This window comes from Streptomyces sp. NPDC001851 (assembly GCF_040297165.1).
In the GTDB taxonomy this organism is placed as follows: domain Bacteria; phylum Actinomycetota; class Actinomycetes; order Streptomycetales; family Streptomycetaceae; genus Streptomyces.
The window spans coordinates 1-115343 of sequence record NZ_JBEOYR010000027.1 but is presented as its reverse complement, the minus strand read 5'-3'; the positions used below and the strand labels follow the sequence as shown (position 1 = coordinate 115343).

The 115343-nt window shown below is 72.3% G+C and carries 88 protein-coding genes, 1 tRNA gene, 1 other RNA gene and 1 pseudogene (1 of these 91 running past the window's edge); 35 read left to right on the top strand and 56 right to left on the bottom strand.

The window, feature by feature from the left end:
- Together ABT171_RS32460 and ABT171_RS32455 are read right to left on the bottom strand one after the other, a co-directional pair.
- Positions 1-155, bottom strand: the 5' portion of a protein-coding gene (locus tag ABT171_RS32460) for a hypothetical protein (RefSeq protein WP_351249968.1). It extends 169 nt beyond the left edge of the window; the window shows 155 of its 324 coding nt (coding positions 1-155); the start codon lies at positions 153-155; the stop codon falls past the left edge of the window.
- A 121-nt stretch (positions 156-276) separates the two neighbouring features.
- Complete coding sequence (locus tag ABT171_RS32455) at positions 277-2631, bottom strand: immune inhibitor A domain-containing protein (RefSeq protein ID WP_351249967.1); 2355 nt, start codon at positions 2629-2631, stop codon at positions 277-279.
- Positions 2632-2974: 343 nt separating this feature from the next.
- On the opposite strand from ABT171_RS32455, the gene ABT171_RS32450 reads away from it, so the two are divergent.
- On the top strand, positions 2975-3220 hold the full coding sequence (locus ABT171_RS32450; RefSeq protein ID WP_351249966.1) for a hypothetical protein: 246 nt from the start codon (positions 2975-2977) through the stop codon (positions 3218-3220).
- A 97-nt stretch (positions 3221-3317) separates the two neighbouring features.
- Here the strand turns inward: ABT171_RS32450 and ABT171_RS32445 are convergent, their stop codons facing one another.
- Both ABT171_RS32445 and ABT171_RS32440 read right to left on the bottom strand, forming a co-directional pair.
- Positions 3318-4031, bottom strand: a complete 714-nt coding sequence (locus ABT171_RS32445; protein ID WP_351249965.1) for an RDD family protein — start codon at positions 4029-4031, stop codon at positions 3318-3320.
- Positions 4032-4117: 86 nt separating this feature from the next.
- A complete protein-coding gene (locus tag ABT171_RS32440; protein ID WP_351249964.1) occupies positions 4118-5839 on the bottom strand; it encodes an RDD family protein in 1722 nt (573 codons plus the stop codon).
- A gap of 244 nt (positions 5840-6083) precedes the next feature.
- Here ABT171_RS32440 and ABT171_RS32435 point away from each other — a divergent pair, with 244 nt between their 5' ends.
- Positions 6084-6497, top strand: coding sequence for an SsgA family sporulation/cell division regulator (locus ABT171_RS32435; RefSeq protein ID WP_351249963.1), 414 nt, complete (start codon positions 6084-6086; stop codon positions 6495-6497).
- Between the two features lie 29 nt (positions 6498-6526).
- Here ABT171_RS32435 and ABT171_RS32430 read toward each other — a convergent pair whose 3' ends face one another.
- Positions 6527-7942 carry an FAD-binding oxidoreductase gene (locus ABT171_RS32430; protein ID WP_503077352.1) on the bottom strand — a complete coding sequence of 472 codons (1416 nt, stop codon included), beginning with the start codon at positions 7940-7942 and terminating at the stop codon, positions 6527-6529.
- 92 nt (positions 7943-8034) lie between these two features.
- Between ABT171_RS32430 and ABT171_RS32425 the strand changes: the two genes are divergently transcribed.
- Entirely contained in the window at positions 8035-9507 is a 1473-nt protein-coding gene (locus tag ABT171_RS32425) for a tetratricopeptide repeat protein (RefSeq protein WP_351249961.1), read from the top strand.
- A gap of 6 nt (positions 9508-9513) precedes the next feature.
- Here ABT171_RS32425 and hppD read toward each other — a convergent pair whose 3' ends face one another.
- The gene (gene hppD, locus ABT171_RS32420; RefSeq protein WP_351249960.1) at positions 9514-10668 is read right to left on the bottom strand and encodes a 4-hydroxyphenylpyruvate dioxygenase; all 1155 of its coding nucleotides are present in this window, start codon (positions 10666-10668) and stop codon (positions 9514-9516) included.
- Between the two features lie 122 nt (positions 10669-10790).
- Here hppD and ABT171_RS32415 point away from each other — a divergent pair, with 122 nt between their 5' ends.
- Positions 10791-11267, top strand: a complete 477-nt coding sequence (locus tag ABT171_RS32415) for an Lrp/AsnC family transcriptional regulator (protein WP_351249981.1) — start codon at positions 10791-10793, stop codon at positions 11265-11267.
- A 174-nt stretch (positions 11268-11441) separates the two neighbouring features.
- Here the strand turns inward: ABT171_RS32415 and ABT171_RS32410 are convergent, their stop codons facing one another.
- The 3 genes from ABT171_RS32410 to ABT171_RS32400 are packed head-to-tail and all read right to left on the bottom strand — an operon-like array spanning position 11442 to position 14125.
- A complete protein-coding gene (locus ABT171_RS32410) occupies positions 11442-12230 on the bottom strand; it encodes a S16 family serine protease (protein WP_351249959.1) in 789 nt (262 codons plus the stop codon).
- Between the two features lie 33 nt (positions 12231-12263).
- Positions 12264-13373, bottom strand: coding sequence for an o-succinylbenzoate synthase (menC, locus tag ABT171_RS32405; protein ID WP_351249958.1), 1110 nt, complete (start codon positions 13371-13373; stop codon positions 12264-12266).
- Positions 13370-14125 (bottom strand): chorismate synthase, encoded by a 756-nt coding sequence (locus ABT171_RS32400; RefSeq protein ID WP_351249957.1) that lies wholly within the window; start codon positions 14123-14125, stop codon positions 13370-13372. Before ABT171_RS32400 ends, menC begins: the two co-directional genes overlap by 4 nt.
- A 101-nt stretch (positions 14126-14226) precedes the next feature.
- On the opposite strand from ABT171_RS32400, the gene ABT171_RS32395 reads away from it, so the two are divergent.
- Positions 14227-15789, top strand: coding sequence for a PucR family transcriptional regulator (locus tag ABT171_RS32395; protein ID WP_351249956.1), 1563 nt, complete (start codon positions 14227-14229; stop codon positions 15787-15789).
- Here the strand turns inward: ABT171_RS32395 and dapE are convergent.
- From dapE to ABT171_RS32370, 5 genes are all read right to left on the bottom strand, one after another.
- Positions 15680-16825 carry a succinyl-diaminopimelate desuccinylase gene (dapE, locus tag ABT171_RS32390; RefSeq protein WP_351249955.1) on the bottom strand — a complete coding sequence of 382 codons (1146 nt, stop codon included), beginning with the start codon at positions 16823-16825 and terminating at the stop codon, positions 15680-15682. The two genes, ABT171_RS32395 and dapE, sit on opposite strands and share 110 nt — an antisense overlap.
- Positions 16822-17091 (bottom strand): hypothetical protein, encoded by a 270-nt coding sequence (locus ABT171_RS32385; protein ID WP_351249954.1) that lies wholly within the window; start codon positions 17089-17091, stop codon positions 16822-16824. Before ABT171_RS32385 ends, dapE begins: the two co-directional genes overlap by 4 nt.
- Positions 17092-17405: 314 nt before the next feature.
- Positions 17406-18047: an IclR family transcriptional regulator gene (locus ABT171_RS32380; protein WP_351249953.1), complete on the bottom strand. Its 642-nt coding sequence runs from the start codon at positions 18045-18047 to the stop codon at positions 17406-17408.
- A gap of 344 nt (positions 18048-18391) precedes the next feature.
- The gene (locus ABT171_RS32375; protein ID WP_351249952.1) at positions 18392-20191 is read right to left on the bottom strand and encodes a DEAD/DEAH box helicase; all 1800 of its coding nucleotides are present in this window, start codon (positions 20189-20191) and stop codon (positions 18392-18394) included.
- A gap of 102 nt (positions 20192-20293) precedes the next feature.
- Positions 20294-20437 carry a hypothetical protein gene (locus tag ABT171_RS32370; RefSeq protein ID WP_351249951.1) on the bottom strand — a complete coding sequence of 48 codons (144 nt, stop codon included), beginning with the start codon at positions 20435-20437 and terminating at the stop codon, positions 20294-20296.
- A gap of 206 nt (positions 20438-20643) precedes the next feature.
- Here ABT171_RS32370 and ABT171_RS32365 point away from each other — a divergent pair.
- Positions 20644-20718 (top strand) — tRNA-Cys (locus ABT171_RS32365).
- Between the two features lie 33 nt (positions 20719-20751).
- On the opposite strand, the pseudogene ABT171_RS32360 reads toward ABT171_RS32365, so the two are convergent.
- From ABT171_RS32360 to ABT171_RS32325, 8 genes and pseudogenes are all read right to left on the bottom strand, one after another.
- A pseudogene (locus tag ABT171_RS32360) lies at positions 20752-21911 on the bottom strand (SUKH-4 family immunity protein).
- 136 nt (positions 21912-22047) lie between these two features.
- Positions 22048-22179, bottom strand: a complete 132-nt coding sequence (locus tag ABT171_RS32355; protein ID WP_351249950.1) for a hypothetical protein — start codon at positions 22177-22179, stop codon at positions 22048-22050.
- Positions 22176-24485 (bottom strand): xanthine dehydrogenase family protein molybdopterin-binding subunit, encoded by a 2310-nt coding sequence (locus ABT171_RS32350; RefSeq protein ID WP_351249949.1) that lies wholly within the window; start codon positions 24483-24485, stop codon positions 22176-22178. The genes ABT171_RS32355 and ABT171_RS32350 overlap by 4 nt, the downstream gene beginning before the upstream one ends.
- Positions 24482-26632: a 2Fe-2S iron-sulfur cluster-binding protein gene (locus ABT171_RS32345; RefSeq protein ID WP_351249948.1), complete on the bottom strand. Its 2151-nt coding sequence runs from the start codon at positions 26630-26632 to the stop codon at positions 24482-24484. The genes ABT171_RS32350 and ABT171_RS32345 overlap by 4 nt, the downstream gene beginning before the upstream one ends.
- Positions 26629-27522, bottom strand: a complete 894-nt coding sequence (locus tag ABT171_RS32340) for an FAD binding domain-containing protein (RefSeq protein WP_351249947.1) — start codon at positions 27520-27522, stop codon at positions 26629-26631. Before ABT171_RS32340 ends, ABT171_RS32345 begins: the two co-directional genes overlap by 4 nt.
- Positions 27523-27780: 258 nt before the next feature.
- On the bottom strand, positions 27781-29403 hold the full coding sequence (locus tag ABT171_RS32335) for a beta-N-acetylhexosaminidase (protein WP_351249946.1): 1623 nt from the start codon (positions 29401-29403) through the stop codon (positions 27781-27783).
- Between the two features lie 160 nt (positions 29404-29563).
- A complete protein-coding gene (locus ABT171_RS32330) occupies positions 29564-29845 on the bottom strand; it encodes a DUF3039 domain-containing protein (RefSeq protein WP_031159440.1) in 282 nt (93 codons plus the stop codon).
- A 29-nt stretch (positions 29846-29874) separates the two neighbouring features.
- On the bottom strand, positions 29875-30447 hold the full coding sequence (locus ABT171_RS32325) for a YqgE/AlgH family protein (RefSeq protein ID WP_351249945.1): 573 nt from the start codon (positions 30445-30447) through the stop codon (positions 29875-29877).
- Positions 30448-30722: 275 nt separating this feature from the next.
- On the opposite strand from ABT171_RS32325, the gene murA reads away from it, so the two are divergent.
- The gene (murA, locus tag ABT171_RS32320; protein WP_351249944.1) at positions 30723-32063 is read left to right on the top strand and encodes a UDP-N-acetylglucosamine 1-carboxyvinyltransferase; all 1341 of its coding nucleotides are present in this window, start codon (positions 30723-30725) and stop codon (positions 32061-32063) included.
- Between the two features lie 183 nt (positions 32064-32246).
- Here murA and ABT171_RS32315 read toward each other — a convergent pair whose 3' ends face one another.
- From ABT171_RS32315 to ABT171_RS32290, 6 genes are all read right to left on the bottom strand, one after another.
- Positions 32247-32528, bottom strand: coding sequence for an HU family DNA-binding protein (locus ABT171_RS32315; protein WP_023550134.1), 282 nt, complete (start codon positions 32526-32528; stop codon positions 32247-32249).
- Positions 32529-32860: 332 nt separating this feature from the next.
- On the bottom strand, positions 32861-34276 hold the full coding sequence (locus tag ABT171_RS32310) for an NAD-dependent malic enzyme (RefSeq protein WP_351249943.1): 1416 nt from the start codon (positions 34274-34276) through the stop codon (positions 32861-32863).
- 388 nt (positions 34277-34664) lie between these two features.
- Positions 34665-37016 (bottom strand): HelD family protein, encoded by a 2352-nt coding sequence (locus ABT171_RS32305; RefSeq protein WP_351249942.1) that lies wholly within the window; start codon positions 37014-37016, stop codon positions 34665-34667.
- A gap of 60 nt (positions 37017-37076) precedes the next feature.
- On the bottom strand, positions 37077-37856 hold the full coding sequence (locus ABT171_RS32300) for an anti-sigma factor family protein (protein WP_351249941.1): 780 nt from the start codon (positions 37854-37856) through the stop codon (positions 37077-37079).
- Between the two features lie 50 nt (positions 37857-37906).
- Positions 37907-38491, bottom strand: a complete 585-nt coding sequence (locus tag ABT171_RS32295; protein WP_030167252.1) for a sigma-70 family RNA polymerase sigma factor — start codon at positions 38489-38491, stop codon at positions 37907-37909.
- A 217-nt stretch (positions 38492-38708) separates the two neighbouring features.
- Entirely contained in the window at positions 38709-39302 is a 594-nt protein-coding gene (locus ABT171_RS32290; protein ID WP_351249940.1) for a CGNR zinc finger domain-containing protein, read from the bottom strand.
- 106 nt (positions 39303-39408) lie between these two features.
- Between ABT171_RS32290 and ABT171_RS32285 the strand changes: the two genes are divergently transcribed.
- Positions 39409-39915: a GNAT family N-acetyltransferase gene (locus ABT171_RS32285; protein ID WP_351249939.1), complete on the top strand. Its 507-nt coding sequence runs from the start codon at positions 39409-39411 to the stop codon at positions 39913-39915.
- A 46-nt stretch (positions 39916-39961) separates the two neighbouring features.
- Here the strand turns inward: ABT171_RS32285 and ABT171_RS32280 are convergent, their stop codons facing one another.
- The 3 genes from ABT171_RS32280 to ABT171_RS32270 all read right to left on the bottom strand — a co-directional run bounded on the left by ABT171_RS32280 (position 39962) and on the right by ABT171_RS32270 (position 43714).
- Positions 39962-41122, bottom strand: coding sequence for a uroporphyrinogen-III synthase (locus tag ABT171_RS32280; RefSeq protein ID WP_351249938.1), 1161 nt, complete (start codon positions 41120-41122; stop codon positions 39962-39964).
- 86 nt (positions 41123-41208) lie between these two features.
- The gene (locus ABT171_RS32275; protein ID WP_351249937.1) at positions 41209-42600 is read right to left on the bottom strand and encodes a nitrate/nitrite transporter; all 1392 of its coding nucleotides are present in this window, start codon (positions 42598-42600) and stop codon (positions 41209-41211) included.
- Positions 42601-42754: 154 nt separating this feature from the next.
- Positions 42755-43714 (bottom strand): LysR family transcriptional regulator, encoded by a 960-nt coding sequence (locus ABT171_RS32270; RefSeq protein ID WP_351249936.1) that lies wholly within the window; start codon positions 43712-43714, stop codon positions 42755-42757.
- 85 nt (positions 43715-43799) lie between these two features.
- Here ABT171_RS32270 and ABT171_RS32265 point away from each other — a divergent pair, with 85 nt between their 5' ends.
- The gene (locus ABT171_RS32265; protein WP_351249935.1) at positions 43800-45005 is read left to right on the top strand and encodes an MFS transporter; all 1206 of its coding nucleotides are present in this window, start codon (positions 43800-43802) and stop codon (positions 45003-45005) included.
- Between the two features lie 99 nt (positions 45006-45104).
- On the opposite strand, the gene ssrA is transcribed toward ABT171_RS32265, so the two are convergent.
- From ssrA to ftsE, 5 genes are all read right to left on the bottom strand, one after another.
- Positions 45105-45474, bottom strand: a transfer-messenger RNA (tmRNA) gene (gene ssrA, locus ABT171_RS32260).
- Positions 45475-45589: 115 nt separating this feature from the next.
- Positions 45590-46132, bottom strand: a complete 543-nt coding sequence (smpB, locus tag ABT171_RS32255; RefSeq protein WP_351249980.1) for an SsrA-binding protein SmpB — start codon at positions 46130-46132, stop codon at positions 45590-45592.
- A 69-nt stretch (positions 46133-46201) separates the two neighbouring features.
- On the bottom strand, positions 46202-47386 hold the full coding sequence (locus ABT171_RS32250; protein ID WP_351249934.1) for a S41 family peptidase: 1185 nt from the start codon (positions 47384-47386) through the stop codon (positions 46202-46204).
- A gap of 67 nt (positions 47387-47453) precedes the next feature.
- Positions 47454-48374 (bottom strand): permease-like cell division protein FtsX, encoded by a 921-nt coding sequence (ftsX, locus tag ABT171_RS32245; RefSeq protein ID WP_351249933.1) that lies wholly within the window; start codon positions 48372-48374, stop codon positions 47454-47456.
- Positions 48375-48407: 33 nt separating this feature from the next.
- Positions 48408-49097 (bottom strand): cell division ATP-binding protein FtsE, encoded by a 690-nt coding sequence (gene ftsE / locus ABT171_RS32240; RefSeq protein WP_030348507.1) that lies wholly within the window; start codon positions 49095-49097, stop codon positions 48408-48410.
- Positions 49098-49334: 237 nt separating this feature from the next.
- Here ftsE and ABT171_RS32235 point away from each other — a divergent pair, with 237 nt between their 5' ends.
- Positions 49335-49526 carry a hypothetical protein gene (locus ABT171_RS32235; RefSeq protein ID WP_351249932.1) on the top strand — a complete coding sequence of 64 codons (192 nt, stop codon included), beginning with the start codon at positions 49335-49337 and terminating at the stop codon, positions 49524-49526.
- A 115-nt stretch (positions 49527-49641) separates the two neighbouring features.
- Here the strand turns inward: ABT171_RS32235 and ABT171_RS32230 are convergent, their stop codons facing one another.
- The 4 genes from ABT171_RS32230 to ABT171_RS32215 form a co-directional block, all read right to left on the bottom strand.
- Positions 49642-50571 carry a hypothetical protein gene (locus ABT171_RS32230; protein WP_351249931.1) on the bottom strand — a complete coding sequence of 310 codons (930 nt, stop codon included), beginning with the start codon at positions 50569-50571 and terminating at the stop codon, positions 49642-49644.
- Positions 50572-50876: 305 nt separating this feature from the next.
- A complete protein-coding gene (prfB, locus tag ABT171_RS32225) occupies positions 50877-51983 on the bottom strand; it encodes a peptide chain release factor 2 (RefSeq protein WP_351249930.1) in 1107 nt (368 codons plus the stop codon).
- A 588-nt stretch (positions 51984-52571) separates the two neighbouring features.
- The gene (locus tag ABT171_RS32220; protein WP_351249929.1) at positions 52572-53795 is read right to left on the bottom strand and encodes a serine/threonine-protein kinase; all 1224 of its coding nucleotides are present in this window, start codon (positions 53793-53795) and stop codon (positions 52572-52574) included.
- A 111-nt stretch (positions 53796-53906) separates the two neighbouring features.
- Positions 53907-55580 (bottom strand): serine/threonine-protein kinase, encoded by a 1674-nt coding sequence (locus ABT171_RS32215; RefSeq protein WP_351249928.1) that lies wholly within the window; start codon positions 55578-55580, stop codon positions 53907-53909.
- Between the two features lie 310 nt (positions 55581-55890).
- Here ABT171_RS32215 and ABT171_RS32210 point away from each other — a divergent pair, with 310 nt between their 5' ends.
- The 7 genes from ABT171_RS32210 (at position 55891) to ABT171_RS32180 (ending at position 70536) form a co-directional block, all read left to right on the top strand.
- Positions 55891-59820, top strand: coding sequence for an FtsK/SpoIIIE domain-containing protein (locus ABT171_RS32210; RefSeq protein WP_351249927.1), 3930 nt, complete (start codon positions 55891-55893; stop codon positions 59818-59820).
- Between the two features lie 166 nt (positions 59821-59986).
- Complete coding sequence (locus tag ABT171_RS32205; protein WP_351249926.1) at positions 59987-61366, top strand: ABC transporter substrate-binding protein; 1380 nt, start codon at positions 59987-59989, stop codon at positions 61364-61366.
- A gap of 73 nt (positions 61367-61439) precedes the next feature.
- Positions 61440-62720, top strand: coding sequence for a carbohydrate ABC transporter permease (locus tag ABT171_RS32200; protein ID WP_351249925.1), 1281 nt, complete (start codon positions 61440-61442; stop codon positions 62718-62720).
- Positions 62717-63556 carry a carbohydrate ABC transporter permease gene (locus tag ABT171_RS32195; protein WP_351249924.1) on the top strand — a complete coding sequence of 280 codons (840 nt, stop codon included), beginning with the start codon at positions 62717-62719 and terminating at the stop codon, positions 63554-63556. Before ABT171_RS32200 ends, ABT171_RS32195 begins: the two co-directional genes overlap by 4 nt.
- Positions 63557-63713: 157 nt before the next feature.
- Positions 63714-65951, top strand: coding sequence for a bifunctional glycosyltransferase/CDP-glycerol:glycerophosphate glycerophosphotransferase (locus ABT171_RS32190; RefSeq protein ID WP_351249923.1), 2238 nt, complete (start codon positions 63714-63716; stop codon positions 65949-65951).
- A gap of 152 nt (positions 65952-66103) precedes the next feature.
- Positions 66104-68314, top strand: a complete 2211-nt coding sequence (locus ABT171_RS32185; protein WP_351249922.1) for a bifunctional glycosyltransferase/CDP-glycerol:glycerophosphate glycerophosphotransferase — start codon at positions 66104-66106, stop codon at positions 68312-68314.
- A 5-nt stretch (positions 68315-68319) separates the two neighbouring features.
- Positions 68320-70536 (top strand): bifunctional glycosyltransferase/CDP-glycerol:glycerophosphate glycerophosphotransferase, encoded by a 2217-nt coding sequence (locus ABT171_RS32180; RefSeq protein ID WP_351249921.1) that lies wholly within the window; start codon positions 68320-68322, stop codon positions 70534-70536.
- Between the two features lie 61 nt (positions 70537-70597).
- On the opposite strand, the gene ABT171_RS32175 is transcribed toward ABT171_RS32180, so the two are convergent.
- Positions 70598-71011, bottom strand: a complete 414-nt coding sequence (locus tag ABT171_RS32175; protein ID WP_351249920.1) for an organic hydroperoxide resistance protein — start codon at positions 71009-71011, stop codon at positions 70598-70600.
- 97 nt (positions 71012-71108) lie between these two features.
- On the opposite strand from ABT171_RS32175, the gene ABT171_RS32170 reads away from it, so the two are divergent.
- Entirely contained in the window at positions 71109-71666 is a 558-nt protein-coding gene (locus ABT171_RS32170; RefSeq protein ID WP_503077304.1) for a MarR family winged helix-turn-helix transcriptional regulator, read from the top strand.
- Here ABT171_RS32170 and ABT171_RS32165 read toward each other — a convergent pair.
- Positions 71548-73179: a glycosyltransferase family 39 protein gene (locus ABT171_RS32165; RefSeq protein WP_351249918.1), complete on the bottom strand. Its 1632-nt coding sequence runs from the start codon at positions 73177-73179 to the stop codon at positions 71548-71550. The genes ABT171_RS32170 and ABT171_RS32165 overlap by 119 nt on opposite strands.
- Before the next feature lie 91 nt (positions 73180-73270).
- Between ABT171_RS32165 and ABT171_RS32160 the strand changes: the two genes are divergently transcribed.
- The 4 genes from ABT171_RS32160 to ABT171_RS32145 all read left to right on the top strand — a co-directional run bounded on the left by ABT171_RS32160 (position 73271) and on the right by ABT171_RS32145 (position 78282).
- On the top strand, positions 73271-74539 hold the full coding sequence (locus ABT171_RS32160) for a glycosyltransferase 87 family protein (protein ID WP_351249917.1): 1269 nt from the start codon (positions 73271-73273) through the stop codon (positions 74537-74539).
- 44 nt (positions 74540-74583) lie between these two features.
- The gene (locus ABT171_RS32155) at positions 74584-76239 is read left to right on the top strand and encodes a glycosyltransferase (RefSeq protein WP_351249979.1); all 1656 of its coding nucleotides are present in this window, start codon (positions 74584-74586) and stop codon (positions 76237-76239) included.
- A gap of 99 nt (positions 76240-76338) precedes the next feature.
- The gene (gene galE, locus ABT171_RS32150) at positions 76339-77319 is read left to right on the top strand and encodes a UDP-glucose 4-epimerase GalE (protein WP_351249916.1); all 981 of its coding nucleotides are present in this window, start codon (positions 76339-76341) and stop codon (positions 77317-77319) included.
- A 9-nt stretch (positions 77320-77328) separates the two neighbouring features.
- A complete protein-coding gene (locus tag ABT171_RS32145) occupies positions 77329-78282 on the top strand; it encodes an ADP-ribosylglycohydrolase family protein (protein ID WP_351249915.1) in 954 nt (317 codons plus the stop codon).
- Between the two features lie 120 nt (positions 78283-78402).
- Here ABT171_RS32145 and ABT171_RS32140 read toward each other — a convergent pair whose 3' ends face one another.
- Entirely contained in the window at positions 78403-79029 is a 627-nt protein-coding gene (locus ABT171_RS32140) for a TetR/AcrR family transcriptional regulator (RefSeq protein WP_351249914.1), read from the bottom strand.
- A 220-nt stretch (positions 79030-79249) separates the two neighbouring features.
- Here ABT171_RS32140 and ABT171_RS32135 point away from each other — a divergent pair, with 220 nt between their 5' ends.
- The 4 genes from ABT171_RS32135 to ABT171_RS32120 all read left to right on the top strand — a co-directional run bounded on the left by ABT171_RS32135 (position 79250) and on the right by ABT171_RS32120 (position 85006).
- On the top strand, positions 79250-80161 hold the full coding sequence (locus tag ABT171_RS32135; RefSeq protein WP_351249913.1) for an ABC transporter permease: 912 nt from the start codon (positions 79250-79252) through the stop codon (positions 80159-80161).
- Entirely contained in the window at positions 80154-80975 is an 822-nt protein-coding gene (locus ABT171_RS32130; protein ID WP_351249912.1) for an ABC transporter ATP-binding protein, read from the top strand. Before ABT171_RS32135 ends, ABT171_RS32130 begins: the two co-directional genes overlap by 8 nt.
- 150 nt (positions 80976-81125) lie before the next feature.
- Complete coding sequence (locus tag ABT171_RS32125; protein ID WP_351249911.1) at positions 81126-83345, top strand: CDP-glycerol glycerophosphotransferase family protein; 2220 nt, start codon at positions 81126-81128, stop codon at positions 83343-83345.
- Positions 83342-85006, top strand: a complete 1665-nt coding sequence (locus tag ABT171_RS32120) for a glycosyltransferase family 2 protein (protein ID WP_351249910.1) — start codon at positions 83342-83344, stop codon at positions 85004-85006. The genes ABT171_RS32125 and ABT171_RS32120 overlap by 4 nt, the downstream gene beginning before the upstream one ends.
- An 81-nt stretch (positions 85007-85087) precedes the next feature.
- Here the strand turns inward: ABT171_RS32120 and ABT171_RS32115 are convergent, their stop codons facing one another.
- From ABT171_RS32115 to ABT171_RS32105, 3 genes are all read right to left on the bottom strand, one after another.
- Positions 85088-86599 (bottom strand): hypothetical protein, encoded by a 1512-nt coding sequence (locus tag ABT171_RS32115; RefSeq protein WP_503077291.1) that lies wholly within the window; start codon positions 86597-86599, stop codon positions 85088-85090.
- On the bottom strand, positions 86580-87068 hold the full coding sequence (locus tag ABT171_RS32110; RefSeq protein WP_351249908.1) for a GtrA family protein: 489 nt from the start codon (positions 87066-87068) through the stop codon (positions 86580-86582). Before ABT171_RS32110 ends, ABT171_RS32115 begins: the two co-directional genes overlap by 20 nt.
- Positions 87069-87214: 146 nt before the next feature.
- Complete coding sequence (locus tag ABT171_RS32105; protein ID WP_351249907.1) at positions 87215-92152, bottom strand: NAD-glutamate dehydrogenase; 4938 nt, start codon at positions 92150-92152, stop codon at positions 87215-87217.
- Between the two features lie 698 nt (positions 92153-92850).
- Between ABT171_RS32105 and ABT171_RS32100 the strand changes: the two genes are divergently transcribed.
- Positions 92851-93417, top strand: coding sequence for a DJ-1/PfpI family protein (locus ABT171_RS32100; RefSeq protein ID WP_351249906.1), 567 nt, complete (start codon positions 92851-92853; stop codon positions 93415-93417).
- 102 nt (positions 93418-93519) lie between these two features.
- Here the strand turns inward: ABT171_RS32100 and ABT171_RS32095 are convergent, their stop codons facing one another.
- Positions 93520-94188 carry an HAD family hydrolase gene (locus ABT171_RS32095; protein ID WP_351249905.1) on the bottom strand — a complete coding sequence of 223 codons (669 nt, stop codon included), beginning with the start codon at positions 94186-94188 and terminating at the stop codon, positions 93520-93522.
- 57 nt (positions 94189-94245) lie between these two features.
- Positions 94246-94758 carry a DUF6912 family protein gene (locus ABT171_RS32090; protein ID WP_351249904.1) on the bottom strand — a complete coding sequence of 171 codons (513 nt, stop codon included), beginning with the start codon at positions 94756-94758 and terminating at the stop codon, positions 94246-94248.
- A gap of 330 nt (positions 94759-95088) precedes the next feature.
- Here ABT171_RS32090 and ABT171_RS32085 point away from each other — a divergent pair, with 330 nt between their 5' ends.
- The gene (locus tag ABT171_RS32085; protein ID WP_351249903.1) at positions 95089-95676 is read left to right on the top strand and encodes an Rv3235 family protein; all 588 of its coding nucleotides are present in this window, start codon (positions 95089-95091) and stop codon (positions 95674-95676) included.
- Between the two features lie 81 nt (positions 95677-95757).
- On the opposite strand, the gene secA is transcribed toward ABT171_RS32085, so the two are convergent.
- Positions 95758-98568 carry a preprotein translocase subunit SecA gene (gene secA / locus ABT171_RS32080; RefSeq protein ID WP_351249902.1) on the bottom strand — a complete coding sequence of 937 codons (2811 nt, stop codon included), beginning with the start codon at positions 98566-98568 and terminating at the stop codon, positions 95758-95760.
- 252 nt (positions 98569-98820) lie between these two features.
- Between secA and ABT171_RS32075 the strand changes: the two genes are divergently transcribed.
- Together ABT171_RS32075 and ABT171_RS32070 are read left to right on the top strand one after the other, a co-directional pair.
- Positions 98821-99393, top strand: a complete 573-nt coding sequence (locus tag ABT171_RS32075) for a GNAT family N-acetyltransferase (protein ID WP_351249901.1) — start codon at positions 98821-98823, stop codon at positions 99391-99393.
- A gap of 49 nt (positions 99394-99442) precedes the next feature.
- Positions 99443-100645 carry a winged helix-turn-helix domain-containing protein gene (locus ABT171_RS32070; protein WP_351249900.1) on the top strand — a complete coding sequence of 401 codons (1203 nt, stop codon included), beginning with the start codon at positions 99443-99445 and terminating at the stop codon, positions 100643-100645.
- 14 nt (positions 100646-100659) lie between these two features.
- On the opposite strand, the gene ABT171_RS32065 is transcribed toward ABT171_RS32070, so the two are convergent.
- The 7 genes from ABT171_RS32065 to mtnA all read right to left on the bottom strand — a co-directional run bounded on the left by ABT171_RS32065 (position 100660) and on the right by mtnA (position 109373).
- Positions 100660-101406: a response regulator gene (locus tag ABT171_RS32065; protein WP_351249899.1), complete on the bottom strand. Its 747-nt coding sequence runs from the start codon at positions 101404-101406 to the stop codon at positions 100660-100662.
- Positions 101407-101607: 201 nt separating this feature from the next.
- Positions 101608-102300 carry a ribosome hibernation-promoting factor, HPF/YfiA family gene (hpf, locus tag ABT171_RS32060; RefSeq protein ID WP_351249978.1) on the bottom strand — a complete coding sequence of 231 codons (693 nt, stop codon included), beginning with the start codon at positions 102298-102300 and terminating at the stop codon, positions 101608-101610.
- A gap of 312 nt (positions 102301-102612) precedes the next feature.
- Positions 102613-103473 carry a ComF family protein gene (locus ABT171_RS32055; RefSeq protein WP_351249898.1) on the bottom strand — a complete coding sequence of 287 codons (861 nt, stop codon included), beginning with the start codon at positions 103471-103473 and terminating at the stop codon, positions 102613-102615.
- Between the two features lie 125 nt (positions 103474-103598).
- The gene (locus tag ABT171_RS32050) at positions 103599-105431 is read right to left on the bottom strand and encodes an LpqB family beta-propeller domain-containing protein (protein WP_351249897.1); all 1833 of its coding nucleotides are present in this window, start codon (positions 105429-105431) and stop codon (positions 103599-103601) included.
- Positions 105421-107535, bottom strand: coding sequence for an MtrAB system histidine kinase MtrB (gene mtrB, locus ABT171_RS32045; RefSeq protein ID WP_351249896.1), 2115 nt, complete (start codon positions 107533-107535; stop codon positions 105421-105423). The genes ABT171_RS32050 and mtrB overlap by 11 nt, the downstream gene beginning before the upstream one ends.
- A gap of 1 nt (position 107536) precedes the next feature.
- Entirely contained in the window at positions 107537-108226 is a 690-nt protein-coding gene (mtrA, locus tag ABT171_RS32040) for a two-component system response regulator MtrA (protein ID WP_191870552.1), read from the bottom strand.
- Positions 108227-108230: 4 nt separating this feature from the next.
- The gene (mtnA, locus tag ABT171_RS32035; RefSeq protein ID WP_351249895.1) at positions 108231-109373 is read right to left on the bottom strand and encodes an S-methyl-5-thioribose-1-phosphate isomerase; all 1143 of its coding nucleotides are present in this window, start codon (positions 109371-109373) and stop codon (positions 108231-108233) included.
- Between the two features lie 140 nt (positions 109374-109513).
- On the opposite strand from mtnA, the gene ABT171_RS32030 reads away from it, so the two are divergent.
- From ABT171_RS32030 to ABT171_RS32010, 5 genes are read left to right on the top strand one after another with little or no spacing between them, the layout of a single operon-like run.
- The gene (locus ABT171_RS32030; RefSeq protein WP_351249894.1) at positions 109514-110917 is read left to right on the top strand and encodes a DUF7847 domain-containing protein; all 1404 of its coding nucleotides are present in this window, start codon (positions 109514-109516) and stop codon (positions 110915-110917) included.
- Positions 110918-110921: 4 nt separating this feature from the next.
- Positions 110922-111701, top strand: coding sequence for a DUF4129 domain-containing protein (locus ABT171_RS32025; protein ID WP_503077282.1), 780 nt, complete (start codon positions 110922-110924; stop codon positions 111699-111701).
- On the top strand, positions 111698-112894 hold the full coding sequence (locus ABT171_RS32020) for a DUF4350 domain-containing protein (protein ID WP_351249893.1): 1197 nt from the start codon (positions 111698-111700) through the stop codon (positions 112892-112894). The genes ABT171_RS32025 and ABT171_RS32020 overlap by 4 nt, the downstream gene beginning before the upstream one ends.
- Complete coding sequence (locus ABT171_RS32015; RefSeq protein WP_351249892.1) at positions 112894-113883, top strand: AAA family ATPase; 990 nt, start codon at positions 112894-112896, stop codon at positions 113881-113883. The genes ABT171_RS32020 and ABT171_RS32015 overlap by 1 nt, the downstream gene beginning before the upstream one ends.
- On the top strand, positions 113883-115193 hold the full coding sequence (locus ABT171_RS32010; protein WP_351249891.1) for a DUF58 domain-containing protein: 1311 nt from the start codon (positions 113883-113885) through the stop codon (positions 115191-115193). The genes ABT171_RS32015 and ABT171_RS32010 overlap by 1 nt, the downstream gene beginning before the upstream one ends.
- Positions 115194-115343 lie beyond the last annotated feature (150 nt).

Below are 115343 nucleotides of genomic sequence, written 5' to 3'. Positions count from 1 at the left end.
TAGATCGCGCGCAGGCCCAGGTTGCGGAGCCTGGTCAGGGCCCTGGCCCGGTTCTGGGCGTGCACCAGGACCCGCACTCCGGCGGTGCCGTAGGGCAGGTTCAGTGCCACCACGACCGTGCCGTTCGGCAGCTTGCAGAAGCCTCCAGCGGCCATGCGGTCACATCCCCGTTTCGGTCGGTGTCAATAAGCGGTCCACAGGACGCACCTAAACACGATCGGCGGCAACCCGCCAAGGGGTTGCCGCCGATACGCGTCTGACCTGCGGAGATGCCGACTACTTCACCGCGGGACCGACCTTGAGCAAGATCGTCGAGCCGTTCTTGGCCTCCTTGACGATCGTGATCTTGGTGTTGGTGTCAGTGACCTTCACGCCCCCGGCCGGGTTCGTGGGGTCGTAGTACGTGCTGGTGTGGTCGTTGAAGACCGGAACACCCTTCGACGCCTTGACCGTCGTCGCGACGTCGGCCTTGTGCAGTGTGATGCCGTCGGTGCCGTACAGGCTGAACGGGGAGTCGTAGGCCTGCATGCGGTTGCGCATCAGCGTGCCGTCGGACCACTTCAGCGCCGTCGGGTGGGAGTCGATCGGCAGGATCAGACCGGTGCCCGGGTGGTCCTTGGCGTTGGTGTTGTTGTCCGCCTGGGAGGTGTCCCACTTCCAGATCAGCAGGCCGTTCTGGTACGGGTAGTGCTCCACCCAGCCGGGGCGCTTGGCCGAACCGAAGTTGTACGGGCCGGTCTTGAGCGTCTTGTCGTACGACACGTACTGCCGGTTCTCGGCGATGTAGTACTGCTTGTAGTCCTTGGTGAAGGACGCGCCGATGCGGGAGAAGCCGTTCGACGTCCAAGCGGGGTCCTGCGTCTCGGCGTTGTCCGAGAAGAGGGCGGTGCCGTCGGCGGTCACGCTGATCCGGTCGGCCGTGAAGCCGTTCTCCGCGACACCGCCGTCGGTGGCGTAGCGGAAGCGCAGGTCGATCTTCTTGCCCGCGTAGGCGTCGAGCGGGAACGACAGCTGCTTGTGCATCTGCGAGAAGCCGGTCAGCGCCGGCTTGCCGCCGGCGTCACGCGGGATGGCCTGGCCGTCCGCCGTGCCGTCCAGAGCCGTCCAGTTGGCGCCGCCGTCGGTCGACACCTCGGTGTAGACGTAGTCGAAGCCGTCCTCGGTGGCCCACCAGCCGTCCAGGTCCAGCTTCGCCGACGACTTGCCGGTGAGGTCCACGGACCGGGTCAGCGTGCTGTTCAGGTCGTTGCCGCTGCCGCTCCACCACTGGTTCTTGCCCTCGGCCGGCTCGGTGATCGTGGTGGTGACCGCCTTGTCGGGCAGGTTGACCACGAGGGCCTGCTTGTTCCAGGTGTTGTACTCGGCGACGCCCAGCTTGTGCGTGGACTGCGTACCGGCCTTGGCGGTGTCGTAGTTCAGCCAGCCGAGCTGCAGCTTGTCCCAGGCGTTCATGTCGCCCGGCAGGTTGCCGATGGACTCCCTGCCGGTGCCGAGCCAGGAGCCGGAGGACATCAGGGTCCAGAAGCCGGTGGAGTTGTCGCCGCCGTCGGTGTCGTACTCGTCCGGCAGGCCGAGGTCGTGGCCGTACTCGTGGGCGAAGACGCCGAGGCCGCCGTTCTCCGGCTGGATGGTGTAGTCGCCGACCCAGACACCGGTGTCGCCGACCTGCGCGCCGCCCAGCTTGTTGTACTCGGGGCCGGTGGCGCCCTTGTCGGTGCCGAAGGCGTACCAGCGGTGGGCCCAGATCGCGTCCTTGCCCTGGGCGCCGCCGCCCGCGGACTCGTCCTCACCGGCGTGCACGATCTGGAAGTGGTCGACGTAACCGTCGGGCTCGTTGAAGTTGCCGTCGTGGTCGTAGTCGTAGCGGTCCCACTGGTCGTACTGGGCGAGGTCCTTCTTGATGTCGGCGTCGGACTTGCCGGCCGCCTTCTGCTGGGCCACCCAGGCGTTCAGGCCGTCGCTGACGACGTTCCACACGCTCGGGCAGTTGGTCTGGCCGCAGGCGTTGTTGCCGTAGCGGGCCTCGTTGTAGGGGACCTTGACCCAGTCCGAGACCTCGCCGTCGACCGAGTAGCGGCCCGAGGACTGCTTCTCGTAGTACTTCTTCAGCGACTCGGTCTTCTTGCCGGTGCCGAAGTAGAGGTCCTGGTAGTGCTTCCGGTTGTAGTCCTTCTGCCAGGCCGTCGAGTTGTCCTGCTTGCGGTCCGGCGCGGCGATGGTGTTGTGCAGCGGGCCGGCCGTGCCGCCGAACTTGGGGTCGGTCTTGTCCCCGAACTCCACCAGGATCGTGAAGATCTTGTCGGTCTTCTCGCGGCTGAGCTCGACGTACTTGCTCTTGCCCTTGCGGCTCTTGAGCTCCACGACCTTGGAGCCGTGCCGGTCCTGGGCCTTGGCCTTGCCCGACACGAGCTGGTTCAGCGCCTCCTGGCGCTGGGCTTCCCGGGTCTTGCTCAGCGGGCCGTCCAGGTCGTGCGCCCGCTGGTTCACCGGGGCCGGGTCGTGCCGGTTGGCGGCGGCGGACCGGGCCTGGGTGCTCGCCTCCGCGACGGCGAACGTGGCGAACGTGGCGGAGGCCGCCGCGAGCGTCACCCCGATCGCGGCAGCTCTGAACGTCCAGGATCTGCTGGTCACTTGAGTTCCTCCCCCGCGCCGCGCGCACGGACAGGGGGTTCCGGGTCATGGAGGGATCCGTGCGCGCAAGATCAACGCGTGTAATCAAGTGCCGTAATTTGACTAGAGGTTTAGAAGAAAAGACAGTCCTTGACTTGTGCAGGCCAAGTGCACTATGCGGATGTGGCGTCCGCTTTACGAACCTGCTCGCGGCCTATGCCTCCACCCCATGACTCCGTGCGCCCCCCATGCACCCCGTACCGTGGGTTAGGTCACGCTTACCAGGCACTCCGTTCGGGCATGCACGCGAAGAGAGTCGAACGGCACGCCTCAGCCCCCGAAGTCTTCCTAGGACACGATTGCCATGCCTCGTCCGACTGCCGCACAGCTCGTTTACGGTTCCTGCACCGTCTTCTTCTCGACGCTCGCCATGCTGCTGCTGTCCCAGACGAGTTCGGGCCTCGGGATCACCGTCATCGCCCTCGCGGCACTGGCCCTCGGGCTGCTCGTGGCGATGACGGTGCCGCTGCCGACGGTCCGCACGACCGGGGCGGCGGCCGGATCCGCCGAGTCCGCACCCCAGGAACAGCCGGTGTCCACAGCACTGTGAACGACGGCGCACACGACGGCGGCGGACCCGTGTTCCCCACGGGCCCGCCGCTTTCGCATGGCCGCCCATAACATCGCCGGCGCCTCACCCGCGGCGCTCAACGGACGCTGACCACCACCGTCTTGGCCGCCTTGTCGTGCAGGCCCTGCTTGTACGGTTTGTCGAAGAAGCTCCAGCCGCCGGAGATCGCCGTCCAGATACAGGCGCAGCAGAAGGCGAACGGCAGCCACAGCACCAGGGCGCGGATGAGGTTGGCCTGCACCGAGGGGGTCGCTCCGTCGTCCAGGTTCGCCACCCGCATGCCCAGCCACCGCTTGCCGAGGGTCTGGCCGTGCCTGGCCATCATGAAGGTGTCGTAGGCGATGTACAGGACGGCCGCGATGACCGACTGCGCCACCGACCGGCCGACCTCGACCTGGTCTCCGTCGACCTGGTACTCGCGCACACCGAACGCCCAGGTGAGCAGCCAGACGACGATACCGACGAGGATCATGTCGACGATCCGCGCGAGCGTCCGCCTGCCGCTGTCGGCGAGCGGGGGCATACCGGCCAGCGGGTCGGCGGGGTAACCGCCGGCACCGGCGCCATAGGGGTCGCCCCCGTAGGGGCCGGTGCCGCCGTACGGCCCGCCGCCGTGGGGAGGAGGCGGTGCGCCGCCCGGTGGCGGCGGGGGCGGGGGCGGCTGGGCGCCGCCGGACGGGGTGTCGTACGGCGAGCCCGGCCCCTGTCCCCGGTCCGACGGGGGCCGCTTCCTGAACGGGTCGTCCTCGGGTGGCTGCTCCCCGGATCCGGGGGGCGGTTCGCTGCTCATGGCCCGAGTGCACCGCGAAAGGGCCGGTTCCGCATCCGGCGGGCGGCCGGACGGGGGAGCGGGTACCGCCCGCCGGCGACGTTCCGTCAGCCGGCGACGAAGGTGTGGGCCGCCTTGTCGTGCCAGCACTGGTGCCAGGGCCGGTCGAACAGACACCACAACACGCCCAGCAGCCCGATGCCGAGCAGCCCGGGGACGCTGTAGACCAGCCAGCGGCGCAGCGCCGGGCCGAACGCCGGGGGTTCGTGCGCCTCGATGTCCCGCACCTCGATGCCCAGCAGCTTCTTGCCGAGGGTGCGGCCCCATCGGGCGGTCGGCAGCACCTCGTACACGACGCCGAAGAGCAGCAGGACGGCGAGGACGATGCCGAGGCTGGTGGCGGTCGTGCCGTCGAGCAGCCAGACGGTGACCTCGTGGCCGGACACCCTGGCCGCGTCGATCTTCTCCTGGACGTGGTCGGCGGCCCGGATGCCGAGCGGTACGGCGGCGGCGGCCGTCACCGCGCCCAGCACCAGGCTGTCGATCAGCCGGGCGGCGAACCGCTTGCCGAGTCCGGCGGGACGGGCGGCGGCCTGGCGGCGCGCGGCCGCCTGGAAGGGATCCTCCACCGGCGGCTTCCACGGCGCCACCGGCTGCTCGTCACCACCGCCGGCCAGCTGGTGCACCTGCTGCGCCCAGGACGCCTGACCGCCACCGGGCCCGCTGGTCAGCGGGGTGGCCGGGGCACCGCCCTGCGCGGGCACCGACGGCGCCACGGCCGCCTGGGAAGGCTGGGCCGCCTGGGGTGCCTGGCCGGCGGCGCGCGCGGCGGCGGCCTTGCCGGCCCCGAAGCCGGGGCCCTGGGCCGGGGAGGACGAGGCGGAGGGCGGGGTGGGCGCGCCGACGGGGCCCTGCGGTCCGAAGCCGCCGGAGGCCCCGGGCGTACCGGCCCCCGGTCCCGCGCCCGGTCCCGCCGCCGCGGACCCGCCGGACACCGCGCCCGGGCCGGAGCCCTGCCCGCCGATGCCGGGACCCGGACGGGCCGGACCCGGTGCGCCGAAGCCGGAACCGGGCCCGGCTTCGGGAGGGGAGGCGGGGGTGCCGAAGCCCGCGCCCTGCGCCGGAACGTGCGGGCCGTAGCCCCCGGGCGCCGCGGGCGAACCGGCCGCACCCGCGTCGTGGCCGCCCGCTCCCGGGCCGGACGCGGGCGCGCCGAAGCCGGGGCCCTGGGCCGCGCCGTGCGGTCCGAAGCCGGAGCCCGCCCCGGGCTGCGCACCCCGGCCCTGGCCGGGGACGGGGCGGAACGTCATGGTGCCGTCGTCCTTGACGGCCGCCGGCCCCGGGACCGGCCGCCGGAAGATGAAGGTGCCGCCGGAGTCCTGGTCGTCGCCCTCCCCCGGCGCAACCGCGGCCGTGCCGTCGGTGCGGCCGGCCTGCCCGGCCGGCCGGGCCGAGCCCGCCGCGGGCACCCGCGGGTCGGCGCCCCGGGCGGACCGGCCGGCGTCACCGGCATCGAGCTGCCCGGCGGCCTGGCCGGCGGCGCCCGTCCGCCCCGCGGCCCGGCCGTCGGCGCCCCAGGCACCGGCCTCGTCCCGTCCGGAGGGCGGGTCCTCGTCGAAGAAGTGCGGGCCCGTCTCCTCGACCGCCGCGGGCGCGGCGCGGACGCCGGGCGGCGGGTTGAGCGGTTCGCCGTCCTTCGGCGCCGGCCGGCTGGTGCCGGGCACCCAGGAGGCGCCGTTCCAGTACCGGACGTATCCGGGGATGGACGGATCCGGGTAGTAACCCTCGCGGGGCCTGTCGTCACCTGGGGCCGGGGTTGGGGCGCTCATGTCCTTCGTCCCGTATCTGCTCGGGGGCGGGATGGGGGCCTCCACATCTATCAGACCGGGGCAGCCCGCAGCGCCAGTCCCGCCGGACCCACTCCTTTCCGGGCAACGCCGCACCGGACTCCCACAGGTCCGCGAAAAAATTTCCCCCTACCCGCGTAATGGCCCGGCCCCAGCCCCCTCTCCCCTGGTACGGGCCCGTCCCGAGCGGTCCCTGAAGACCCGGACGAGGAAAGGAACGCAGGTCATGGAGCACATCGTGGTGGAGCGGGAACTGGAGCTGAGGCTCATCCTGTCGCCGGAGCGCAGCGTCCCGGTGCCGGCCCGGCTGGGCTACCGCTCCGCGGATCCGTACGCCGTCCACATCGCCTTCCACATCAACTCCGAGGCTCCCGTCCACTGGACGTTCGCCCGCGAGCTGCTGGTGGAGGGGGTGTTCCGGCCGTGCGGTCAGGGGGACGTACGGGTGTGGCCGGCGAAGGCCGACGGACGCGGTGTCGTCCTGATGGCGCTGAGCTCGCCGGACGGGGACGCGCTGCTGGAGGCGCCCGTGCCGCAGGTGTCGGCCTGGCTGGAGCGGACGCTGCGGGCGGTGCCGCCGGGGACGGAGGGCGGCCAGCTGGGCATCGACGACGCGCTCGACCACCTGCTCGCCCAGTGAGCCGTCGCACCGGACGTACGGCGGCGGGTTCAGAGGACCTTGCCCGGGTTGAGGATGCCCAGCGGGTCGAAGGCGTGCTTCACGGCGCGCTGCATCTCGATGCCGACCGGGCCGATCTCCCGGGCCAGCCACTCCTTCTTCAGCACGCCGACACCGTGTTCGCCGGTGATGGTGCCGCCCAGCTCCAGGCCGAGGGCCATGATCTCGTCGAAGGACTCGCGGGCCCGCCGGGACTCGTCGGCGTCCTGGGCGTCGAAGCAGACGGTCGGGTGGGTGTTGCCGTCACCGGCGTGCGCGCAGACGCCGATGGTCAGCTCGTACTTGGCGGCGATCCGCTCGACACCCTCCAGCATCGCGCCGAGCCGCGAGCGGGGCACGCACACGTCGTCGATCATCGTCGTGCCCTTGACCGCCTCCAGCGCGGTCAGCGAGAGCCGCCGGGCCTGCAGCAGCAGCTCGGACTCGGCCGCGTCCTCGGCGGGCACGACCTGGGTGGCGCCCGCGGCCTCGCACAGCGCGCCGACGGCGGCCAGGTCGGCGGCGGGGTGCGGGGTGTCGAAGGCGGCCAGCAGCAGCGCCTCGGTGGTCTCGGGCAGGCCCATGTGGGCGAGGTCGTTGACGGCCTTGACGGTCGTACGGTCCATCAGTTCGAGGAGGGAGGGGACGTGACCGCCCTCCATGATCCGGCAGACGGCGTCGCAGGCGGCGGCCGCGGAGGGGAACTCCGCGGCCAGCACCAGCTGCTGCGGCGGCTTGGGCCGCAGGGCGAGGACGGCCCGGACGACGATGCCGAGCGAGCCCTCGGAGCCGACGAACAGACGGGTCAGGTCGTAGCCCGCCACCCCCTTCGCCGTACGGCGGCCCGTGGACATCAGGCGGCCGTCGGCGAGGACGACGTCCAGGCCGAGCACGTACTCGGCGGTCACGCCGTACTTGACGCAGCACAGGCCGCCCGAGCCGGTGCCGATGTTGCCGCCGATGGTGCACATCTCCCAGCTGGAGGGGTCCGGCGGGTAGTACAGGCCGGCTTCCTCGACCGCGCGGGACAGGGTCGCGTTGATCACGCCCGGTTCGACGACGGCGATCCGGTCGACGGGGCTGATCTCCAGGATGCGGTCCATCCGGGTGAGGGACAGCACGATGCAGCCGTCGGTGGCGTTGGCCGCGCCGGACAGGCCGGAGCGGGCGCCCTGCGGTACGACGGGGACGCGCAGCTCGGTGGCGGTGCGCATGACGTGCTGGACCTGTTCGACGGTGCGCGGCAGGACGACGACGGCCGGGGCGCCGGCCGGGCAGAAGCTCGCCATGTCGTTGGCGTAGGAGGCGGTGACGTCGGGGTCGGTCAGGACGGCCTCGGCGGGCAGGCCGGCCAGGAGCCGGTCGGTGAGGTCGTTGGTCACCACAGCGTCTTCGGAGCGGGGCGCTTCGATACGGCTCATGATCAAAGGGTCGCACTCACGGCCATCGGTGTGAACCCCGGCCGCCCTCCGGTTGGGCCACCCGGATGTGATCGTCATATTGACGCACAGTGAGCGCCATGGACAACCGAGTGTGCGTGCCGGGTACGTCCCCGCCGATCGAGCCGCCGACGCCGCGCCGGTCCCGGCGGTGGCGGCGCCGGGTGCTGGTCACCGCGCTGGCGGGCGGGGTCGCCGCGGGCGCCGCGCTGACGCTGCCGCCCGGGGAGCGGCCGCACGGGGCGGGCCGGCCGCCCGCCGCCGGTCCCCAGGCCCAGGCGCAGGCGGCGCGGGCGCTGACGGCGGTGACCTCGGGCCTGCCGGCCGCGCTGCCGCAGCTGGAGGCGCTCATCGGGCAGCAGGAGCAGCGGGTGCGGGCGCAGCCCGGGGACGCGCGCGCGTGGGCCGTGCTGGGGGCCGCGTATGTGGCGCGGGCGCGCCGGACGGCCGACCCGGCGGACTACCCGCGCGCCGAGCAGGCGCTGCGGACCTCCCTGCGGGTGCGGGCGGCACCGGACACCGCGGCGCTGGACGGGCTGACCGCGCTGGCCCTGGCGCGCCGCGACTTCCCGGCGGCGAAACAGTACGGCGAGCAGGCGCTGAAGGCGGCGCCGAAGCGGTGGGCGGCGTATCCGCCGCTGATCGACGCCTACACCGGGCTCGGCGACTACCAGAACGCCCGCGCGACGCTGGACAAGCTGCTGGGGCTGCGCACCGGAGCGGCGGCCCGGCCCGCGGTGATGGCGCGGGCCTCGGCGGTGTACCGGGACCGGGGCTGGCGCGAGGACGCGGTGGCCCAGCTGACCGACGCCGCGTCCGCCGCCGGCACCCCTGCCGAGCAGGCCGCCTATCTGACCGGACTGGGGCAGCTGGCCTGGGAGCGCGGGGACCTGCCGGACGCGCTGCGGCACTTCGAGGCCGCCGTACGCCTCGATCCCGACCAGGGCGCGGCGCTGACCGGACGGGGCCGGGTGCTGGCGGCGCTGGGCCGCACCACGGAGGCGTACGCGGCGTACCGGGCGGCGCTGACCAGGTTTCCGAGTCCGCAGGGCGCCTGTGAGCTGGGCGAGCTGTACGAGGCGCACGGGATGGCGGCGCAGGCCCGGGAGCAGTACGGCCGGGTGAAGGAGCTGGTACGGCGCCGGATGGCGGCCGGGGCCGACGAGGACCTGCTGATCGGGCAGTTCGAGGCGGACCACGGGGACCCGCAGGAGGCCGTGGAGCGGTTGCAGGCGGAGTGGGAGCGCCAGCCGGGGATCGAGGTGGCCGACGCGCTCGGCTGGGCGCTGCACCAGGCCGGCGACGACGAGGAGGCGCTGACCTACGCCACCACCGCGACGGACCCGGCGAAGGGCGGCGGGGTGCGCAGCGCGCTGTACGCCTTCCACCGGGGCCTGATCGAGCTGGAGCTGGACCGGCAGGCTTCCGCGCGCCGGCATCTGCAGCAGGCGCTGCGGTTCAACCCGTACTTCTCACCGCTGCGGGTTCCGGTGGCCGAGGAGGCGCTGCGGACGCTGGGCGACGTACCGGACGAGCCGCCGCCCAGCGCCTGAGCGCTGTTACAGGTTGCCCCGCTTGGCCTGCTCGCGCTCGATCGCCTCGAACAGGGCCTTGAAGTTGCCCTTGCCGAAGCCCATCGAGCCGTGCCGTTCGATCATCTCGAAGAAGACGGTCGGGCGGTCCTGGACCGGCTTGGTGAAGATCTGCAGCAGATAGCCGTCCTCGTCGCGGTCGGCGAGGATCTTCAGCTCGCGCAGGGTCTCGATGGGCACCCGGGTGTCGCCGACCCACTCGCCGAGGGTGTCGTAGTAGGAGTCGGGGGTGTCGAGGAACTCGACGCCGGCCGCGCGCATGGTGCGGACCGTCTGCACGATGTCGTTGGTGTTCAGCGCGATGTGCTGGACGCCGGCGCCGCCGTAGAACTCCAGGTACTCGTCGATCTGGGACTTCTTCTTGGCGATGGCGGGCTCGTTGATCGGGAACTTCACCTTGAGGGTGCCGTCCGCGACGACCTTCGACATCAGCGCGCTGTACTCGGTGGCGATGTCGTCGCCCACGAACTCCTTCATGTTCGTGAAGCCCATGACCTTGTTGTAGAAGCCGACCCACTCGTTCATCTTGCCGAGTTCGACGTTGCCGACGCAGTGGTCGATGGCCTGGAAGGTGCGCTGGGCGGGCGGTTCGACCATCGGCTTGGCGGCGGCGTAACCGGGCAGGTAGGGGCCGTCGTAGCCGGAGCGGTCCACCAGGGTGTGGCGGGTCTCGCCGTAGGTGGCGATGGCGGCGAGGACGACGGTGCCGTGCTCGTCCTTCACCTCGTACGGCTCGGCGACGCTCCGCGCGCCGTGCTCGACGGCGTAGGCGTACGCGGCGCGGGCGTCCGGGACCTCGATGGCCAGGTCGATGACGCCGTCGCCGTGCTCGGCCACGTGCCGGGCCAGGAAGCGGCCCCAGTCGGTGCTCGGCCTGATCACCGAGGTGAACACGAACCGGGCGGAGCCGTTCTCCAGGACGTAACTGGCGGTCTCGCGGCTGCCGTTCTCCGGTCCGGAGTACGCGACCACCTTCATGCCGAAGGCGGTGGAGTAGTAGTGCGCCGCCTGCTTGGCGTTGCCCACGGCGAAGACGACCGCGTCCATTCCCTTGACCGGGAAGGGATCGGCCTGCCGTGCGGTGTCGGGAGCGGGGTGTGTGTTCGCAGAAATCGCAGCCATGCGGGAAGGGTGGCCCCGCTCTGCAAGGTGCGCAATAGTTGGCGTATTCGCTGGACAATCTGCCCAGCGGCACGGCCGCGTCGGCGGACTTTCTGTGCAGGATGACCATCACTGGGGGTGCCGTGGCGATCGATCATCTGGACGGGCGCATCATCGTGCTGCTGGCCCGGGAGCCGCGCATCGGGGTGCTGGAGATGTCCCGGCGGCTCGGGGTCGCGCGGGGCACCGTGCAGGCCCGCCTGGACCGGCTCCAGTCGAACGGCGTCGTCCGCGGGTTCGGCCCGCAGGTGGACCCTGCGGCCCTCGGCTATCCGGTCACCGCCTTCGCCACACTGCAGATCCGGCAGGGCCAGGGCACCGACGTCCGGGCCCACCTGGCGACCGTGCCGGAGGTGCTGGAGCTGCTGACGACCACCGGCAGCGGGGACATGCTCTGCCGGCTGGTGGCCCGCTCGAACGCCGATCTGCAGCGGGTGATCGACCGGGTCGTCGGCTTCGACGGCATCGTCCGCGCCTCCACGACGATCGTCATGGAGACCCCCGTCCCGCTGCGGATCATTCCGCTGGTGGAACAGGCGGCGGAGGAGGAGCGGTCCTAGCCCGGGGCGTCCTGGGGCCTAGGGGCTGTCGTCACATTCCCGTCGTTGCCCGAAGGGCGGCCTGACGGCGTCAGGTGCGTGCTCTGGGGGTCCCCCCGGCCGCCTCCCGCGCCCTTGAGGCAGCGGGGGAGCGTGCATGGCGCCGCCAGGCAGACGGGAATGTGACGACAGCCCCTAGCAGGCCGGCACCGAGTCCTTGCCCTTCTCCAGGGCGACCAGGGAGTTCACCGCGCCCTTCAGTGTGGTGACCGGGACCAGCCTGAGGCTCTTGGGCGCAACCGCCCTGGCGTCGGCGCACTCGTCCTTCGGTACCAGGAAGACGGTCGCCCCGTCCCGGTGGGCGGCCTGCAGCTTCAGGGCCACCCCGCCGACCGCGCCGACCTCGCCCGCGGCATCGATCGTGCCCGTACCGGCGATGGTCCGGCCGCCCGTGAGGTCGCCGCCGCTGCCGTCGCCGTGCAGCTTGTCGATGATCCCCAGCGTGAACAGCAGGCCCGCGCTGGGCCCGCCCACGCCGGCGAGCTTCAGCGAGACCTTGACCTTGTCGGAGCTCAGCCCGAGGTACTTCAGCGCCGCCTGGGTCGCGGCGTCCTGCGACTGCTGCATCTGCGCCACGTTGTGCTTCTCGATCTCCTTGACCGTGTCCCCGGTGTAGACGGCGTCGTGCGGCATCACGGCCCGGTCGGTGCGGAACCAGTTGCCGACCACATCGCCGAGGGTGACCTTGGTGTCCGGGCCGGTCGCCACGATCGTGACCATCCGCAGCTGCCCGCTGGTCCTGCGGACCGGCGCGCCGGAGACGGTGATCACCTCGGCGCCCTTGCTCGAACCGAGCACGTTCGCCGTCGGACCGGGCTGCGCCACCGAGAACGGCAGCGGCACGAACACCGCCGTGGCCAGCAGGGCCACGAGGGGCAGCGCGCAGACGGCTAGGGCCTGGGGACGCGTGAGACGAGAGAGCACGGGATCAATCTAACGCGACCACCCCCCGTGGCCTCATGCCGCGTACAGGTCCCGCCGCCGCACGGTGAACCGGCGCAGGGCGTCCGGGAGGGGCGCGGTGCCGATGCCGGGGGTGGCCGGGACCGGGAGGTGGCCGTCCACCAGGACGAACGGCTCGGTGATGTCCTCGGCGAAGTACCGGGAGGAGGCGGAGGTGTCCCCGGGGAGGGTGAAGCCCGGCAGGGCGGCCAGGGCCAGGTTCGGGGCCCGGCCGATGCCCGTCTCCAGCATGCCGCCGCACCACACCGGCACCCCGTGCGCGTGCGCCACGTCGTGGACCCGGCGGGCCTCCGCATAGCCCCCGACCCGGGCGGGCTTGACGTTCACCACCCGGCAGGCGTCCAGCGCGATCGCGGAGGCGGTGTCGCGCGCGCCGTGCAGGGACTCGTCCAGGCAGACCGGCGTCCGCAGGCGCTGCTGCAGCAGGGCGTGGGCGTGCAGGTTGTTCTCCTCCAGCGGCTCCTCGATCAGCAGCAGCCCGAACTCGTCCAGCCGCCGCAGCTGCTCGGCGTCCGCGAGGGTGTACGCCGTGTTCGCGTCGACCTGCAGGGGGAGGGCCTCGCCGAAGCGCTCGCGGACCGCACGGACCGGCTCCACGTCCCAGCCGGGCTCTATCTTCAGCTTGATGCGCAGGTACCCCTCGGCGAGGTAGCGCTCGACGTCGTCCAGCAGCTCGGGGACCGAGTCCTTGATGCCGACGGAGACCCCGGCGGGCACCCGGTCCCGTACCGCGCCGAGGTAGGTGGCGAGCGGCATGCCGTACGACCGCAGCTCGGCGTCCAGCAGCGCCGTCTCCAGGGCCGCCTTCGCCAGCTCGTGGCCCTTGATCTTCGCCAGGGCGGGGGCGAGCGCGGCCGTGGTGAGGTGCGGGAGGGCGGCCACGCGCGGGATCAGGAAGTCGCGCAGCACGATCTCGGCGCCGGCGACGAACTCCGGGCAGTACAGCGGTTCGGGGTCGGCGGCGAACTCGGACCAGCCCTCGGCGGTGTCCGTGACGGCCCGCAGGAGGAAGGTGTCCTTCGCCGTCATCGTCCCGAAGGACGTGCGGAAGGGCGTGACCAGCGGGATCGCCACGTGCACGATCTCGACGCGTTCCAGCTTCACGCGCCCGCCCCTTCCCGGGTGAGGGTGTACCAGCCGTCGCGGGACATGCCGGTGGCCCGGAACCCCTCCGTGAAGGCGTCCAGGAACACGTCACGCACCGCGTGCCGCCAGCGCAGTGCCAGCGCCGGGTCGGCGGCGCGCAGTTTCACGATGTCCTCCGGCACCCGGCACCAGACGTACCGGCCGGCGGGGTCGCGGCGGGCGAGGGGGGCGCCGTCGGGGGCGCTGCGGAGGACCGCGCCGCGGACCTCGGCCTCGGGCGAGGCACCGGGAACCCCCAGGTCCCAGGTCACCGTCAGCCGGTCGCTCTCGTCGCCGTCGTTCACGCCGTCGCTCATGGGGCCGTAGAAGTCGACCAGGTACTCGGTGCCGACGGCGCCCAGCTTGACCAGGTTGAAGCGGGCGTTGCGGCCGACCAGCGGGTCGAAGGTCCAGCGCATGGTGCGCGCGCCGAGCCCGACGGCCCACGCGCGCTGGGCCCGCTTCAGGGGGTGCCCGAGCCCCTGCTCCGCGGCGGCGACCAGCGAGTACGTGCTGTGCCCGGGGCCGAGGACGGCGACGGACGCACCGGCGAGCCGCCGCCCGTCGTAGGCGGCGTGCACCGCGCCACCGGCGTGCACCAGGCTGTGCAGGACCTCGGCCGGGTAGGGCGGTGCGGTGCGGGGCGTCCGCCAGACGTCGCTGAAGTGGTCGGCCACGGCCGTGAGGCGGGCGACGTCGTGGACGGTACGGATGGTGACTCCTGCTGTCATGGCACGAGTCTCGAAGGAGGCGGCCCGACGCGTGTTGTGCGAGCGGCCAACAGCTGCGTACGTTCGTTTCACCATCCGCCAACAGCCCGCTGGGGACACTCATGGACGTCTGCACCCTCGGCGATCTCCTGGACGTCGTCGGCGGCCCCGCCCTGCGCCTGCACACCGCCCCCGCCGGTCAGGCCGTACCGGTCACCGAGGCGGTGCTCTACGACGGCCGCACCCCGCTCCCCCGGCTGCCCGGCGCGCTGCTGCTGGCGGTCGGCGTACCGGCGGCCGGGGCGGGGCCGTTGCTGCGGGCGGCGGCGGAGGCCGGGCTCACCGGCGTGGTGGTGCGCGGCGCGGACGGTCCGGTCGCGGAGGCGGAGGCGCACGGCGTGGCGCTGCTGTCCGTCGCCGAGGACGCCGCCTGGCACCACGTGCATCTGCTGCTGGCCTCGGCCATCGCCGCCCGGCCCACCGCCGTCGCCCCGGACAGCGGGCTCGGCGACCTGTTCGCGCTGGCCGACGCGATCGCGACGGCGACCGGCGGGGCCACCGCGATCGAGGACCCCCGGCAGCGGATCCTCGCCTACTCCACCGTCCCCGGCCAGCCGATCGACGAGGACCGCCGGCAGGGCATCCTCGGCCGTCAGGTGCCGACGACCGGCACGGAGAACACCGAGCAGTACCGCAGGCTGTTCGCCGCCGACCGCCCCCTGCGGCTGCCCGCGCTGACCGACGGCGACCTGCCCCGTCTGGCGATGCCGGTGCGGGCCGGCGGGGAGACGCTCGGCTCGGTGTGGGTGGTCGACGGCGGCGCTCTCGCCCCGGACGCCGAGGACACCCTCGCCCAGGGCGCCTCGACGGCCGCCCTGCTCCTGCTGCGGGCGCGCGCGGCCCGGGAGCTGGCCCGGCACCGGGGCGGCGAGCTGCTGCGCCGGCTGCTGGACGGCACGGCGGCGGACGCGACGACGGCCGCCGAACGGCTGGGCCTCGCCGGCCCGGCCAGGGTGGCGGCCTTCGTCCTGGCGCTGGACTCCGCAGGGAGCGTCCCGGACACCGAGCGCACGGCGTCGCGCCTGCTGGACGTCGTACGGCTGCAGTGCGAGGCGCGCTACGGGCGGCACGCGGGTGTGCTGGTGGACGGGGTCGTGTACGCGGTGCTGCCCGGTCCCGGAGAGCGGCACAAGCGGCTCGCCGAGGACATCGTGGCGCGGGCCGGGCAGGCGCTGCGGGTGCCGGTGCGGGCGGCGCTCGGCGAGGTCGTACCGGACGCGGAGGGGCTCGCCCACTCGCGGGCGGACGCGGATCTGGTGCTGCGGGTACTGGACGCACGGCTGCCGGTGGCCACGGTGGACGAGGTACGGGCCCGGGTGACGCTGCTGCGGCTGGCCGAAGTGATGGCCGGGCGGCGGGAGTTGAGCGCGGGCGCGTGGCGGCGGGTGCTGGCGTACGACGCCGGGCACGGCACCGAGTACGCGCGCACGCTGGTGTGCTGGTTCGACGCGGGCTGCGACATGGCGGGCGCGGCGAAGCTGCTCGCCGTGCACCCCAACACCTGCCGCTACCGCCTCAGACAGCTCCAGCAGCACGCCGGGGTCGATCTGGACGACCCCGACGAACGGCTGGTGCTGTGGCTGCAGCTGCGGGCGCTGGCCGGGCTCGGCCCAGCCACGCCCTGAGCCGGTCCTCGCAGGTGTGCAGGTGCTCGACGGGGACGTACTCCCCCGCCGTGTGGGCGAGGGACGGATCCCCGGGGCCGTAGTTGAGCGCGGGCACGCCCAGCGCGGCGAACCGGGCGACGTCCGTCCAGCCGAGCTTGGGCCTCGGCTCGGCACCGAGCGCGGCGACGAGGGCGCCGACCCGGTCCAGATGCGGCAGGGCCCCCGCGACGACCTCGGTGACCCGCACCTCGTACTCCGGGAAGAGCGAGCGCACCCGCGCCTCGGCCTCCTCCGGCGAACGGCTGGGCGCGAAGCGGCAGTTGACGGTGACGACACACTCGTCGGGTACGACGTTCCCGGCGACCCCGGCCCGTACGGCGACGGCGCCGAGCCCCTCCCGGTACTCCAGCCCGTCGATCAGGACCCGCTGCGGCCGGTGCGCGTCGAGGCGCCGGAGGACCTCGGCGGCCTTGTGCGCGGCGTTGACGCCCTGCCAGGCGCGGGCGGTGTGGGCGCGGGCGCCCTTGACCACGATGTCGGCGGTGAGGATCCCCTGGCAGCCGGCCTCGACGCCCGCGTCGGAGGGCTCCATGAGGATCGCCAGGCCGGCGTCGGCGAGCAGCTCCGGCCGCTCGGCACCGATGCGGGCGAGCCCGTTCCGGTCGCCCTCGACCTCCTCGCACTCGTAGAAGACGAAGGTGAGGTCGCGCACGGGCGCGGGCACGGTGGCGGCCAGCCGCAGGGCGACCGCCACCCCGCCCTTCATGTCGCAGGCACCGAGCCCGTGCACACGGCCGTCGGCGAGCCGGGAGGGCAGGTTCCCGGTGGCCGGGACGGTGTCCAGGTGCCCGGCGATCACGGCGCGTCCGGGACGGCCGAGGCCGGTGCGGGCGACGACGGAGTTGCCGACCCGGTCGACGGTGAGATGGGGCAGGCCGCGCAGGGCGCTCTCGACGGCGTCCGCGATCACGTCCTCCCGGCCGCTCTCGGAGGGCAGGTCGACGAGGGCCCGGGTGAGGGTGACGACGTCGGCGGTGAGGTCGAGCATGCTCATACGAGGTCCCGGGGCTGGTTCAGCTGGGAGTGGCGGATGCCGTGGAGGCCGTGGACGACGAGCCCGGCCGCCGTCCACGCCCCGGAGGCGATCCAGGTGCCGGCGCCCAGGCTGCCCAGCAGCTTCAGCTGGGCCACGCCCATGGTCCGCTTCAGCGGGCTGCCGGCGGCATCGCCGAGGAGGCGTTGCACCGGCCGGCGCCGGGTGAGGCTGTGTGTGCTCGTCCTCGGTGCTGCGGCCTCCGGCCGGGTGTCCCCTGTGTCCACCGCGCTGTTCCCTCCGCCTCGGGGCTGTACGGGTCTTGATGATGCGGAGGGAGGTGGGGCGGTGGGGTGTGCGGATCGGCCAAAGGTGCGGGGTGCCGATTGGCCGGATGGGCAAAGGGGGCGGCTTGTGTGTGCCGGGTGCGGGTCGGGTCGGCTGCCCATGCCGCCGCTGCGGCAGTCGTGCCGCCGGTCGGCACGGGTGGGCGCAGCGGGACCCGGCACGCGCGGGCAAGCGACCCAACCGCCGGCCGGCACCAGCACAGGTCGGCTGATCAGCGCGGGACGACCGGACATGCCGCTCAGCGCAGCCGGCGTCAGCGCAGGGCCTCGGCGACCTCCCGCGCCGCCTCCACCACCCTCGGCCCCACCCGCTCCGGCACGGAGTCCGCCAGCATCACGACGCCCACACTGCCCTCGACCCCCGTGACCCCGACCAGCGGCGCCGCAGCCCCGCTCGCCCCGGCCTCCAGCTCACCATGGGTGAGGGTGTACCCGGGATCCAGGGACGGCGACTGCCGGGCCGACAGGATGGCCCTGCCCGCCGCCCCCCGGTCCAGCGGATGCCGGAACCCGGCCCGGTACGCCACGTGATAGTCGGTCCACGTCGGTTCGACCACGGCGACGGCCAGCGCCTCCGTCCCGTCCACCAGCGTCAGGTGCGCCGTCGCGCCGATGTCCTCCGCCAGCGCCCGCAGCGCGGGCAGCGCGGCCTCCCGCACCAGCGGATGCACCTGCCGGCCGAGCCGCAGCACCCCGAGTCCCACCCGGGCTCGACCGCCCAGGTCACGCCGTACGAGGGCGTGTTGTTCCAGCGTGGCGAGCAACCGGTACACCACGGTACGGTTCACGCCCAGTCTCGTGGACAGCTCGGTGACGGTCAGCCCGTGGTCGGTGTCGGCCAGCAGCTTGAGGACGCGCAGTCCCCGGTCGAGCGTCTGGGAGGTCTCCGCGGTCACGACGCCCACTCCTTTGGTGGTGAGGCCGGCGGTCCCCTGAGCGGCGGATGCGTCACCGAGTCCCGTCGGCGACGCGCCTCAGAGGCCGCCGATCGGCAGAACGGTCCGGCGGCTCCGGGCCAAGTCGCTTCACGGCTGCGCTCCGCGGCGGCGCTGCCACGGGGCGTGTGCGTAGCCGGACAGTAGCGAAGCAGGTTCGCTCAGCGGAAGTCTCAGTCCAGAATCCGGGCAAGACCAGTTCCGGCCTGCCGCAATTCGTCCGGAAACGCACAGGCCCCAGGAACTGACACACGCCAATCCCTGGGGGTCCGGGGCGATGCCCGGCCGGCCGTCCCGGCGGAGCGTCACCGCATGCGCGTGGCCCACTCCTGCATCTTGGCGATCCGCTGCCGCAGCTGCCCCGCCGTGGCCTCGGCGCTGGGCGGCCCCCCGCACACCCGCCGCAGCTCGGTGTGGATCACGCCGTGCGGCTTACCGCTCTGGTGCACATAGGCGCTGACCATGGTGTTCAGCTGCTTGCGCAGCTCCATCATCTCCTTGTGCGAGACCACCGGCCGCCGCTCGGCGGGCAGCTCCAGCAGATCGGCCTCGGTGTCCGGCTTCTTGCGGCTGTGCGCGATCTGCCGGGCCTGCCGCTTCTGCAGCAGCAGCTGCACCTGCTCGGGTTCGAGGAGCCCCGGGATACCGAGGTAGTCCTGCTCCTCCTCGCTCCCCGGGTGGGCCTGCATGCCGAACTCGGCGCCGTCGTACAGCACCCGGTCGAAGACGGCGTCGGACTCCAGCGCCTCGAAGGGCAGCATGTCCTGCTCGCCGGTGTCCTCGTCCTGCTGCTTGTTCGCCTCCTCCATCTCCTTCTCGGATTCGGCGTACGGGTCCTCCTCGCCCTCCTTCTTCGGCTTGTCGAGGGCGTGGTCCCGTTCCTTCTCCATCTCGTTGGCGAAGGTCAGCAGGTCGGGCACGGTCGGCAGGAACACGGACGCGGTCTCGCCGCGCCGCCGGGACCGTACGAAACGCCCGACGGCCTGCGCGAAGAAGAGAGGCGTCGAGATCGTCGTCGCGTACACGCCCACCGCGAGCCGGGGGACGTCGACGCCCTCGGACACCATGCGCACCGCGACCATCCACCGGTCGTTGCTCTCGCTGAACTCGTCGATCTTCTTCGAGGCGCCGGCGTCGTCGGACAGCACGAGCGTCGCCTTCGTCCCCGTGATCTCCCGGATCAGCTTGGCGTAGGCGCGGGCGGACTCCTGGTCGGAGGCGATGACCAGCGCCCCCGCGTCCGGGATGGCCTTGCGGACCTCGGTCAGCCGCTGGTCGGCGGCGCGCAGCACACTGGGCATCCACTCGCCGCGCGGGTCCAGCGCCGTGCGCCAGGCCTGGCTGACCGCGTCCTTGGTCATCGGCTCGCCGAGCCGGGCGGCGACCTCGTCGCCGGCCTTGGTGCGCCAGCGCATGTTGCCGCTGTAGGAGAGGAAGATGACCGGCCGGACGACATGGTCGGCGAGGGCGTTGCCGTACCCGTACGTGTAGTCGGCGGCGGAGCGCCGGATGCCGGCGTTGTCCTCCTCGTACGTCACGAAGGGGATGGGGTTGGTGTCGGAGCGGAAGGGCGTACCGGTCAGCGCGAGCCGGCGCGTGGCGGGCTCGAACGCCTCCAGGCAGGCCTCGCCCCAGGACTTGGAGTCACCGGCGTGGTGGATCTCGTCGAGGATGACGAGCGTCTTGCGCTGCTCGACCCGGTTGCGGTGCAGCATGGGCCGTACGCCGACACCGGCGTAGGTGACGGCGACGCCGTCGTACTCCCTGCCGAGGGGCCCCGCGCTGTACTCGGGATCGAGCTTGATCCCTATCCTTGCGGCCGCCTCGGCCCACTGCTTCTTCAGGTGCTCGGTCGGCGCGACCACGGTCACCTGCTGCACGACGTGGTGGTGCAGCAGCCAGGAGGCGAGCGTCAGCGCGAACGTGGTCTTGCCGGCGCCGGGCGTGGCGACGGCGAGGAAGTCACGCGGCTGCTCCTGGATGTACTTCTCCATCGCCCCCTGCTGCCAGGCACGCAGCTTGCTGGCGGTACCCCAGGGCGCGCGGCCCGGGAAGGCGGGCGACAGGTGGTGGGAGTGAGCGGAGGAAGCGGCGGTGGTAGTCACGGTCTCCGGTGTGTGGGGCTCGTTTGTCGGGCTCGTTCATGGGGCTCGGGCGGGCTCGGCCGCGTATGACAACCGGGCCACCCTACCGGCGCAGCCCTCCCGTCAACGCCCGGACGAGCCCGGGTCGCCCGCGGGTGGGACCCACGTCACAGCCGCCGCAACCGCCCCGCGGCCGCCGAAGGCGATCCCGGCGACGGCGGTGGCCTCGGCGACGGTGAGGTGACGGCCGATGACGCGGTGGTTCATTGGCCCAGCCTCCGCAGAGGTCGGCGTGACGGCGCGCGAGGCCCTCGGCGGGGGCACGGACGACCGCCCCGCAAGATCGCCGGGTGACGGGTTTTGACAGGTCGGAGCCTCTCATTTCATGAACGGCGTATGGCAGTCCCGTTGCACCCCCACCGATCCCCTTGAGCCCTGGAGGCGCCTCGCCATAACGTCATTTCCACGAACACGGCCGTGTGCCCGAGTGGTTGAGGGGCTCGCCTGCAAAGCGAGTTACGTGGGTTCGAATCCCGCCACGGCCTCCAGGACGATCGCGGTGTGCGGGCGGGCGGGCCGGGTCAGAGGGCCCCGCCCGTCTCGTCGCGGAACAGGTCTGTCCAGTAGTGCCAGGTCGTGTCCGGGAGGGTGGCCGTGGGGTCGAGGGCGGTCAGGGTGTGGAGCATGGCCGCGGCCAGGTGGTCGTAGGCGCGGGTCGTCAGTTCGTTGCCGAGGTGCTCGTCGATGGTGCGCTCGTGGTGCAGGAGCCAGAGCGTGAAGGCGAGGGTGGAGACGTCGGTGTTGAGCGGGTGGAGCGTCGCGTCCGGGTCGCTGCAGGTCAGGACCGCGCCCGTTCTGCCGTCGACCACCAGGCCGTGGTCCCCGGGCAGGCGGCCGAGGCGGATCAAGTGGTCGGCGTGGGCCGGGAGGTCGTGCGGGAGAGCGGCGTCCGCGCACTCCTCGGTGGCGTATTCACGGAGCGTCGGCAGCGGGGCGTCCGTGTCGGCGTGGAAGAGGACCGCCTCCTCCGGGAGCCCGGTCTCGCGCAGGAAGCGCCGGGTCGGCTCGTGGGTGAGCGTCGCCGGGAAGTCGACCTCCTCGAAGCGCACCACCCGGCCGTGCCCGAACTCCTGGTCCAGCAGGCGGGCGGGGACCTCCAGGGTGAGCCCGGAGGCCGTGCCGGGGCCCGCGGCGAGGGCGAGCGGGCGGATCAGGGCCGCCGCCTTCCAGTACGGCGGGACCTCGCCGCCCGCGCCCTCCTCGAAGAGGGAGAGCAGCCGGCGGGTCGCCTCGGCCGCCGTCCCGGGGCCGTACTGGCCCGCCAGGGAGGCGAATCGGCCGCGCAGGCCGGCCAGTTCCTCCGTGACCGCGGCGAAGCGCAGCAGGGTGGCCAGGGAGGGCGCGAAGGGACGGGCGTCGGACGGGGCGAAGAGGTACGCCGTCGTCAGCTCGCCGGTGCCGCCGTCGAGCAGGATCGACTCGCGCTCCATGCCCGCGGGGTTGAGCAGTTCGCCGATCACCAGCCGGTCCCGCAGCTCGTCCGCCACCCGGAACGGGCCCTGGGCGGCGTCGGCGAGCGTGCGCAGGCCGTGTGTGCGCAGCGGGGAGAAGGTCAGCAGGTCGGTGGCGCGGGCAGGCCGGTGGCGCCGAGCAGGCCGCGCGTCGGCGCGTGCGTGACGTAGCGGTCCAGCTCCGCCTCGGTCAGCGTGATCGCCGTGATCCCTGCGTCGGTCGTGCCCATCGCTCCCCCGCGATCTTCCCCGTACGGTGCACCGTAGCGCCGTGAGTGCCGCTGCCCCCACCGCTCAGCACACTACGCCGCCCCACTGACAACGGCCCTCACCAGGGAAGACGTCAGGCGACCCGGGTCCGTCGCGTCAGGTGAAGTAGATACCGCCCAGGACCACGGCCAGCGCCGCGACGAGGAACAGCAGGATCCACCCGAACAACTTGCCGACGCTCGGCGGGGGTTCGAAGCGGGGCTCGTCGGGGGTCTCGGGAGTGGTCACTGGGGCATCACCACCGCTGCCTGGGGGCGGATCGGGAGGCGGTTGACCGGGCGGCCGGTGGCCGCGCGGACGGCGGAGGCGATCGCGGCCGGGGCCGTGACGACCGGGACCGCGCTGACGGACTTGGCGCCGAAGGGGGCGACCACGTCCCGTTCCTCGACCAGTTTGACGATCCGGATGTCCGGGGCGTCCAGCGCGGTCGGGAGGGCGTAGCCGGTCAGGTCGGGGTGGCGGATCAGGCCACGCGGGGTGCGCAGGTTCTCGGTGAGCGCGATGCCGACGCCCTGGGTCACGCCCGCCTCGATACGGGCCGCCAGCTGGGTCGGGTTCAGGATCCGGCCCACGTCCTGGGCGACCGCCAGCTCCACCACCCGGACCGAGCCCAGCTCGATGTCGACGTCCACCACCGCGCGGACCGCGCAGAAGGCCAGGCCCACGAAGGCGTCGCCCTGGCCGGAGGCGTTCAGCGGCTCGGTGGGGTGCGGGCGGCACTGCGCCGTGGCCCACAGCTCCTTGCCGTCCAACGCCTCCGTGACGGTCGTCGACAGCACGCCGTCGTACGAGGTGATCTTGCCGTCGGTGATCTGCAGCAGCTCCGTCGACATGCCGAACTTGTGGGCGAGCGGCTGCAGGAGCTGGGTGCGGACCATCTTCGCCGCGCGTTCCACCGCGCCGCCCGACACCCAGGTGTGCCGGCCCCGGCAGCCCGCGCCGGCCGGCGGCTGGTCGGTGTCGACCGGCGCCACGTGGACTTCCTCGATCCCGAGGGTCTCCTGGACGATCTGCCGGGCGAGCGTGGTGAAGCCCTGGCCGGTCTCCACGGCGGCGCAGAGGACGGTCGCCACGCCGTCGTGCACCTTGACCGTCGCCGTGGACACCTCGTCGGCGCCCTCCGCGCCGAGCATGTGGACCATGCCCAGGCCGTAGCCGACGCCCCGGCGCACCGCGCCCGGTTCGCCCGCGCCCTCGGGGCCGCCGGGCAGCAGCCACTCCTCCTCGGGGCTGTCCTTGGGCAGGGCGGGCAGCGGGAAGTCCCGTACCGCCTGCAGGAGTTCGGCCACCGGGGCGGGGCAGGTCACCGTCTGGCCGATCGGGAGGACGTCCCCCGTCGCCAGGACGTTGCGCAGGCGCACCTCGGCCGGGTCCAGGCCCAGCTTCTTCGCCAGCTTGTCCATCTGCGCCTCGTAGGCGGCGCACACCTGCATCGCGCCCTCGCCGCGCACATGGCCGGAGGGCGGGTTGTTGGTGCGCACGGCCCAGCCCTCGATGAAGGCGTTCGGGACGACGTACGGGCCGCACGCGAAGGAGACGGCGGCGGCCAGCGCGTCGGAGGAGGTGTCGGCGTACGCGCCCGCGTCCAGCAGGATCTGCGCCTCCACCTTCACCAGCTTGCCCTCGGCGTCCGCGTGGTGGCGGTACCGGAGCAGGGTCGGGTGGCGGTGGGTGTGGCCGAGGAAGGACTCCTCGCGGGTCGCCGTGAGCTTCACCGGGCAGCCGGTCTTGAGGGCGAGCAGGCCGAGCGGGAGCTGGAAGCCCTGGTCCTCGCGGTCGGCGGTGGCACCCGGCACCCCGGTGACCACGATCTTCACCCGATCCGGGGACAGGCCGTAGCAGGCCGCGGCGGTGTTGCGGTCGGTGTGCGGGTCGGTGGAGGCCAGGTACAGCTCCACGCCGCCGTCGGGGCGCGGCACGGCGAGGCCCGCCTCGGCGCCGATCGGGGCCGGGTCCTGGCGCCCTATGCGGTACTGGCCCTCCACGACGACCTCGCCGACCGCCGACGGGTCGCCGTGGTGCAGCGGGATGTGGCGGATCAGGTTGCCGTCGGGGTGCAGCGGCTCGGCCTCGAAGGCCTGCTCGGGGTCGGTGACCGGGTCAAGTACCTCGTACTCGACGATGACGGCCGCGGCGGCCATCCGCGCGGTGTCGGGGTGGTCGGCGGCGACGGCCGCGATGGGTTCGCCGTGGTGGCGTACGACCTCGGAGGCGAACACCGGCCGGTCGGGCGTGCCCCGGCCGTGCCGGGGGGTGCCGGGCACGTCCTCGTGGGTGACGACGGCCCGTACGCCGGGCATCTCGCGCGCGTGGCTGGTGTCGATGGACACGATGCGCGCGTGCGCGTGCGGGGAGCGCAGCACGGCCGCCCACAGCAGGCCCTCGGCCCACAGGTCGGCCGCGTACGGGAAGGTGCCCTCGGTCTTGGCGCGGGCGTCGGCGTGCGGCAGGGAGGCGCCGATGCCGTGCGGCAACGCCTCGGCCTCGGGGGCCGCTTCCGCGGCGGTGGTCGCCGTGGCGGCTTCGTTGCTCACGCCTGGCCTCCGTCCTGGCCGTAGTGCGGGTCGTGCGGGCCGTGCTGGCCGTGCGGTCCCGGGGTGCCGTGCGGCGGGGTGCCGTACGGGTCGGGCGGGCCGTACGGATCCGGCGCGTCGCCGTAGCCGCCGGGAGCGGACTGCGGCGTGTCGAACGCGCCCGGCGCCTCGAACGCCGACGGGTGGACACCCCCGGCGCCGGGGCCCGCCTGATGGGGAATACGGGCCTCGCCCGCGTCCGTCTCGGCGTCGGCGGCGTGCGGCGCCTCGCGTTCGGCGACGACCTCCTGGACGGCCTGGAGGACGCCCCGGTAGCCGGAGCAGCGGCACAGGTTGCCGCACAGCGCCTGCCGGGTCTCCAGCTCGGTCGGCGCGGGGTTGCCCTCCAGCAGGTCGTGCAGGGTCATCGCCATGCCGGGCACGCAGAAGCCGCACTGCACGGCGCCGCACCGGGCGAGCGCGCGCTGTACGTCGGAGGGCTGCCCGTCGACGGCGAGGCCCTCGACCGTCCGCACCTCGCTGCCGGCCGCGGTGACCGCCGGGACCAGGCAGGAGGCCACCAGCCGGCCGTCGACCTGCACGTTGCAGGCCCCGCACTCGCCCTGGGAGCAGCCGTCCTTGGCGCCCGCGAGACCGAGCCGCTCCCGCAGGACGTACAGCAGCGACTCGCCGATCCAGGCGTCGGTGACGGGGCGGTCGGCGCCGTTGACGCGCAGGACGTAGGAGGCGAGCGGGTGGTCGTCGTTCGGCGGGAGGGGCGCGGCGTGCCCGGCGTGTTCCCCGGCGGCGTCTTCCTGTGGCGCGGTGTCCTCGGTGGCGCCCTCGGGTGCGACGGCGGCCTCGGCTGCGTCGGTGGCCTCGGGTGCGTCGGCGGCGTTCTCCGGTACGGCTGCGGAGTCCGGGGTCCGCGGTGCCGAGTGGTCGGCCGCCGCCGCGTCGGCCGTGGCGGGGCCGGCGGGCGTCGTGGGCGCTGTGGCCGCCTGCGGGACACCGGCCGGGGTCGGGGACTCCTCATGGCCTGTCGGGCCGTCAGCGGGGCGCTCAGGGGCCTCGGCGGGGCCGTGGCCCTCCGCGTCCGGTCCCGGTGCGGACGCCGACTCGGCCCGCTGCTCCGGGAACGCGGTCGGCACGCCGGACTGCTCCGGCTCCGCGGCCTCGCCCAACTCCCCGAACCGGGCAGGCGGGGCAGGCTCGGCGGACTCGCCGAACGCGCCGGGGCGGCCGGCCTCGGCGCGGCGCGCCTCCTCGCCCTGCGCCTCGGCGGCCTCCGCGCGCCGACCGTCCCCGTGGCCGACCGGCTGCTGCCGGGCGTCCTCGTAGGCGGTCGGCCGGTGGTGCCCGGTGTCCTCGTGACCGGCCGACGGGTGCCCGGCGCCGCCGTGAGCGGCCGGCTGCTGCCCGGCGTCGCCATGACCAGCCGGCTGCTGCCCGGTGCCCCCGTGACCGGGTTCCGCCGACCCGGGCTCCTCGGGGGCGGCCGTGGCGTGGTCGGCCGGGATCTGGCCGTACCGCTCCTCCGGTGCGGGTGCGTAGCCCGGTGTCGCCGCGCCCGCCGGGTGGGCGTCGGTGTGGTCGGGCAGGGCGGTGTGGCCGGTGTCCGCGGGCCGGTCCCAGGGGCGGCCGGTGTCCTGCGTCGCCCATGGCGCGGGCGCGCCGCCGGGCAGCGTGGCCGGCGGGGTGCCGCCCCACTGCTCGACCAGGGAGGACGTGGTGAACTCCCCCGACTCGTCCGGGAGGTCGCCGCCGGCGACCGGGATGGACCACTGTCCGGTGACGTCGTGCCCGGGCGCGGCCGGGGCCGCGGGCTCGTCGAAGGTCCAGTGCTGGGTCGCGCCGGGCTGGTAGGTGAACCGGTCGTCCGCGGCGGGCACCTGGGGCGTGGCGTTCGGGTCGGGCCACTCGGCGCCGCCCGCGGGCGCGGTCCAGGTGCCGGCGGGGTCCCCGGTGCCGGGGGCGGCCGCTATCCGCGGCGGCACATAGCCGTGCCCCGGCGCGGCCAGCGGGCTGTCGCCGGACAGCAGGGCGTCGATGCCGCCCTCGGGGAGCTTGACGAAGGCGGTGGCGCCGTCGTCGTAGTCGCCCTGGGGCAGCGGGTTCCAGCGTCCGCCACCCTGGGGCGTGCCCTCTCCGTGCTGGTCGTCGGTCACGACAGCGCCCTCCCCAGTGCTCGTCGGGCCAGTGCGGCGACGGTGCGCCGCAGGTGCAGTACGGCGGGCGGAAGCGGGGCGACCGAGCCGTCGGGCTCCGGCGCCGGGTCCGGGATGCAGGCCGCGGCGACGTACTCGCCGAAGGCGTTCAGGGCCTCCGGGACCAGCGCGCGGTCGTTGTCCCAGTCGATCAGCTGGGCGACCCACTGCTCGGCCTCCAGAGGCCTGAGCGGCATCGGCGCTATGGCACCGACGGCGCACCGCACTCCGCGCCGGGCGGGGTCGAGGACGAGGGCCACGGAGGCCAGCGCGCGGCCCGGCCCGGTGCGTCCGGTCGCCTTCAGGAAGACCTGCGGGGCGTGCAGCAGCGGCACGCGCACGTAGCCGATGAGTTCGCCGCCGCGCAGCATCTCCATGCCGGCCAGCAGGTGCGACACCGGGATCTCCCGGCGGGCTCCGCCCGGGCCCGCGATGATCAGCGTCGCCTCCAGGGCCGCCAGCACCGGCAGCGCGTCCCCGGTGGGGGCGGCCGAGGCGATGTTGCCGCCGAGGGTGCCCGCGTTGCGGATGTGCGGCGGGCCCGCGGCGCGCGCGGCGGCGGCGAGCGCCGGGATCAGGGCCGCGAAGTCGGGGCGGCCCATGCGCGCGTGCGTGAGGCCCGCGCCGAGCAGCGCGTGGCCGTCCTGGTACTGCCAGCCGCGGATCTCGCTGATCCGCCCGAGACCCACCAGGGCGGCGGGCCTGAGCTGACCGGAGTTGACGGCGGCCATGAGATCGGTGCCGCCCGCGACGGGGACCGCGGTGGGCATCTCGGCGAGGGCCGCCACCGCCTCGTCCAGCGTCGTGGGCAGCGTGACGGCCTGCGCCGCCTGCGGTGCGTGCGTGGTCAAACCGGCTGCCCCTTCCCGCTGCCCCCACTGGTCCCACCTGTGTGGCCGTACCGTACGTGCTCACAGGGCGGACGTGGCAACTCTGGCACATCTTCGCAAGGGCCGAACGCGGGGGTCCGCTAGGAGGCATTCGCCCACCTCACCACGGAGATGGTCCGTTTTCGCACGGCATCACCGGTGCGCACCGATTGACACTCTTCGGTGACACTTGGCGCGGTTTTCCGTTCCCTGTTCGGAACGGTCACGTGTTCGGGGTGGTCACTTGTTCGGCGGCGGCCCCTCTTTCGGGCGACCCGGGACGCCGGGGCGTTTCTGCCACGGACGGGGCCCGGCGGGCGGCCGATAAGCGACCCCGAGGGCGTCGAGTCGCGCGTAGTGGGCGGCCATCCGGCGTTCGAAGCCGGCGAAGTCCCGTTCCGCGGGGGCCGGCAGCCGGCTCCAGGCCACCTCGGCGAAGGCCGCGAGCCGGGGAAACGCCTGGTAGTCCACGCGCGCGATGTCCTCCATCACCTCGGTCCAGACGTTGGCCTGAGTACCCAGCACATGCCGGGCCTCCTCCTCGGTGAGCCCGGGCGGGACGGGTTCGAACCGGTAGACGTCCTCCAGCGTGCGCACGAACCCGATCGGCACCGGCTCGTCCTCGCCCGGGGCCTGACGGTGGTCCAGATACACGTACTGCTCCGGGCACATGACGACGTCGTGGCCGGCCCGCGCGGCCGCGATCCCGCCGCCGTAACCGCGCCAGGACGACACCGCGGCCCCCTTGGCGAGCCCGCCCTCCAGGATCTCGTCCCAGCCGATGAGCCGGCGCCCGCGCGCGGACAGCCACGCGTCGAAGTGCCCGATGAACCACGACTGCAGTCCGTCCTCGCCGGCGAGCCCGAGGTCCGCGATCCGGCTCCTGGCCGCCGCCGACGCGCTCCACTGCTCCTTTCGGCACTCGTCCCCGCCGACGTGGACGAACTGCGAAGGGAACAGTTCCAGGACCTCCTCGAACACTCCCTCGTAGAAGCGCAGGGTGTTGTCGGTGGGGGCCAGTACGTTGGAGGAGATCCCCCAGGTGTCCCACACGGAGAGGGCGGTGGTGTCGATGACGTCGGTGTTGCCGAGTTCCGGGTACGCGGCGATGGCGGCCTGCGAGTGGCCCGGTACGTCGATCTCCGGGACGACGGTGATATGCCGCTCGGCCGCGTAGGCGACGATCTCCCGGATGTCGTCCCGGGTGTAGTAACCCCCGTGCGGCTTCTCCTCCCACAGCGGCGAGGCCCGGTGACCGAATTTCGTCCTCGACCGCCAGGAGCCGATGTCCGTCAGCCGGGGATAGCGCTCGATCTCCAGCCGCCAGCCCTGGTCGTCCGTCAGGTGGAGGTGGAGGACGTTGAGTTTGTGCGCGGCCATCAGGTCCAGATAGCGCAGCACGCCGTCCTTGGGCATGAAGTGCCGGGCCACGTCGAGGAGGAGACCGCGCCAGCGGAAGCGCGGCGCGTCCTCGATGGTCTGGTGGGGGATGCCGGCCGTGCGGCCGGGGCGTACGGGGGCGCGCCGGAAGGCCTCGGGGCCGAGGAGCTGACGCAGGGTCTGGGCACCCCAGAAGACCCCGGCCGGGTCACCGCCGCGGATCTCCACGCCCCGGCCGGCGGCCACGCCCAGGCGGTACGCCTCGGCCTCCAGCGAGTCGTCCAGGAGCAGGCGTACACCGCCACGGGCGTCCTCGGGGCCGGGCCGCAGCGGCAGCCCCAGCGCGGCGCCGAGCGTGGTGCGCAGCCAGCGCTCCGTGGTCTCCGTGCCCGGAGCCGCCCACAGTGTGGTGTCGTCGTCCAGCAGGACGCCGCAGCGCATCGGTCCCTCGATGGCGCGCGGCGCCGGAATCACATCCGTCATGTGCAGTCCTCTACCGCTCCGCCCCGCACCGGGGCCAGAGGCCGCTGTGGGCTCCACCACTGTGTGACCGGAGCGCGCGAAGGCCCCCGGGGCGCGCGTGTCGCACGCGCACCCCGGGGGCCCCGCGAAGACTCGGGCCGACGGGCGGACCGTCACGGACCTACTTCTTGTCGCCGCCCTTGTCGTCGCCGCCGCTGCCCATGGACTCGTAGATCTCCTTGCACATGGGGCACACGGGGTACTTCTTCGGGTCGCGGCCCGGCACCCAGACCTTGCCGCACAGCGCCACGACGGGAGTGCCGTCGAGGGCGCTCGCCATGATCTTGTCCTTCTGGACGTAGTGGGCGAAGCGCTCGTGGTCGCCGTCGCCGTGGGACACCTGTGGCGTCGGCTCTACGAGGGTCCCCGTACCAGTCCCGCGCTCGGGCTCAAGAGTGCTCATAAGCCCCAGGGTACTGAAGCGGACGCGCATCAGTTGAGCGACGGGTCGTCCGGGTACGTCGCCACCATCGCCAGCTCGTTGCGCTGGCGGCGCAGTACCTCCCGCCAGAGTCTTTCCGGGGCCGGCGAGGAGACGTCCCCGGGCTCCGACTCGACCACGTACCAGGCGCCCTCGACCAGCTCGTCCTCCAGCTGACCGGGGCCCCAGCCGGAGTATCCGGCGAAGATCCGCAGGGACCCGAGGGCCGCGGCGAGCAGCTCGGGCGGGGCCTCCAGGTCGACCAGGCCGATCGCGCCGTGCACCCGGCGCCAGCCGAGCGGGGCGAGGTCGCCGTTCGCACCGCCCGGGATGACCGCGATGCCGAGCGCCGAGTCGAGCGAGACCGGGCCGCCCTGGAAGACGACGCCGGGCTCGCCGGCGAGGTCGGCCCAGCCCTCCAGGATGTCGCCCACGTCCACCGGGGTGGGGCGGTTGAGGACGACGCCGAGGGAACCCTCCTCGTCGTGGTCGAGAAGGAGCACCACCGCGCGGTCGAAGTTCGGGTCCGCCAGGGCGGGAGTGGCCACGAGCAGCCGCCCTGTGAGCGAGGACACCTCGGTCATGCCAGACATGATCCCGCATCTTCCCCTTCGGTGGGGAGCCAATCGGCGTGCCGGAGTGAACGCAGCTCAGGGAGGACGGGAGCACCCCGGGCGCACATCCCGGACGGTGACCCCATGTGCCCGAAAGGGAACGGTTCGTGTTGTGACACAGCTATGACGTGTCCGGGTGGTACTCGGACTTACGGACGGGGGGTAATCGGCGATTACCCTGTCTTCCCGGCCCCTGCGCACAGTGATCGGCCGGCCCCTGCCCAACTCATCGGAACGCGAGATACATGACCGTCAACGACGATGTCCTGCTTGTCCACGGCGGAACCCCGCTGGAGGGCGAGATCCGTGTCCGCGGTGCGAAGAACCTCGTACCGAAGGCCATGGTCGCCGCCCTGCTGGGCAGCGCGCCGAGCCGGCTGCGCAACGTCCCCGACATCCGTGACGTGCGGGTCGTCCGCGGCCTGCTGCAGCTGCACGGGGTGACGGTCCGTCCGGGCGAGGAGCCCGGCGAGCTGGTGCTCGACCCGACGCACGTCGAGAGCGCCAACGTGGCGGACATCGACGCCCACGCGGGCTCCAGCCGTATCCCGATCCTGTTCTGCGGCCCGCTCCTGCACCGTCTCGGCCACGCGTTCATCCCGGGCCTCGGGGGCTGCGACATCGGCGGCCGGCCCATCGACTTCCACTTCGACGTGCTGCGCCAGTTCGGCGCGACCATCGAGAAGCGCGCGGACGGACAGTACCTGGAGGCGCCGCAGCGGCTGCGCGGGACGAAGATCCGGCTGCCGTACCCGTCCGTCGGCGCGACCGAGCAGGTGCTGCTGACGGCCGTACTCGCCGAGGGCGTAACGGAGTTGTCCAACGCGGCCGTCGAGCCGGAGATCGAGGACCTCATCTGCGTGCTGCAGAAGATGGGCGCGATCATCGCGATGGACACCGACCGCACGATCCGCATCACCGGTGTGGACAAACTCGGCGGCTACACCCACCGCGCCCTGTCGGACCGCCTGGAGGCCGCCTCCTGGGCGTCCGCGGCCCTCGCCACCAACGGCAACATCTACGTCCGCGGCGCCCAGCAGCGCTCGATGATGACGTTCCTGAACACCTACCGGAAGGTGGGCGGTGCCTTCGAGATCGACGACGAGGGCATCCGTTTCTGGCACCCCGGCGGCCAGTTGAAGTCCATCGCGCTGGAGACGGACGTGCACCCCGGTTTCCAGACCGACTGGCAGCAGCCGCTGGTCGTGGCGCTCACGCAGGCCACGGGCCTGTCCATCATCCACGAGACGGTCTACGAGTCCCGCCTCGGCTTCACCTCGGCCCTCAACCAGATGGGCGCCCACATCCAGCTCTACCGCGAGTGCCTGGGCGGCTCCGACTGCCGCTTCGGCCAGCGCAACTTCCTGCACTCCGCGGTCGTCTCCGGCCCCACCAGGCTGCAGGGCGCCGACCTGGTCATCCCCGACCTGCGCGGCGGCTTCTCGTACCTGATCGCGGCCCTGGCCGCCGAGGGCACCTCCCGCGTCCACGGCATCGACCTCATCAACCGCGGCTACGAGAACTTCATGGAGAAGCTCGTGGAACTGGGCGCGAAGGTGGAACTGCCGGGCAAGGCGCTCGGCTAGGCGTCACGAACGCCACAAGGGCGGCCCCCCTCGGCAAGAGGAGGGCCGCCCTTGTGGCGTCTTCAGCTGAGGCGCGCCCCAAAGGGGCGCGGGGAACTGCGCGACCAGCCACTGCCGGCCCGCAGTCACCCGCGGCGCTTCCGTCGAACGGCGCTCAGTGGCCCGGCGCTCGAAGCGGAGCGTCTACTTGCCCTTGGCCGCTTCCTTGAGCTTGGAGCCCGCGGTGACCTTCACGCTGTAGCCGGCGGGGATGTTGATGGGCTCGCCGGTCTGCGGGTTGCGCGCGGTGCGAGCGGCACGGTGGGTGCGCTCGAAGGTCAGGAAGCCCGGGATGGTGACCTTCTCGTCGCCCTTGGCGACGATCTCGCCGACGGTCTCGGCGAACGCGGCCAGCACGGCGTCGGCGTCCTTGCGGGTCACCTCGGCGCGGTCGGCCAGCGCGGCCACCAGCTCACTGCGGTTCATGTTGTTACTCCCGTGTATTTCTTGCCGTTGGGGTGTGCCACGCGGCGGATCCGCCCGAGGCACTGCGATGCCGATGCGCTCGCGCCCAGGGACGCATCCTGCCCCTACCTGCGGCGGTAAAGCCAATCCGGCACCCGTAGGAGTCGTGAGAACACCCTGGGGAGTCACACGAAAGGCGCCCGCTCGGCGTCACCCTAGAGCGCGCCCGGCATCGGCTGGTTCCACGACGCGCCGGTGCGGGGGCCGACCGTGGTGATCCTCACAGCCCTTGCACAGTACGGTACGCCGTCATCCGGCTGACGCCCGGACGCCCCCTTCCCTTCACCGGACGGCTAGACCGTCGCCCCGGCCGCCTTCGCCGCCTCGCGGACCGCTCCGGCGACCGCGCCCGCGACCTTGTCGTTGAAGACGCTGGGGATGATGTAGTTCGGGTTCAGCTCGTCCTCGGTCACCACGTCGGCCAGGGCCTTCGCGGCGGCGAGCATCATCTCGGTGTTGACGGTGCGGGACTGCGCGTCCAGCAGGCCGCGGAAGACGCCCGGGAAGACCAGCACGTTGTTGATCTGGTTCGGGAAGTCGGAGCGGCCGGTGGCCACAACGGCCGCCGTCTGGCGGGCGATTGCCGGCTCCACCTCGGGGTCGGGGTTCGCGAGCGCGAACACGATCGCGCCCTCGGCCATGGCGGCCACGTCGTCGCCGTCGAGGACGTTCGGGGCCGAGACGCCGATGAACACGTCGGCGCCGCGCACGGCTTCCTTCAAGGTGCCGGTGAGGCCCTCGGGGTTGGTGTTGTCGGCGATCCAGCGCAGCGGCGAGTCGGCGGGGGCGTTCACCAGGTCCTCGCGGCCGGAGTGGACGACACCGTGGATGTCGGCGACGACGGCGTTCTTCACGCCGGCCGCGAGCAGCAGCTTGAGGATGGCCGTACCGGCGGCGCCGGCGCCGGACATGACGACCCGGATGTTCTCGATCGCCTTCTCCGTGACGCGCAGGGCGTTGGTGAGGGCGGCGAGGACGACGATCGCGGTGCCGTGCTGGTCGTCGTGGAAGACGGGGATGTCCAGGGCCTCGCGCAGCCGGGCCTCGATCTCGAAGCAGCGGGGCGCGGAGATGTCCTCCAGGTTGATGCCGGCGAACCCGGGGGCGATCGCCTTGACGATCTCCACGATCGCGTCGCTGTCCTGGGTGTCCAGGCAGATCGGCCAGGCGTCGATGCCGGCGAAGCGCTTGAAGAGGGCCGCCTTGCCCTCCATGACGGGCAGGGCCGCCTTGGGGCCGATGTTGCCGAGGCCGAGCACGGCGGAGCCGTCCGTCACGACCGCAACGGAGTTGCGCTTGATGGTGAGGCGGCGGGCGTCCTCGGGGTTCTCGGCGATCGCCATGCAGACGCGGGCCACACCGGGCGTGTAGACCATGGAGAGGTCGTCACGGTTGCGGATGGGGTGCTTCGACGCCATCTCGATCTTGCCGCCGAGGTGCATCAGGAACGTACGGTCGGAGACCTTGCCGAGGGTGACGCCCTCGATCCCGCGCAGCTGCTCGACGATCTCCTCGGCGTGGGCCGTGGAGGTGGCCGCGATGGTCACGTCGATCCGGAGCTTCTCGTGGCCGGACGCGGTGACGTCGAGGCCGGTCACCGAGCCTCCGGAGGACTCCACGGCGGTGGTGAGCTGCGAGACGGCGGTTCCGCTCGCGGGCACCTCCAGCCGGATGGTCATCGAGTAGGAGACGCTGGGCGCCGTTGCCATGGCCGACTTCCTCTGCTTTCACCGTGTCGCGAGTTGTGCCGTCCGATCGTCGCACCTACCCGTGAGTACGTGATAGTCGCCCGGCATTGCGGACGTTTTGTTCACAGCAGGCGCACGGTCAGGCGCGCATTTTCGGAAATACACTTCCACCATACGAGAAACGATCAGGTGGGGGAAGGGTCGCGCCGGGCAAAGAAAGAGGCCCACGTCACATGCGTGACGTGGGCCTCCCACGGTTATGACACCGACCCGCCATGCTCGCCTCGCGGCAAGTGGTCCCTCGCAGGGACAAAGGTTGGGCCCGGGGGCTTGGATCGAGCCGGTGCCGTATCCAGGCTAACAAACGGATGCCGAGGACCATTCCCCCCGCGGGGAGTTCACAGAAAAGTCAGTCCCTCAGCAGATCCGGCACCCCCGTCGCGTCCGGCTCGTCCCGCTCCCCCGAGACCACCGTCAGCTGCTGGGTGGCCCGGGTCAGCGCCACGTAGAGCACACGCAGTCCGGCCGGGGACTCGTCGGCGATCTCCGCCGGGGAGACGACCACGGTCGCGTCGTACTCCAGGCCCTTGGCCTCCAGGCTGCCGAGCGCCACCACCCGGTCGCCGAGCCCGGCCAGCCAGCGCCGGGCCTCCTCGCGCCGGTTCATGGCGACGACCACGCCGACCGTGCCGTCCACCAGCGCCAGCAGCCGCTCGGCCTCGGCGCGCACGGTGGCCGCCAGGGACTCGCGTACGACCGTGAAGCGCGGCTGGACGCCGGTGGACCGCACCGCGCTGGGCGCCTGGGAGCCGGGCATGGCGAGCGCGAGCACCTTGGCGGCCAGCTCGGCGATCTCGGCCGGGTTGCGGTAGTTCACGGTGAGCTGGAAGCGGCGCCGGGGGCGGGTGCCGAGGGCCTCGTCACGGGCCTCGGCCGCCTCGTCCGGGTCGGACCAGGAGGACTGCGCCGGGTCGCCGACGACCGTCCAGGTGGCGTGCCGGCCACGGCGGCCGACCATGCGCCACTGCATCGGCGTGAGGTCCTGCGCCTCGTCCACGATGACGTGCGCGTACTCGGTGCGCTCCTGCGCGAGCCGCTCGGCCCGCTCCCGCTGGGTCTCCTCGCGCACCGGCATCAGCTCCTCCAGGCCGGTGAGCTGGTCCAGCGGGTCCAGCTCGCGCCGCTTCTTCGGGCGGGCCGGGGCGCCGAGGATCGCCTGCAGCTCGTCCAGCAGGGCGATGTCGTGCACGGTGAGGCCGTCCCGCTGGAGCGACCGGGCCACTTTGCGGATCTCGCCGGGGTTGAGGACGCGGCGGGCCCAGCGGCCGAGCCGCTTCTCGTCGGCCATGGCGGCGAGCACCGCCTTCGGCGTCAGCTCGGGCCACCAGGCGTCGAGGAAGGCGATGAAGGAGTCCTCGCTCGTGACGTCCTCGTCGAAGGAGGAGCGCAGCTCGGCGGCCAGCTCGGGGTCGCTGTGCCGGGAGGCCCCGCCGGACTTCGCCCACAGGGCGTCCAGGAGCAGCTTGCGGGCGCGCGGCCGGAGCAGGTTGACGGGCGCGGTGCCGCCGAGTGCGGTACGGCGGATCCGTTCCAGTTCCTGCGCCTCCAGCTCCAGACGGCGCCCGAAGGCGACGACCCGCAGGCGGGTCGGTGACCCGGTGACCGCCCGCGGCTCGGCGTCCTCGTCCCGCACCGGAGCGGTGGGCCCGAGCTCCAGCGCGCCCCGGGCGGCCTTCCGCAGCACCTTCAGCATGCGGTACGAGCCCTTGGCGCGGGCCACGGACGGGGAGTCGTACAGGGTGGCCTCGGCGCCGTCGACGAGCGAGCCGATCGCGCGGATGGCGACCTGCCCCTCCTCGCCGAGCGAGGGCAGCACGCCCTCGGTGTAGGCCACGAGCAGCGGGGTCGGCGAGACGATCAGGATGCCGCCCGCGTAGCGTCTGCGGTCCTGGTAGAGCAGATAGGCGGCGCGGTGCAGGGCGACGGCGGTCTTGCCGGTGCCCGGACCGCCCTCCACATAGGTGATGGAGGCGGCGGGGGCGCGGATCACCAGGTCCTGCTCGGCCTGGATGGAGGAGACGATGTCCCGCATGGTGTGGCTGCGGGCCTGGCCGAGGGCGGCCATGAGGGCGCCGTCGCCGATGACGGGCAGCTCCCGGCCGTCGAGGTAGGCGGTCAGCTCGGGCCGCATCAGGTCGTCCTCGACGCCGAGCACCCGGCGCCCCTTGGACCGGATGACCCGGCGCCGTACGACCCGGCCGGGCTCGACCGGGGTGGAGCGGTAGAAGGGCGCGGCGGCGGGCGCCCGCCAGTCGATGACCAGCGGCGCGTAGTCCTGGTCGAGGACGCCGATGCGCCCGATGTGCAGGGTCTCGGCGACGTCGGCGGTGTTGTCGGGCCGGACCGCGCCCTCCGCGGGCTCGACCGCCGTGTAGGCGCCGTCGGGCCCCTTCTTCCCGTCCTTCCCGGGCAGCAGGTCGATCCGCCCGAAGAGGAAGTCCTCGAACTCGTTGTTGAGCCGGTTCAGGTGGATGCCGGCCCGGAAGACCTGCGCGTCCCGCTCGGCCAGCGCACCCGGGGTGCCGACCTGGCCGCGCTGGGCCGCGTCGTTCATCAGGAACTCGGCTTCGTGGATCTTCTCTTCCAGCCGCCGGTACACCCGGTCCAGGTGTTCCTGTTCGACGCTGATCTCCCGGTCACGGACGGAATCGTGTGCGTCCTGTACCGAGCCGACCGCGGACTGCTGAACCTGAGCGGCCACCGGGCCCCCTTCTGACGTGCTGGGCAGCCGTCAACCGTACGCGAAGGGGGCCGGTCGAAGCTACGCGTCCACTTGCACCAGCTTCTTGCCCTCGAAGGTCACGACCTCGAAATGGTCGATCTCGTTCGGCTTGAAGGCCGCGGCACCGCCGATGTAGAGCGGCTTCCTGGACTCCGGGGTCTTGCCGTCCGGGATGCCGTAGCCCCAGTTCGGCACGGACCACGACGACATGGTCACGCGCTGTCCGTTCTTCGCGACGAGCACCAGGGAGCACTTGAGCGGCCCCTTGGCGTTCTTCAGTTCCAGCACCGCCTGGGTGCCCCAGTCCTTCTGCTCCATGCCGACGGTCGCGCTGATCCGGGACGACGGGTCGGTGGCCGACTTCTTGTCGGGCATGGCCGCGAAGGTGGTCTGCGCCGAGGACGCGGTGACCTGGCCGCTGCCGGACGAACCGCTGTTCACCGCGACCGCCGCCAGCGGACCGGCGATGATCAGGGCAGCCGCGGCCGCGATCATGTAGAAGCTGCGCCGGCGCTTCTGGGCGCGCTTCTCGGCGACCTCGTCGACCAGCTTCTCCACCAGCCGCGGACCGGGCTTGGCGGACAGCGAATCGCCGATCGCGGGGGTGCTGCCGGAGCCCGGCAGGTCCGCGAGCGCGGCCAGCATCGGCTCCATCCCGGCCAGCTCGTCCAGCTGCTGGGCGCACCACTCGCAGCCCGCGAGGTGCGCTTCAAAAGCGGTTGCCTCGGCGTCGTCGAGGATCCCGAGGGCGTACGCGCCGACGGTCTCGTGCTCGTTCGGCACCGAAGATCCCGATGGGGGGCTCATGGGCCCAGACATACCCGGACCACCCGCCCCGAATCCCTGCATCCCCCCGTATCCGCTGCTCATCACGCCGTCACCCCCCGCTCCTCAAGTGCCAGCTTCATCGATCGCAGGGCGTAGAACACCCGAGAGCGCACCGTGCCACTGGGAATACCCAGTGTCTCGGCCGCCTCATTGACCGTACGCCCCTTGAAGTACGTCTCGACGAGTACCTCCCGGTGGGCCGGGGTCAGGTCGTCGAGCGCGTCCGACAGCGTCATCAGCCACAGCGCCTTGTCGATCTCGTCCTCCGCGGGGATGACCTCCAGCGGCGACGGATCGACCTCCTGCGGCCGGGCCTGCCGGCTGCGGTGGCCGTCGATGACGATGCGGCGCGCGACCGTCACCAGCCAGGGGCGTACCGAACCGGTCGCCCGATTGAGCTGACCGGCGTTCTTCCAGGCACGGATGAGCGTTTCCTGTACGACGTCCTCGGCGCGCTGCCGGTCACCGGCGACGAGGCGCAGGACATACGCGAGCAGGGGTCCGGCGTGCTCTCGATACAGGGCACGCATCAACTCCTCGTCAGGTTCCGAGGGCTGTGAGGACATGCGATGTCGGGCCCTCGATCCACGTTCATTGGCCACGGCCGCATCCTTGCGCACGCCCACCTCCGGTGTCCGGGGGTTCCCCCAGTCGGTCGCTCGCCCACCCGTACGGAAGGGAGCGGCGCGGTGTTCAAACGGAGGTGACAGAATTCTTCGAAGTGACGTGACGAGCGGGACATGCACGCACATTCCCACCGCGTGATCTTTACATTTCCGACACATCGCCGGGGCCGGCGAAACGTTCCCGTGTATCTACCACCCAAACCTGGTGTTACGGAAATCACGCTCGCGCGATGGCGGCCCGCCGCCGGTGCCGGGCCACCCGCTCCCGGTTCCCGCAGACCTCACTGGAGCACCACCGCCGGCGCCTCCCCCGGGAGGTGTCCAGGTACACGAGCGGGCAGTTGTCCCCCTCGCACTCCCGCACGGCCGCCCGCGCGACGGGGTCGGTGAGCAGCTCCACGGCGTCCCGCGCGACGAGCGCGAGCAGCCCCGCGCAGGCCGGCGGACCGGCCAGCTCCCGGGCGAGCCCGCCGTCCGGACCGCGTACGGCACGCGGGGCGGGGGTCTCGGCACGCGCGACCTCGTTGACCCGCCGGAGCGCGCTCTCGTACGACGGCGTGTCCGGCGCGTACGGATCGCGCACCAACTGCCCGACATGGGCGCGCAGTTCCCTGAACCCCACGAGCCAGGAGGCGTCGGCGTGACCGAGCTCCGTACCCTCCGGCACCAGCCCGGCCCCACCGATCCACGCGCACAACGCCTCCACGCCGTCCAGCCGTTCCGCCGGGTGCGTGGTCGCGAGGAGATCGAGACAGATCCGCCCGGCGTCGAACCGCAGTGCGTACGGGGGCGTGGCCGTACTCAGTGCCATGTGCCTGTCACCGCCTAGCCGGGAAGCGGGGGTCTCCTCCTCACAGTGCCCGCCCCGGGCTCCCGCCGGAACCCCTGGCGCCGGGCCTCCTGGGTACAGTCGGACGATGACCGAGCTGCAGCGGCTGCGCGCCGACCACGCTCCGGCGGTCCTGGCCTTCGAGCTGGCGAACCGCGCCTACTTCGCGGCCTCGGTCTCCGACCGGGGCGAGGCGTACTTCGAGCGGTTCGCCGAGCGGTTCGACGCCCTGCTGGCCGAACAGGAGGCCGGCGTCTGCGCCTTCCACGTGCTCGTCGCCGAAAACGGCTCGGTGCTCGGCAGGTTCAACCTGACCGACATCGCGGACGGCACGGCGGAACTCGGCTACCGGGTCGCCGAGCACGCCACCGGCCGCGGTGTGGCGACGGCGGCGGTCCGGGAGCTGTGCCGGCTGGCGGCGGAACGGTACGGGCTGCACACGGTCAGGGCGGCAGCGGCCCTGACCAACACCGCGTCCCGGAGGGTGCTGACGAAGGCGGGTTTCATCCCCGTGGGACCGGCCGACCCGGCCGACGTCGGGGGCAGGCCGGGGACCTGGTACCGGCTCAGCGTGCCGCTTCGGCCGCGAACGTGAGGAACTCCGTCCGGTTCGAGGCGGCCCGAACGAGGCCCCAAGCCGCCTACGCGTCCGCGTACTTCGCGTCCGTCGCCGGGTCCAGCGCCAGCCGGTACCCGCGCTTCACCACCGTCTGGATCAGCTTGGGCGCCCCCAGGGCCGTACGGAGACGGGCCATCGCCGTCTCCACCGCGTGTTCGTCGCGGCCCGCGCCCGGCAGGGCGCGCAGCAGGTCCGCCCGGGGGACGACCCAGCCGGGGCGCCGGGACAGGGCCCGGAGCAGGGACATGCCCGCCGGGGGGACCGGCTTCAAGGCGCCGTCCACGAGCACCGCGTGGCCGCGGATCTCCACCCGGTGACCGGCGACCGGCAGGGCGCGGGCGCGGGCCGGGAGTTCCTGGCAGAGGACCTGGACGAGGGGGCCCAGACGGAAGCGCTCCGGCTGGACCGTGTCCACGCCGTGCGCCTGGAGGGGTACGGCGGTCACCGGGCCCACACAGGCCGGCAGGACGTCGTGGACGAGTGCCGACAGCAGGTCCGGCAGGAGGCCCCTCGCCTCCGCCCGCTCCAGCAGGGACGCGGCGGCGGGGGCGCTCGTGAACGTGAGCGCGTCCAGGGACCGGGAGACGGCCGCGTCCAGGAGGCGGTCCAGCGGGGCGATGTCCTCCGGGGGCATCCAGCGGTACACCGGGACCGGGACGACCTCGGCTCCGCCGGCGCGGAGGGACTCCACGAAGCCCGGGAGCGGTTCGCCGTGCAGCTGCACGGCGATACGGCGGCCGTCGACGCCCTCCGCCAGGAGGCGGTCCAGGACCTCGGCCAGGGATTCCGAGGAGGGGGACCACTCCTCCGTGAGGCCGACCGCGCGGATCGCTCCCTTGACCTTGGGGCCCCGGGCCAGCAGTTCCGCGCCGCGCAGCCGCCCGAGCAGCTGCTCGCCGAGGCCCCAGCCGTCGGCGGCCTCGACCCAGCCCCGGAAACCGATCGCCGTGGTGGCCACGACCACGTCCGGCACCTGGTCGATGATCTCCTTCGTGGCGGCGAGGAGTTCGCCGTCGTCGGCCAGCGGCACGATGCGCAGGGCGGGGGCGTGCAGGATCGCGGCACCGCGCCGCTGGAGCAGGGCGCCCAGCTCGTCGGCCCGGCGCGCGGCGGTGACGCCCACGGTGAATCCCGCGAGCGGACCGAGCTCGGGGGCTCCGGATTGCTGCTCTTCGTCGTACATGGACTCTCCTAGCTGACCGGCGCGCGAATCGAGCCTGTCAACGGCGCGTGACAGGCTCGGTTCGGGGTGATGTCACCGGTGTTACGTCACACTTCCGCGTAGCTGAGCTGCGGCTTCGCCTCAGCCGTGGTCTGCGTCCGCGCCTGCCCCGCCGTACGGCGAAGGTATACGGCCCACGTGACCGCGAAGCAGACGCCGTAGAAGGCGAGGAAGGCGATGAACGCGCCGGTGCCGGAGCCGTAGGACAGGAAGGACTGGCGGAAGGCGAGGTTGATGCCGACTCCGCCGAGCGCTCCGACCGCGCCGATGAGGCCCATGGAGGCGCCGGAGAGGCGGCGGCCGTGGGCTGCGGCGGCCTCCCCCTCCAGGCCCATGGCCAGGGCCTTGGCCTGGAAGATGCCCGGGATCATCTTGTACGTCGAACCGTTCCCGAGCCCGCTGAGCACGAACAGCACGACGAAGACGGACACGAACAGCGGCAGCGACTTCTGCATGCCGGCGACGATCAGCACGGCGGTGGCGGCGGCCATACCGACGTAGTTCCACAGGGTGATGCGGGCACCGCCGTAACGGTCGGCGAGCCAGCCGCCGACGGGGCGGATCAGGGAGCCGAGCAGCGGGCCGATGAAGGTCAGGTAGGCGGCCTGCAGGGGCGTACGGCCGAACTGGTTCGTCAGGACCTGGCCGAAGGCGAAGCTGTAGCCGATGAAGGAGCCGAAGGTGCCGATGTAGAGGAAGGCCATGATCCAGGTGTGGGCGTCCTTCGCTGCGTCCCTGGCCGCGCCGGTGTCGTTCCTCACCGTCGCCAGGTTGTCCATGAAGGAGGCGGCGCACACGGCGGCGACGACGATCAGCGGGATGTAGATGCCCAGCAGGACGCGCGGGCCGCCGCTCGCGCCGATGACGGCGAGGGCGACCAGCTGGATGACCGGCACGCCGATGTTGCCGCCGCCCGCGTTCAGACCCAGCGCCCAGCCCTTCTTCCTGAGCGGGAAGAAGGCGTTGATGTTGGTCATGGACGAGGCGAAGTTGCCGCCGCCGATGCCGGCCAGCAGGCCGACCAGGAGGAACGTGGTGTAGGAGGTGCCCGGCTCCATGACCGCGAACGCGGCGACCGTCGGGACCAGCAGCAGGCTCGCCGAGATGATCGTCCAGTTGCGGCCGCCGAAGACGGCCACGGCGAAGGTGTAGGGGACGCGGACGACGGCGCCGACGAGCGTGACCACCGAGGTCAGCAGGAACTTGTCGGCGGGGGTCAGGCCGTACTCCGGGCCCATGAAGAGGACGAGGACGGACCACAGGGTCCAGACCGAGAAGCCGATGTGCTCCGAGAGCACGGAGAACCACAGGTTCCGGTTGGCGGTCCGTTCCCCGGTCGCCTTCCAGAACCCCTCGTCCTCCGGATCCCAGCGTTCGATCCAGCGGCCACCGCGACGGGTTGGGGCTGAGGGGGCTGGTGTTGGGGCTGGGGCTGTCATCACGCCTCCACGGGACTACGGCTGCACGGTCTGCCCGTCGACCTGCCATCGACCGACTCAGCCCGAAGGTAGGGAGGGCTCGTTTCCTGCCTGTGGCGGTGCATGACCGCGAGGGAACGTTGCTCTCACTCGCCGCCCCCGTGGCCCGTGAGGGTCATCCCGCCGCGCGCAAGGCGTCCGCGTCGTCGGCCGGCATCCAGCCGCCCGCGGGCCGCCGCAGCCACCCCTCCGCCCGTGCCAGCCCGGCCGCCGCCCGGCGCAGCGCGTCCAGTCCGGGATGCACCAGCCCCTTCCGCCACACGAGGGAGACCGGCGACAGCGGGACGGGATCGACGAGGGGCCGGCGCACCGTGCGGGGCATCGCCGGAAAGTCCACCACCGCCAGCACGGGGTGGCGGGTCTTGGCCATGATCCGCTCGAACTCCTCGTCCCCGAAGGCCGGCGGGAGGGGCGGGGCGAGCCGGATGCCGCGCCCCTCGAAGAGCCGGCCCGCCAGGTCGGTCCACTCCCGGGTGCGCGGGTTCCCGGCGCCGGCGTACACCGTCTCGCCGGCCAGCGCGGACAGGGGCACTTCGGCGAGCGCGGCCAGCGGATGGTCCTCGGGCAGGACGACGGCCATCGGCTCGCAGCGCACCGGCTGCTGCTCCAGCGCGGACCGCAGCGCCGGGTCCAGGCCGGCGAAACGGCCGAAGGAGGCGTCCAGCCGGCCGGCCAGCAGTTCGCCGGCGGCCCCGGTCAGACCGCTCTCGTAGCGGGCCATCAGCTCGCAGTCGGGGGCGAGTTCACGGGCCCGGTGCAGCACCCGGCGGCCGGTGAGCAGGCCCGGCGAGTTGAGGTCCACCAGCAGCGGGCGGGACCGGCCGGGGGCGAAGGCGGCGAGCAGGTCGTCCTGGGCGGCCAGGACCCGCCGGGCGTGCGGCAGCAGCCGCGCGCCGTCCGCGGTCAGCGTCACCTGCCGGGTCGTCCGCACGAACAGCTCCGCCCCCAACTCCCGTTCCAGCCGCCGCACATCCCGGCTGAGCGCCTGCTGGGCGACGTACAGGCGGGCCGCGGCGCGGGTGAAGTGCAACTCCTCCGCGACGACGACGAAGGCACGCAGGAGACGGGGGTCCATGGCCGGGAACTTACAACACACGTGAGTGAATCGGGCGGGAGAAGGTGTTGGACCCCTTGATCCGCTCGGGGCGAGAGTGGCTCACATGCCCTCGGTCATATCCACCACCCACGGCTACCGCCGCCTCTTCCGCCTCCCCGGCACCCGCGCCTTCACCCTCGGCAACCTCCTCGCCCGGCTGCCCATGGGCATGTTCAGCGTGAGCGCCGTCGTGATGATCGCCGGGTCGCGGGGCTCGTACGCCCTCGCCGGTGCCGTCACCGCCACCGGTCTCGCGGCGACCGCGCTGGCCGGGCCCTGGGTCGCCCGGCTCGTCGACCGGTACGGGCAGGCCCGCATCGCCGTACCGGCCACGCTCGCGTCCGTGCTCGGCAGCCTCGCGTTGCTGCTGTGCGTGCGCTACGGCGCCCCGGACTGGACCCTCTTCGCCGCCTACGCCCTCACCGCGACCACCCCGAACATCGGCGGCCTCTCCCGCGCCCGCTGGGCCCACCTGCTGCGCGACGAGCCCGGCGCGCTGCACACCGCCCACTCCTTCGAACAGGCCGCCGACGAGCTGTGCTTCATGCTCGGCCCGGTGCTGGCCTCGTTCCTCACCGGCACCTTCTTCCCGGAGGCGGGCACGCTCACGGGCGCGGTGCTGCTGCTCTCCGGCATGCTCCTGTTCACCGCCCAGCGGGCCACCGAGCCGCCGCCGCGGGCCCGTTCCCGGGCCCCCTCGCCGCTGCGCAGCCCGGGCATCCCGCCGCTGCTGGCCTGCTTCACCGCGACCGGGGCGGTGTTCGGCTCCATGGAGGTCGTCACGATCGCGTACGCCGACGCGCAGGGACACCGGCCGGTGGCCGGCGCAGTCCTCGCCCTGCAGGCGGCGGGCTCGTGCGCGGCCGGTCTGGCGTACGGCGCGCTGAAGCCGGCAGGGCTGCGGCTGAGCCACTGCCTGACGGGAATGGCCGTACTGATGACACTGCCGTGGGCGGCGGCCGGCCTCACCGGTTCGCTGTGGACGCTGGCGGGTGCGCTGCTGGTCGCGGGGATGGCGACGGCGCCGACGATGGTGACGGCGATGACGCTGGTGCAGCAGCGGACCCCGGCCGACCGGCTCAACGAGGGGATGAGCCTGATGGTGACCGGGCTGCTCGCAGGAATCGCGTGCGGTTCGGCGGCGGGCGGCTGGGCGGCGGAGCAGCTGTCTCCCACCGTCGCGTACGCCGCACCGGCGACCGCCGCTGCCGCCGCCCTGGGGCTGGCCGCGCTCACCGGCGCCGGCCGGGTGCCGCTGCGACAGCGATGAAGCGCCCCGTAAGGCCCGTGGCGCTGCCCCAAAGGCGAAGGCCCCGCCGCTCGAAAGCGACGGGGCCTTGCCCACATGGGGTGACCCCCGGAGGGGCCTTCGTGGAGATGGCGGGAATCGAACCCGCGTCCAACGGTGCGGAATCAGGGCTTCTCCGTGTGCAGTCCGCTTCGCTTTTCTCGGCCCCGGAGATCACGCGGACAAGTCTCCGACGGGCTCAGTCACTGTTTGATTTCCCTCTACACCCCGTGACCGGGTCTAGAGGTTTAGTTCCCTAGCTGATGCCAGGATCCGGGTCGGGAACAGCCCCGGGCTGACACTTCGCAAGTCGCTACTTAGGCAGCGAGGGCGAAGGAATCGCGCTTGGTGTTGGCGATTATTTTTTGCGACATATGGTTTACGAGATCATTGCCGCTTCCTCGACACGCTTCCCCTGCTTCGACAGCCGCTGTCGAAACCGATCATCCCCATGTTGATTTTTCAATCCCCTCCGTGGAAGGGGGCGCGCACCCTCTGCGGAGTGCAGTGCACATCGTACGTGACCAACGCACGACGATGCCAGCCTATTCCCCGGCGGCCGGCCGCTAGAGGCCGCGCTGCCTGCGCTTCGCCGCCGCGATCGCCCGGTCCGACTCCCGCCGGTCCTGCTTCTCCCGCAGCGTCTGCCGCTTGTCGTACTCCTTCTTGCCGCGTGCGAGGGCGATCTCGGCCTTCGCCCGGCCGTCCTTGAAGTAGATGGCGAGGGGCACGATCGTGTGACCCGTCTCCTGGGACTTCGACTCCAGCTTGTCGATCTCCTCGCGGTGCAGGAGCAGCTTGCGCTTGCGGCGCGCGGAGTGGTTGGTCCAGCTGCCCTGGTGGTACTCGGGGATGTGGGCGTTGTGCAGCCACGCCTCGCCGCGGTCGATCTGGACGAAGCCGTCGGTCAGCGAGGTCCGCCCCTCGCGCAGCGACTTGACCTCGGTGCCCATGAGCACGAGCCCGGCCTCGTAGGTGTCGATGATCGCGTAGTCGTGCCGGGCCTTCTTGTTCTGGGCGACGATCTTGCGCTTGCCGCCCTTCTCGCCGTCCCTGGCCTTGGCGGCCCCGCCGCCCTGCTTGGGCTGGGACTCCTTCGGTACGTACATTCCCTTGCTCATAGTGCCGCCCATTTTCGCACTACGGAGGGGCCGTGCGTACAGCCGATTAACACGGCGCTACGACGGGTTGCCCAGCCCTGTGAGCACGGTCTCCGCCCGCGGCAGGGACTGCGCCGGCCCCGCCTCCAGGTCCGGGGTGATGCCCCGGCCGTCGACGGTGTGGCCCAAGGGGGTGCGGTAGTGGCCGACGGTCAGCTCGGCCACCGAGCCGTCGGGGAGTTTCGTCGGCATCTGGATGGAGCCCTTGCCGAAGGTGCGCGAGCCGATCACCACCGCGCGGCCCCGGTCCTGCAGGGCCCCGGTGAGCAGCTCGGCCGCGCTCATCGTGCCGCCGTCGACCAGGGTGACCAGCGGCCGGGCGGTGTCGCCGCCGGGCTCGGCGTGCAGGGAGCGCTGGGCGCCGTCGACGTCGTAGGTGGCGACCAGGCCGCCGTCGAGGAAGGCGGAGGACGTCTCCACCGCCTCGGTGACCAGGCCGCCGGAGTTGCCGCGCAGGTCGAGGACGATCCCGCCGTCGGCCGGGACCTGCCGTACCGCGGCGTGGACGGCGTCCCCGGTGCCCTTGGTGAACGCGGCGATCTTGATGACGGTGACCCCGCCGGGCAGTCTGCTCACCGTCACGGAGTGGGTGGACAGGCTGGCCCGGCGCATTTTCTCGGTCCACGCGCGCGTGCCGCGTTCGAGACCCAGGGTGACGGCCGTACCGGCGGCCGCGTCGCCGGCGTCGCCGCGCAGTAACGAGACCACCTCGGTGACCGGCCGGCCGTCGACCTCGCGGCCGTCCACGCTGCGCAGCCGGTCGCCCGTGCGGACCCCGGCCTCCGCGGCGGGCGAGCCGGGCTGCACCCTGGTCACCTCGATCCGGCCGTCCCGGTCGCTGCGCGCCCACAGTCCGACGCCGGTGTAGCGGCCGTCGAGGGCGTCCTGGAACTCCTGGTACTCGTCTTCGGAGTAGACGGCGCCCCAGCGGTCCCCGCTGCGGCTGACGGCCCGCTCGGCGGCCTCCATCGGGGACTTGCCGTCGGCCATCGCCTCGGCGGCGGCCCTCTGCACGTCCTCGTGCCGGGTGGCCGGGGGCACGGGCCCGAAGGCGGCCCCGCGCACGGGGGTACCGGTCTCCGGGAAGGAGCCGGTGGCGGCACCGGCGACCAGGACACCGGCGAAGACCAATGTCAGGGCGGCCCCGCGGCGGATGCGACGGGGCTGGCTGAACAGGTCTCCGCACAGCTCTCGGCCTGACATGGCGGTGAGTCTAGGACAACGCGAAGGACCGTACGGCCGGATGTCCGTACGGTCCTCTTGGCATGCGTCACACCTTCAGGTACTTGCGCAACGCGAAGAACGCCGCCAGCGACGGCATCACCACGCTCGTGGCGAGGATCAGCGGCAGCTTGGTCAACACCGCGTCCCAGCCGACGAAGTTGATGAGCTGGAGCTTGTGGGACAGCGCCATGCCGTGGTCGATGGTGAAGTACCGGCCGACCACCAGGGCCACACAGGCGAGCCCGCCGCCGATGAGTCCGGCGACCGCGGCCTCGGCGATGAACGGCGCCTGGATGTAGAAGCCCGAGGCGCCGACCAGCCGCATGATCCCGGTCTCACGCCGGCGGCTGAACGCCGAGACACGCACGGTGTTGACGATCAGCAGCAGCGCGACGACCAGCATCAGCGCCATCACGCCGAGCGCGCCCCGGTTCATCAGGTTCAGCAGCGTGAAGAGGTTGTCCAGGATGCCCTTCTGGTCCTGCACGGACTGCACACCGGCGCGCCCGTTGAAGGCCGAGGCGATGACCTGGTACTTCTGCGGGTCCTTGAGCTTGATCCGGTACGACTCCTGCATCTGGTCCGGCGTGAGCGAACCGGCCAGCGGGGAGTTCCCGAACTGCTCCTTGTAGTGCTTGTACGCCTGGTCCTGCGACTCGTAGGAGACCTTCTCGACGACCGACGTCATCTTGTTCAGATCATCGAGGATCTGCTTCTTCTGGTCCGCCGTGACCGCGCCCTTGGCGCAGTTGACGTCCGATTCGGCGTCGTGCTTGTTGCACAGGAAGATCGAGACGTTGACCTTGTCGTACCAGTAGCCCTTCATGGTGCTCACCTGGTCGCTCATCAGCAGCGAGCCGCCGAAGAGGGACAGGGACAGGGCGACGGAGACGATGACGGCGAAGGTCATCGTCAGGTTGCGGCGGAGACCGACACCGATCTCCGACAGGACGAACTGGGCGCGCATGGCGTCTGGTCGAGCCTTTCGTCGTGAACTTGCTTAGTGCTGGTAGCCGTAGACGCCGCGGGCCTGGTCGCGGACGAGGCGGCCCTTCTCCAGCTCGATGACGCGCTTGCGCATCTGGTCCACGATGTTCTGATCGTGTGTCGCCATGATGACCGTGGTGCCCGTCCGGTTGATGCGGTCGAGCAGCTTCATGATGCCGACGGAGGTCTGCGGGTCGAGGTTGCCGGTGGGCTCGTCGGCGATCAGCAGCTTGGGCCGGTTGACGAAGGCCCGCGCGATGGCCACGCGCTGCTGCTCACCACCGGACAGCTCGCCCGGCCTCCGGTCCTCCTTGCCGCCGAGCCCGACGAGATCGAGCACCTGCGGCACGGACTTGCGGATCTCGCCGCGGGACTTGCCGATGACCTCCTGTGCGAAGGCCACGTTCTCCGCGACGGTCTTGTTCGGCAGGAGCCGGAAGTCCTGGAACACCGTCCCGAGCTGGCGGCGCATCTGCGGCACCTTCCAGTTGGAGAGGCGCGCGAGGTCCTTGCCCAGGACGTGCACCTGGCCGTGGCTGCACCGCTCCTCGCGGAGCAGGAGCCGCAGGAAGGTGGACTTTCCGGAGCCGGAGGACCCCACGAGGAACACGAACTCGCCCTTCTCCACCTCCAGGGAGACATCCCTGAGTGCGGGGCGGGTCTGCTTGGGGTAGACCTTGGAGACGTTGTCGAATCGGATCACGGATGCACCACGGGTCGCCGGGGGTAGATGAGCGTGACCATACGCGAACCGGGTGTGCAAGTGCAGTCGCAGGACGAGGTTGGGTAAGGCTTGTACGTTTTTGTACCGGGCCCGGTCCATGCCCGGCTCCCCGAGGCCCCGCGCATGCACTCCGCGAACCTGGCACAGTGGAGGGGGGAACGTTCTGGTTCCCGTGAACGTTGTACGAGCGATGGCCGGTGCAAGGAGGGCGAGCGCATGACGTACGACCGGTTGGTGTGCGCGAATTGCGCGGCGCCCGTGAGCGAGGGCCGGTGCCCGGTGTGCCGTGCCAACCGCGAGCGACTGCAGCAAGAGAGTTTCCTGGGCGGGGTCAGCCCGATGGCGCTGATCGCGCTGCTGGCGGTGCTGGTCGCCGCGGTGGCGCTGCTGGCGCACCAGACCGCGTGAAAAACGCGTGAAAAAACTCTGAAAAGCCCTGAGAAACAGCGTCAGGGCCCGGAGCGCCGAGCTCCGGGCCCTTCTGCATGCGCGGTGCGTGCGCAGCGTGACCGTGGTGTTACGGTCAGGCCGCAGCGCCGCCGCGGCCGTTGACCAGACGCGGCAGGACGCGGAAGCCGACGCCGCCGGCGATCATCGTCGCGGCGCCGATGACCAGGAACGCGGTCTGGCCGGCACCGGTTTCGGCGAGCTGCTTGCCGCTGCCCTTGCCCTGGGCCTGCGTGTCGGAGCCGGTGTCGGTGAGCTCCGAGGAACCCTCCTCCTGCGAGGCGTTGTTGTTGCCGCCCTGCGGGGTGTCGTGGTTCCCGCCGGTGCCGTGACCGCCACCCGTGCCGTGACCGCCGCCGGTGCCGCCGTTGTTGCCGGTACCGCCGTTGTTGCCGGTACCGCCGTTGTTGCCGGTACCGCCGTTGTTGCCAGTGCCACCGTTGTTACCGGTACCACCGTTGTCGCCGGTGCCACCGTTGTTGCCGGTACCGCCGTTGTTGCCGGTGCCACCGTCGGTGGTGCCGCCGTCCGTGGTGCCGCCGTCGGTCGTGGTGCCACCGTCCGTGGTGCCGCCGTCGGTCGTGGTGCCACCGTCCGTGGTGCCACCGTCGGTCGTCGTGCCACCGTCGGTGGTGCCGCCGTCCGTGGTGCCGCCGTCGGTCGTGGTGCCACCGTCCGTGGTACCGCCGTCGGTCGTGCCACCGTCGGTCGTCGTGCCACCGTCCGTGGTCCCGCCGTCGGTCGTGCCACCGTCGGTCGTCGTGCCACCGTCCGTGGTGCCACCGTCCGTGGTGCAGACGGCGATCGGGCAGCCGCCGTCGGTGGTACCACCGTCGGTGCCGCCGTCGTCACCTCCGGTGTTCGTGTGCGCGCCCAGGCTGATCGGCCCCGCCTGGACATCGAGGTCCAGGGCGGACGCCGCGCCGGCTGCGGTCAGTGACGCACCGGCCGCGATCACGGCGCCGGCGGCTATCCGCGCGACCCGGATCCGCGTCTTCTTCGTCATATGGTTGCTACCCCCAGTAGCTGTTCGTCGATGAGGCCGCGCGTGGGGCGTGCCGTGATCGACGGAGGCAGCTGGCGACGAAGAACGCGTCTCGATCCCCCGGTTCACATGCGCCCCAGATGTACGCATGCCGCGCCTCACCCTTCCGATTTTTCAAAGCAACGTCAAGGGCGTTGCGGGCGCGATGTCCGTTGGGGTGGTGTTTGGGGTGGGTTGAAACCTGTGAGTGTGATGTAAAACCCAGACATAAGACAACTGCCGCCCTGCGGGCGGCAGTTGTCAGGCCGGTTGCCTTGTCGACAAAATTACTTCTCTTGCTGCTTGCGCCAGCGAATTCCGGCCTCCAGGAAGCCGTCGATCTCGCCGTTGAACACGGCCTCGGGGTTGCCGACTTCGAACTCGGTCCGCAGGTCCTTGACCATCTGGTAGGGGTGCAGCACGTACGAACGCATCTGGTTGCCCCAGGAGTTGCCGCCGTCGCCCTTGAGGGCGTCCATCTTGGCCTGCTCCTCCTGCCGGCGGCGCTCCAGCAGCTTGGCCTGGAGGACGTTCATCGCCGTGGCCTTGTTCTGGATCTGCGAGCGCTCGTTCTGACAGGAGACGACGATGCCGGTGGGGAGGTGGGTGATGCGCACCGCCGAGTCGGTGGTGTTCACGCCCTGACCACCGGGCCCGGAGGAGCGGTACACGTCGATCCGGAGATCGCTCTCGTCGATCTCGACGTGGTCGGACTGCTCGACGACGGGCAGCACCTCGACGCCCGCGAAGGAGGTCTGCCGGCGGCCCTGGTTGTCGAAGGGCGAGATCCGCACGAGGCGGTGCGTGCCCTGCTCGACGGAGAGGGTGCCGTAGGCGTACGGCGCCTGGACGGAGAAGGTGGTCGACTTGATGCCGGCCTCTTCGGCGTACGACGTCTCGATGAGCTCGGTCTTGTAGCCGCGCTGCTCGGCCCAGCGCAGGTACATGCGCTGCAGCTTCTCGGCGAAGTCGGCGGCGTCGACGCCACCGGCCTCGGCGCGGATGTTGACGAGCGCCTCACGGGAGTCGTACTCGCCGGACAGGAGGGTGCGGACCTCCATCTCGTCCAGCGACTTCTTCACCGCGACCAGCTCGGCCTCGGCCTCGGCGCGGGTGTCCGGGTCGTTCTCCTCCTCGGCCATCTCGAAGAGGACGGCGAGATCGTCGATCCGACCGCGCAGCGCCTCCGCCTTCCTGACCTCGGCCTGGAGGTGGGAGAGCTTGCTCGTGATCTTCTGCGCCTCGTCCGGGTTGTCCCAGAGGGACGGCGCGGCCGCCTGCTCCTCGAGCACGGCGATGTCTGCCCTCAGCTTGTCGAGGTCCAGGACGGCCTCGATCGACTCCATGGTCGAGGAGAGGGACTTCAGCTCTTCGGATACATCGACGACTGCCACGCATCCAGCGTAACGGCTCCGCCGAGCGCCGAGGGTCGGGTGTGTCCCAGCCGACGGGGTGCCCGGCGCCCCCTGGGGGCTCCGCCCCCAGACCCCCTCTCCCACCCGCCCACCCGACTCGGTCGGCCGCGAGGGCACCGCCTCGGCCGCACCGGTGCGGAACGGACGGCGCGGTGCGGGGCGGGACAAGGGGCGGAACCGGCCCGGTGGGGTGGTGCGGAAGCAGCCGGAGTGGGGGGGGGCGGAAGCAGCCCGGGTGGGTGGCAAAGCTGGCGGAGTGAGGTGGGACGGAAGCGGCCAGGGTGGGCGGTGAAGCTGGCGGAGTGAGGTGGGACGGAAGCGGCCAGGGTGGTGTGGGGCGGAAGCAGCCAGGTGGGCGGCGAAGCAGCGGGGGTGGCTGGGGCGGACAGGGGGGAGGTGGGACGGAAGCAGCCGGGGTGGGCCGAGAAGCAGCCGGGGGTGGGCTGGGGTAGGGCGGCCGGGGGCTTCTCGGCGGGCCGGGAGGCGGGTGGGGGTGGGGCGCTTCTCAGCCGAGTGAGACGGGTGGGTGGGAAACGGGGGGCCAGGGGGCGGAGCCCCCTGGGTGGGTCAGGGGGCCGACGTGCTGTGGGTGGGGTGCGGCGCGTCCGAGTCCCCGTCGGCCGACGCCCACCACGCGCCGACGCCCACGACGGCCGCCAGGAGCACTCCGGCCACTCCCAGCGTCACCCTGCGCCGCCGCACCGCCGCGCGGTGGCGGGCCGAGCCGGGCCGGGGCGTACCGGACGCGCGAGGAGCGCGAGCCGTACCGTGCGCGCCCCCCGCCAGCTCGTCCGGCGCCGGCACCCTCATCGACGTATGCGTGTCCCGGTTGGAGTCCGGCCTGGCCCCGGGGACGAGGGACACGGCCCCCCGCCGCCGTACCGGCTCACCCGGCGGAGCCGACGGCTGGGGCTCCTCGGCGGCCCCCTCGGAGAGGTCCGGCTCGTCCACGTCCAGCGGGGGCATCCCCACCAGCATCGGCAGCTGCTCGCGCAGCCGCGCCGCCAGCTCCGAGGCGCGCAGCCGCGACGCGGGCGCCTTGGCCAGGCACTGCACGATCAGCTGCCACAGCTCTTCGGGGATCCCGGGCAGCGGTACGACGGTCTCGGTGACGTGGCGTCGTAGCACCGCGCCGGGGTGACCGCCGCCGAAGGGGGTGAACCCGGCCAGCAGCTCGTACAGGACGGTCGCGAGGGCGTAGATGTCCACGGCCGCGCGCGGCGGCAGGCCCTCGACGATCTCCGGGGCCAGGTAGTCCGGCGTACCGATGATCTTCGTGGCGCGGGTCCGCTTCGGCGAGTCGATCAGCTTGGCGACGCCGAAGTCGGTGAGCAGCGCCGGGTGGGCGCCGCCCGGGCCGAGCGGGCCCTGCATGTCCAGCAGGACGTTCTCGGGCTTCACGTCCCGGTGCACGATCCCGGCCGCGTGGGCCGCCGCCAGCGCGTCGGCGACGTCGGCGACGATCGCCACGGCCGCCTCGGGGGCCAGCCGCCGCTCGCGCTCCAGGCGGGTGCGCAGGTCGGTGCCGCGCACGAGGTCCATGACCAGGGCCAGGTCGTTGCCGTCGACCACCAGGTCGCGCACGGTGACGATGTGCGGGTGCTCCAGACCGAGCAGCGCGGTGCGCTCGTGCACGAAGCGTCCGACGAGCTCCTGGTCGGAGGCGAGGTCCTCACGCAGCAGCTTGACGGCGACGGGGCCCTCGGGCCCCTCGCCCAGCCACACCGTGCCGGCGCTGCCCCGCCCCAGGATCTGGTTGGCGGTGTACCGGCTGCCGATCTTCCGTGCCAAGACTGCTCCTACAGACGCGTGTTGTCGCTAAAACTACGCGTCCGATGAGCCAACCTTCACCGCGGAGACGGAAATCACCCGTCAGATGTCGACAAATCCACAAGCCCGTGATCAGTTGCCGTTGGCGGAGGAACCGCCCAGGTCCTTGATCCAGCGGGCTGCCTGGCCGGCCCAGTGGCTCACCTCGTGCCAGTAGCTCCTGCCCTGGCCGACCCAGGTGTGCAGCGGGGTCAGCTCGTAGATCAGCCAGCTCGCCACGACCAGGATGACGATCGTGAACAGGCAGCCCTTCAGGCAGCCCAGCCCCGGGATCTTCATCGGGTTGGCGCTGCGCTGCCGCGGCGCGCGGGGCTCGCGCGCGGGCCGCTGCGGCTGCTGCGGCGGGGCGTACTGCTGAGGCTGCGGGGCCTGCTGCGGCTGCTGGGGTGCGTAGCCGTACCCCTGCCCCTGCTGGTACCGCTGCTGCCGGCCGCGCTGCTGCGGCTGCTGCGGTCGCGCCTGCGGGGCCTGGCGGGGCTGCTGCTGGGGCCGGGCCACCTGCCGCTGGGGCCGGTGGTGCAGCGGGTCGTCCTCCGGGGACAGGTACTGGATCTGCGTCTGCTCGTTGCGGTCGCGCGCGGCGCGCAGCTGGCTCTGCCAGGGGTGCGGCTGCTCGGGCTGCTGCCCCTGCGGTCCCGTGTTCGGCAGCACCGCCGTCGGGTCCGCCGCGCCCGTGTTCGGCAGGACGGCGGTCGGATCGGCGGCGCCGGCCGGGCCGCCGGTGTGCGGCAGCACGCTGGTCGCCGCGTTCGGGTCGTACGCGCCCCGGGGACCGGTGTTCGGCAGCACCTGGGTGGGGTCGGCGGCGCCGGGCACACCCGGGACGGCGGTCGGGGCCGGGTCCGGCGCGAGCAGCGCTCCGACGCCCTCGGCCGCGGCGATCTGCGCGGCGTTCGCGTGCACGCCGACGCCCTCGGCGACGACCCTGAGGCCGCGCGCGAGGTTCTCGGCGCTCGGCCGTTCCTCGGGGTTCTTGCGCAGGCAGCGCTCTATGACCGTCCACAGCGGGTCCGGCACGGTGGAGGGGCGGCGCGGCTCGGCGCTCAGGTGCTGGTGCAGGACCTCCAGGGCGGTGCCGCCGGAGAACGGCGGGCGTCCGGTGACCAGTTCGTACAGCAGGATGCCGGCGCCGTAGATGTCCACGGCGGAGGTCTGCGGGCGGCCCTCGGCGGACTCCGGTGCCACGTACGCGGGCGTGCCGACGAACTCCTGGGTGCGGGTCAGGCCCGGGGAGTCGGCGAGGCGGGCGATGCCGAAGTCGGTCAGCATCGGGTGCATCCGGCCCTCGTGCTGCTGGAGCAGGACGTTGGCGGGCTTCAGGTCGCGGTGGACGACGCCGTCGGCGTGGCTCGCGGCGAGCGCGTCGGCGATCTGCGCGGTCATCAGCGCGGCGGCGACCGGGGTGAGGGCGCCGTTCTCGCGCAGGTAGCGGTGCAGGTCGGGGCCGTCGACGAGGTCCATGACCAGGGCCAGCAGATCGCCCTCGACGACCAGGTCGCGGACCCGGACGATGTTCGGGTGGGTGAGGCGGAGCAGGACCGAGCGCTCACGCAGGAAGCGCATCACGATGTCCGGATCGCTCGCCAGCTCCTCCTTGAGGACCTTGATCGCGACCATCTCACCGGGCTGCCCGGGTACGGCTGCCTCGGCGCCCGCGGTCTCGCGCTGGCGGGCACGCCAGACGGTGCCTGTGGCGCCGCGTCCGAGCGGCTCCTCAAGCAGGTACTTGCTGCCGACTGGCCGCACGTCACGCGCTCCCTGCTGCTTGCTGATGCTTGCTTGCCTGCATTCCGGTTGTCATTCCGGTTGTCCGACCCACTGTAGTGCCGCCCTCGGGGGCGCCAGGTGCTCGACGGAAAGACGCATGTCCCGGTCCACTGGTTGCCGGAAACGGACGTGACCGATCTCAAGTGATCGCCCGCGCCCTCATGGTCAGGCACTTTTGGGGGCAGAGCCGACCAATCAAGATCACTTGTTACCGGGTGCCGGGCGGGCTGTCAGTGGCAGGTGCGAGGATGCCTTCCAGTACTGGCCGACGTGCTCGTGTGGGGTGGGGATGCAGATCCGGCTGACCGTCGTAGACCCGCTGGGCGCGTCCCCGCAGCGGGGCCGCGCCGCGAGCCGCGACGTGCTGGTCACGGCGCCCACCGGCACGGACCTGGCCGCGGTCGCCTCGGCGCTGGCCGGCGCGGTCACCGGGGAGGGCCGCGACACCTCCAACACCACTGTCGTGCTGTACGCCGGTACGGAACGGCTCGACCCGCGCCGCTGCACCCTCGGCGAGCCTCCGCTGGTCGACGGCGCCGTGCTGTCCCTGGGCGCCCCGGCGGTCGCCGAGCCGCATCCCGAGCCGGCCGACGCGCCGACCCAGCTGCATGTCGTGGCGGGCCCCGACGCGGGCGGGGTCCATCTGCTGCACGGCGGCCGGATCACCGTGGGCCGCTCGGCCGACGCGGACGTACCGCTGGACGACCCCGACGTGTCCCGGCTGCACTGCGCGGTCACCGTCGGCGCGGACGGCCGTGTCTCGGTCGCCGACCTCGGCTCCACGAACGGTACGGCGCTGGACGGGGTGCGGGTGGACTCGCGTCCGGTGCGGTTCCCTGCCGGGGGCTTGCTGCGGATCGGGGAGTCGGCGCTGCGGGTTGCTCCGTCCGGGGGAGCCGGTGTCCGGGTCGTGCCGGACGGGGAGGGGTGCGTCCGGGTAGTTCGGGACGCGGTGCCGGGCGCGGATGCGGGTGCGGATGCGCCCGGGGCGGGGTCCGGGTTCCCGCCCGCACCCTCCGTGCGGCTTTCGTCGTCGGGTGCCGGTGGCCCCGGTGGGGCGGAAGCACCGTCGGCGGCCGCAGGCGGGGCCGGGGGGCCCTCGGCAGGTGCCGGGCGGGCCGCCGGTCCGCGCGCAGGCGCCGGTGGGGCGTCCCCCGGTACCGGTGGGGCGGGCGGCAGTGGGGCTTTCGGTGCTGGTGAGGCCTCCGGTGCCAGTGGGGCACTGGGGGCCGCTGGTGTCGGTGGGGCGTTCGCACGTGGTGGTGGGGTGTCCGGGGGGCCCGTCGGGTCCGCACAGCACGGATATGACTCTGTCGGGTGGGGGGCCTCCGGGGGCGAGGGGCCGGGGCATCGGTCGCGTGAGTCGGGGATGGTGCCGGGGCAGGGCGGGGCGCCGGGGATCGAGAAGGGCAGCGGCGGGGACACGCACGCCGGGCGCTTCGGGGTCGGCGGATCCGGCCCCGTGGCCGGAGAGCCGTACGCCGGGGCGGCGGGACACGGGCCCGCCGGCCGTGCGCCGGAATCCGTCGGGGAACCGCGGGCTCAGGGCCGTGGCGGCGCCCCCGTCAGGGGCACCGGTGTGCCCCAGGGCGCGCGGCGGCGCGGGCTCGGTGCCTGGGCGCGCAAGCTGACCGGCGGGCGCGGGGAGCAGCCCGTCGGCCCCGGGACATACGACGGCACCGCCTCCCGCGCCGACGCCGTCCCGGCGGCCCCGGCACCGCAGCAGCCGGATACCTGGCCGGACCCCGCCGCACTGCTGCTGACGGCGCTCGGTCCCGGGCCCCGGCTGTGGGAGCGCGGGCCGGACCACGCGGAGGCGCTGACCGTGCGGCTCGGCACCGCCGACCGCCACGCGCCGGACGGCTCCGGGCTGCTGCCCGCGGTGCCCGTGACGGCGGCGCTGCGCGAGGCGGGCGCGCTGGGCCTGGCCGGTCCGCGCCCCCGGCTGTCGGGGCTGGCCCGCGCGGTGCTGGCGCAGCTGGCCGCGCTGCACTCGCCGGACCTGCTGGAGATCGTGCTGATCAGCGCCGACCGCGCCCGGCCGGAGGAGGAGCGCACGGCCGAGTGGTCCTGGCTGGGCTGGCTCCCGCACGTCCGGCCGGCCCACGGCCAGGACTGCCGGCTGCTGCTCGCCTACGACCGCGAACAGGCGGCGGCCCGCACGGAGGAACTGCTGCGCCGGGTGGAGGACCACGCGGCGACCGGCAGAAGCGCGGCCCACCCCGCCTCGCCCCGCGTCCCGGCTCCCGGCATCCCACCGGTCCCGGCACCGGGCGCCGTCACCCCCGACGCCCCCGTCGGCCCGGCCGCACCCGGATCCCGCCCGGCGGCCGCCGCCCAGAACACCCGCACACACGGCGTCGGCCCCCACACCCCGGCCACGGATACCCGCGACGGCCCCGGCACCCCCTCCGCCTCGGCCACCCCTACGCACACCACCCCGGGCGACTCCGCCCCCGGCAACCCGTCCGGCCCGGCCGCGCACGGATTCGGCACCGCCACCGTGCACCCAGGTACGCCGGCCGTCCCCGCCCAGGGGCTCGCGCCGGGCGGTCCCGGCGCCCCGGCCCGCCCCTTTGACGGCCCCGCCCCCGAAGCCCACCCCGGCCACCGGGCCGGCTCCACCCCCGCCCGCCGGCCCTCCTGGGCCAGGGAAGACGCCGAAGTCGGCGGGGTCAGCGGGTTTCCCGGGCCGTACACGGTCGTCGTGGTGGACGGAGACCCCGGAGGGTCCGCGCTGCGGGAGGCCCTGGCGCGGCTGGCCGTGGCCGGGCCGCGGGCCGGGATCCACGTGGTGTGCCTCGCGGAGACCGAGCCCGCCTCGCCCGCCTCCCCCGTGACGGTGACGTACGAGGCCGCGTGCGCGGTGACGCCGACGTTCCGGCACTGCGGTGCCGTGGCGCTGCTCAGCGGCGATGTCGCCACGGCGCTGCAGCTGATGCGGGTGGCGCCGGGCGGGCCCGTCGCACCGGGCTCGCCCGCCATCGTCGACGCCGTCTCGCTCGCCTGGGCCGAGCGGTTCGCGCGGGCGCTGGCGCCGCTGCGTCCGGACGGCCCGGCCGGCGAGCGGGACACCCGTGTGGCCACGCCGTTGCCGCAGTCGGCGCGGCTGCTGGACGAGCTGGGGCTGGCCCGGGCCACCCCGGCGTCGCTGATGGCGCGCTGGGCGGACGCCGCGGACGACGCCCAGGCGCTGGGCGGGCGGGCGCGAGCCGTGCTGGGTGCCGGGCCGCGCGGGCCGGTCACCGTCGATCTCGTCGCCGACGGGCCGCATCTGCTGGTCGAGGGACCGGCCGGCAGCGGTCGTACGGAGTCGCTGCGGGCCGTGGTGGCCTCGCTGGCCGCCGCCGAGCGGCCGGACCGGCTCGGCGTGGTGCTGATCGACGGCCGGGACGGGGTCGGGGCGGGCGTGGGACGGGGTGAGGGGCTGCGGGTGTGCACCGACATACCGCATGTCACCACGCATCTCATCGCCAACGACCCCGTGCGGATGCGGGAGTTCGCCCAGTCGCTGACCGCCGAGCTGAAGCGGCGGGCGGAGCTGCTGGGGCGGAGCGACTTCGCGCAGTGGCACAGGGGGCGCGCGGTGTCGGGCCGGATGGTGGCGCAGCGCACGCCGTCGAACGGTGACATAGAGACGCCGCCCAGCTCCACCCTGCGGCTGCGGCCGGGCGGGGCCGCGCGGCAGCAGGCCGAGGCGGCACCGCCGCTGCCGCGGCTCGTGGTCGTCGTCGACGATCTGGACGCACTGGTGTCGCCCGCGCTCGGCTCACCGGGCCGGCCCGCCGCCGGGTCGGTGCTGCGGGCGCTGGAGGCGGTGGCCCGGGAGGGCGAGCGGCTGGGGGTGCATCTGGCGGCGGCGGCCGGGACGGGTGGCCGTACGGCGGAGACCGAGCCCGCGCGAAGGGCCACCCTGCGGGTCGTGCTGGACGCGCCGAGCCAGGGCCCGGACGAACCGGCGCCGGGGCGTGGGCGGTTGACGTACGCCGACGGGCGGGTCGCCGGTTTCCAGGGCGGCCGGGTGACGGGCCGTATCCCGCGCACCGCGACCCAGCGGCCCACGGTCGTCCCCCTGGACTGGCAGCGCATGGGCGACCCGCCGGCCCGCCGGCCCGTGCGGGAGCTGGGCAACGGCCCCACCGACCTGGCCCTGCTGGCGAGCGCGGTGCAGCGGGCGGCACGCGAGGTGTCCGCGGCTCAGGTGCCCTCGCTGCTCTGAGGCGGAACCAGCCGGCGCGGTACGCGCATACCTCCCTGATCACGAGCCGGTCACGATGAGCCGCCGGACGGCGCAGGCGCTCTTGCCGCCCTTGTGCGGCGCGGCGTACACCGGAGCGCACGGACAGAGTTCTGACGTTCAACGAAGAACGACGAACGGGGAAGTGATGCGTAGCAAGAGCAGCACCATCCGGACCCACAGGACCGTCACCACACTCGCCGCGCTGCTGGCGGGAGCCCTCGCGCTGAGCGCCTGCTCCAGCAGTGACAACGGCAAGAAGGGCAGCGGGGAGAAGACCGGCGACGCCACCGGCTCGACCCTCACCCTGCCGAAGCTGAACGGCGCCAGCCTGGAGATCGCCGCGGTCTGGACCGGCCAGGAGCAGAAGAACTTCAAGCAGGTGCTCGCCGAGTTCGAGAAGCGCACCGGCGCGAAGGTCACCTTCGTGCCCGCCCAGGACCCGATCATCAACTTCCTCGGCTCGAAGATCGCGGGCGGCCAGCCGCCGGACGTGGCGCTGCTGCCGCAGCCCGGCGCGATCAAGCAGGCCGTGCAGCGGGGGTGGGCCAAGCCGCTCGGGGCCGAGGCCCTGAAGGAGCTGGGGAAGAACTACTCGCAGGGCTGGCAGCACATCGGCAAGGTCGGCGGCAAGCAGTACGGCGTCTACTACAAGGCCGCGAACAAGTCGCTGATCTGGTACAACGCCAAGGTCTTCGAGAACGCGAACGCCAAGGAGCCGAAGACCTGGAAGGACCTGCTGACCGCGGCGGGCGCGGTGTCCGACTCCGGGGTCACGCCGTTCTCGGTGGCCGGCGCGGACGGCTGGCCGCTGACGGACTGGTTCGAGAACGTCTACCTGTCCCAGGCGGGCCCCGAGAAGTACGACCAGCTCGCCCAGCACAAGATCAAGTGGACGGATCCCTCGGTCCGGCAGGCGCTGACGACGCTGGCGCAGATCTGGGGCAGGAAGGACTACCTCGCGGGCGGCCAGGACGGCGCGCTGCAGACGGAGTTCCCGGCCTCGGTCACCCAGACCTTCACCGGCGGCGACCAGCCGAAGTCCGCGATGGTCTACGAGGGCGACTTCGTGCAGGTCAACATCGGGGAGACCAAGGCGAAGGTGGGCACGGACGCGAAGGTGTTCCCGTTCCCCGCGGTCGGCTCCACCGCGCCGGTGGTCTCCGGCGGTGACGCGGCGGTGGTCCTGAAGGACTCCAAGGCGGCCCAGGCCCTGGTCACCTTCCTGGCCTCCCCGGACGCGGCGACCATCCAGGCGAAGCTCGGCGGCTATCTCTCGCCGAACAAGAACGTGGAGATCTCGGCGTACCCGAACACGGTGCAGCAGAAGATCGCCAAGGCGCTGATCGCGTCCGGTGACGACTTCCGCTTCGACATGTCCGACCAGGCCCCGCAGGCCTTCGGCGGCACCCCGGGCAAGGGTGAGTGGAAGGACCTCCAGGACTTCCTGAAGAACCCGGCGGACGTGGCGGGCACCCAGGCGAAGCTGGAGAAGGACGCGGCGGCCGCGTACGGAAGCGGGAGCTGATCCGGCCATGGCGCCGGCGGCAACGGCGGCCGGGGGCCCCTCGGGCCCGGCCGCACCCCGCGGTCGTAGAAGCGTGACCGGCACCCGCAGAACCGTGGCAGCGCTGTTCCTGCTGCCCGCCCTGGTGCTGCTCGGCGCGCTCGTGGTCTACCCGATCGGGTACTCGCTCATCCGCAGCTTCTACAACGCCGGCGGCGACGGGTTCGCCGGCGTGGACAACTACCGGACCCTCTTCACGGACGACGGCATCCGCACCGCCCTGAAGAACAACGTCATCTGGGTGGTGTTCGCGCCGACGGTCTCCACCGCGCTCGGTCTGGTCTTCGCGGTGCTGACCGAACGGGTGCGCTGGGGGACGGCGTTCAAGCTGGTCGTCTTCATGCCGATGGCGATCTCGATGCTGGCGGCCGGGATCATCTTCCGGCTGGTGTACGACCAGGATCCGCACAAGGGGGTCGCGAACGCGGTGTGGGTGGGCGTCCACGACACCTTCGTGCAGTCGTCGGCGTTCCCGAACGCCCACCCCGGGCGGGAATCCCCGCTGACCGCGCAGGGCGGCGGCTTCCTCACCAGGGCCGCCGTCCACACCGGTCAGACGGTCTCCCTCCCGCTCGTCGGCGTCGCCCCGGACCAGATGCCGGACAGCGCGGAGAAGGCCGTCGCCGCCAGGCCGGAACCGGGGAAGATCACCGGCACCACCTGGCAGGACTTCACGCGCGGCAAGGGCGTGGGGCGGCTCGGCGCGCCCGACCCGTCCGAGCTCGGGTATGCCGGGATGCGGATCGAGGCGGTGAAGGACGGCAAGGTGGTCGCCTCCACCGAGGCGGCCGGCGACGGCACCTTCACGCTGCCGGCGTCCGCCGACGGGGCACGCCTCAGGCTGCCCGCGAGCAACTTCCGGGAGCCGTACAACGGTGTCGAGTGGCTCGGCCCGGCGCTGGTCACCCCGGCGGTCATCGGGGCGTACGTATGGATGTGGGCGGGCTTCGCGATGGTGCTGATCGCGGCCGGGCTCGCGGGCGTGCCCCGGGAGCTCCTGGAGGCGGCGCGGGTGGACGGCGCCACCGAGTGGCAGGTGTTCCGCAAGGTCACCGTGCCGCTGCTCGCGCCGGTCCTCGCGGTGGTCACCGTCACGCTGATGATCAACGTGCTGAAGGTGTTCGACCTCGTCTACATCATCGCGCCGGGATCCTCCCAGGACGACGCCAACGTGCTCGCCCTGGAGCTGTACCGCAAGGGCTTCGCGGAGGACCAGCCGGGCGTCGCGAGCGCGATCGCGGTGCTGCTGCTGGTGCTGGTGATCCCGGTGATGGCGTTCAACATCCGTCGGCTGCGGCGGGAGGTGCGGCGATGAGCCGGCTGCTGGAGAAGATCAACGGCGGCCTGGTCCGCGTGTTGCTGATCGTGGTCGGCCTGTTCTGGCTGGTGCCGACCGTCGGGCTGCTCATCTCCTCGCTGCGGGCGCCCGAGGACATGAGCGCGAGCGGCTGGTGGACGGTGTTCTCCAAGCCGTCCCAGCTCACCTTCGACAGCTACCAGAAGCTGCTGGAGAACGGCGACATCACCGGCTCCCTGCTGAACACCGTGCTGATCACGGTCCCGGCGACCCTGCTGGTCGTCGTGATCGGCGCGCTCGCGGGCTACGCGTTCGCGTGGATGGAGTTCCCGGGCCGGGACTGGTGGTTCCTGGGCGTGGTGAGCCTGCTGGTGGTGCCGGTGCAGGTGGCGCTGATCCCGATCGCCGAACTCTTCGGGCAGCTCGGCCTGTTCGGGTCGATCCTCGGGGTGGTCCTGTTCCACACCGGCTTCGGTCTGCCCTTCGCGGTGTTCCTGCTGCGGAACTTCTTCGCGGAGATCCCGCGCGAGCTGCTGGAGGCGGCCAGGCTGGACGGCGCCGGCGAACTGCGGCTGTTCGCCCGCGTGGTGATGCCGCTGGGCGGGCCGGCCATCGCCAGCCTCGGCATCTTCCAGTTCCTGTGGGTGTGGAACGACATGCTGGTCGCGCTGGTGTTCACCAAGTCGGGCACGCAGCCGATCACGGTGGCGCTGCAGACGCAGGTACGGCAGTTCGGGAACAACATCGACGTGCTGGCGCCGGGCGCGTTCATCTCCATGGTGATCCCGCTGGCCGTGTTCTTCGCGTTCCAGCGGCAGTTCGTGTCCGGGGTGATGGCGGGCGCGGTCAAGTAGTCACGAGAACGACACTTCTCGGGGGGCGGGTCTTCAGCGGCCCGCCCCGTCACGTTCACCGCGTGTCCCCCACATGCCGTACGAACCGTAACCAATTCACTCCATCGGCCGTTTCCGGTCAGAAACCCCGCGCCGACCGACGACCCTTGGATGTCCCTTGCCCAGGTTCAGTGTCATTGTCCCCGCGTACAAGGTCCAGGCGTATCTCAGCGAGTGCCTGGACTCGGTGCTCTCGCAGTCGTACCCCGATCTGGAACTGATCGCCGTGGACGACTGCTCACCGGACGCCTGCGGGGCGGTCATCGACGAGTACGCGGCCCGGGACGCGCGGGTGCGGCCCGTGCACCTGGCCGAGAACCGGGGGCTCGGGCGGGCCCGGAACGCGGGGATGGCCGAGGCGACCGGCGACTACCTGGTCTTCCTGGACGGCGACGACACGCTCACCCCCCACGCGCTGCGTGCGATCGCCGACCGGATCAAGGAGTCGGGCGAGCCGGACGTCCTGGTGTACGACTACGCGCGCACGTACTGGGACGGCCGGACGGTGCGCAACCAGCTCACCGCCCCGCTCACCGAGCAGGGCCCGGCGCCGTTCCGCCTGGAGGACCGGCCGGGGCTGCTCAGGGTGCTGATGGTGGCCTGGAACAAGGCCTGCCGGCGGGAGTTCGTCGAGGCGAACGGCTTCGCCTTCCCGCCGGGCTACTACGAGGACACCCCCTGGACCTTCCCGGTGCTGATGACGGCGGAGTCGATCGCCACGCTCGACCGGGTGTGCGTGCACTACCGGCAGCGCCGGCAGGGCAGCATCCTCGGCACCGCCAGCCGCAGGCACTTCGATCTGTTCGAGCAGTACGAGCGGGTGTTCGCCTACGTCGAGGAGCGGCCGGAACTCGCGCACTGGCGCCGTGACCTGTTCCGCCGCATGACCGACCACTACGCGACGGTGTTCACCAAGCGGGACCGGCTGCCGCGCGGCAGCCACGGCGAGTTCCTGCGCCGGGCCCGCGCCCACTACCGCCGCTACCGCGTCCCGGGCACCCGGATGCGGCGGCGGAACATCCTGGTCCGCTTCGGCCTGCACCGCACGTTCCGGGCGCTGCAGCTGTTCTCGGCCGGGGGCCGGCGCACGCTGAAGGCCGTACTGAAGCCGGCCCGCGCCGTGCGCACCGGCGTACTGCGGCTGCACTACCGGATCCAGCTGCGGCTGCCCGTCCGCCCCGACCGGGCGGTGTTCGCCTCCGGTGCGGGCCGCGGCCACGGCGGCGACCCGGGCGCCCTGGAGGAGGCGTTCCGCACGCACGTCCCGCACATCCGCACCGCCTGGATCACCCGCCCGGAGCACCGGCACACGGTCCCGCCGGGGCCGCTTCGGCTGCGGCCCGGCACGGCCGCCTACTGGACGGCGCTGGCCCGCTCCCGGTACCTGGTCACCGATGACGTCCTGGACCGGCGGCTGCGCAAGCGCCGCGGGCAGGTGATGATCCGGACCGGGCAGGGGACACCGCTCAAGCACATGGGCCTGGACCTCCAGGAGTACCCGGCGGCGGCCCGCGGCACCGACTTCGCCGAGCTGCTGCGCGGCGTCGACCAGTGGGACCTCGTCCTGTCCGGCAACCGGCACTCGACGCTGGTGTGGGAGCGGACCCTGCCGGGGGGCTACACCACGCTGGAGTACGGCGCCCCGCGCAACGACGCCCTCCAGCGGGCGACCCCGGCGGACGTGGCCCGGCTGCGCGAGTCGCTGGGCATCCCCGAGGGCGCGGTCGCGATCCTGTACGCGCCGACCTTCCGCGACCACCGGCGCACCCAGCACCCGCTGCTGGACCTGGAGCGGATCGCGCGCCGTCTCGGCCCGCGCTTCGTGATCCTGGCGCGCCCCCACCCCACCCGCGGCGGCCCGCTCGGCACGGGCGCCCGGATCATCGACGTCGGCGGCCACCCGAGCGTGCAGTCGCTCTGTCTGGCCTCGGACGCGCTGCTCACCGACTACTCGTCGATCATGTTCGACTACGCGGTCCTGGACCGGCCGATCGTGGTGCACACCGGCGACTGGGAGGCGTACCGGGCGGCCCGCGGCACCTACTTCGATCTGCGCGCCTTCCCGCCGGGCGCCGTCGCGCGCAGCGAGGACGAGCTGATCGACATCTTCGCGACCGGCCACTGGCGCGGCTCGCGCTCGGCCCAGCTGCGGGCGGCGTTCCGGGAGCGGTTCTGCCCGTACGACGACGGACGCGCCGCCGAGCGGGTCGTACGGCATGTGGTGCTGGGCGGGGCGGAACTGCCGCCGGTGGTGCCGCTCGCGGAGCGCCGCCCGGTGCCGTCGGCCTGCACGCACTCCCCGCTGGCCACCGTGGAGCAACCTTCCGGTTGCCTCCCCGTCACCGAGAGGCGCTGAACACCGTTGGTCCCTGCGGGAGTTCCCCTGCACCTCGGCTCGACGCGGCCCGCCCCGAGCCGGCCGTCCACCTGGCGTCCGGCGGGGCGGCCCGGTCGCGTGTCCGGCGCCGACCACGGGACACGTGTCCGCAAGACAACAGAAAGAACAGAATGCCCCGCTTCAGCATCATCGTCCCGTCCCATGGGGTGGCCGGCCGGCTGTCCCAGGCGCTGGACTCGGTTCTCGGCCAGTCCTTCGGCGATCTGCAACTGATCCCGGTCTGCGACGCCCCCGACTCCCCGGCCGCCGCGGTGGCCGCCGGATACGCGCGGCGGGACTCCCGGGTGACCCCGGTCGACTCGCCGCCGTCCGCCGGTCTGAGCGGGGCGCGCAACGCCGGGACGCGGGCGGCGACCGGCGCGTACGTGCTGTTCCTCGACGGCGACGACCTGCTGCTGCCGGGCGCGCTCGCGGCGCTGGACGCCCGGCTGGCCGAGACCGCCGGCGTGGACGTGCTCTACGCCGAGCACGAGCGCGTCCCCTGGTGGGAGGGCGAGCCGGCCAACCCGGCCGCGCCGCTGCTCGCGGGGGCTCCGGAGGGCGCCTTCGCCCCCGCCGACCGGCCGGAGCTGACCGGTGTGCGGCTGCCGGCGTGGAGCGCGGCCTACCGCCGCGCCTTCCTGACCGAGCACCGGCTCGCCTTCCCCGACGGCCACTTCACCGACCTGGGCTGGGGCGGCCTGGTCACCCTCGCCGCCGGGCGGATCGCGGTGCTGCGCCGGGTCGTCGTACGGCACCGGCTGCGCCGCCAGGGCAGCCGGCTCAACCTGCCCGGGCCGCACCAGCACGGCCTGCTCGACCAGGTGGACCTGGTGCTGACCCGGGCCGCCGAGGCCGCCCTGCCCGCCGAGCGGATCCGGCCGCTGTTCGAGCAGCTGTTCTCCCCGGTGCTGAAGACCGCGTCCCGGCCGGAGCGGCTGCCGTCCGGGCACCGGGCGTTCTTCCGCCGGGCGGCCCGCCTCTACCGGCGCCACCGGCCGGCCGGCTTCCGGCCGCCGGGCGGCAGCCTGGGCGTACAGCACCGGTTGCTGGCGGCGGGCGCGTACACCGCGTTCCGCGGGCTGCGCGGCGCCAACCAGATGGCCTCCGGAGCCGCCGAACGGCTGCCGCGCCCGCGCATGCTGCACACCCGGCTGCGCTACGCGTACGAGCTGCACCGCCCGCTCGACCCGCACCTGGCCGTGTACTGCGCCTACTGGGGCCGGGGCTATGCCTGCAACCCGGCCGCGATCCACGCCAAGGCCCGCGAACTCGCCCCGCACATCCGCTCGGTGTTCCTGGTCGAGGCCGGCCAGGCGCACGCCATGCCGAAGGACGTGGACTACGCCGTGATCGGCTCGCGCCGCTACTGGGAGGTGCTGGCCCGCGCGACATTCCTGGTCAACAACGCCAACTTCGCCGAGGCGGTCGTCAAGCGGCCCGGCAGCGTGCATCTGCAGACGCAGCACGGCACCCCGCTGAAGACGATGGGCGTGGACCAGTCGACGTACCCGGTGGTGGCCGCGCAGTCGGGCAGCTACACCCGGCTGCTGGGCCGCGTGGACCGCTGGGACTTCAACCTCTCCGCCAACCGCCACTCCACCCAGATGTGGGAGCGCGCCTTCCCCGGCTCCTACGAGCACCTGGAGTACGGCTATCCGCGCAACGACGTGTACTACACGGCGACCGCCGAGGACGTGGCACGGATCAGGCGGCGCCTGGGGGTCCCGGAGGGCAGGACGGCCGTGCTGTACGCGCCGACCCACCGCGACCACCACACCGGCTTCGAACCCGGGCTGGATCTGGAGGCGTTCTGCGAAGCGGCCGGCGAGGACGTCGTCGTACTCCTGCGCGCCCACTACTTCTACGACCGGGCCCCCGTGAGGGGTTCCCGCCTGAGCAGCCGCGTCATCGACGTCACCGCGCACCGCTCCTCGGAGGACGTGTGCCTGGCGGCGGACGCGCTGGTCACCGACTACTCGTCGATCATGTTCGACTACGCCAACCTGGACCGGCCGATCGTCGTGTACGCCGACGACTGGGACGTCTACCGGGAGACGCGGGGCGTCTACTTCGACCTGATGACCGAGCCGCCCGGCCCGGTCGTGCGCACCCCCGAGGAGCTGGCCGCCGTCTTCCGCGACGGCTCGTACGCGGGCGAGGGGGCCAGGGCGCTGCGGGCCGCGTTCCGGGAGCGGTTCTGCGACTTCGACGACGGGCGGGCCGCCGAGCGTGTCGTACGCCGGGTGCTGCTCGGCGAGCCGCCGGAGGCGATCCCGCCGGTGGTCCCGCTCGCGGAGCGCGTCCCCGCCCCCGCCGCCGCGACCCTCGTGAGGAGCTGACCCCCGTGCCCCGCTTCAGTCTGATCGTGCCCTGTTTCAAGGTGCAGGGCTTTCTGCGCGAGTGCCTGGACTCGGTGCTGCTGCAGTCCTTCAACGACTTCGAGCTGATCGCCGTGGACGACCGCTCCCCGGACGGCTGCGGTGCGATCCTCGACGAGTACGCCGGGCGTGACCCGCGCGTGCGGGTGCTGCACCTGCCGGAGAACGTGGGCCTCGGACGGGCCCGCAACGCCGGGATGCGGCACGCCACCGGCGACTACCTGTTCTTCCTGGACAGCGACGACACCCTCACCCCGGGCGCGCTGCGGGCCATCACCGACCGGCTGGCCGAGACCCGGGACCCGGACGTGCTGGTCTTCGACTACGCGCGCACCTACTGGTGGGGCGGCACCCGGCGCAACGTCCTCGCCCACCTCCTCGGCGAGGCCGGCCAGGACACCTTCACCGCCGACGGGTTCCCGCAGATCCTCGATCTGCTGATGGTGGTGTGGAACAAGGTCTACCGGCGCCGGTTCGTCCAGTCGCAGGGCTTCGAGTTCCCGCCCGGCTACTACGAGGACACCCCCTGGACCTTCCCGGCCATGCTCAGCGCCCGGCGGATCGCGACGCTGGACCGCATCTGCCTGAACTACCGGCAGCGCCGGCAGGGCAACATCCTGTCCACGACCAGCCGCAAGCACTTCGACATCCACGACCAGTACGAGCGGGTCTTCGCGTTCGTCGAGCAGCGGCCCCAGCTGGCGCACTGGCGGCCGTACCTGCACCGCAAGATGGGCGAGCACTGCCTGGACATCCTGGCCAAGCCGGACCGGCTGCCCCCCGCCGACAAGGCCGAGTTCTTCCGTCGTACGGCGCGGATGTTCCGCGACCACCGGCCCGACGGCGCCCTGGTCGACGGCGAGGTCCGGCTGCTGGAGGGCTCCTGGACGGCGTACCGGATCAGGCGGCAGGCGGCACGGGCCGGGCGGGAGACGGCACGGCGCGCGGACCTGGTCCGCGACTCGGCCGCCGCGCGGGTCCGCTCCGGCTGGGCGTCCCTGCACACGCACCGCCCGCTGGACCCGCACCTGGTCGTCTACTCGGCGTCCTCGCACCGGGGCATGCGCGGCGACCCGGCCGCCGTGTACGCCAAGGCCCGCCAGATCGCCCCGCAGCTGCGCGGGGTGTGGGTGGTGAAGGACGCGGAGACCGCCGCGCAGCTGCCGTCCGGCGTCGAGCACGTGATCGTCGGCTCCCGGCGGTACCTGGAGGTCACCGCGCGGGCGACGTTCTTCGTCAACGACGTCAACTGGCCCGGCACCCTGGCCAAGCGGCCCGGCAGTGTGCACATCCACACCCACCGGGGCACCCCGCTGAAGTACATGGGCGCCGACCTGCGCGACAAGCCGGGCGCCCGGCTCGGCTTCGACGTGCCGCAGATGCTGCGCCGGGCCGACCGCTGGGACTACAGCCTGGTCGCCAACCGCCACTCCGAGCTGGTCTGGGAACGGGCCTACCCCTGCCACTTCACCTCGCTGCGCACCGGCAGCCCGCGCAACGACGTACTGGTGAACGCCGGCTCCGGTGACGGCGGGGGCTTCCGCGAGCGGCACGGCATCCCGGCGGACCACACGGTCGTGCTGTACGCGCCGACCCACCGGGACTACCGCCGCGGCGGGCACGTGGACCGGATCGACCTGGCCCGGTTCGCGGCCGACCTGGGCGAGGGGCGCACCCTCGTGGTCAGGCTGCATCCGTCGCTCGCGAACGGTCCCGCGCGCGGGCTGGGCCTCGCGGAGCTGGCCCGGCGCGGGATCGTGGTCGACGCGACCGGGGAGCCGCGCGTCGAGGACGTCCTGCTCGCGGCGGACGTGCTGGTCACCGACTACTCGGCCGTGATGTTCGACTACGCCAACCTGGACCGGCCGATCGTCGTGCACGCCGACGACTGGCCCGCGTTCACGGCGAGCCGGGGTGCCTATCTCGACATCACCGCCGAGCCGCCGGGCCATGTCTCGCACTCCTACCGGGAGCTGGCCTGGCTGTTCGCCTCGGGGTCCTGGCGGGACGAGGAGTCGGCACGGCTGCGGGCGGACTTCCGGGCCCGGTTCTGCGAGTTCGACGACGGCCGGGCCGCCGAGCGCGTGGTACGGACGCTGCTGCTGGGCGAGCCGATGACCGGCGAGGGCACGGTACGGATCCCCGGCCAGCCGGCCGGCCGGGACACGCTGGCATCGGCGTAGCGGTACCCGTCCGAGGGTGCCGGCCCCTGCCCGGCACCCTCGCGCGGCCGCTCCCGCGCGCTTACTCGATGACGAGGTCGACCTCGACGTTGCCGCGGGTGGCGTTGGAGTAGGGGCAGACCTGGTGGGCGGTCTCGACCAGCTTGCGGCCGGTCTCCTCGTCCACGGTGTCGGGCAGCTCGACGCGCAGCGTGACCTTCAGCCCGAAGCCCTCGCCCTGCTTGCCGATGCCGACCTCGGCGGTCACCGCCGCGTCGCTGACGTCCACCTTCGCCTGCCGGCCGACGAGGCCGAGGGCGCTGCCGAAGCAGGCGGCGTAACCGGCGGCGAAGAGCTGCTCCGGGTTGGTGCCCTGGCCGTTGCCGCCCAGCTCCACCGGCGGGGCCAGCTGGAGGTCGATCCGGCCGTCGGAGGAGACGGCGCGACCGTCACGGCCGTGGGTGGCGGTGGCGACAGCGGTGTAGAGCGCGTCCATGAAGACCATCCCTTACGGAAGTCGGGGTTCCGGCGGCCCCTGTCCTGACCGCCTGACGGCCATAAGTAGAGCACACAATTAAGTTGTGCACAACTAAATGGACCGCAAGAGTTACCCTGGACCCATGACCGACACCGAGTGGCTGCGCCTGGACCGCCAGATCTGTTTCTCGCTGCACGCGGCGTCCCGCGCCTTCAACGGCGTCTACCGCGTGATCCTCAGGGACCTCGGCCTGACCTACCCGCAGTACCTCGTGATGCTCGTCCTGTGGGAGCGGGGCGACCTGCCCGTCAAGGCGCTCGGCGAACAGCTGCGGCTCGACTCCGGCACGCTGTCCCCGCTGGTCAAGCGGCTGGAGGGGGCAGGCCTGGTGCGCCGGGAGCGCAGCGCCGAGGACGAGCGCTCGGTCCGGGTCCGGCTCACCGGGGAGGGCGCGGCACTGCGCGAGCGGGCCCTTCGGGTGCCGCGCCGGATCATGGGCGCGACCGGCTTCGACCTGGCGGAGATCGCCGAACTGCGCGAACGCCTCGACCGGCTCACCACCGCGCTGGACGCGGCAGCAGCGGCGGAGGAGGGCCAGGGTGCGTCCCCGGCGGCTTCCGGACGTACAGCCGTACGGTCGTCGCGCCCCGCGGGATCTCCTCCCACTGGCTGAAGTCCCTCCGCAGCACGGCGAGTTTGGCCCGCTCGGCGGGGCTGCGGGGGCTCCAGCGCCCGGCGAGCAGGCCCGGGTCCGCCACCACCCACACCCGGTCCTGCCGCGCCAGCCTGCGCCGCACCTCACGGGCCCCGGCCTCCCGCCCGTACAGGGTCCCCGACTCGGCCGCCCCCTCCAGCAGCACCACATCCCGTACTCCCCGGAACGCCCGCGGGTAGGCGAGGGCCGCGTTCCGCGCGCTCCCCGGCACGAACACCACCGCGTCCCCCGGCCCCGACTCCCGCGCCACCACCCGGGAGACGGCCCCGAGATCATCGGGGCGGGTACCGGGGTCCCGGTCCGCGCGGAGCAGGGGGAGCTGGAGGAGGAAGGCGAGGCAGACCGCGAGAACACCGGCGAAGGCGACGAGAGGGGGCTGCGCCAGGGGATGTCTTGTGCGGCTGACGTCGCCGTGCGGGCAGTCGTTCCGCCGGGCGGAACGGGCGGGCGCCCAGCGACCGCCGGGCCGCAGGCGCCCCACAGCCCCGGCCACCCACTCGGCTCCGCCGGCCACCAGCAACGGCGCCCCGCTCAGCGCGTACAGCACATACCGGTCGGCATACAGCGGCGACACCTGAGAAGCCGACATCAACACCACCGGCGGAACCACGGTCAACGGCAACGCCACGCCCGCAAGAGTGAATTGTCCCCGCCGCCCCACGAGCCCCGCCAGCCCCGCTGAGGCAAGGACCAGACACACCCCGTACACCCCGGCCCCAGGCCCCAGAAACCCCCGCAACAACCCCTCCGCCGAAGACGCCGTAGGCCTCCGCAGCCACGCCACCTGCGCCGCCTGCCCCCACGACACCCCCACCAACGGCAGCAGCGAGAGCACCACGGGGCCCGCCGCGCACCCCCAGCCCCGCCACACCCGCGCCCCCACCCGGGCCAGCGCCAGCGCCCCCGCGTGGGCGCACAACAGCAGCACCGCGAACTCGTGGAGCCAGCAGGTGACGCCGAGGACCGCGCCGTACGCCCACCACGAGCCCCCCTGCACCGCCCGCACCAGCAGCAGCGTCGCCCCCGTGGCCCCGGCGGCCACCAGAGCGTAGGAGCGGCCCTCCTGCGCGTAGTGGCCGGCCATCGGCGTGACGGCGTAGAGCAGCCCCGCCCACAGTCCGACGCGCGGCCGGGCCAGCCGGGTGCCGAGCGCCGCCACCAGCGCGGCCGTCACGGCCGCCGCGCACACCGACGGCAGCCGCAGGACGACCTCGCCGGGGTGGACGGCGAGGACGGCGTGCATGAGGAGGTAGTACAGACCGTGCACGGCGTCCACGTCGTCCAGCAGCCGCCAGATCTGCGGCGCCGTACGCCGCCCGACCTGCAGGCTGACGGCCTCGTCCCGCCACATCCCGCCCCGGTCGAGACGCCAGAGCCCGGCCCCGAGCATCACCAGCGCGGGCAGGCAGACGGCGACCCGGCGGTGGGCCTTGCGCGACTGCGCTCCCACAGGAACCCCGACGTTCACCACGGACCGATCTTGTGTGATTAACCAACCATTTAGCGGCCATGACGGCGTATCAGCGGGGATACGCCATCCATGCGGCTTAGGCTCCCATGTGATGAACCGTCTCCGTGTCACCCCCGGCCCGGTCCTCGCCGTCACCGCCCTCTGGCTCACCACGCGTGCCCTGATGCTGTGGCTGCTCGTCCACGACAGCGGCCCGCTGCTCGGCGGGGGGTCGGTGGCGCGTGAGGTATGGCGGTTGTACTTCCGCTGGTACGGCGTCCTGGCGCACGGCTCGGTCCCGGCGCACGACACGCTGTGGCAGTACCCGCCGGGCGCGGGCGCGGTGCTGCTGGCACCGGGGCTGCTGCCGTGGCTGACGTACTTCCAGGCGTTCGTGGTGCTCACGCTGGCCGTGGACGCGCTGGTCACGGCGGCCCTGGTCCGCGCGGGCACGTCTGCCGGGCGCAGCCTGCTCGGCGCGGTCCTGTGGACGGGCGGGCTGCCGCTGCTGCTGCACCTCCCGCTCGCCCGCTACGACGTCCAGGCCACGGGACTGGCCGTGCTCTGCCTGCTGGTACTGGCCCGTTCGCCGCGTGCGGGCGGGGTGCTGGGGGCGCTGGGCGCGCTGGTGAAGGTGTGGCCGGCGCTGGTGCTGCTGGGCACGCCCCCGGGACGCGTGACGCGCCGGGCGTGGGGGTGGGCGGTGGCCGCCGGGGCCGGCTCGCTCGGTGTCCTCGCCGTGTGGTTCGACCACCCGCTGTCCTTCCTGCGGCAGCAGGGCGGGCGCGGAGTGCAGATCGAGTCGCTCGGCGGTACGGCGCTGAATCTCGCGCGGCACGCCGGCTGGCCCGGCCGGACGCGCTACCGGTACGGCGCCGTCGAGCTGGTCGGCCCGCACGCGGACGCCGTCGCCACCGCCTCGCTGGCGCTGACGGCGGTCGCCTGCGCGCTGCTGGTGCTGTGGCGGGTGCGGGCGCGGCGCTGGAACGAGGCCACGCCGTACGACGCGGCGCTGAGCGCGGTGCTGCTGTTCACGGTCACCAGCCGGGTGATCAGCCCGCAGTACATGGTCTGGCTGCTCGGCCTGGCCGCCGTGTGCCTGACCTCGCGGCACACCGGTCAGCGGCCGGTCGCGCTGCTCGTCCTGGCGGCGACCGCGCTGAGCACCGTGGTCTACCCGATGTACTACCGCGAAGTGATCGCCGGCACCTGGACCGGCTGTGTGCTCATGCTGATCCGCAACGGGGTCCTGGCGGCCGCCGCCGTGCTGTCCTTCGCCCGGTTGTGGCGGGCCACGGAGCCGGATGGAAAGAACCTGCGAACAACGGAACCCCGACCCGATTCCGACCGTCTTCCCGACCGACTGCTAAGCAGCTCTTAACGGAATATTACCCTTCATTTCTACGCTCCCGGCCTGTGGATTCCATGCGACCCGACCCGCCCGACACACCCGACCGGCCCGATCCGCCCGTCCGTCCGGACACCGCCGAACCCGTGTCCGCGCCGCAGGTCGGCGTCGTCGTCATCGGCTACAACGACCGTGCGCACCTCGCTGACGCCGTGCGTTCGGCACTCGCCCAGGGGCCGGCGGTCGCCGAGGTCGTCGCCGTGGACGACTGCTCGACGGACGGCAGCGCCGAACTGCTCGACCGGCTGGCCGCCGACGAGCCCCGGCTGCGAGTGGTGCGCCGGCGTGAGAACAGCGGCGGCTGCGGCAGCCCGCGCAACACCGGGATCGACGCGGTGACGACGCCGTACGTGATGTTCCTGGACAGCGACGACGTGCTGCCGTCCGGTGCGGTGGACGCGCTGCTGACGGCGGCCGTGGAGGCGCACGCCGAGGTCGCGAGCGGGCTGTGCGTGCGCCGGGAGCTGCCCTCGGGGCGCGAACAACCCTGGCAGGCGCCCCTCTACACGGCGCACACCACCCTCGCGCGCCCCACCCAGCGGCCGCACCTGGTCCACGACACGCTGTGCGTCAACAAGCTGTACCGCACCGACTTCCTGCGCGAGCACGGCATCCGCTTCCCCGAGGGCCGCTTCCTCTACGAGGACATCGTCTTCACCGCGCGTGTGCTGGCCGCCGGCCCGCGCATGGCGCTCGTACCGGACCTCGTGTACGTGTGGCACGTGCGCCGCAGCGCCGAGCGGCTGTCGCTCTCCCTGGACCGGGACCACATCGACAACTGGCACGCGCGCGTGGAGGCGTGCGCGCAGGCGTACGACATCCTGCTGAGCGCCGGGCAGAAGGAGCTGGCGCGGGCGGCGCGGGCCAAGTTCCTCGACCACGAGGTGCGCATGTACGTGCGCGAGCTGGGGTTGCGCGACGCGCACTACCAGCGCGCGTGGTGGGCGCACACCCGGGAGTACCTCACGCACTACGAAGCCCCCGACTGGGAGCTGAACCCGACGGCGGCCGGCCGGGTTCTCGCGCGGGTCGTCCTGGAGTCGCCCGAGCCGCGCGACCTGCCCCGGCTGCGCGAACTGGCCGCACGCCCGGCACGCCTGCTGCCGCCCTACGCCCGCACCCCCGACGGCGTCCCCGTCTGGTCCGCCGACCTTCCCCAGGTCACCCTCGCGCCGTACCTGACCGGCCCGGTCGCCGCCCTCCCGCTCGCCGTCGACGCGGCCCTGCGGCCACGCGCGCGTGCCTCACTGCTCGGCCTGCGGCTGCACGAGCTGTACGGCAGAGTGGCCGAGGCGGGCCCGCGCGAGGTGGACGTGGAGTGGGTCTCGCGCGACGACGAGCGGACGCGGGGGCGCACGACGGTTCCGCTCGCGCCCTTGGGCACGGACGGCTGGTCGGCGAAACTGACCGTCGACCTGGCCGCGCTCGGCGCGGGCACCTGGGACCTGCGGCTGACCGTGCGCTTCGCGGACGGCACGCAACGGGAGGTCACGGCGCACGCCCTGGCGGGCGCCGGCCGGCTGCGCCGGCGCGCCGTCCCGAGCGCCCGGCACGGCGTGCTCCTGGTGCAGCCGTACGCCACGCACTCCGGCGCACTGGCCGTGCGCGTGGCGACCGGCGTGCGCGGGGTCGCACAGGTGCTGCGCAGCCGGCTCCGGCGCCTCTTGCGCTGAGCCGCCCGGTGCGTCACCGGCGCGCCCGCTGCTTGACTGAGAGATGCCCACCGCCGCGCCAGACGGCGGCACGGGCCGACTGACGAGGAGACAGCCGTAATGACCTGGCTGATCACCGGCGGTGCCGGATACATCGGTGCGCACGTCGTACGGGCGATGACCGAGGCGGGCGAGCGCACGGTCGTCTACGACGACCTGTCCTCGGGCGTCGCCGAGCGCGTACCGGCACAGGTCCCGCTGGTGCGGGGCTCCACCCTGGACGCGGACCGGGTGGCCCGTACGCTCGCCGAGCACGAGATCAGCGGGGTCGTGCATCTGGCGGCGAAGAAGCAGGTGGGCGAGTCGGTGGAGCGCCCGCTGCACTACTACCACGAGAACGTCGAGGGCCTGCGGGTCCTCCTGGAGGCGGTGACGGCGGCGGACATCCCGTCCTTCGTGTTCTCCTCCTCGGCCGCCGTCTACGGCATGCCGGACGTCGACGTGGTGACGGAGGAGACCCCGTGCCGGCCGATGTCCCCCTACGGCGAGACGAAGCTGGCCGGCGAGTGGCTGGTCCGCGCGGCGGGCAGGGCGAGCGGCATGTCGACCGCCTCACTCCGCTACTTCAACGTGGCGGGCGCGGCCGGCCCCGAACTCGCCGACACCGGCGTGTTCAACCTGGTCCCCATGGTCTTCGAGAAACTCACCGAGGGCGCGGCCCCGCGCATCTTCGGCGACGACTACCCGACCCCCGACGGCACCTGCGTCCGGGACTACATCCACGTGGTCGACCTGGCCGAGGCCCACGTCACCGTCGCCCGCGCCCTGGCCTCCTCCCCCGGCACCGACCTGACCCTCAACATCGGGCGCGGCGAGGGCGTCTCCGTCCGCGAGATGATCGACCGCATCAACGCGGTCACCGGCTACGACCGAGCGCCGACCGTCACCGCGCGCCGCCCCGGCGACCCCGCCCGCGTCGTCGCCTCCGCCACCCGCATCGCCACCGAGCTGGGCTGGCAGGCCAAGTACGACGTCCAGGACATGATCACCTCGGCCTGGGAGGGCTGGGTACACCACCATCCGGAGGCGGCCCGGTCGTAGCGCGCGCCGATGAACGTTCCCGGAGTACTCGAACGCGCCGTCGGCGCCGTACTCGGCTCCGCCGTCGGCGACGCCCTCGGCGCACCCTTCGAATTCGGTCCCGAGGGCGCCTTCTCCGCCCGCTTCCCTCACCCCGGACACGGTGGCGAGCTGTGCGGGGGCGGCGGCTGGGACCCGGGTGAGGCGACCGACGACACGCAGATGGCGATCCTGACCGCCGAGTCCCTCCTGGAATGCGGCGGCCTGGACCTGCCCGACGTCTTCGGCCGCTTCCAGCGCTGGGCGGCAGCCGGCCCGAAGGACATCGGGCTCCAGACGGAGGCAGTCCTGACCAGCGGCGACCCCTGGGACACGGCGGCCGCCCGGCACTTCCGGACCAGTCAACGGGCGGCAGGCAACGGCGCGCTGATGCGGGCGGCCCCCTCGGCGGTCCACTTCGCCCGCCGGGGCCGCGAGGCCACCATGGACGCCGCCCGCAGGCTCTCCGCCCTGACCCACGGCGACCCTGCGGCCTGGGAGGGCACAGCGGCTCTGCACGAGCTGATCCGGGTCGCCCTGACCGGCGAGGACCCGCTCACCGCCGTCCCCGGCACGCTGGCCGCCCTCCACCCCGACCACCGGCAGCGGTACGCGGTGGTCCTGGCCCCGGACTGGCACCCGGACCGGGCGACCGAGTTCAACGGGGCGGTGTGGCCGTGTCTGGGCTCGGCGGTATGGGCGCTGCGCACCACGGAGTCGTACGAGGAGGCGATCCGCGCGGCCATCGACCTCGGCGGCGACACCGACACGGTCGCGGCGGTCACCGGGGCGCTGGCGGGCGCGGTGTACGGGGCCGAAGCGATACCGCCGCGCTGGCTGGAGCCGTTGCATGTGCCCCTGCCGGGGTTCGGCGGGCGGGTGCTGAGGGCGGAAGGCTTGACCGGTCTCGCCGAGGAGCTTCTCGGCCATTCCGGCTGCGGGTAGTACGTGGCTCGGTGCGCAGTTCCCCGCTCCCCTTGGGGCACTGCGATACCGTCGGCTACGCGGCACCCCGGACGTCGGCGGCAGGCGGCCGGGCCCCCGCCCGGCGGCGGTGGGGTGCGGTCACAACGCCTTCAGTGCCCCCGCCGTGGCCCGGGCCAGCTTCTCCAGGTAGCCCTTCGGCAGCTTCGGGGCGCGGATGACCACCGCGCGCCAGTACAGGGGTCCGGAGATCAGGTCGAGCGCCAGGTCGGGGTCGAGTCCGGCCCGTACCTCACCGCGCCCCTCCGCCGCGGCCATGATCTTGCTGGCCACGCCCTCCTGACCGTCCCGCAGGGCCTTCTGGAAGGCGTCGGCGATGTCGGGGTTGCGGGCGGCCTCCGCCTGCAGGTCGGGGATGATCTGCGAGGCGACGGGGTGGCGCAGGCCGCGGGAGGTGACCTCGTAGAGGAGGCGGAGGTCGCCCTCCAGGGAGCCCGTGTCGGGGACGGGGAGGCCGAGCACCGCCAGCGCCGACACGACGTCCAGCACGAGGTGCAGTTTCGAACGCCAGCGCCGGTACACCGCCGTCTTGCCGACACCCGCGCGCCGCGCGATGCCCTCGATGGACATACGTGCGTATCCGACGGCCGCCAGCTCCTCGAAGACCGCCGCGCGGATGGCCTCGGTCACGTCCTCCCGGAGTACGGCGGCCCCCGCGGGGGCCCGGCGGCGCGTACGCGTCGGCGGCTCGTCGGCGTTCGTCGTCATGAGGCACAGCATAGGGCGTTACGACGAGACGGTTGCGTTCCGACGTCGATTGGTTCTACGCTCACGTTGCGACGATACGGTCCCGTCCCGACGTAAGAGAACGTGAAGAGAAGCGTAAAAAGCGCGCGAAGCGGAGGAAGCGCCGGACGACGGACCCACCCGACGCGCCCCGGCCGGCGGCCGGACGCGCCACCCCCTCCCCCGAGCGAAAGCAGCGGATGTGAGCCAGGTCCTCGACACACCGCCCCCCACCCAGGCCCCGGCCGACGACCTCGCGGCGCTGGCCGCCCGCCACGGCCTCTCGGTCAGCGGCGCCCGCCCCTCCGTGCCGGAGTACGTCCGCCAGCTGTGGGCCCGGCGCCACTTCATCACCGCCTTCGCCACCGCCAAACTCACCGCCCAGTACAGCCAGGCGAAGCTCGGCCAGGTCTGGCAGGTCATGACCCCGCTGCTGAACGCGGCGGTGTACTACTTCATCTTCGGCGTGCTGCTGGGCACCAAACAGCACGTGCCGGACTATGTCCCGTTCCTGGTCACAGGCGTGTTCATCTGGACGTTCACCCAGAGCTCGATCATGGCCGGCACCCGCGCGATCTCCGGCAACCTCGGCCTGGTCCGCGCCCTGCACTTCCCGCGCGCCGCGCTGCCGATCTCCTTCTGCCTCCAGCAGCTGCAGCAGCTGCTGTTCTCGATGGCCGCACTGATCGTCATCCTGCTCTGCTTCGGCGTGCCGGTCGCCGTCTCCTGGGTGCTGGCGATCCCGGTCCTGGTCCTGCAGTTCGTCTTCAACGCCGGCGTGTCGCTGGTCATGGCGCGGATGGGCGCCAAGACCCCGGACATCGCCCAGCTGATGCCGTTCATCCTGCGCACCTGGATGTACGTGTCCGGCGTGATGTGGAGCATCGACAAGCTCACCAAGAAGGACCACCTGCCGCACATCGTCACGGTCCTGCTGGAGACCAACCCGGCCGCGGTCTACATCGACCTCATGCGGTACGCGCTGATCGACAGCTTCCACGCCCGCCAGCTGCCCCCGCACGTGTGGGCCGCTGCCACCGGCTGGGCGCTGCTCGCCGGCATCGGCGGCTTCATCTACTTCTGGAAGGCTGAGGAGACGTACGGCCGTGGCTGAGCAGACCGAAGCGAAGATCCCCACCGTCATCGCCGAGAACGTCGACATCGTCTACCGGGTCAACGGCACCGGCGCCGGCCGCGGCACCGCCACCGCCGCCCTCAACCGCATCCTGCACCGCAAGCAGGCCGAGCAGGCAGCGGGCGTGCGCCGGGTGCACGCGGTGAAGAAGGTGTCGTTCATCGCCTACAAGGGCGAGGCGATCGGCCTCATCGGCACCAACGGCTCCGGCAAGTCGACGCTCCTCAAGGCGGTCGCCGGTCTGCTCCCCGTGGAGAACGGCCACATCTACACCCACGGCCAGCCCTCCCTGCTCGGCGTCAACGCGGCCCTGATGAACGACCTGACCGGCGAGCGCAACGTCCACCTCGGCGGTCTCGCCATGGGCATGTCGCGGGAGCAGGTCAAGGAGCGCTACGACGACATCGTCGAGTTCTCCGGGATCAACGAGAAGGGCGACTTCATCACCCTTCCGATGCGCACCTACTCCTCCGGTATGGCCGCCCGGCTGCGGTTCTCCATCGCCGCCGCCAAGGACCACGACGTCCTGCTGATCGACGAGGCCCTGGCCACCGGCGACCGCAAGTTCCAGATGCGCTCCGAGGACCGGATCCGTGAACTGCGCGAAAAGGCGGGCACGGTCTTCCTGGTCAGCCACAACAACAAGTCGATCCGCGACACCTGCGAGCGCGTCCTGTGGCTGGAGCGCGGCGAGCTGCGCATGGACGGGCCCACCGAGGAGGTTATGAAGGAGTACGAGACCTTCACCGGCGACAAAGGCGACAAGAAAGCCGGTGCCGGCAAGACGGCGTAAAAGTTAGCAGGAGGGAAACCGGGAGTCGCGGAACCTACTCTTCCTCCCTGAGCGTCCCTCACCCCGAGCACGGCCATCCCTTTCATCCACTTAGTGACCGTATGTTATGAAGGGTGACCCGAGCTGAACGAGCAGAAGGAGTCCACAGCGATGCCCCAACTCAGCGTCATCGTCTACGGACCGAACGCACAGGGGCATCTGACAGAGCTGCTTGGCTCCCTGGAGGCCCACCCGCTCCCCGACGCCGAGGTCATCGTCGCCGCGGTCGGCGACTGGGCGCGGGAGACGGCCGAGGGCCACGCCCCCGACACGGTCGTCGTACCGCTGCCCGAGGGCACCGGTGACGCGGCGGCCCGCACCGCCGGAGCCGCCCGTGCGACCGGCCGCTGGCTGCACTTCGTGCACGCCAAGGACGGCCTGCCGGCCGGCGCCGCCCGGCTGATCGCCGAGCGCACCGCCGAACTGGACGCCGCCACCGGCACCGACGGCGACGCCCCCGTGGACGTGCTCCTCTTCGACCACGTCACCACCACCTGGCAGACCGCCGGCACCACCTCCCCCGACGGCCGCCTGCTCGCCGCCGTCGGCCGCGAGGGCCTGCCCCTGGACGAGTCCGCCGAGCTGCTGCGCCTCACCCCGCTGCTCGGCAACCGCGCCCTGCGCGCGGAGTTCTGGCAGGCGCACGAGGAGCGGCTCACCACCCACGACGAACCGCACGCCGCGTACACGACCCTGCTGCACGCCGGCCGGGTCGCCTGCCTGAACCAGGTGGCGTACGAGAACCGCGAACTGCGCCCCGAGAGCCTGCCGCCGCGCGCCCCCGAGGACCGGCTCGCGGTGATCGAGCGCTACGAGTCGTTGCTCGCCCTCACCAAGGACCGCCGCGCCGCCCGTACGGTGCTGTACGACCTGATGATGCGGGACCTCGTGCGCACCTTCGCCGGTGAGAACCTGCCCGACGACGTGGCCCGGGAGTTCTTCCGCCGGGCCTCCCTCGCCGCGGTCCGCTGGCGCCCCGAGCACCATGAGCGCCCGGCGGGCGTGGAGGGCGTACGGCACGCGCTGCTGGAGGAGGGCGCGTACACCAAGTACCGCGCCTTCCAGGCCGCCAACCGCGCCCGGCGCGCCGCCAAGAAGGCCGTACGGACCCGTAAGAGGCAGGTCGGCGCCAAGCTCCGCGAGCAGCAGTACCGCCGCGCCCTGACCCGCCCCCTCGACCCGGACCTGGCCGTGTTCGCCGCCTACTGGGAGCGCGGGGTGGCCTGCAACCCGGCCGCGATCGCCGCGAAGCTCCGCGAACTCGCCCCGCACATCCACCCGGTGTGGGTGGTCGCGAAGGGCAACGAGGCCCTGCTGCCGCCCGGCACCGACCATGTGATCCCCGGCACCCGCCGCTACTGGGAGACCCTGGCCACCGCCAAGTACCTCGTCAACAACGTCAACTTCCCCAACGCGGTGGTCAAGCGCCCCGGCGCGATCCACCTCCAGACCCACCACGGCACCCCGCTCAAGCGCATGGGCCTGGACCAGATGGAACACCCGGCCGCCGCCAAGGGCCTGGACTTCGACGCGCTGCTGGCCCGCATCGACAAGTGGGACTACAGCGTCAGCGCCAACAGCCACTCCACCCGGATGTGGGAGCGCGCCTACCCGGCCCGCTACACCTCGCTGGACCACGGCTATCCGCGCAACGACGTCTTCTACTCGGCCACGGCCGCCGACGTCCGCGCCGCCCGCGCACGCCTCGGCATCCCGCCCGGCAGGACGGCCGTCCTGTACGCCCCGACCCACCGCGACTACGAGGCCGGGTTCACCCCGCGCCTGGACCTCGCCGCCCTCGCCGACCGGCTCGGCGACGACACCGTGCTGCTGGTCCGCGCCCACTACTTCTACGGCGGCGCCGCCTCCCCGCTCACCGGCCTGCGCCGCTCCGGCCGGATCATCGACGTCTCCTCCTACGACCCCGTCGAGGAGCTGTGCCTGGCCGCCGACGCGCTGGTCACGGACTACTCGTCGATCATGTTCGACTACGCCAACCTCGACCGCCCGATCGTCGTCTACGCCGACGACTGGGAGACCTACCGCACCACCCGGGGCGTCTACTTCGACCTGATGACCGACCACCCCGGCCAGGTCGCCCGCACCCAGGAGGAGCTGACGGAGATCTTCGCCTCCGGCGCCTGGCGCGACGAGAGCGCGGCCAAGGCACGGGCCGCCTTCCGGCACCGGTTCTGCGAGTACGACGACGGCCGGGCCGCCGAACGGGTCGTACGACGGGTGTTCCTGGGCGAGCCGGAGGACTCACTGCCCCCGGTGATCCCGCTGGAGGAACGCACCCCCGCCCCGACCCCCGAGGAGGCCTCGGCATGACGACCCCCGACGTGACGGTGACGGTCATCGTCTACAACGACGCCGCCCGCCTGCCCCGGGCGGTCGCCTCGCTGCGCGCGCAGACGCACGCGAACATCGAGATCATCATCAGCGACGACCACTCGACCGACAACACGCCCGAGGTGGCGCGCCGGCTGGAGGCGCAGGACGACCGCATCCGCTATCTCCGGCTGCCGGAGAACAGCGGCGGCTGCAGCGCCCCGCGCAACCGGGCCATCGAGATCGCCCGGGCGCCGTATCTGATGTTCCTCGACAGCGACGACGAACTCCCGCCCCGTGCCGTCGAGTTGCTGCTCGCCGCCCACCGCGAGCGCGAGCTGGACTTCGCCATGGGCGCCTGCCAGCGCCTCCGGGTGGACACCGGCCGCCGCAGCACCTGGATGCCGCACCTGTTCGCCGAGCGGCGCACGCTGGAGAACATCGAGTCGGACACGGAGCTGCTCTTCTGGCCGCTGTCGACGAACAGGATGTACACCCGCGACTTCCTGAACCGCCACAACCTCCGCTTCCCCGAGGGCGTGCACTACGAGGACCAGCTGTTCTCGATCCAGGCGTTCTGCCTGGCGAAGGCGTTCACGATCATCCCGGACCCGGTGTACGTCTGGCACATCGAGCCGTTCGCGGCAGCGGATTCGGCCACGATCTCCAACCAGCGACACAAGATCTCCAACGTCCAGGACCGCATCCGCGTACACCGCATGATCGACGACTTCCTGGAGAAGAGCGGGCATGCCGGGCTGCGGGAGGCCAAGGACTTCAAGTTCCTCAAGCACGACTTCAGGCTGTACGCGGGTGACCTGCCCTACCGGGACGCGGAGTGGCTGGCCGCCTTCGCGGACATCATGAACCCGTACCTGGACACCCTGTCCCCCGGCGCGTACCTCCGGCTGCCCCGCCCGGAGCGGGTGGTGCTGGAGCTGCTGCGGGACGGACGCCCGGCCGACGCCCAGCTCGCGGCACGCGGCCTGGGTCACGGGGTGGCACCGCGACGGATCACGGCCGACGCGTCCGGTGTCCCGTACTGGGGCGACAGCGTGCCTTCCGAGGACCGTGCCCGCCGCGAACTGGACGTGTCCGACCTGGAGTTGGACACGCGTCCGTTCCCGAGCGCCCAGTTCCGTCACGAGATCACGGAACTGACGCGCGGCTCCCGGGCCACGCTCACCCTGTCCGTCCGCACGTACGATCCCGGTCTGCGCCTTCCCATCGGCCCGCAGCGTGCCCGCCTGGTGCTGTCTCCCGGCGGGCGCCGTATGACCGTGCCCTTCCGGCTGGACCCGGTCCGGCCCGGTCTGTTCGAAGGCACCGCGCACCTGGACCTCGCCGCCGCCCCGATCCCCCTCCAGGGCTTCGAGGGCGCCCGTCACCCCCTGGTCGTGCTGCACCAGCAGGGCCTGTCGAACTCCGGCGTGCTCCTGGCCCCCCTCGACTTCCCCACGGCCACGGCCCGCGTCGACTACCACTCCGGCGCGACCCCGCACCAGGTCACCGTCGAACCGGAGGGCCGCAACCCCGGCCGGCTCCAGATCCGCTGGACTCCGGTGGGCATCACGGCCCGTGTGGTCCGGCCGGTGGTGAAACGGGTGGCCGGACCCCGGGTCCGCAAGGCGGCGAAGCTGCTGTCCAGCGTGCTGAGGTAGGAGGGCCGGGCCAGGTGCCTTGAGCTGGAGGGACGTGGGCGACTGCCGGCCGGTCGCGGCTGATCGCGCGGTTCCCCCGGCTCAGGGCGCCACTCGGTACAGGGCCTCGCCGCCCGGGCCCGCGGTCACCTTCCGCAGCCCGGGCCACGCCGTGTTCTCCGGCCCCACGACCCACTTCACGTCGTACTCCCGCAGAATCCCGGCCCGGTCGGACGCGGACGTGCCCGGGGCGAAGTACCGCTCCACGGCGCCCTCCCGCCGCGCGGCGTCCCGCAGGAACACATCCGGATACCCGGGCGCCACGGTGTACGCCCCGTACGCGGGAATCTGCCGCGCGGGAAGCGTTCGAGCCATGACCACGTCCCCGTACTTCACCCAGGGCGTGATCCAGTGGTACCCGACCCACGGCGTCCGGTACTTCGCGGCGACCGCGGACGGCAGCGCGGCCCTCCCCGTCACATACCCGAGCGTCCCGGCCTGCGTCCACGCCCCCACGGCCAGCGCGGCGCCCAGCACGCACGCCCACCCTGCCCGCACGGACCGCCGCCCCGCCGACACGGCCTCCAGCGCCGCCGCGAGCTGCGCCGGGATCAGCGCGGCCGGCAGGGCGCGGCCCCAGGAGTAGTGGCCGGTCAGCCCGCCCGCGGCGAACACCAGCACGCCCAGGAGGAAGAACAGGGCCAACGGGTCCCGGCGGTCCCTGCGGACCCGCAGCACCAGCGCCGCCACCCCGAGCAGCACCAGCCCGAACCGCGCGGCCAGGTGCTCGTACAACGGCCTGTGGATGGCCTCCAGGTCCGCGCCGGCGGAGAAGAGGGAGAAGAAGTCGTAGTACGGCCACAGCCACAGCAGGAGCAGCCCCAGGGCCGGCGCGGCGGCCAGCCGCGGCAGCACCGCCCGGGCCGGCCGCGCCGCGATCACCATGGCCAGCGCCCCGAGAGACGCCACGACGCCCGTGAACTGGTGGCACAGCAGGATCAGCGCCCACAGCACACCGAGCCACAGCCACCTCCCCCACGCGGCCTCCTCCCGCAGCGCCCGGGTGAGCCAGGCCCAGAAGTGGAAGGTGAGGCCGAGCGCGAAGACGCTCGGGTAGGCCACCGTCAGCGCCAGGGAGTTCAGGCCCACGAAGCCGGACCAGTTGAACAGCAGGGTGCCCCAGAGGAAGAGCAGGGCGAGCAGGGCCAGGGCGGGTGCCGCGCGATGCGCGCTCAGCGTGCGGACGTACCGCCACACCCCGGTGACCAGCAGGGTCAGCCCGCAGAGCGCGGCGATCCGCAGGACCACGAACACCGACAGGCCGGTCAGCTTGGCGAGCGCGCCCAGCACCAGCATCCACGGCGAGTAGTAGGGACTCGGGGTGTCCGCGTCGACCAGCGGGTTGCCGGGATGCAGCAGGCTGTGGCGCAGGCGCTGGACGGTGGCCGCGTGCATGCCGAGGTCCCCGGCCCACGGCAGGCGGACGATCACCAGGAGGAGCAGTACGACGACGAGCGCGGCGGCGGCCCGCGGCAGCGCCCGGCCGGCCCGCGCGGCACCCGCCGGGGACGGGGTGCGGCTCACCGGCTCGGTGTCAGACGGTGCGGTGTGCATCCTGCTGGAACACCCATGTGCGGTAGACGAGAAAACGGAAGGCGGAGGCGAGCACGATCGACAGTGCCTTCGCCGCATTCGCCTGCAGCACGCTGTGCAGGCCGAGACCCTGGTAACCGACCCAGAACAGGCCGATTTCCATCAGGGCACCGAGGCCGCTGAACACGAAGAACAGCATGATCTGGCTGCGGGTGCGCGCGGCCCGGTCACGATAGGTGAAATAGCGGAAGCCCAGGTAATTGGTCGCCATCGCGGTGCAGCTGGCCAGGACGTTCGCGGTCATCGCCTGGCAACCGACGCCGTGCAGCAGCAGGTTGAAGACCAGGAAATTGACGAGGACACCGCTGCCGCCGACGATCCCGAATTTCACGAGCTCCAGCACGACACGTGTGACGGGCCGGGCCGGAGACGGCGCGGGTGCGGGCGCGGGGGGCACCGCCGGGCGGGTCTCGGTGAGGTGAACAGTCACATCCCAGACCCTATCCGACAGGCATCGATGAGCAGGAAATGGTAAATCCGCTGATCGTTTTTCGCTAAGGGTCGGCAAGAAACGGAACGCCCCGGGCCGATTTCCCGTCGGCCCGGGGCGGGCGCTTGCTGCCCTGCCGTGCTCGACTACGAGTGCGTGCGCAGCAGCGTCCGCATCGTCCGCATCGCCACCGAGAGGTTGGCGAGGTCGAAGGTCTCCGAGCCGCGGATCTCCTCCAGGGTGGTGCGCGCCCGGCTCAGGATGGGCGCGTTCTTCTGCTCCCAGGCCTTGAAGCGCTGCTCGGGCGTGGAGGTGCCGTTGCCGACCGCCAGGACGTCCGCGGTGAGCGCCGCGTGCGCCGCGTACAGGTCCTCACGGATGGAGGCGCGGGCCATGGACTGCCAGCGGTCGTTGCGGGGCAGCTCGATGATGCGGTCCATCAGCTGGGTGATGCTGAGCCGGTCGGCGAGGTCGTAGTACACCTCGGCGACGTCCAGCGGCTCCTTGCCCATGCGGTCGGCCACCGACACGATGTCGAGGGCCGGGAAGGCGGAGGAGAACCCGGCCACGCGCGTGGCGAGCTCGTCCGGGACGCCGGCCGCGGAGAGCTCGTCGTACACGTGCTGGTACCACTCCAGGTCCGCGCCGCGCAGCAGCTTCGGCATCTCCTGCCACACCCGCTCGACCCGCTCGGCGAAGAACTCGACGGTCTCGGCGAGCTGCAGCGGCTGCGGCCGGTTGTTGAGCAGCCAGCGCGTGCCGCGCTCCACCAGGCGGCGCGAGTGCAGCCGGATGCGCGTCTGGACGGCGGCGTCGACCCGGTTGTCCAGGGCCTCGACCGCGTCCCACACCGGTGCCGAGCAGAAGATCGCGCGGGCGGCCGTCTGGGCGCGGACGATCTCCTCCAGGGAGGCCCCGGTCTCCTCGCGCAGCCGGTGCAGATACGTCGTACCGCCCGTGTTGACCGTGTCGTTGACCAGCACCGTCGTGGTGATCTCACGGCGCAGCGGGTGGTTGTCGATCGCCTCGGCGAACCGCTCGCGCAACGCCGTCGGGAAGTAGGCGTGCAGCAGGCCGCGCAGGTACGGGTCGTCCGGCAGGGAGGTGGCCAGCAGCTCCTCGGCGACCGTGATCTTCGTGTACGCCAGGACGACGGCGGTCTCCGGGCTGGTGAGGCCCTGGCCCTGGGTGAGGCGCTCGCGGATCTGGCGGTCGGTGGGCAGGAACTCCAGCGCCCGGTCCAGGTGGCCCTCGCGCACCAGGTGGCGCAGGAACCGCTGCTGGGCGTGGAGCATGTCCTTGGCCTGGAACAGGGCGTTGGCCAGGGCGGTGTTCTGCGCGTAGTTGTTGCGCAGGACCAGCGCGCCGACCTCGTCGGTCATCTCGGCGAGGATCTTGTTGCGCTGCTTGACGGTCATGTCGCCGTCCGCGACCAGGCCGTTCAGCAGGATCTTGATGTTCACCTCGTGGTCGGAGGTGTCCACGCCGGCGCTGTTGTCGATCGCATCGGTGTTGATCTTGCCGCCGTGCATGGCGAACTCGATCCGGCCGAGCTGGGTCAGGCCCAGGTTGCCGCCCTCGCCGACGACCTTGACCCGCAGGTCCTTGCCGTCGACCCGGATGGCGTCGTTGGCCTTGTCGCCGACGTCCGCGTTCGACTCCACGGAGGCCTTCACATACGTGCCGATGCCGCCGTTCCACAGCAGGTCGACCGGCGACTGGAGGATCGCCTTCATCAGGTCGGCCGGGGTCATCTTGGTGACCTTGTCCTCGATGCCGAGGGCCTCGCGGATGTGGGCGTTGACCGGGATCGACTTGGCGCTGCGCGGGAAGATCCCGCCGCCGGCCGACAGCAGCTCGGTGCTGTAGTCGGCCCAGCTGGAGCGGGGCAGCTCGAACAGGCGGCGGCGCTCGGCGTACGACGTCGCCGCGTCCGGGGTGGGGTCGATGAAGATGTGCCGGTGGTCGAAGGCGGCGACCAGGCGGATGTGCTCGGAGAGCAGCATGCCGTTGCCGAACACGTCACCGGACATGTCACCGATGCCGACGACCGTGAAGTCCTGGCTCTGCGTGTCCACGCCCAGCTCGCGGAAGTGCCGCTTGACGGACTCCCAGGCGCCGCGCGCGGTGATGCCCATGCCCTTGTGGTCGTAGCCCGCGCTGCCGCCGGAGGCGAAGGCGTCACCGAGCCAGAAGTTGTACTTCTCGGCGACCCCGTTGGCGATGTCGGAGAACGTCGCGGTGCCCTTGTCGGCGGCGACGACCAGGTAGGTGTCGTCACCGTCGTGCCGGACCACGTCCTGCGGCGGCACGACCTCGCCGGCGACCATGTTGTCGGTGATGTCGAGCAGGCCCGAGATGAACATCTTGTAGCTGGCGATGCCCTCGGCCAGCCATGCGTCCCGGTCCACGCTCGGGTCGGGCAGCTGCTTGGCGACGAAGCCGCCCTTGGCGCCGACCGGCACGATGACGGTGTTCTTCACCATCTGCGCCTTGACCAGGCCGAGGATCTCGGTGCGGAAGTCCTCACGCCGGTCGGACCAGCGCAGACCACCGCGGGCGACCTTGCCGAAGCGCAGGTGCACGCCCTCGACACGCGGCGAGTACACCCAGATCTCGTACGCCGGGCGCGGTGCCGGCAGGTCCGGGATGGCCTGCGGGTCGAACTTCATGGAGACGTAGTCGTGCGGCCGGCCGTCGTGCGCCTCCTGGAAGAAGTTCGTGCGCAGGGTCGCCTTGATGACGGTGAGGAAGGAGCGGAGGATCCTGTCCTCGTCCAGGCTCGCCACCTGGTCCAGGGCCGCGTCCAGCTCCTCCAGCAGCGCGTCGACGATCTCCAGCCCGGCCCGCTGCCGCTCCGGCGACATCCGTGCCTCGAACAGCGAGACGAGCAGCCGGGTGGTGTGGACGTTGTTGCGGAGGGTGTCCTCCATGTAGTCCTGCGAGAAGGTCGAACCGGCCTGCCGCAGGTACTTGGCGTAGGCGCGCAGCACCATCGCCTGCCGCCAGGTCAGCCCGGCGCTCAGCACGAGCGCGTTGAAGCCGTCGTTCTCCGCCTTGCCGGTCCAGGTGGCCGCGAAGGCCTGCTGGAAGCGCTCGCGGGCGTCGTCACCGAGATCCCCGCCGGCGCTCGTCGCCTTCGGCATGCGCAGACCGAAGTCGTAGATCCAGGCGGTGGTGCGGTCGGCGCAGCGCAGCTCGTACGGCCGCTCGTCGGTGACCTCGACGCCGAGGCGGCTGAGTACCGGCAGCACCTGCGAGAGGGAGACCGAGCCGCCCTTCTGGTAGATCTTGAACCGGCGTTCCTCGGGTCCGGCGCCCACCGGCTCGTACAGGCTCAGGCTGAACGTCTTGTCCTCGCTGAGCTGCTCCAGGTGGACCAGGTCGGCGACCGCGGCACGCGGGGTGTGGTCGGCCTTGTAGCCCTCGGGGAAGGCGTGGTTGTAGCGGCGCAGCACCTCGGCCGCGCGCTCCTCGCCGCACTCGGCGGTAAGCGCCTCGGCGAACGCGTCGGTCCAGGAGCGGGCGGCCTCCACCAGACGGGCCTCGATGCGCTCCTTGTCGCTGTCCGACAGCTCGGGCAGCTCGGTGCCCGGCGGGACACGGACGACGAAGTGCAGCCGGGAGAGGATCGACTCGGTGTTCCAGGCGGTGAAGTCGACGCTGACGCCGCCGAGCTCCTCCTTCAGGATGTCGATGATCCTGAGCCGGACACCGGTGGTGTAGCGGTCGCGCGGGAGGTAGACGAGGGCCGAGTAGTAGCGGCCGTACTCGTCCTGGCGCAGGTAGAGCCGCAGCCTGCGGCGCTCCTGCAGGTACAGCACGGACGTGGCGATGGCCTGCAGTTCGGCGGCGGGCGTCTGGAACAGCTCGTCGCGCGGGTAGGTCTCCAGGATCTGCAGCAGGTCCCGGCCGTCGTGGCTGTTGGGCGAGAACCCGGCGAGCCCCAGCACCTCGTCGACCTTGCGGCGGATGACGGGCACACGGCGCACGGACTCGGTGTACGCGGCCGAGGAGAACAGTCCGAGGAACCGCCGCTCGCCGACGACGTTCCCCTGCTCGTCGAACTTCTTGACGCCGATGTAGTCCAGGTACGACGGCCGGTGCACGGTGGCCCGGCTGTTGGCCTTGGTCAGCACGAGCAGCTTGTGCTCGCGGGCCTTGGCGCGGGCGTCGGCCGGAAGGCGCTCGAAGGAGGGGCTGACCGGGTGCTGCTCGTCCTCGGCGTGGTGCGGGTCGGAGCGCAGTATGCCCAGACCGGTGCCGGCCACGGCGGCGAGCGTGTCGTCGTCGCGCAGCTGGTACTCGCGGTAGCCGAGGAAGGTGAAGTGGTCGTCGGCCAGCCAGCGCAGCAGCTCGCGGGCCTCCTCGGCCTCGGGCGCGGGCAGGTCGCCGGGCAGCGGCTCGCTCTGCAGTCCGTCGGCGATCCGGGTCGCCGCGTCCCGCATCTTCTCCCAGTCCTCGACGGCCTCGCGGACGTCGGACAGCACGCGCAGCAGGTCGGCGGTGATCTGCTTCAGGTCGGCGCGGTCGGTCTCCCGGTCGATCTCGACGTGGATCCAGGACTCGAAGTGCGCGTCGTGCGGGAGGTCACCGGCGGGCGGGTTCGGCAGGACCTCGATCAGCTTGCCGGTCAGGTCGCGCCGGACGACGAACTGCGGGTGGACGACGACATGGATGCCGCGCCCGCGCCGGGTCAGCTCGTTGGTGACCGAGTCGACGAGGAAGGGCATGTCGTCGGTGACGACCTCCACGACCGAGTGACTGCAGGTCCACCCGTTCTCCTCGACGGTCGGGGTGTGGACCCGCACGTTCGCCGTGCCCTGGGGGCGCTCCTCGGCGAGCCGGTAGTGCGAGAGCGCCGCGCCGAAGACGTCGACCGGGTCACGGCCGGTGAGGTCTTCCGGGGCGGTGTGCAGGTAGTAGCGCTGGAGGAACGCGAGCACGGACTCGCTGTCCGGGGTGTCCGGGGAGCCCTCGCCCGTGGTCCCGGTCGGAAGGTGCCCCCCGACCGGGCTGTTCTCAGCTACCCGGGCGGCCCTTTCGAGCAGCTCGGCCTTGGCTTCGTCCAGCTTGGTCTGCATTGTCCTCTGACTCCTGTCGCGCGCCGTTGCGTGACGTAGAAGGAAGTACGGTCTCTTCCCCTCCGGCTCGACGCCACGGCCCGGGGTGTCCGGTCCGCATCGACGCTATGCCGCGAGGTGAGATGCGCGGGGGGAATTCGGCCATTCTCGACGCGCCCGTGGGGTGTGACGCTGCTCTCGGCGCCGCCGTGTCCAGGGGTGTCCTCGGCGTCCCGGGGGCTCCTGCGGCCCCGTCCCGCCCGCGAAGACCAGCGACCGCCGCCCGGTCACGGAGGTGTTCCGTGCAACCCGGGCGCAGGGCAGGGGCAGGATCGCCCCCGCGAGATATCGCGCTGATCACGCCACAAGGCTATCGCTCCTCACCCCGGACCCGTCATGAGCCGTATGTGTACAAAACCGAGGGGTGAAGTTTGACGTTCTGCACAGCGGTCGACGGGGAGGCGGTGACGTATTCGGCCGGGTGCGGCCCCCGGGACCAGAGGGGCGCGGGCCGCAGGGGCGGGCGGCCCGGTCCGGTCGCGCCGGGAGAGCCCCGACCGCACCCTGAGAACAGGGCACCCCGACATCCGGCAGGGCCCCGAGGCCGCACCGAACCGCGACGGCCCCCTTGGCAAGCCCGCCCGGTGTTGGCACCTTGCCCAGGGACAGTGCGTCCCGCCCAGGAGTACCGGAACACCGGAGTACCCGGAGGAGCCGACATGCCCGCGAAGATCCTGATCGTCACCGGCGACGCGGCGGAGTCCCTGGAAGTCCTCTACCCGTACCAGCGCCTGCGCGAGGAAGGCTACGACGTCCATATCGCGGCCCCCTCCCGCAAGACGCTCCGCTTCGTCGTCCACGACTTCGAACCCGGCTACGACACCTACACCGAGAAGCCCGGCTACACCTGGCCCGCCGACCTGGCCTTCGCCGACGTGGACCCCGGCGAGTACGCGGCCGTCGTCATCCCCGGCGGCCGGGCCCCCGAGTACCTGCGCAACGACCCCGAACTCCGCAAGATCCTCAAGGCCTTCTTCGACTCCGACAAGCCGGTCGCCCAGATCTGCCACGGCCCGCTGCTCACCGCGGCGATCGACAGCCTGCGGGGCCGCCGGGTCACGGCCTACCCCGCGCTCGAACCGGACATGCAGGCGGCCGGAGCGGGCTTCCAGGACACCGAGGCCGTGGTCGACGGCACCCTGGTCTCCTCCCGGGCCTGGCCGGACCACCCGGCCTGGATGCGGGAGTTCCTCAGGGTGCTGCGCTCGAAGGCACCGGTGAGCTGAGGGCTGTGGCGGCGGGCGGAGTCCCGCCACCCCGCCCCCACAGCAGCCGCAGCAGCCGCAGCAAGGGCACCGGAAGCGGTCACCAGGAACCCGGCACCGCGGCTACGCCGCTATTCGCTCCGCTTCCTCCACCGCCTCGGCCAGCGTGTCCACCACCGGCACCCCCGCCTCCTCCAGACTGGCCCGGCTGTGCGAGCCCCCGGTGTACAGCACGGCCCGGGCCCCGGCACGCCCCGCCGCGACCGCGTCATCCGCCGCATCCCCGATCACCACGGTCCGCGCGGGCTCCACCACCCCGTTCAGCGCCTCCAGATGCCGCACCATGTGCTCGGCCTTGCTGCCCCCGGACGGCCCCGTACGCCCGTCGACCCGCAGGAAATGCGGCTCAATGCCGAATCCCCGCACGAGGGGCACCAGCTCCTCGTGCACGTACATGCTCAGGAGCGACTGGCTGCGCCCCGCCGAACGCCACCCCGCGAGCAGGTCCGCCGCCCCCTCGGCCAGACCGCACCGCACCCGGTGCTCGGCGTAGTACCGGTGGAAGACCCCGTCCATCAGCTCCCACTCGGCATCGGTCGGCAGCCGGCCGATCAGCCGCTCGTAGAACTTCGGCACCGGCACGCAGTACAGCGACCGGTACTGCTCCAGCGTGATCGGCGCCAGCCCCAGCTCGGCGAAGGCCGCGTTCGTCGCCCCGATGATCGCGTCATTGTCGTGGAACAGCGTGCCGTTCCAGTCCCAGACGATGTGCGCGCTTGCCTGCATCCCCATGTCAAAGACCGTACCCGGCCCCACTGACAACGACCGCTGCGAGCGGATACGGCCAGGTCAGGCCAGTTCGACCAGGTTGGGGATCTCCTGGGTGGCGTACCACAGCAGCTCGTGGTCGTCCGCTCCGTCCACGACGAACTGCGCGTCGTCGTCCCCGCCGTCGGCCGCCTCCAGCGCCTCCGCCGCCGCGGCCACGTCCCGCTCCGCGTCAGCGGCGTCGACATGCACCGAGGCCGCCTTGGCGAGCGGCACGGTCGCCGTCACCGTCACCTCGCCCAGAGCGGTCGGGTCGAGCCCGCGGTCGGGGTCGGCGCTCGCGACGCCGTCGGCCACGTCCACGGCGACCACCACCCGGCGCCGTACCGCAGCGGGGTCCGCGGCGAGCAGCCGCAGCGAGGCCAGCGCGGCCCGGCTGAGCGCCGCGTACTCCAACTCCTCGATGTCCTCGGAGAGGTACCACTCGCGCAACCCGGGCGTCACCGCATACGCGACGAAGGGGCCGCTCCCCAGCTCACCCGTCGTGTGCGCCTCGGCGAGACCGGGGAGGGTCAGGGGGACGTAGACGCGCATGCTGGCCGCTCTTTCCTGCTCAAAGGCTCCGCTGGGGCCCCGGGAAGGGCGGCTGCCGCGTCTCCCGGAGGGCCTTCAGGATACGTGCGCCCGTCCCCTTTCGGGTCTGTGCCCGCGCCCCGGAAGCCGTCGACCCCGGGCCGTGAATTCACCCGGAGCACCCGCCGTATCCCGGCGATCGACCCGCCCCGCGTCCCCCGGATAGGTGAACCTCTCCACGCCTCCCGAGCTCTCCCCGCCGTCCTTGCCAGCCCGCTCCCGGTCCCCGTACAAGATCCCCACCAGCGAGTTACCGCCCGGTATCAATCGGGCCCGCCGAACGGGGACTTCATGAACAAGGTCATGAGCCGCACCAGGGACAAGGCGACGAACCGCACCTCCCAGCCCCGACCGCGCCACCGCCCGCCCACCCGCCACGACACCCGCCGCCCGGCAGGAGCCCCGCCCAGGATCCCGCCCCACCGTCCAACGGCCCACCAGCCGGCCACCGCCCCGCAACCGGCCCGCACCCGCCCGGCCAAGGCCCAGGAGCCATCGCCCACCCGGCTGCCGGGTTCGACCGAAACGGCCCGTACAACGCCCAGGACGGCCGCAGGGCAGCCCCGCCCCACCGACCTCTTCGCCGACCGCCTGCTGGCCGTCCTGAGCGGTCAGCGGCCCGTCCACTGGATGCTCCGCCACACCGCGGGCCGCGCCTACGACGACCTGGTCCGCCTCGCCGAACGCAGGCCCCTGCGCACCCGGGGCTCCCTCCCCCGCGTGCACGACATCGGCTACTACGTCCCCCGCGACGGTGCCCTGGAGGTCTTCGCCCGCATCGCCGCCGGCGACCGGCTCCGCGCCCTGGCCTTCCGCCTGGAACTCGGCCAGGACCTCCGCTGGCGCTGCACAGCGGTGGAAGCCGGCTCCCACCGCTGACGACCACCACACCACGCAGATGGGCCGGGTCCCCGAAGGAACCCGGCCCATCTCAACGGTCACCGTGCCGCGGGCGAACTGCTACTTCTTGCGGCGCCGCCCGCCCTTGGCCTGCCGCCGCCGCTCGGCACGAGTCAGCCCGTCCGACTCCGACCGCACCGGCTCGTCGTCCTCAAGGTCGCGCTCCAGGATGCCGCCCTCACCGTCCACGGTCGGCGCCGAGAAGTGCAGATCCCGCCGCTGCGGAACGTCCAGCCCCTTCGCGCGGATCTCCGGACGCGCCCCGGCCTGCGCCGGAACCGTGTCGTGGACGCCCTCGCCGACCGGCTCGGCTTCCTCGACCGGGACCTCCTCGACCTGCTGCTCCACCTGGACCTCCAGGTTGAACAGGTAGCCGACGGACTCCTCCTTGATGCCGTCCATCATCGCGGTGAACATGTCGAAGCCCTCGCGCTGGTACTCGACCAGCGGGTCCTTCTGCGCCATCGCGCGCAGGCCGATGCCCTCCTGGAGGTAGTCCATCTCGTAGAGGTGCTCACGCCACTTGCGGTCGAGGACCGACAGCACGACCCGGCGCTCCAGCTCACGCATGATCTCGGAGCCGAGCTGCGCCTCCCGGGCCTCGTACTGCTCGTGGATGTCCTCCTTGATGGACTCGGAGATGAACTCCGCGGTGAGACCCGCCCGGTCGCCGGCGGCCTCCTCCAGCTCCTCGACGGTGACCTTCACCGGGTACAGCTGCCGGAAGGCACCCCACAGCCGGTCCAGGTCCCAGTCCTCCGGGAAGCCCTCGGCGGTCTCCGCGGCGACGTACGCGTCGATCGTGTCGTCCATGAAGTGCTGGACCTGCTCGTGCAGATCCTCGCCCTCCAGCACGCGCCGGCGCTCGCCGTAGATGACCTCGCGCTGCCGGTTGAGCACCTCGTCGTACTTCAGGACGTTCTTACGGGTCTCGAAGTTCTGCTGCTCGACCTGCGACTGCGCGGACGCGATCGCGCGCGTGACCATCTTGTTCTCGATCGGCACGTCGTCCGGCACGTTGGCCATGGCCATCACGCGCTCCACCATCTGGGCCTTGAACAGGCGCATCAGGTCGTCGCCGAGCGAGAGGTAGAAGCGGGACTCGCCGGGGTCGCCCTGACGGCCGGAACGACCGCGCAGCTGGTTGTCGATGCGCCGCGACTCGTGCCGCTCGGTGCCCAGCACGTAGAGGCCGCCGAGCTGCTCGACCTCCTCCTTCTCCGCCTTGACGGCCTGTTCGGCCTTCTCCAGGGCGGCGGGCAGGGCGTGCGCCCACTCCTCGATGTGCTCCTCCGGGTCGAGGCCGCGCTGGCGCAGCTCGGCCTCGGCGAGGTCCTCGGGGTTGCCGCCGAGCTTGATGTCCGTACCTCGGCCGGCCATGTTGGTGGCCACGGTCACCGCGCCCTTGCGGCCGGCCTGGGCGACGATCGACGCCTCGCGCTCGTGGTGCTTGGCGTTGAGCACCTCGTGCTGGATGCCGCGCTTGGAGAGCTGCTGCGAGAGGTACTCCGACTTCTCGACGGACGTCGTGCCGACGAGGATCGGCTGGCCCTTCTCGTGCTTCTCGGCGATGTCGTCGACGACCGCCTCGAACTTGGCGACCTCGGTGCGGTAGATCAGGTCTGACTGGTCCTTGCGGATCATCGGCCTGTTGGTCGGGATCGGGACCACGCCGAGCTTGTAGATCTGGTGGAACTCGGCGGCCTCGGTCATCGCCGTACCGGTCATGCCGGAGAGCTTGTTGTAGAGGCGGAAGAAGTTCTGCAGGGTGATCGTGGCGAGTGTCTGGTTCTCGTCCTTGATGTCCACCCCTTCCTTCGCCTCGATCGCCTGGTGCATGCCCTCGTTGTAGCGGCGGCCGGCGAGGATACGGCCGGTGTGCTCGTCGACGATCATGACCTCGCCGTCGATGACGACGTAGTCCTTGTCGCGCTTGAAGAGCTCCTTGGCCTTGATGGCGTTGTTCAGGTAGCCCACGAGCGGGGTGTTCACCGACTCGTAGAGGTTGTCGATGCCCAGCCAGTCCTCGACCTTGGAGACGCCCGACTCGTGGATGGCGACCGTGCGCTTCTTCTCGTCGACGTCGTAGTCGCCGGTCTCCTCGATGCCCTTGAGGGGGTTGCCCGCCTCACCCTTCTTCAGGCGCGTGACGAGCTTGGCGAAGTCGCCGTACCACTTGGTGGCCTGGTCGGCCGGCCCGGAGATGATCAGCGGCGTACGGGCCTCGTCGACCAGGATGGAGTCGACCTCGTCGACGATCGCGAAGTTGTGGCCGCGCTGCACCAGCTCGTCCTTCGACCACGCCATGTTGTCGCGCAGGTAGTCGAAGCCGAACTCGTTGTTCGTGCCGTAGGTGATGTCGCACGCGTACTGCTCGCGGCGCTGGGCCGGCGTCATGTTGGCGAGGATGCAGCCGACGTCCAGGCCCAGGAACTTGTGGACGCGGCCCATCATCTCCGAGTCGCGCTCGGCCAGGTAGTCGTTGACCGTGACGATGTGGACGCCGTCTCCGGACAGGGCGTTCAGATACGCGGGCAGCGTGCCGACGAGGGTCTTGCCCTCACCGGTCTTCATCTCGGCGACGTAGCCGAGGTGGAGGGCGGCGCCACCCATCAGCTGCACGTCGTAGTGGCGCTGGCCGAGGACGCGCTTGGCGGCCTCACGGACGGTGGCGAACGCCTCGGGGAGCAGGTCGTCCAGGCTCTCACCATCGGCGTAGCGCTGCTTGTACTCCTCGGTGAGGGCTCGCAGCTCGGCGTCGGAGAGGTCGACGAAGTCCTCTTCGATGGAGTTGACCTGGTCCGCGATGCGGTGCAGCTTGCGCAGGATCTTGCCTTCGCCTGCACGCATGATCTTCGAGAGGACGGACACGGGGGTTTGTCTCCTTGCCGGTCGGGCCTGGGAGGGTCGGTTTCCATTTGACGTACTGAGCAACGGCCATCGTATGCGAGGACCCGGCTGGGCCGGGAGGCCTGGCGGCCCGACGGCTGCTTCACCCGGGACAACGGACGGGCCACGGCGATAGTGCCGCATCGGCGCGAGGAATTGCGCGAACTGTGATCGCGTGCTCACGCATGGCGAAAACCGATGGCCCGGCCGCGGGACGCCGAGCACAATCGGCCGATGGAACCCGTCACACTCACCACGGACCGCCTGGTCCTGCGCACGGTAGGCCCGCACGACACCCGGGCGGTGTACGACGCCGCGCAGGACCCCGGCATCCAGCGCTGGACCACCGTGCCGTCGCCGTATCTGCCCGAGCACGCGAGCGGCTTCACCGAGCAGCTGGTCCCCGACGGCTGGGCAGAGGGTTCGATGTTCACCTTCGGTGTCTTCCTCACCCGCGGGGAACTCGCCGGCATGCTCAGTCTCACCATGCGCTCCCTCGGCGTGGCGGAGGTCGGCTTCTGGGCGGCCAAGGAGCATCGCGGCCAGGGGTACGTCACCGAGGCGACGCTCACCGCCTGCCGCTGGATCTTCACCGAGGTCGGCGTCGACCGGGTCGAGTGGCGTGCCGAGGTCGGCAACCACGCCTCCCGCGCGGTGGCCGAACGCGCGGGTTTCACCATCGAGGGCACCCTTCGCTCCGCGATCAACAACAAGGGAGTACGCCGGGACTGCTGGGTCGGTTCCCTGCTCCCCTCGGACCTGGGCCTGCCGTCCACGGCGCCGTACCTGCCCGCCCGTGCCGAGTGAAACCGCAGGTCAGCCGGGACTGTCAGTGGCACCCTCTATCGTCCGGGGCATGACGACCCTGCCGCGCCCGACCACCACCCTCACCGCGGACGACGCCCGCCGTATCGCCCTGCGGGCCCAGGGCTTCCTCGGCGCGCCCGACCGGCGGGCCGGCGTCCGCGGAGTGCTGCGCCATCTCGGCGCGGTCCAGCTCGACACGATCTCGGTCCTCGCCCGCTCCCATGAACTCGTGCCCTACGCCCGGCTCGGCGCGGTCGGCCGCAAGGCGGTCGAGGCGGCCTACTGGAACGGCGCGTCCACGGGCGTGTCGCCGGCGCGCCCGCACGCCTTCGAGTACTGGTCGCACGCGGCGTGCATCCTGCCCATCGAGGAGTGGCCGCACTTCGCCTTCCGCCGCCGCGCCTACCGGGACCGCCCGCACTGGAACCACCAGCTGCCCGAGGGCGTCTACGACCAGGTCATCAAGCAACTGCGCGCGGAGGGCCCGCTGACCTCCACGGAGCTGGGCGGCGCGAAGAAGACGAACGAGTGGTGGGACTGGTCCGGTACCAAGGTCGCCGTGGAGCGCGCGCTGATGTACGGCGAGGTGGTGTGCGTCGAGCGGCGCGGCTGGAAGCGGGTGTACGACCTCGCCGAGCGCGCCGTCCCGGACACGCTGCTGCATGACGAGCTGGACGACGGTGAGTGCCTGCGCCGCCTGGTGCGGCTGGCCGGCGAGTCCCTCGGCGTCGGCACGCGCGCGGACATCGCCGACTACCACCGCCTCAAGGGGGAACAGGTCGACGCGGTCATCGCCGACTCGGGGCTGGTTCCGGTCGAGGTCGAGGGCTGGGGGAAGCCGGCCTGGGCGGACCCGGCGGCCCTGGCCACGGCGCCGCGCGGGCGTCACCGGACCACGCTGCTGTCGCCGTTCGACTCGCTGATCTGGGAGCGGGCGCGCACGGAGCGCATCTTCGGCTTCACCCACCGCCTGGAGGCGTACGTGCCCAAGCCGAAGCGGGTCCACGGCTACTTCGCGATGCCGGTGCTCGCGGGCGGCCGGCTGGTCGGCCGGGTCGACCCGGCCCGCGAGGGCCGCACGCTGGTGGCCAAGCAGGTCACCCTGGACGGCCCGAAGGCGGTTCCGGCGGTCGCCCAGGCCCTGATCGAGGCGGCGACCTGGGTGGACTGCACGGACGTCCGGGTGGAGCGGGTGGACGCACCCGGTCTGCGTGAGCCCCTGACGAGGGAACTCGCCCGCACTCTGGCCTAGCGCACGCGCTACCGCTAGCGGATTTCGAGGATCTTCTCCCGCATCGCGTAGACCACGGCTTCCATCCTGGAGTGCAGCTGGAGCTTCTCCAGGATGTTGCGGACATGGTTCTTCACGGTGTTCTCCGAGATGAACAGTTCCTTGGCGATGTCCCGGTTGTTCATCCCGGTGGCGACGAGCTTGAGGACCTCCAGCTCCCGGTCGGTCAGCCGCGGCGCGGGCACCAGCCGGCGTTCGTCGGTGCGCTGGATCATCGACTTGAACTCGGTGAGGAGCTTGGACGCCATGGACGGGCTGATCTGCGACTGCCCGTCGGCCACCGCGCGAATGGCGGTGGCCACCTCGTCCGTGGAGATCTCCTTCAGGAGGTATCCGGTCGCGCCCGCCTTGATCGCGTCGTAGAGGTCGGCCTCCTCGTCGCTGATCGTCAGCATGATGATCTTCGCACTGGGGGCGACCTCCTTGATGGAGGTGCAGGCCTCGATCCCGCCGCGCTTGGGCATGCGGACGTCCATCAGCACGATGTCGGGCAGCAGGTCGGCGGCCTTGTCCACGGCCTCGGCGCCGTCGCCGGCCTCGCCGACGACCTGGATGTCCTCCTCGGCCGCGAGCACGATCTCCAGGCCGCGCCGGAAGAGGGCGTGATCGTCCACGACCAGGACTCTGATCGGCTCCGCGCGCAAAGCGCCCGCGTCCGGCCGCATGCCGCTGACACCCTCCTCGCCGTCCTCGTCCCGCATCGGTCCGAAGGTGTCCGCCATCGTTCCTCCCCCTGAGGCTGTGGCCCGTGATCCTGTGCCATCGCCAACCCAAGGCAGCGGCCCACCGGTTGGGCCGGTCCGGCCATGATTTCATGCCCGGGCGACACAGAGGTGACGTGCGGGGCGTGAAGTGGTCGCACACAGGTGCCCCTGGGGGCGCACACGCGCTTCCAGGGGCACCAAACCGGCGTGGGCCGGATGTCAGCCGCCCAGCGTGCCACCCGCCGCGGGGGTCTGCGCCTCGGCGACCATCGGGTCCGTGCTGAGGTGGATCACGCCGTAGTCGTAGGCGTGTCGCCGGTAGACGACGCTCGGTTCCTTCGTCTCCGCGTCGACGAACAAGTAGAAGTCGTGGCCGACCAGCTCCATCTCGTAGAGGGCCTGGTCGAGGCTCATCGGGGAGGCGACGTGGGTCTTCTCGCGGACGACGAGGGGACCTTCACCCTTGACCTCCAGCGAGCCGATCTTCTTCGTCGGCACCCCCTCCGTCTCTTCCTCGTGGACGGGAAGGCCGTTGCCGTTCAGCGTCGCCGCGCCCGGGACGTGGTCGGCAACCTCGGCCGCCGGGATCCGGCGTGCGCCTCGGCGCGAGAAACGCTTGTCGTGCTGCTTGCGCAGCCGGGCGTCCAGCTTCTCCGCCGCCAGGTCGAGTGCCGCGTACGGATCGCTGGCCGCTGCTTCCGCCCGGATCACCGGACCGCGGGAGCGGAGCGTGATCTCCACTCGATCGCAACGGTCGGCCTGTCGGGGGTTCGGCTCCTTGGACACCTCGACGTCGAGGCTGATCACCTTGGCATCGAGCCTCTGGATCTTCTCCAGCTTCAGCTTCTCGGCCACGTGCTTGCGGAACCGCTCGGGCACCTCGGTCTTGCGGCCCTTGACGACGATGTCCACGCAGAACTCCGTTCCCGGATCGCTCCGCTCGGTCGGCGGAGCTTCTCCCTTTCGCACCAGGCCCGGTGACCACCGGACCTCGGACTCGGTGACTTCCACCTCCTCCTCCCCCATGGGCGAGATCTCCACCCCACCAGCACGGGTGATTGCGGAAAACCCGTGGCACGGCATTCCGATATGAGAGGTGTGGCCTGCGCCTTTCCTCACAACCGAACATATCTCGCCCGGACGGATGTCGTCACCCTCTACTCCGGCGTACCTCCGTTCAGGTGAATTACCCCTGTCACTACCTGCAACGATGCAAGCCGACGGTCAGTTCCTGTTCATTTCGAAAGAATCCTGCGGAGCGGCGATCACGGCCGCGCGGAGCGCATGCCCGAGGGCGTTCGACGACGCCTTTTCCGGTGCACCGTGCACCCACTTCTCACGCTCCGTCCGTGCTCCGATCCGTTGTTCATCCCTTCCTTCCCGAGTTACGGCCCCGTACACGGTCGTTCTCACTCCACTTCGCTCCTCTGCCACGTCCCGGACGGCCCGTGCCGCCTCCGCGAGGCTGGCGCCCGTCGTGATCAGGTCGTCGACGAGCACGACGTGTCCCGCCCCGAGCAGCCGGCCGCCGCCCGTCGTCACCTCCAGCGCACCCGCGAGATTCGCAAGGCGCCCCCGTGCGTCGAGACCGGCCTGGTCCGCCACCGGCCGCCGCTGGCGCAGCACTGCGGCCACCCTGGCCGGCGTCCCGGTGCGCCGCAGCTCCCCGGCCGCCGCGAGCGCCATCCGCCGCACCGGATCATGCCCACGTGCCCGAACGGCCCACCGGGCGGAGGGCACGGGGACGAGCAGCACGGTCCCGAATCCCCCGGCGCCCGCATCGGCACCGCCCCCGCCGAGCCCCGCCCGCACCGCTGCCGCCAGAGCGTTGCCCAGCTCTCCCGTGAGGGCCAGCGCGCCCCGCTCCTTGTGGGCCAGGAGAAGCGTGCGCACCTCCTGCGCGTACGGAGCCGCCGCATGCACGACCGGCAGCCCGGCCGGCTCCGGCACCGGCCGTACCCGCCGCGGCACGCGACCGCACAGCGCGGCCCGGCAGCGCGGACAGAGCACCGTACGAGGTGCCCCGCAGCCCGCGCACTCGGCCGGCAGCACCAGGTCGGTGAGGTCTCGCCACCACACCCGCATGTCCACCACTGTGCCAACACCGAAGCCGCCCGGCCACCCCTGTGGACAACCACCTGTGGACAACCCGGAAAACCGCACACCGCCCATCACCCACACGGGGGAACGGGCGGTGCGCAGCGCGGTACTCAGCCCGGATAGACCGGTGCCGACCCGTCCTTGTCCACCTTCTGCCACTGCACCCCGGACGGCAGCCGCACGATCCCGTCGTCCTCCGAGTAGGCCACCAGCGGCACCCGCTCGTCCTCGGACGCGGCGATCGACTTCACGCCGGTGAGCGCCCCCGGCGCCGGCCCGTCGAGCGTGGAGCCGTCGACCTGGACGTACCGCATCTGCAGCACGCCGCCCTGCTCCCGCCCGACGACGAGCAGCCTGCTGTCCCCGGCCCACGACAGGGCGCTGACCTGCTCCAGGTCGGGTGCGGCCGACCGCAGTCCGACGACCGACGTACCCTGCCCGGTCCCGTCGTCGCGCTGGATCCGGCCGATGAGCAGGGACCGCTTGTCGCCGTTCTTCACGACGAGCGCGATCCGCGCCCCGTCGGCGGCGACCCGCACGTCCAGGATCTGGCCGGACAGGCCCGGGACCGCGACCTCCCGCGGTTTGGTGCCGCCCTGCTCCATGAGGTACAGCCGCCGGTGGTGCGGGTCGCGGTCGGCCACCCACAGGTCGCCACGGGCGTCCCAGCTCGGTGTCGACAGCCGGTCGGCCGGGGCCGGACCCTGGCTGGTCACCAGCGCGTCCCCGAGCGAACCGCCCGACGCCAGCGACGTCACGTACAGCGACCTGCCCTGGTCGCCGACGCCGGCCGCGGTGTGCTCGTCCCGCGACACCGCCACCGAATCGAGCGCCTTCTCGCCCTCGCCCAGCGGACCCGGCACCGGAACGGCGTTGGTGCTCGTGCTTCCCGTCGGTATCCGCACCAGCCGGTGCTTGCCGTCGAGGAAGTACAGGTTCTCGGGGCTCTTGGCCGACCCCCGCCACGCGACGGCCTCGGCGCGCTCCTCGCTCAGATCGCACAGCCGGTGCCCGCCGACGCCCTGCAGCTGCACGGACTCCAGCGTCGGCGCCAGGTTCCGCAGTGTGAACAGCACCTGCGTCGCCATCTCGGTGCACTGACGCGCCGCGACCTGGGACGCCTTGAGGTTCAGCGGCACCGTCAGCCTGTTCTGGTCGTCCGGCGCCAGACCCGACACGTCCTTCTGCAGGGCCGTACCGGTCGGGAAGCTGGACCTGACGACCGGCCCGAGCCAGCGGGAGGCGCCGCCGATCAGCGAGCGGACCATCTGCGTCATCGGGTCCACCTTGCCGCGCACGAACACCGGGTCGGCGACCGCCACCGGCTGCCCCGTCGACCCGACCGTGGTGTCGGAGGCGAAGTAGTACTTGTCGACGGACGTGTAGTTGCGCTGGAAGTCCGACTTGCCCATGACGACACCGTCGGGCAGCCCGTCGATCCGCCACTGGCCGTCCTTGGGGTTCCGCGTGAGGTGGACCTTCTTGCGGTAAGCGCCGCCGGCCGGCTCGTACGCCAGCCGCGCGTCCACGGTCGCGACCCGGCTGCCCGCCAGCACACAGGTGACGCTGCTGGTCGGCTCCGCACCCGCCCGGCAGTCCGGCTCGATGCTCGGGCCGCCCGCGAGGACCGTCGTCGACCGCTCCGGCCGCCAGCGGCGCGCCGCGTCGGACGACAGATACTTGCGGGCCGTGTCGTAGTCCGGGTCGTCGCTGGTCAGCGCTTCCAGGAAGCCCTGCATGATCTCGGCGGGCCCGGCACCCTCGGCCGGCGGCATGGCGAACACCCGGACCCGGGTGTCCTGCCGCGGTGTGGACTCCACGTTCCGAAGGTCACCACTGTCGGGCATCGAGGCGCAGCCTGCCAGCAGTACGGCACCCAAGGCGGCGCAGGCCACCGCGCGTCCCGGCCCGGACCGGGCGCCCCCCGTGCGGTCAACGCCCACGAAATGCCTCCCCTGGCTCGGTCGAGTCCTCCGCCTGGGCCGCTTCCGGCCGGACCGCGCCCGTGTCGGGCGCCGGAGGTGTGGCGGACCTGCCGTCCGCGGGCTGCGTGCCGCCGGCGGGCCGGGGCACCACGCGCGCACCGTTGCCGTTGCCCGGCAGCGCGGCCGGGTCGGTGGCGACCAGCCGCGGCGCGATCGGGGCGCGCGGCGGCAGCGGCGGAGCCTGGGTGCCACCCTGCTGCACCGGGACGGTCGCCCGCTTCTCCTCGCCTCCGCCGGGCAGCCCGGCGGCATCGAGACCGCGGTTGCGACGCGAGTCCTTGGGCTCCAGCGGTATCGGCGAGCCCCGCAGCGGTTCGTCCGCGGTCCGGGGCAGCGTCAGCCGGAACTGGGAACCCCCGCCCGGCTCACCCCAGGCCTGCAGCCAGCCGCCGTGCAGCCGCGCGTCCTCCAGGGCGATCGACAGCCCGAGGCCCGTACCGCCGGTGGTACGCGCGCGTGCCGGGTCCGCCCGCCAGAAGCGGCTGAAGACACGCGTCGCCTCACCCGGCTTGAGCCCCACGCCGTAGTCGCGCACCGCGACGGCGACCGCGCCACCGGCCGCGGCGAGCCTGACGACGACGTCCTTGCCCTCGCCGTGCTCGACGGCGTTGACGACGAGGTTGCGCAGCACGCGCTCCACCCGGCGGGCGTCGGCCTCGGCGACGACAGGCTGCTGATCACCGACCACGCGCAGACGCGTGCCCTTGCGCTCGGCGAGCGGCTCGGCGCCGCTGACCACACGCCGGACGACGTCCCGCAGGTCTATCGGCTCGGCCTCCAGCGCCGCCGCCCCCGCGTCGAAGCGGCTGATCTCCAGCAGGTCCGCGAGCAGTGACTCGAACCGGTCCAGCTGGTCGGCGAGCAGCTCGGCCGACCGCGCGGTCACCGGGTCGAAGTCCTCGCGCGCCTCATGGATGACGTCGGCGGCCATGCGGACGGTCGTCAGCGGGGTCCGCAGCTCGTGCGAGACGTCCGACACGAACCGGCGCTGCATCCGCGACAGGTCCTCCAGCTGCTGGATCTTCACCTGGAGGTTCTGCGCCATCTTGTTGAAGGCCTCGCCCAGACGCGCGATGTCGTCCTCGCCGGTGACCTTCATCCGCTCCTGCAGCCGCCCGGCGGACAGCCGCTCCGCGATCCCGGCAGCCATCCGCACCGGTGTGACGACCTGCCGCACCACCAGCCAGGCGATGGCGCCCAGCAGCACGACGACGAACAGCCCGGCGGTCGCGAGCGTGCCCTTGACCAGGCTCAGGGACTTCTCCTCCTGCGTGAGCGGGAAGAGGTAGTACAGCTCGTACGGCCGCCCGTTGGGGTCGTTGACCTGCTTGCCGATGACCAGCGCCGGCTGCGACTCCTTGCCGTTGGAGTACACGATCCGGGTGTAGCTCTGGGCGGCCGTCATATTGCCGTTGACCCTCTCGCGCAGGTCGGCGGGCACGCTGGAGGTCGGGTTGACGTTCCCGGAACCGCGCGGGCTGCGGCCGCCGCCGCTGTCGTCGCCGACCGGCAGCGTGACGACGTCGAAGGCGCCCGCGCCGCCGCTGGACAGCGACTCCACGAGGTCACTCATCCACTGGATGACGTTCTGCGACTGCCGGCCGTCGACGGTCGCCGTGCCGTCGGCGGTGCCCGTCCCGGCGGCCGCACCGGCACCGGCGCCGGTGGCGGCGCCACTGGCCGCCTCGTCGGCCCTCTGCTTGGCCACCGCGAAGCCGCCCGTGGCCTGGCTCTGCGAGGCCTTCACCTTCGCGTCCAGCAGGCCGTTGCGCACCTGCCCGATCACGACGAAGCCCAGCAGCAGAACCACGCCCAGCGACATCACCAGCGTCGTGGCGACGACCCGCAGCTGGATGTTGCGCCGCCACAGCCGCATCACCGGCAGCAGCGGACGGCGCACCCAGCGCAGGAACAGCCTGATGACCGGGCTGCCCTGGACTCCGCCCTCCAGCAGCCCGCCCTCGAAGAGACCCCTCAGCCGCGCACCCGCCGACCGGCCGACAGGCCGCCCCGGACGGGCCCCGGACCGGCCGGGAGCCGAAGCGGCGCTGTCCCCGGACATGTCAGCTCGGCCCGGCCTTGTAACCGACACCACGGACGGTCACCACGATCTCCGGCCGCTCCGGGTCCTTCTCGACCTTGGAACGCAGCCGCTGGACGTGCACGTTGACGAGCCGCGTGTCGGCAGCGTGCCGGTAGCCCCACACCTGCTCCAGCAGCACCTCACGCGTGAACACCTGCCACGGCTTGCGGGCGAGCGCGACCAGCAGGTCGAACTCCAGCGGGGTCAGCGCGATCGACTGCCCGTCCCGCTTCACCGAGTGCCCGGCCACGTCGATGACCAGGTCACCTATGGTCAGCTGCTCCGGCGCCGGCTCCTCCGACCGCCGCAGCCGCGCCCGGATCCGGGCGACCAGCTCCTTCGGCTTGAACGGCTTGACGATGTAGTCGTCGGCGCCCGACTCCAGGCCCACGACCACGTCGACGGTGTCGCTCTTCGCCGTGAGCATCACGATCGGCACCCCGGACTCCGCCCGGATCAGCCGGCACACCTCGATGCCGTCCCGCCCGGGCAGCATCAGGTCCAGCAGCACCAGATCGGGCTTGGTCTCCCGGAAAGCGGCCAGCGCCTTGTCGCCGTCGGCTACAAAAGACGGCTCAAAACCTTCACCACGCAGCACGATCCCGAGCATCTCGGCCAGTGCGGTGTCGTCGTCGACGACAAGGACTCGTCCCTTCATAAACGACATCATCCCATTAGCTAATCGTTACCTGGCGTGACCTGGCACACAGCTCCGCAAGAGCCTCGGCCGTCACGGGTGAAACGGCTCCCTCCTCGGTGACGATGGCCGTCACCAGCTCGGGCGGCGTCACGTCGAACGCCGGGTTGTACGCCTGGGTCCCCAGGGGTGCCACCGGAATCCCGCCTCCTGCTCCAGTCACCGGCACCTGGGGTGCTGTGACCTCGGTCACTTCGAATCCCGGTCGCTGCTCGACCTCGATGGACGCCCCGTCCGGGGTGCCCGGGTCGACCGTCGTCACCGGCGCCACCACGATGAACGGCACATGGTGGTACCGCGCCAGCACAGCGAGCGGATAGCTCCCCACCTTGTTCGCCACCGAGCCGTCGGCCGCGATCCGGTCCGCCCCGATCAGCACCGCGTCCACCTCACCCGCCGCGAACAGGGAACCCGCCGCGTTGTCGGTGAGCAAGGTGTACGCCATGCCACTGCGGGCCGCTTCGTACGCCGTCAGGCGAGCACCTTGCAGCAACGGACGCGTTTCGTCCACCCACAGCCGCCGCAGCCGCCCCTCGCGGTGCGCCGCCAGAGCCACCGCGAAGGCCGTGCCCTCGCCGCCCGACACCAGCGAACCGGAGTTGCAGTGGGTGAGGATCCGGTGCCCGCCGCCGGGCAGCAACTCGTCCAGCAGCGCCAGACCGTGCGCCGCCATCCGGGCGCTGGCCTCGGCGTCCTGCCGGTGCAGCGCGCGCGCCGCGGCCAGCGCCGCCGCGGCGGCCGCCGTGGGATCCCCGCTCTTCGCCAGCGCCGCCTGATACGCGGCCCGGGCCCGGCTCACGCCGACGGACAGATTCACCGCGGTGGGCCGGGCGCCCGCGAGCGCCTCCGCCGCCTCGGCCACGTCGAAGCCACGCGCGGCGGCGAGCGCGACACCGTACGCGCCCGCGATCCCCAGCAGCGGCGCACCGCGCACGGAGAGCGAACGGATCGCCTCCACCAGCGCCGGCGCGTCCGTGCACACCAGCTCGACCTCCTCGGCCGGCAGTCGCGTCTGGTCGAGCAGGACCAGCACCGGGCCTTCGGGTGGTTCCTCCCATCGGATCGCAGGTATCTCGGTCGGCCGCTTGTCCCCGTCGGTTCGCGCCTGCTGATCAGCCATGCGGTCAGTCTGCCCCGGATCCGGCGGACAATTGAAGGGATCCAGCGCCTACCGCGGCCGGTCCCCCGGTGACCACCCCATGGCACGATGTCTGCCAACCTGCCGCCGCGACCGCGGACGGGCACCGAGAAGGAGCTTCGATGACAGACACTCCGGGCTGGGCCTCGCCCGGATCCGCCCCGTCGTCCGAGGGGCGGGAACCCGGCGCGTCCGGTCCCGCCGAGCCTGCCGACCGCCCCGGCGACACCGCGCCCGCGCCGCAGCCGGATGCGAACCCGCAGGGCCCAGGCGTGAAGTGGTCCAAGGAGCAGCCGCCACCCGGCCAGTGGTCCGCGCCCACCGGTGCCCCCAGCCCGAACCAGACCCCTCCGCCCCCGCCGCCCGGCCCGGGCTGGGGCGGCCCGCCCATGGGCCCGGTCCCCGGCGGCCACGGAGGCGGCCACCAAGGCCCTCCCGGCGGCTACGGAGGCCCGCCCGCCGGCTACGGCGGTTACGGCATCCCCGGCGGCTACGGAGCCTGGGGCGGCGGCTGGGGCGGTCCCCCGCCCGCCGCCAAGCCCGGTGTCATCCCGCTGCGCCCGCTCGGCGTCGGCGAGATCCTGGACGGCGCCGTCTCCACCATGCGCACCTACTGGCGCACGGTGCTCGGCGTCTCCCTCGGGGTAGCTCTGTTCACGACAACCGCCCTCGTCCTCGTCCAGGGCTTCGTCCTGAACGACGCCCTCACACACATGCAACTGGGCAGCCGCGATGCCAACCCCGACGACGTGTTCCGTGCCCTGCCCGACGCCATGGCCGGCACCGGCGTCGTCGCCGCGATCTCCACGATCGCCATGCTCATCGCGACCGCCCTGCTGACGACCATCACCAGCCGCGCCGTCCTCGGCAGGCCGGTCAGCATCGGCGAGGCCTGGCGCGACGCCCGCCCGCAGCTCCCGAGGCTGTTCGGCCTGATCCTCCTGCTGGGACTGATCGTCGTCGGAGTCATGTGCGCCGGGGCGGTGCCCGGCATTCTCGTCGTGGTCCTCAGCGGCGACGACGTTGCGGGCGCGGGCCTGATGGCCCTGGGACTCCTCGGAGCGGCCGTCGTCACGACGTGGCTGGTGGTCCGCTTCTGTCTGTCCACTCCCGCCCTCATGCTGGAACGGCAGAGCATCGTGAAAGCCATGACCCGCTCCGCGAAGCTGGTACGCGGCTCCTGGTGGCGCACATTCGGCATCCTGCTGCTCACCGGACTCATCGTCCGGATCGTGCAGGCGCTCATCGCCATCCCCTTCACCGTCATCGGGGTCGCGGTGAGCGGCGACGGCATCAACGACGTGCTCGGCACCGGCGGCGGACACCCCGGCTGGACGACCCTGGTCATCCAGGCAATCGGCACCCTGATCGGCAGCGCACTCACCCTGCCGATCAGTGCGGGCGTCACCGTGCTGCTCTACATCGACCAACGCATCCGCCGTGAGGCCCTCGACCTCGAACTGGCGCGCGCCGCCGGCGTCCAGGCCCCCGGCACCAGCGCCCCCGGTCCCGTCCCGGGGAGCTGATGCGGTGAGTCCCACGGGGGGAGTGCTCACGGCGGCGGCCTCGTCCAGCGCCGGTGAAACGGTCGTACGAGGGCTGCTGCGTGCTGCGGACACGGCCGTCCGCGCAGCCGGCGGTTCGGGAGACGAGCCGCCCGTGACCACCCCGCGTGATCCCGCGCGGGAGGCGGCCCGCCGCGAGCTGTCCAAGCGGATGTACCACGAGAACGACCCTGGGCTGTTCCAGCGCGCACTGAACGCGTTCTGGCACTGGCTCGACCGGCTGTTCAACTCGGCCGCCTCGGCGACACCCGGCGGCACGGTCGGCCTGATCGTCGTCGTCCTGTTCGTCGTCGCCGTCCTGGCCGCCCTGTGGTGGCGCCTCGGCACCCCACGCCGGCAACCCAGCTCCGCCGCCGTCCTCTTCGACGACCGTCCCCGCAGCGCCGCCGAACACCGCGCGGCCAGCGAGGCGCACGCCGCCCAGGGCCACTGGAACCAGGCCGTGCAGGAACGCATGCGGGCCATCGTCCGCTCCCTGGAGGAGCGGACCCTCCTCGACGTCCGTCCCGGCCGCACCGCCGACGAAGCAGCCGACGAAGCCGGCCGTACCCTGCCCGCGCACACGGACCGGCTGCGCGCTGCGGCCCGCGAGTTCGACGACGTGACATACGGCGGACGCACGGCCAGTGAGCAGTCGTACCACCGCATCGCCGAACTCGACCGTGACCTGGAACGCACCAGGCCCGCCCTCGCCCACAGCACCGCCGGCACGGCCCACAGCACCCACCAGGGGGCCGCCGAGTGACCGCCGGGGCCACGCTGCCGACGACCTCCACCGCGCCCACCGTCCGCCAGGTGTGGACGCGCGCACGAGGCATCGCGCTCGCTGTCGTACTGGTCCTGGCCGGGGCCGTCGCCATGGCGGCCGTACGCTCCACCGCCCGGCACGGCGAACTGGACCCGCGCTCCGCCGACCCCTACGGCAGCCGCGCCATCGCCCAACTCCTCTCCGACCGGGGCGTCTCCACGCGCGTGGTCACCACGCTCGGCGCGGCACGCGCCGCCGCAGGACCCGACACCACCCTCCTGGTCGCCGTACCCGACCTGCTGACCCCCCGTCAACAAGACCAGCTGCGCAAGGGCACCGCGGCCTCCGGCGGACGCACCGTCCTCGTCGCGGCCGGCAGCCCGTCCGTACAACGGCTGGTTCCGGGAGTGGCCGCGGATCCCGCGACGAGCCCCGGTACGACACTCGCCCCCGACTGCACCCTGCCCGAAGCCCGGCGTGCGGGCAGCGCCGACACCGGCGGGATCCGCTACACCACCACCCGCCTCGACGCCGACTCCTGCTACTTCAGCGCACGCCTCGCCACCCTGCTCCGCATCCCCGAGGCATCCCGGGGCGGTGACACCGTCGTGCTCGGCGCGCCCGACATCCTCTACAACGACCGCCTCGACAAGCAGGGCAACGCCTCGCTCGCCCTCCAACTCCTCGGCTCCCGCCCCCATCTGGTCTGGTACCTCCCCTCGCTCTCCGATGCCTCGGCCACCGGCCCCGACGGCCGGAAGGACTTCCTCGACCTGCTCCCCTCGGGCTGGCTCTGGGGCACCCTGCAGCTGTTCGTCGCAGCGGTCCTCGCCGCCTTCTGGCGGGCACGCCGCTTCGGCCCCCTCGTGCCCGAACAACTCCCCGTCGCGATCCGTGCCTCCGAGACCGCCGAAGGCCGCGCCCGCCTCTACCGCAAGGCCAACGCCCGCGACCGCGCCGCCGCCGCTCTTCGCTCCGCCACTCGCACCCGCCTCGCCCCCCTCGTCGGCGTCCCCGTCACCCGAGCGCACACGCCCGAGGCCCTGCTCCCCGCCCTGTCCGCCCATCTCTCCGGCGACGGACAGGCCCTGCAATCCCTCCTCTTCGGACCGCCGCCCGCCGACGACGCGGCCCTCATCGCACTGACCGACCAACTCGACGCCCTCGAAAGAGAGGTACGCCGTTCATGATGGACCCGACCACTGACAACGCCGGGAACACCGGGGACGCGGGCACCGCCCGAGCATCCCTGGAAGCCCTGCGCGCCGAGATCGCCAAAGCCGTGGTCGGCCAGGACCCCGCCGTGACCGGCCTCGTCGTCGCCCTCCTCTGCCGCGGACACGTTCTCCTTGAAGGAGTCCCCGGAGTCGCCAAAACGTTGCTCGTCCGCGCCCTCGCATCCGCCCTCGAACTCGACACCAAGCGCGTCCAGTTCACACCGGACCTGATGCCGAGCGACGTCACCGGCTCCCTCGTCTACGACGCCCGCACCGCCGAGTTCTCCTTCCAGGAAGGCCCGGTCTTCACCAACCTCCTCCTCGCGGACGAAATCAACCGCACCCCGCCCAAGACCCAGTCCTCCCTCCTCGAAGCCATGGAGGAACGGCAGGTCACAGTCGACGGCACCCCCCGCCCGCTCCCCGAACCGTTCCTGGTCGCCGCGACACAGAACCCGGTCGAGTACGAGGGCACCTACCCCCTGCCGGAAGCCCAACTCGACCGATTCCTGCTCAAACTGACGGTCCCTCTGCCCTCCCGGCAGGACGAGATCGACGTCCTGACCCGCCACGCCTCCGGCTTCAACCCACGCGACCTGCGCGCCGCCGGCGTACGCCCCGTCGCGGGCCCCGCCGAGCTGGACGCCGCCCGCGCCGCCGTCGCCAAGACGACCGTGTCCCCCGAGATCACCGCCTACGTCGTGGACATCTGCCGCGCCACCCGCGAGTCGCCGTCCCTCACCCTCGGTGTCTCACCGCGCGGTGCCACCGCCCTCCTGGCCACCTCGCGCGCCTGGGCCTGGCTGACGGGTCGCGACTACGTCATCCCCGACGATGTCAAAGCCCTCGCGCTGCCCACCCTGCGTCACCGCGTCCAGCTGCGCCCCGAGGCGGAGATGGAAGGCGTGACAGCAGACTCCGTCATCAACGCCATCCTCGCCCACGTCCCGGTCCCCCGCTGATGGCCCTCACCGGACGCGCCGCCCTCCTCGCGGCCCTCGGCTCGATCCCCGTCGGCATCCTCGAACCCGGCTGGACGGGGATCCTCGCGGTCAACGGCCCGCTGGCCCTCGCCTGCGCCTGCGACTACGCGCTCGCCGCCCCTGTACGACGGCTCGTCCTGTCCCGTTCCGGCGACACCTCCACCCGTCTCGGCGAGAGCGCCGACGTCACGCTCACGATCACCAACCCCTCCCGCCGCACCCTGCGGGCACAGCTGCGGGACGCCTGGCCGCCCAGCAGCTGGCTGCCCGGCACCGAGACCGAGGCCTCCCGCCACCGACTGACCGTCCCGCCGGGCGAACGCAGACGCGTGACGACCAGACTGCGGCCCACCCGCCGCGGCGACCACCGGGCCGACCGCGTGACGATCCGCTCCTACGGCCCCCTCGGCCTGTTCTCCCGCCAAGGCGCCCACAAACTGCCCTGGTCGGTACGAGTCCTGCCCCCGTTCACCAGCCGGAAGCATCTCCCGTCGAAACTCGCCCGATTGCGTGAACTCGACGGCCGCACCAGCGTGCTGACACGTGGTGAGGGAACGGAGTTCGACAGCCTGCGCGAGTACGTCCCCGGAGACGACACCCGCTCGATCGACTGGCGAGCCACCGCCCGCCAGTCCGCCGTCGCCGTCCGCACCTGGCGCCCGGAACGCGACCGGCACATCCTGCTCGTCCTGGACACCGGCCGCACCTCCGCCGGGCGCGTGGGCGACGCACCACGCCTCGACGCCTCCATGGACGCGGCGCTCCTCCTCGCTGCCCTGGCCTCCCGAGCCGGCGACCGCGTGGCCCTCCTGGCGTACGACCGCCGCGTACGGGCCCTGGTCCAGGGCCGCTCGGCGGGAGACGTGCTGCCGGGCCTGGTGGACGCGATGGCATCGCTGGAACCGGAACTGGTCGAGACCGACGCCCGTGGTCTCACCGCGGCGGCACTGCGTACGGCACCCCGCCGTTCGCTGCTCGTGCTGCTCACGACACTCGACGCGGCCCCGGTGGAACAGGGTCTGCTCCCCGTACTCCCACAGCTCACTCAACGGCACACTCTTCTTGTCGCGTCGGTGGCCGACCCGCACATCGCGCGTATGGCCGAGGCACGAGGAGGCACGGAGGCGGTGTACGAGGCCGCGGCAGCGGCTCAGGCCCAGAGCCAACGTCAGCACACCGCTGAGCAGCTACGTCGGCATGGAGTGACCGTAGTGGATGCGACACCGGAGGATCTGGCGCCGGCACTGGCGGACGCATACCTGGCTCTTAAGGCGGCGGGCCGGCTCTGATCCCTGGTCCGCTACGGCTTCGCCGCGCTTCGGGGATGCATCGGAAGGCGCCCTGAATGCAGAAAGGCCCACGCCATACGGCGTGGGCCTTTCCCAAGAATTGTTCGGCGGCGTCCTACTCTCCCACAGGGTCCCCCCTGCAGTACCATC

Coding starts and splice junctions, on each gene's coding strand:
- ABT171_RS32075 (WP_351249901.1), top strand. CDS start 98,821: ATGGAACCCGTCACACTCACCACGGACCGCCTGGTCCTGCGCACGGTA.
- ABT171_RS32055 (WP_351249898.1), bottom strand. CDS start 103,473: ATGCGGGTGTGGTGGCGAGACCTCACCGACCTGGTGCTGCCGGCCGAG.
- ABT171_RS32370 (WP_351249951.1), bottom strand. CDS start 20,437: ATGAACCACCGCGTCATCGGCCGTCACCTCACCGTCGCCGAGGCCACC.
- ABT171_RS32445 (WP_351249965.1), bottom strand. CDS start 4,031: ATGAGCAGCGAACCGCCCCCCGGATCCGGGGAGCAGCCACCCGAGGAC.
- ABT171_RS32300 (WP_351249941.1), bottom strand. CDS start 37,856: ATGTCTGGGCCCATGAGCCCCCCATCGGGATCTTCGGTGCCGAACGAG.
- ABT171_RS32285 (WP_351249939.1), top strand. CDS start 39,409: ATGACCGAGCTGCAGCGGCTGCGCGCCGACCACGCTCCGGCGGTCCTG.
- ABT171_RS32400 (WP_351249957.1), bottom strand. CDS start 14,125: ATGACAGCAGGAGTCACCATCCGTACCGTCCACGACGTCGCCCGCCTC.
- ABT171_RS32030 (WP_351249894.1), top strand. CDS start 109,514: ATGACAGACACTCCGGGCTGGGCCTCGCCCGGATCCGCCCCGTCGTCC.
- ABT171_RS32115 (WP_503077291.1), bottom strand. CDS start 86,599: ATGCACACCGCACCGTCTGACACCGAGCCGGTGAGCCGCACCCCGTCC.
- ABT171_RS32265 (WP_351249935.1), top strand. CDS start 43,800: ATGCCCTCGGTCATATCCACCACCCACGGCTACCGCCGCCTCTTCCGC.
- dapE (WP_351249955.1), bottom strand. CDS start 16,825: ATGAGCATGCTCGACCTCACCGCCGACGTCGTCACCCTCACCCGGGCC.
- ABT171_RS32065 (WP_351249899.1), bottom strand. CDS start 101,406: ATGGCGGACACCTTCGGACCGATGCGGGACGAGGACGGCGAGGAGGGT.
- ABT171_RS32090 (WP_351249904.1), bottom strand. CDS start 94,758: ATGCGCGTCTACGTCCCCCTGACCCTCCCCGGTCTCGCCGAGGCGCAC.
- ABT171_RS32010 (WP_351249891.1), top strand. CDS start 113,883: ATGGCCCTCACCGGACGCGCCGCCCTCCTCGCGGCCCTCGGCTCGATC.
- ABT171_RS32095 (WP_351249905.1), bottom strand. CDS start 94,188: ATGGGGATGCAGGCAAGCGCGCACATCGTCTGGGACTGGAACGGCACG.
- ABT171_RS32015 (WP_351249892.1), top strand. CDS start 112,894: ATGGACCCGACCACTGACAACGCCGGGAACACCGGGGACGCGGGCACC.
- ABT171_RS32140 (WP_351249914.1), bottom strand. CDS start 79,029: ATGACGACGAACGCCGACGAGCCGCCGACGCGTACGCGCCGCCGGGCC.
- mtrB (WP_351249896.1), bottom strand. CDS start 107,535: ATGTCCGGGGACAGCGCCGCTTCGGCTCCCGGCCGGTCCGGGGCCCGT.
- mtrA (WP_191870552.1), bottom strand. CDS start 108,226: ATGATGTCGTTTATGAAGGGACGAGTCCTTGTCGTCGACGACGACACC.
- ABT171_RS32250 (WP_351249934.1), bottom strand. CDS start 47,386: ATGTCAGGCCGAGAGCTGTGCGGAGACCTGTTCAGCCAGCCCCGTCGC.
- ABT171_RS32310 (WP_351249943.1), bottom strand. CDS start 34,276: ATGGCAACGGCGCCCAGCGTCTCCTACTCGATGACCATCCGGCTGGAG.
- ABT171_RS32440 (WP_351249964.1), bottom strand. CDS start 5,839: ATGAGCGCCCCAACCCCGGCCCCAGGTGACGACAGGCCCCGCGAGGGT.
- ABT171_RS32275 (WP_351249937.1), bottom strand. CDS start 42,600: ATGACAGCCCCAGCCCCAACACCAGCCCCCTCAGCCCCAACCCGTCGC.
- ABT171_RS32170 (WP_503077304.1), top strand. CDS start 71,109: ATGGACCGCAAGAGTTACCCTGGACCCATGACCGACACCGAGTGGCTG.
- mtnA (WP_351249895.1), bottom strand. CDS start 109,373: ATGGCTGATCAGCAGGCGCGAACCGACGGGGACAAGCGGCCGACCGAG.
- ABT171_RS32280 (WP_351249938.1), bottom strand. CDS start 41,122: ATGTACGACGAAGAGCAGCAATCCGGAGCCCCCGAGCTCGGTCCGCTC.
- ABT171_RS32315 (WP_023550134.1), bottom strand. CDS start 32,528: ATGAACCGCAGTGAGCTGGTGGCCGCGCTGGCCGACCGCGCCGAGGTG.
- ABT171_RS32160 (WP_351249917.1), top strand. CDS start 73,271: ATGAACCGTCTCCGTGTCACCCCCGGCCCGGTCCTCGCCGTCACCGCC.
- ABT171_RS32145 (WP_351249915.1), top strand. CDS start 77,329: ATGAACGTTCCCGGAGTACTCGAACGCGCCGTCGGCGCCGTACTCGGC.
- ABT171_RS32120 (WP_351249910.1), top strand. CDS start 83,342: ATGACGACCCCCGACGTGACGGTGACGGTCATCGTCTACAACGACGCC.
- ABT171_RS32235 (WP_351249932.1), top strand. CDS start 49,335: ATGACGTACGACCGGTTGGTGTGCGCGAATTGCGCGGCGCCCGTGAGC.
- ABT171_RS32290 (WP_351249940.1), bottom strand. CDS start 39,302: ATGGCACTGAGTACGGCCACGCCCCCGTACGCACTGCGGTTCGACGCC.
- hppD (WP_351249960.1), bottom strand. CDS start 10,668: ATGGCTGCGATTTCTGCGAACACACACCCCGCTCCCGACACCGCACGG.
- ABT171_RS32230 (WP_351249931.1), bottom strand. CDS start 50,571: ATGACGAAGAAGACGCGGATCCGGGTCGCGCGGATAGCCGCCGGCGCC.
- ABT171_RS32205 (WP_351249926.1), top strand. CDS start 59,987: ATGCGTAGCAAGAGCAGCACCATCCGGACCCACAGGACCGTCACCACA.
- ABT171_RS32210 (WP_351249927.1), top strand. CDS start 55,891: ATGCAGATCCGGCTGACCGTCGTAGACCCGCTGGGCGCGTCCCCGCAG.
- ABT171_RS32335 (WP_351249946.1), bottom strand. CDS start 29,403: ATGACGGATGTGATTCCGGCGCCGCGCGCCATCGAGGGACCGATGCGC.
- ABT171_RS32330 (WP_031159440.1), bottom strand. CDS start 29,845: ATGAGCACTCTTGAGCCCGAGCGCGGGACTGGTACGGGGACCCTCGTA.
- ABT171_RS32185 (WP_351249922.1), top strand. CDS start 66,104: ATGCCCCGCTTCAGCATCATCGTCCCGTCCCATGGGGTGGCCGGCCGG.
- ABT171_RS32155 (WP_351249979.1), top strand. CDS start 74,584: ATGCGACCCGACCCGCCCGACACACCCGACCGGCCCGATCCGCCCGTC.
- ABT171_RS32195 (WP_351249924.1), top strand. CDS start 62,717: ATGAGCCGGCTGCTGGAGAAGATCAACGGCGGCCTGGTCCGCGTGTTG.
- ftsX (WP_351249933.1), bottom strand. CDS start 48,374: ATGCGCGCCCAGTTCGTCCTGTCGGAGATCGGTGTCGGTCTCCGCCGC.
- ABT171_RS32395 (WP_351249956.1), top strand. CDS start 14,227: ATGGACGTCTGCACCCTCGGCGATCTCCTGGACGTCGTCGGCGGCCCC.
- ABT171_RS32105 (WP_351249907.1), bottom strand. CDS start 92,152: ATGCAGACCAAGCTGGACGAAGCCAAGGCCGAGCTGCTCGAAAGGGCC.
- ABT171_RS32085 (WP_351249903.1), top strand. CDS start 95,089: ATGAACAAGGTCATGAGCCGCACCAGGGACAAGGCGACGAACCGCACC.
- ABT171_RS32270 (WP_351249936.1), bottom strand. CDS start 43,714: ATGGACCCCCGTCTCCTGCGTGCCTTCGTCGTCGTCGCGGAGGAGTTG.
- ABT171_RS32325 (WP_351249945.1), bottom strand. CDS start 30,447: ATGACCGAGGTGTCCTCGCTCACAGGGCGGCTGCTCGTGGCCACTCCC.
- murA (WP_351249944.1), top strand. CDS start 30,723: ATGACCGTCAACGACGATGTCCTGCTTGTCCACGGCGGAACCCCGCTG.
- ABT171_RS32175 (WP_351249920.1), bottom strand. CDS start 71,011: ATGGACGCGCTCTACACCGCTGTCGCCACCGCCACCCACGGCCGTGAC.
- ABT171_RS32100 (WP_351249906.1), top strand. CDS start 92,851: ATGCCCGCGAAGATCCTGATCGTCACCGGCGACGCGGCGGAGTCCCTG.
- ABT171_RS32425 (WP_351249961.1), top strand. CDS start 8,035: ATGGACAACCGAGTGTGCGTGCCGGGTACGTCCCCGCCGATCGAGCCG.
- galE (WP_351249916.1), top strand. CDS start 76,339: ATGACCTGGCTGATCACCGGCGGTGCCGGATACATCGGTGCGCACGTC.
- ABT171_RS32125 (WP_351249911.1), top strand. CDS start 81,126: ATGCCCCAACTCAGCGTCATCGTCTACGGACCGAACGCACAGGGGCAT.
- smpB (WP_351249980.1), bottom strand. CDS start 46,132: ATGTACGTACCGAAGGAGTCCCAGCCCAAGCAGGGCGGCGGGGCCGCC.
- ABT171_RS32070 (WP_351249900.1), top strand. CDS start 99,443: ATGACGACCCTGCCGCGCCCGACCACCACCCTCACCGCGGACGACGCC.
- ABT171_RS32435 (WP_351249963.1), top strand. CDS start 6,084: ATGGAGCACATCGTGGTGGAGCGGGAACTGGAGCTGAGGCTCATCCTG.
- ABT171_RS32450 (WP_351249966.1), top strand. CDS start 2,975: ATGCCTCGTCCGACTGCCGCACAGCTCGTTTACGGTTCCTGCACCGTC.